This window comes from Caballeronia sp. M1242 (assembly GCF_017220215.1).
Classification (GTDB): Bacteria; Pseudomonadota; Gammaproteobacteria; order Burkholderiales; family Burkholderiaceae; genus Caballeronia.
The window spans coordinates 57,672-173,014 of the sequence record NZ_CP071131.1; the positions used below are offsets into that span (position 1 = coordinate 57,672).

Here is a 115,343-nt window from a genome sequence, read left to right on the forward strand (position 1 = left end):
GGTTGTCGAGTGCAGTGTTGTATGCCGGCCAGTTGGTTAGACCTGCGTTAGACGGATTTCCCGTTTTTGCGAACGCGGTCCAGTAAGCGATCATGTTACGCGCCACCTGTTCGTCTTGACTCGTGACAGCTGTCCCGTAGATAGAGGAAAGGGTATCAAATACGTACGGAATCTCGGCACCATGCGTGGCGCCGGCGACTTTATCTCTGATCGACTGAGCGACATACGAAAAACGATAGAGATACGTCGGCGCGCCGTTGGACGTAAAAATTCGGGCGACAAAACGTGCGGGCTCATCCATCGTAATGACACGAGAAATTTGGCTCTCAATGGACGCGACAGAGGCGGTGCCAGTCGGATCGAACGCCGCAGCGGCAGCGCTCAAGTTTTGAGGACCAAAGATCGCGTACGCCTGCTCCTTCGTCGTAATGCCTCGACTCGGAAATCCGAGGTCGGCATTGTTCACCCCAATCATGAGCGGGATCTTCGCAAAGTGTCCCGCCTTGTACTGATTCTCCGGTTCGTCAACCACAAGTTTCCCGTCGATGATCGCGCCACCCGAGAACGTGGCCAGGCTATGCGATGTATTCAACGTTGAGGTGTCCAACCCGTCGAGGACTTGATCTGCCGAGAGCGCACGTAGGGCGTCCAGCGAACTGGCGTCACTCCCGTTGATTCCCAGTCCACTGGCGAATGAAGCGCCCTGTTCTTCAGCCGAAGCCCCGACCGTCTTGGCGTTACGCGTGAGCGTACGGCCATAGTACTGATTGACGCGTCCATTGCCGGACTCATTAATCGCCTTTGCAAACAGTCCTGATGCCGACGGCGATGTCAGTAGGTTGTGAATTGATTCACCTCCAGCCGATTCCCCAAATATCGTGACGTTCGTGGGGTCGCCGCCGAAGTTGGAGATATTACGCTGTACCCATTTCAAAGCGGCGATCTGGTCCATATAACCGTAATTAGCCAACGTTTCGCCGGACTGGGCTGCGGCCGCGGTCAGTGCAGGATGTGCAAAGAAGCCGAAGCGACCGAGCCGGTAATTCACTGTGACGATAACCACCCCTTCTTTGGCGAACTGTGTGCCGTCATATTTCGGCATCGACGTTCCGCCAACGACGTATGCACCGCCGTAGATCCAGACCATCACAGGCAAGTTCTTGCCAGTGCTGTTTTGCGGGCGCCATACGTTGAGGTACAGACAATCTTCGGACGGGGCGACCGTCAGTCCGGAATTCGGGCCGCTCGTTTGCATGCAGTCGTGAACAAAAGACGTCGCCTGCCGCACACCGCTCCATGCAGCGACGGGCTGGGGCGGGCGCCAGCGCAAGCTCCCGACGGGAGGAGCCCCAAAGGGGATACCCTTGTACGCCACCACGCCGTTAGCCGCCACGCCCTGCACAGCACCATCGGCCGTCATCGCAATTGTGGGATCCGAGGAATTCGAAGAGCTGCCACCTCCACAAGCAGACAGCGCCACCGCGAGGATTGGGAAGGTGAGCAGTGCAGGCAAGCGCGTCAGTGTGTCTTGCTTCAGCACAGCCGGTTTCGTCTTTCCTAGAGCTTTACGTCTCTGTGTAGTCATGATGCCATCGTCCCCTCTATGGTCCCGGATACCTTACCGCCATGACTTGTTGCTGCGGCGGGCTCTGCGGCGCAGAGCGGAATCGAGTATCGAAGAGTGATTTTCTGCCGTCAAATTCGGGCCAATAATGGTCCATATGAATTGCGTTCATAGCCTTAGATAGTTAGGCCTGCGACGTAAGACGGTTTCTAATCAGGGCTTCAACCTCGGCAAGGCGTACTGTGACGTTCCAGTCCGCATCATCCGCAACACGTAACGCACGTAACGCACGTAACGCACGTAACGCACGTAACGCACGTAACGGAGCGGGCGTCCCGTCACCCGACAGGACGCCCGCGTAGACGCAATCGAACGCCGCGGTTACTCCGCGTTTGTTGCGCTAGGACGGATCGACACAGCTGAAGCTGTCGGCCGAATTCACATCGCCCGTGCCGTTGTATCTGCTGACTTTCGGCCACGGGCACAAAGGCATGGTCCGTTCAACAGCGCCGGTCGGAGAGTTGTTCGCGTACTTGGTCGCAATAATCTGCTCGGGCACGCGACCTTTCTCGACCCACGACTGCGCGGCGGCCAAAAGGTCATGAGTAGGATCGTCCGGCGCAATTGGAAATCCTGGGCTAAGGTTACCGAAAACGTTCGGGCCGACGCCATTGCGGCAATGATCCATTCCCGGTGCGGTGAACAGCTTCATAAATCTGTCGGACTGACCAGGCATGCGTTTCTCGACACTCTGGCGGTAGGCAATCGCAGCTCCCGGCACCTGAATGCCATCGGCGAGACCTTGAAAAACGATGAGCTTGCCGCCATGCGCCGCGAATGCGGAGAGGTCAGGATTCGATGCATCCACTGCGAAGTCTAGGGTGTTGTGCATCACATCGACGTCGCTAGCCCAGTTGAAGCTTCTCCAGTCCCAGTTGACTCCCCATACCCACTGAAATGGAAAGGGGAAGGGCGGCGCCGAGGTCGGCGTAGTCGCCGCAGTCGAGAAATCGAGTTCGGTACCGGGCAAATATCCATAGGACAGTTGTGCGCCTGTCACAGGATTGGTGGGTCCCGCGTAAATCTTGCGCAGTGCACTGACCTGCCCGGCTGTTAGGCAATCAGCCGCGTCGGCGGACTTGCACTGAAGGACCGCCGGATCGACCTTGCACATGTCCGGCCGGCCGATGACGCCGTCTTTCAGTCCATCCAGCTCGTCGCAAGCGCTCATGACATGGTCGGCCCAGAGCTTGCGCTTAGCGACCGTGAGATTGCTCGTCTGGTCTTGCTGGGTCGCGGCCCACGCCCACTGGTAAGAAAGATGCGCAGGAACGCGAGCGGCACCCGGCGCGCCAGCCACGATGCCGTCGTAGTCCTCCGGATACTGTTGTGCCTCGTGCATGCCCTGACCGCCCCCGGTGGAGCATCCGAACCAGTAAGAGTAGGACGGCGCCCTCGCATAGAATCGGTTGACGAGCGTCTTCGATAATGTGGTCATCAGGTGCGTCGCGCGATGCCCGAAGTCGACGATCGTCTCGACATGCCCGACCATGCTTGCCACGCCTGCCGATGTACCCAGGTCAGTGTTGGCAACGGCGAACCCCCGCCGCAAGCCATTGGCCAAGGCTTCATAGTCGATAGTGCCGCCCAGGCCTCCGTTTCCTGTGCCGAGATATTTGCCGTTCCAGGCGGTCGGAAGCCACAGTTCCACTTTGATGTTGGAGTCGGACGTCGGCTTGACAGTGGCCGCGACTCTGCAGAAGGCCGGCAGGTCTTTGATGGTCGCGCCCGTGGGCGGTGCGAAATCGCCTGCTGGCATGCCTTTAGTAAGGGTGAAGGTTGTGTCGGCTACTGTCACGGAAGAGAGGTCAGAACAATTCACCGAGGCCGTCTGGCTCGTCGCCGGTCCCGTGTCGGCTCCTCCGCCGCATCCGGCGGTGAACAACGCGGCTGACGCAACGACGACAAACCCCAGTACGGACGGCGAAAGCAAAGCGTTGCCCTCTCGATTCTTGAGCATTGCGGATCTCCAAAGACAATAAGTCGGTGTAGAAACTGAACAAGGCAGTCGCGAGGAACCACTCAGCAACAATATTGTTCGACTAGGCTTCATGAAGGCCGAAACTGCTAGCAATCTTTCGGACTGAGATAGACGCGCGATAGCGACTATGGGCGTGGCATCACGTGTTTGACCGGTGGCACATCCACAGGCGCGACGAGGAGTGTCGACGGATTGGTGCGCATGCGCCAATCCGCCGAAATTGACCGGCGATATCAGTTAGCTGGATGCGGCACGTCGCGCCGCATCCTACAGATGCACGTTAGCGTTCGCTGAACACCTTAGGCTCATGAGCGTCGGCCATTGCGCTTCGATCCCTGAGAGGCAAGTCGGTTGCTCTGGAGCAACTTGGGCGGTGCGGAGAGATGGGTCTGCGTCGGCTTTGATGCCATCCGGCAAGAATGAGGTCTGCCCGAAGCTCCATATGTCGGTTGCGTGTCCCGAACCGGTCTCAGGCACTCGATTTTTGCGCGACGGCAACGGGTCGGGTTCCGCCGACGCGTCGGATGATCTGCCCAGCGGCAATATGCATTGGTGGCCCCGGAAGCCGACGTTGCATTGCCTAGGCTTTTCAATGACGGCTAGTTCACGTGCAGCAGCGGTACGACGCTTCGCCCGCGAGCGCCATTCGCGACATATCTCCTACGGACCTGCGTTCTGCATTGACGAAGGCGAAGGAGGGAGCCGCGCGGTTCGAATGAAGAAAGCTGTGCTCGTAGCCCGATCGATCAAGAGGGCTGAGCGCGTCAGCCAGCATCGTCGAAGATCGATCAATGCGCTTCCGGGCCGACAAGGACGCCAGCGGTGGCATTAACCGTGTGCTTGATGATACGACTAATCAGGCATGGCACTGCACCGTTGCCCGCGCGGTTGCTCCTGTCGCGGAGGTCAGCATGATTAAGCGTAATCCTGTCTGCTTTCTCGAAGCGGTGCCGAGCTAACGATGCCTTTAGGAGAACCATTAGAGGAGAGCAGTCATCGTCTGGCCAACACGTGCACGATTCAACACGATAGCTCATCGATATTTATTCATTATCCCGATCGTTGTAGGAAGGAACAACATCTTTACGTCGTCAACACTCCTATGGCACACGGCGTTCGTTCGGTCGCCCGGCCCTTCGATCACTGCCGCGATCTTCGCCGGAGGTCGCGACCAGCTGACCGTGATTAACCCGTTTTCTTGAGCAGACCCGCCTGCGGGCGCGAATAACTGCGCATTCCCGGCTGCGTCTTATTACTTGATCGCAGGCTCGACCAAGAGCCGCATGCGCCCGTGAGCACCGGATCGGTCGCCGTACACAGAGCACAACGCATGAAGCAATAGCTGGGGGCGCAGAAGTGCCGGCGCATGCGTGCCGCGTCGCGGCGCGTCCAGGCGATCGCAGGCTGGACCGCAGCACGTCAGGTCTGAAATGCCGCATTACTTGCTCGTGCCGATCCACCTGTCGAGTATCTCGTGAATATGGCCCATACCGCCGCTCTTGTCGGCGGTCTTGCTTTCCGCCGGTGTCTGCGCCGCCGTCTGACAGGGCACGCGGTAGTCCGGATGCGCGACAGCGCAATTCGTCGCCATGTCTTTCGCCGTCTTGATGTCGCCTGTCTGCCGATAGAAAGAGACCATCGACACCCATGTGAGCGGGGCGCGGCTGAAGGCGTCGAACTGCTGCTGCATCAGCGTTAGCGCGCCCGGCTTGTCATGCGCGGCCACCATACGCGTCGCGAGATTCACCTGCACTTGCCATGAGCGCTCGCGCGCGTTTTGGTTGCGCCGCAGTATCGCGATGGTGGAATCCGGGCGCCCCGGCGCGGACAGGCTCGACAAGTTGGCAAGCATATAGAGAGGCAGGCCGTCGTTGGCGGTCGGACCCGATGCGATGGTTTGCACGACCGACGCGGCTTCCGCATAGCGCCGCTGCGCCTGAAGATCCTGCGCCTTGGGTACGAGCGCGTAGTGTGAGAGGATAGTCGGCGTCGCGCCCTGCCTTCGGACGTTCGTCCAGGGCTGCACGCGCGCGTCGGGCATGTCGGTACCGAGCAACGGTTCGACTTCCTTGCGCAGATCGGCTTCGCGTTCGGCGGCATCGCCATGCGTTTCCTGAAGCGCTTCGACTGCCGTGCCGACCTGATCCTCGATCAGATGCTGCGTGTCGAACACGGCGCCGCCCATCGTCCCTTTCACGTCGACTTCCTTGTTCGTGCCGGCGGCAAGCGCATCGGTGATTGCGTTGATCGTGCCCGCCTGCGAGCCCAGCGCGGGCAGCGTACCGCCGAACGTCGGCAGCTTGATCGACTGAGCGTTGGCGCCCTTCACGGTCTTCTCGCGGTCCGCGGCGGTCTGCATCGCCCTGAGCTGCTTTTGTCGTTCTTTTGCCTGCTTGTCGTAGGCGCCGATGCGTTCGAGGAAAGTCTTGAAGCCCTCGGGATACGAATAGCCGTTTTTCAAACTGATGGTGGCGCCGAACAGGTCAGCCTGCTCCTCCTGCGTTCGCTCCCATGCGGGAAAGAGCGCGCGCGTGCCGAGCGCCTGCACGACGAAAATGTTATCCACGCCCGACCATTGCGTTGCGCTCGCGCGCTTGTTGGCGTATGTCCAGGCGAGCGTCGTCAGCGAGGCGCCGGCTTCTCCGGCCGTCTTGACGTTGTTCGCGGCATAGTGATTCAGATAGACGTGACCGAATTCATGCGCGAGTACCGCGAAGATTTCATCCTCGCTTTCGACAACCGATATCCAGTACTGGGAAACGTAGATGTTACCCGCCGCCGATGACGAGGCGGTCAGCGCCGTATCCGCCGTGATATGCACGGTGCCCGGATAGTCCGGCACGCCGGCGGTGCGTTTGATTTTTGCGAGCAGGCCGTTCAGATAGCGCTCCATCTCGGGCATCGCGATGAGCCCCCAGCCGTCGGCGCGATTGTTGTTGAGGTCTTCCGTCACCGATGGCCAGTCGCGCTGCACGGGCGGCGGTATCTCGCCGGCCTTCTGCATCGTGGCGTCCTTCTTCGCGCCAGGCATCAGACCCGTGATGCTGGTCGGTAGTTTGGTATCCGAGCAGGCCGATGCCATCACGCCGCACGCGACGGCGAGACCGATTTTGAACGCACGCGTGGCCATGATCAGTTGCACCTTGCCGAGCCCGCATTCCTCGAGCCGGCCACATGCGCGGCCGCAGGCGGCGTGCTGCAAACAAAAGTCGTGGCCGGGGCGGTGCGCACGTCCATCGAATTGACCCAGGCGGGACCGGTCGCCGTCCTGATCTCGTAGAAGCCTCTCGATTTCTGCATGACCCGCCACGGGAAATTCTGCGCCGGTATCTTCGAGCCCGCATCCGCGATCGACGGCCCCTTGTACAACTGCACTTCCGTCTGACTCGCCGAGACAATGTCCGTGCCTTCCGCGTACGCGACCGCAGTTCCGGCGAGAGCGAGCAACGCAACGGCGACATGATGCGAGATCGGATTAGTGTTCATGACATCTCCTTCTCTCCGAGATACCAGTCGATGAGCTTCTTGTTCCATTCGAACCATTCGGCCACCAGCGCGAACAACGTCACATGCACGACCGCCAGGTACGGCACATTGAACACCCAGTGCCCGAGGTACAGAAGCACGCAGATCATCACGACCGACAGCAGCACTTCCAGCGCTTTCATTCGCGTCAGGAAGACGCCTTCGGCCAGCCTAGCGAGAAAGCGTCTGCGCTTGCGCCCGGGTCGCTGCTTCACCACTTCGGCGTGCAACTGAAGCGTCACGCGCTGCTCGCTCTCGTGATCGTTCGAATCCGACGCGCGCGTGGTCGCGACGATTGTTTCGTCGATCTCGATGCGCTCGGTTTGCCGCGCGTCCCGGTAACTGTCCTTCATCGGCTCGATCAGGCGCTCCTTGAAGAGTGCAAGCAACAACACGCAGACTCCGCCGATGACGAGTAGCAGCAGGGCGCGCGCGTGCGGGCCATCAGCCTCCAGTTCATGAAGCTCGATAGCCTTCGTATAGTCGGGGCCGCGCGTGATCAGGTTGTCGAGCGCCATCGCGTGGAGATAGACGCCAGGCACGCGATCCTGAATCGGCGACACGACCACGTCGTTCGAATATCCGAATGCGCTGCCGATCATCACCACCTTGTCCTTCAGCAGCCACTCCAGGCGATTGCTTTGCGACTCGTTCGGATAGCTCATCTCGCGCACATAGAGCGTGTGATGAAACACGCACACGGGGCGTCCGTGCTTCGCGGCGAGCGCGTGCCACACAGCGCCGATGACGAGCGGCGTTGCCTGCTGGCTCTCGTTGCAATACAGATCGTAGTTTTCCTTGAAGACGTCGGAGGCAGGATCGGGATAGTGACCGTTTTCGCCATCGTTATCCTTGTGGGCAGCCTCGCGCCGGCCGTTGCCGTTCAAGACCGTCCATTCGATGCCGTCGCGCACGGGATAAAGACCCCACGTGAGCGCGAGTTCTTCCTTTGGGTCTTCGATTTGGTGATGCAGCGCGTCCTCGTAGATGGCTAGCGCCGCGCTGCGCGCATGCTTCGAATCGCGCGCGACCATTGGATAGGTCCATACGACATGATCGATGTCGTCGGGGTCGTACTCGACGGCTACCTTGGTGGCGAGGCCTTCCAGTCCGTCGCGCACGAACAGTTCGCGCTTGTCGTTGAGTCCTGCGGCGAGAAAGACGGGAATATGTTCCGCCTGCATTTGCTTGAGTACGTTTTGCAGTCCCTTCACACTCGCGTCCGTACGCACGGACGAGAAGATCAGGTCGACGAAGATCGCGCTAGGCCGGTATTTCCCGACGTCGGACACGATCTTGGCGTAGAAGTCGTAAGAGGGCGGCCAACTTTCATGGTTGTCGTCGATCACCTTGTCATCAACGAGCACGACCGTGATGTCGTCGTTGCGCGCATCGGGCTTATAGAACGCGCCCACGAACGGCGCGACGACGCGCGCCGCCTTACGAGTGGCGAACTCCTCGCCGAAGACGTTCGGGATGACGATCGCGACGATCGCTCCAATAACGCACGCGCCGATGGCGCGCAGCAGCGTCTCCCGGAAGGGGGGATGTGTCTTGTCGGACTTCTTTGTAGGTCCACTCTCAGCCACGAGGAGCCTCCGGAGACGATGCCGCGAAGGAAGGGCATAATGAGTTTAGTAAAGGAACCCTGAGTCGCCAGCAGTTTTTTTGTTGATGCCGGCTCTCGAAACGCGGCGCAGGTAGAAGCTTCTTTCAGCAGACGATTGCGTGGCCGTTCGATATGCGGCGCGCACGCACGTTCGGATTGCTTCGTTATCCGGAAGAAATCGCGGTGAGCAAGGCGTGGGAGGATCCGGCATCGGCTTCCGCGCTGAACCGGCGCCATGATGCCTTCGTTTCGTTACGCGTCGCGGGTGTCGTCAACGTGCTCTGCCCGATGGCGGCGTGCCGACTCATGCTTCCGCGCTACGGCGTGTCCGGTGCGCTGCTCGCATCGATGGCGGCGCTCCTTCTCGGCTCACCATCGATCTCGCGCGCTTTCGACATTTCGATGCGTTGCGCAGTCGTGCTCCCGGGACTCGCCATGTCATCGACGCTGCTCGTCGCAGCAGCCCACGCAACGGCTTCTCAACGTGCGCGCGCCGCTCGCGAGCGGTGCCATCGGCACGATGTTCTCTCGTTTCGCTGATGTGGCGGCGATCCGCCGTCCTCAACCTCGTCCGCTCGACGCTCTCCCGCGAACGGTGAAGGACACGCTGGCGCGTCGTCATCGACATGGCGCGCAGGGCTGGCCTGAACGTGCGCGAGCTTGCGCGCCGTGTCGGCGGCTATTCGGGCTTGCAGATGGTCTGAACCCCGACGGATATCGCCGGCGAGATGGAGCAATGGCTCGACGAGGACGGCAGCGACGACTTCGACGTGATGTTTCCGCTCTTGCCGGCGAGCCTCGATTATTTCCTCGCGAAGGTCGTGCCGGAAACTGCAGCGGCGCGGCATCTTCAGGCAGGCATACGAAGGCGCGACACTGCGCGAGCATCTGAGTCTGCCGAGACCGCGCAATCGCTTCTTCGCAAGGGCGATGTGTCGCGTTGAATGGAGCGTGAAGCGATGCGCGAGCGGCCTACGCTTATGACCTCAAGGAACGATTGGTTATCTCTATATATTGGATGGCCGGACGCGCGAGCGGCATTAGCATATTCTGCTTCGCCACTTCTCTAGAGGCTCATTCAAACGATGTCCAACTCTCCCCGCTTCGGCGTCTGGGCACTGGTGCATGGCAGCCGCGCGGCGCTACAGGATCCCGACGAGCCTTACGACGCATCGTGGGCGCGCAACAAGGCGCTCGTACTCGAAGCCGAACGCCTCGGCTACGACTCCGTGCTCGTCGCGCAACATACGATCAATCCGCATGATCCTTCACTCGATCAACTCGAGGCATGGACGGCATCGGCGGCGCTGGCTGCGCTCACCTCGCGCATCGAGATCATCACGGCGATCAAGCCTTACCTCTATCATCCGGTCGTGCTCGCAAAGATGGCGCAGCAGATCGAGCACATCAGCGGCGGGCGCTTCGCGATCAATCTCGTGAATGCGTGGAATCGTCCCGAGCTTGAGCGCGCCGGCATCGGTTTCGCCGAGCACGATGAGCGTTACGCGTATGGCCGCGAGTGGATCGGCGTCGTCGATGCGTTGCTGCGCGGCGAAGCACTGACGCATCGCGGCGACCACTTTCATATCAACGATTATCAGTTGCGTCCCGGCGATCCGTTTCGCGCGCGTCCGCGTATCTATGTGGGCGGCGAATCGGAGCCGGCGCGTTCGCTCGTGGCGGCGCATGGCGACGTGTGGTTTATCAACGGACAGCCGCATGACGATGTTGCCGCGCTCATCGCCGATGTCTCCGCGCGTGTGCGTCCAGCTGGGCGCGAGCCCTTGCGCTTCGGCTTATCGGCGTTCGTGATTGCGCGCGAGGCGCACGATGAAGCGCTCGCGCATTTGCAGCATCTCTTCGCGCTGGCGGAACTCGACAAGCCACTGCGCGAGCAGCAGAAGGCGAATATCGATCCGAACGCCGTCATGCATCAGACCTTCGCGCGCTCGGCGCGGGTCGGGTCGAATGGCGGGACGGCGGCCGATCTCGTCGGCGACTACGATACCGTTGCCCGGCGCATCGCGGATTTCCATCGCGCGGGCATCGAACTGTTCATGCTGCAGTTCCAGCCGTTCGAGGCGGACATGGCCCGCTTCGCCCACGAAGTTTTGCCGCGCGTGCATCGGCTATTGAGCGCTTGAGCGCTTGAGCGCATGAGCCCGTGCGTGTCCGCCCGCGAGCGGACACGCTCCACTGCATCATCAAAAGAACGCGCCCGTGGGCGGCAGTTGTCCGCTCAAAAGGTTTTGCCCGAGCAGGCGTTCCTTATAGAGCCGCGGATTGTGCGACGCGATGACCTTGATGTTGCGCCAGTGCCGGTCCAGCGCGCCGATGCGTGAGACGACCGAACCCGAGCCGAGATCGATCAGCCAGCTTGCGATCTGCGGCGCGAGATCGTCGATGACCACCTTTGCTTCCGATGCCGCGAGCGTGGCGTTAAGCGTCGCCTCGTATTCATCGCGCGTGCCGTAAGCGTCCCAAGCGCGCTGCAACGCATCGGCTGCGCGGTCGGCGATTGCTTCGGCGCTTGCCGCATAGGCGCGAATGCGGCCGAGCAGGGCGAGCAGCACGGGTTCGTCCGTGGGATGCGCGGCTTCGCCATGATAGAAGTTGCGTCCTCGCGCACGCAACACGCCGGCGCCGTCCAGCGCCACGCGACGCGCAATGCCGGCTATGCAGTTGGTCAGATAGACCTGATGGAACGTGAAGCCCCACGGCGCGGCTTCGTCGGACTTCGGCGGATCGGCGGGATAAACGTCTGCCGGCGGCACGGTGACGTCGTGAAAGCGCGCCGTCCCCGAGCCTGTCAGACGCTGGCCGAAGCCTTGCCAGTCATCGTCGTTGCTGACGCCTGCGCCGCGTTCCAACACATACTGCACCGTGCGCCCCGCGCGGCTTTCCACCGCAAGGCCGGTGAATGCATCGTTGAAAAGATTGCCAGTTGCGTAGGGCTTCTCGCCGGAGCCGACATAGACATCGCGCGACGCGTCCCATTCCAGCCGGGTCAGTACTTCAGTGGGCCGCGCGCCCGCCGCTGTCACATCGCTTTTGACGAAACTCAGGCCGATGGTTTTCTTTTGCGCAGTGAGTTCGAGCACGCGCGCATGGAACGGATGCTCGCGTCGTCTGAGCGCCGCCTCGACTTGCCACAGATGATTGCGAAACGCGTGCGCGATGTTCGAATCCGCTGCGGCGATATCGCGTGCAACGATGAACAGATCGCGCAGCGACACGCCATGGCCGCCGGCATCGGAAGGAAGACGCAGCGCGCCAAAGCCGAGCGCCTTGAGCTTCGCGATTTCCTCGTGCGGCAGCCGGTAATCGCGTTCGCGCTCGGCGGCCGTCGCGGCGATATCGTCGATGACTTGCGAGAAGCCGAGTGTCGCGGAAAGCGGCGACACGAGGCGCGGATTCGAGCTTGTGTGTTGAGTGCGTTCAGTCATGATCGTGCGCGTCCTGGCGTCACACTTTGACGCTGAAATCCGCGACCTTGATGCGCGAATTGATGATTTTGCGTTCCGCGAGCCAGTCGGCCGCGCGCTGGAATTGCGCAATGAACGCGGCGTCGTCGGGCTCGTGAAACTGATTGACGCGCTTAAGGCTCGTCAAGTATTCGCGCACCTGATCCGGATACTTGCCCTCGCGTTGAACGAGCAGTTCGGCATCGGCGGAATGCGCGGACTGCCATGCGCCTTCGACGTAGTACGCATCGATCACGGCGCGGATCAGTTCCGAGTTCTCCTCGGTGAACTTGCGGCGCGTCACGAGCGAACTGTAGTCGATCAGGAAATCCAGATCGCGGCCTTCGTTGAAGATGTCGTGCGCATCGTTGGCAAAGCGCGAAATGTCGACGCCCGGCGACCACATGGACCACGCATCGACCTTGCCTTGCGCGAAGGCCGGCGCGGCGTCGGGCGGATTCAGATAGACGAACTGCACTTTGTCCCGATCGACGCGATGCTTTTCAAGCGCCGCGATGAGCAGAAATTCGCCGAGTCCCGAGCGGTTGACGGCGACCTTGCGGCCGGCCAGATCGCTGACGGAGCGAATGCCGCTCGACTTCTTCGCGATGATGGCAGTCGAGCGCGGCGAATAGATATCGAATGCGTTGAAGACGATGGGCGAGCCGGCGAGCATGGCGGCGAGTGCGGGTGTCGTCGATCCCCAGAAGCCGAAGTCCGCGCTGCCGCCGACGACGGCCTGAATCGAGGGTGCGTGGTTCGGAAACGGTCCGACCCATTCCACCTTGATGCCTTTTGCAGCGAGCGTCTTCTCGAACACGCCGCGCTGTTTCGCGATGTCCGGCAGGCTGCCGTAGCCCCAGCCGATGCGAACCGTATCGGTATTGCGCGTGAGCTTGCGCGGCTCGGCCGCCTGCGCCGGGAACAGGCCGCCGACGGCTGCGCCGGCAAACAAGCCACCCGCCGCGCGTAATAACTGGCGGCGGGTCAGCGATGAATCGTTCATTCTCTCGGGTCCTTCTTGTCGTGGAAAAGGCGGTCAATGCGAACGGACACCCAGCTCGTCGAGCAGGATGGGCCGCAGCGTTTGCGGCGTGTGCGCCTTCGGCTCGAACGAAGCCGCGATGCGTCCCGCGCGCATGACGAGGATTCTGTCGGCGAGCGCGAGGGCTTCGTCGACGTCATGCGTGACGATCAGCACGCCGGGGTGATGAAGCGCGACGAGCTCCTTCACGAGCCCGTGCATCTTGATGCGCGTGAGGGCATCGAGCGCCGCGAATGGCTCGTCGAGCAGCAGCAGCGCGGGATCGTGAATGAGCGCGCGCGCCAGCGCGACACGCTGAGCCTGCCCGCCCGACAGATTGCGCGGCCAGTCGTCCTCGCGGCCTGCGAGTCCGACTTCTGCCAGCGCGCGCGCCGCGCCGTTGCGGCCGATAGTGTTCTCATGACCGAGCGACACGTTCTGCCACAGCGTCGCCCATGGAAGAAGGCGATGCTCCTGGAACACGACGGAAGGCCGGGCCGGTGCGCGAATGCTGCCCGCATCGGGCAAATCGAGTCCCGCGAGCGCGCGCAGCAGCGTGGTCTTGCCGCATCCGCTTTCGCCCAGCAGCGCGACGAATTCGCCTTTTCGGATGTCGAGATCGAGGGAATCGATGACGACGCGGCTGCCGTAGCGCCGCTGAATACCGCGAACCGATACGGCCAGCGTCGATGCGGCGCTTGGCTCGCGAGTGGCCGACACGCTTGGCGAAGAATCGCGCGAAAGAGCGGTGCTTTCGGTCACTTGTGCGCTCCCATGTTGTTGTTCGCGTAGTTCGCGTGCCAGGAGAGGAAATGGCCTTCGAGCACCCGCACGAGTGTGTCCGCGGCGACGCCGATGGTCGCGTAGATGATCACGGTCAGCACGATCACGTTTGTGTTCAGGAACTCGCGCGCGTCCATCGCGAGAAAGCCGATGCCTTTGGTCGTCGCAAGCGTTTCGGCGATGACCAGGGCGAGCCACGCATGAGCGAGCGCATAGCGCACGCCAGTGAGGATCGACGGCATCGCGCCGGGAAGAATGATTCGCCGCACGGTCGCGCTTCGGCTCATGCCGACGATCTTGGCGAGTTCCATCAGCTTCGGATCGATCTGGCGGATGCCGAGCATCGTGTTGATATAGATCGGGAAGAGGACCGCGAGCGCGACCAGAAAGATTTTCGCGGTCTCGCCGACGCCGAACCACACGATGACGAGCGGGAGCATCGCCAGAAAAGGAATGGCGCGCACCATCTGCACGGAGCGATCAATAATCGCCTGCGCAAGCGGCGAGAAGCCGACCACGACACCCAAAGCCAGCCCGATGACCCCGCCAATGGCGAAGCCCGCCGCCGCGCGCAACAGCGAAATGCCAAGGTGAACGAAGAGTTCGCCGTTCTGCGCCATTTTGGCGGCGGTCGCAAGGACGCTGCTCGGTGCGGGAAGAACCTGCGGCGCAATTAGTCCGGCGCGTGCGGCGGCTTCCCAAAGAACCACGACCATCGCCGGTACGAGCCAGGACAGCCACCGGTAAAGGGCGCTTTTGGTTAAGCCCGCGCGAGCGGGTCGCGTGGAGAGATAGCGTTCGCGGGGCGAGGTCAGGTCGGCCATTTCATTCCCGTGTCAGTCCATGAAGGATGGAACGCTCCGGCAGGAAGCAGAAGCGCGGCGGTGCGCCGAGTGCCGTCGTCATCGAATACTGAATGGTGTAAAGCAGCCAGTCATTAGAAGACAGCGCGATCAGCAACGACAAACGATTTATTGTCGTTTGCTTTTCAGCTCTGACGGGATGAGTAATTCACGACACATGATGTCGAAGCCGGCAAACCGTCGCGCGTGAACTGCATCTATGAATCGAAGAATTGCTTGTTTTCGGCGGCGGCTGAGTTGCCGTATCGTCGGCGAGGAAGATCACTCGGGCACGGAAGAAGTCGATGACCCTTCCCGAGGAAACGAGAAGCTCGGTCCACGGAGTCCATAAGGTGCGTTCTCGCACGCTGGCAGCAGCTTGGCCGTGGTTGCCGGCAAGACGCGGGCAGCGGCGGCATCGACGTTATTCGGGGCTGCGAGAAGCGCGCTTCCGGACGCGTTCCTGCTGTGTCTTCTGCATCGCCGAAAAGTAGGGCGATTCCCGAACCTCGCCAATCCGGCGGTCGACGCGACATCGCTCGTCGTAAGCAGATCTTCGGCCATGAATGGACGGTTGAGCGCGCCGCAGTTTGGATGGACTGGATTCTTTTTCCGTCGTTCAATGACCAATCTCCGGCGGGAATTGTTGACGGCACCGTCTCCGCCCGGCGATAAAGCGTCAGTCGATGCGCGCCGTCGCTCGGACGTTCCGACGTCGTCTCCCTTTGTGACGCTCGAGGCTGGCAGAAGAAGGTTCGTCGCAAGATCAATGTCACTACCGGGGTAGGACTCGGTGAGACGGGTAAGGCGGGCAAGCATGAAACCCTGCGTCAGCGCGGCGGTGCATTCAGGCGCACCAGGCCTCGAAGCTGCCGTCTCCATCGCTCGCCCCGGCATGGACAGGGCTGGCTGCCGCTGTCCGACTACCGCAATCAAGGTGCTGTGGGTCGTCGAGTGGACCCTTGATCTTGCTCGATGTGCGTCTCTGCAGCGTTCTCTCTTTGAAGCGATGGCATCCCATCGACCCCTCTACGGGGGGCATCTAGCCGCGCACTAGCCGGGCAACCTTCGCCGAGCCGCAAAGTGGGGAGCGCTGCGAGCGCGCCGATCGGCCATGAAGGGACTGTCGAGGTGGCCGTCCGGTTTAGTCGGACTATCCCTCATCGGTCTGGACGTGCTGCGCCTACCCCGGCCCATCGCTCGCCGCTGCGAGCAGCGGCAAGAGCAGATCACTGACCGGCGTGGCGATGCCGCGCGCTCGGCCGCAACGTTGTATGACGCCGTTGCGGCTATCCCACTCGAGCGGCTGGCCGGCTTGCCGGTCTGCAAGGATCGATGTACCGAGGTCAGCCGGTGCGCGCCGGAACCCATCGACAATTTCTCGCATGACTTCATCGTCTAGCGTCGCGCCTTCCGCACGCGCGACTTCCATGCATTCCTTCAGATACGTGAGCGACAGGTGTTCGATATCGGACCGGGAATACATGCCGGCTCGGCGGCCCGTCAGCACCATCAATCCGGCCACTGCGTTCTGAAGTAATTTCCGCCACGCGATGCTGATGAAGTCCTCGGTCACATCCACGGAACAGCGTGTGTTGCGCAACGCCGTCACGACAGTCTGGGCCGCCGGAGTGTCTGGCAACGTGAGTCTCGGCTTCGCACGCAGCCAAACCGAGGCATCGGCTTCGCGCTGAGCCGGAAACCAGACTACCGAAGGCAGCACTCGGTCTTGCGATACGTAAGTGGCAAACTGACTCTTCTGTTCCACGCCGTTCTGCAATACGCAAACCACGGTCTCCTCGCCGCACAACGCGGACAACCACGTCGAGGCAGCTTCGATCTGCGTCGTCTTCACCGCGACGAAGACGAGATCGAACGTCGTTTCGATGCACGCAGGGTTTGTCTGCACGGGACCGGGCACGCGGATCTGGCCGCCGTCAAATCGCACGTCCAGGTGGTCGTGTGCGGTGCGGCCGAATAACGCCGGTGTACGTCCGGCTTCGTGAAGCGAGGCCGCAACAGTGGCGCCGATCGCGCCGGGGCCCAGCAACGCAATCCTCGGATTGTCATGCATTTTCATTGGCTTCCTGGTTGTCGAGCGTCGCGCGTACTGGCAATTCACGTCGCGCGTAGATGACGGCGAAGCGCCAGCGCTAACGGGAAGATGGCAAGCGCAGTGGCCGCCGTCGCGATGGTCGCGCCGTACACGCCGATCCGATCGCCCAACAGCCCGTACGCGACCGGAGCAAGTGCTCCTGATGCAATGGTGCCAGTGTAAAAGAGCGCAAACGCTCGCTCCGTGCCGCCAGCCGCCGCGAGTTCGGGCACCGTGCCGTAAAGCACTGATGACGTGCCGTTGAGCATCACGCCGAGCAGCGGCAGCAGGATCATCGCGGGCGAGAGCGGCAGCCAGATCATGGCCAGAATCAGCAGCGCGGTGGCGCCTTCAGTTGTGAACACCGTTCCTATGACGCCTACGCGCGCGCCGAGCGCACCACAAGCGAACTTGCCCGCGGCGCCGCGATAAAAACCAGCGCCAGCGCCGTACTCATCATCTGAGGCGAGATGCCCTTCGAGCGCAGGAGAAAGGGCAGAAACGTGAGCAGCCCCATTCGCACAGCCGTGTCGAGCACGCCAATTCCGAACAGCAGCGAGAAGCCGCTGCGCGACTCCGTCGTGGCTTCCCTGGCCACCGCTTCGTCTCGTGGCGGCTCGATGTTGCGTGCCGAAGGGAGAAAAAGTGCAATGACTAACCCGGTGAGAATGCCGATGGTCGACATCACCAAAAGCGCATGACGCCACGGCATGAAGGTGATAAGCAGTGAAATGGCTGCGGGCAGTGTGGACTTGCCGAGATCACCCGCGAAGTTATAGACGCTGAGCGGCGCGCGGGCGTCGCGCCCATATGCACGAGACACAACCCCCGACGCCAGCGGATGCTGCGTGCTCGATCCGCAGCCCGACACCGCGAGCGCGACGCAAAGACCCATCAGAGAACCCGACATGCCCGCGATGGCATAGCCCAGTGCCGCGAGCAGAGTGCCGATGGCGAGAGTCGCGCGCGTGCCCAGGACGCGTGCAAGGCTGCCAGCAGGCACTTGCAGCGTCGCCATGGTGCCCGCGTAGATGCCTCGCAAAAGTGCGAGCGCACCGTAGCCGAGGCCGAAATCCGCCTGCCATACGGGCAACAGCGCGTAGATCATGTCCGTGTAGCCGTCGTGCAACGCGTGTGCCGCGCATGAGATCCATAGAGCCCGCTTGCGGCGCACGGAGCGGGACGGATCGGTGTGTTCGGCTGGGGTCGGCGCCGGCGCGGAGAGGGAGAACAGTCGCATGCGATAAATCAGGGAGCGCGGGTGCAAGTTATGTCGTATAGAACGTCGCAAGGTGTCTGAAGTGTACGGTCGGGGCACCCGCGCAACAACTGACATAAAATTGGCGCTCACGGGAGAAAAAGTCACCGATGAGCACTGAAAAGCCCGCCGCCGCAGATACCGAAACGTTGCCCCCCTTGAATGCCTTGCGGTACTTCGAAGCGGTGGCCCGTCTCGGCAGTTTCGCGGGCGCGGCGAACGAGCTTCACGTGACGCATTGGGCCGTGGGCAAGCGTATCCGCATGCTGGAAGACTGGTTCGGCGTCCCGTTGTTCGAACGTCGTGCGCGCGGCGTTGTGCTGACTGACGAGGGAACGACACTGCTCGTCGATGTCAACGGTGCCTTCGCACGGCTGGGCAGTTCGGTGGGCCGGTTGCGGCAAGAATCGGCCACTCGCCGAATCAAGGGTGTGGTGCGCGTGAATGCGCTGGCTAGTTTCGCGCTGTGCTGGCTCATTCCCCGGCTGGCGGATTTTCAGGCGCTTTACCCCGACGTGGATGTAAGGCTATCGACTACGTCACGCCGGCTCCGCTACGTGAGCGACGCGTTCGACATCGGCGTGCGTTCTGGACCCGAGGACGCTGCGGGCATCAAGTCATCGGTCCTGATGCCCGACCTGCGCTTGCCCGCATGCAGCCCTAAGGCTTTGATCAGCCGTCCGCTCGGCACGATTGCCGATTTGCGCAGCCATACTTGGCTGCATTCAACAACCACTCGCACGGCATGGTCCGAATGGCTCCGTGAGGCGGGGGAACCGGCCATGCAGGGTGCGCGTGATCTTCATTTTGATCACGTGTTCCTGCAATTGGCCGCAGCGACGGAGGGCCTCGGTGTAACCCTGGCGTCTCTGCCTCTTATCGAGCGGGAAATCGCCGCGGGGCGGCTCGTGTGTCCGTTGCAGGGACCCGTTTGGCGCGGTCCAGATTACACGATGGTCGTCAATGTCGATCGTGCAGAGGACGAAGCCGTCAAGGTTTTCGGCAAGTGGATCACGACTGAGGCCCAAGCGAGTTGCCGATCGAGCATGAAGTCCTCCTAGCGCACGGCGGCCCCTCCGCCAATTTTTTTGCGCCCCTGGTCGGCATGAAGGCGTGTACGCAACCATCTTTGGCCTTGAGATGCCCCTATACCAAGTCTGTGTCGGTGCGAAAAGATGCTGACGGGAAGATCATCGAACGTATCCAAACGGAGTCGGTGACGCAGCCGAACCAGAGCGGCTGGCCCATCAAACTCGAGCATCTGAAGGGCGTTCAGTCCTGACGATGACGCTTCCGCCGGCGCAACGGCGGAACGCCACACTCAATCCCGAACGATTTCTGTTCGACCTTCTGTCTTGTTTCCCGCGTTTGCTAAGTTGGCAAGACAGAGGCTGCAAGCGATTGAACGAACGAAATATCATTCGCAGTACAAAGTGATTAAACACTGTGCCGAAGCCGGTGCAACTGTGAGCCGCAGGCAGGGCAACGGCTCAGTGATTCGGGCGCAGGGCGTCCGAGGTGGGCGAAGCAGAAAGCAGCGAGCTGCACCAGTCCCGATGCATCAATTCAGTTTCGAAAGAGCCAGGCTCGACACGTCTGGCTCCGGCTCTTCGATCCGCCGGCGCACCACGAACATGTAGACGAGCGCGGCGCCGAACGCGACACCCGCGCTGATGAGAAACGCATTGACGAACGAGTGAGTCGTGTCGACGACGACGCCCGTGACGAACGGCGCGAACGAGCCGCCGAAATAGCCGCCGAAGTTCTGAATGCTTGCGAGCGACGCGACCATGTGCCGTGGCGCGGCAACCGTTGCAAGCGCCCAGCATGCGCCGCTCGCCATGTTCACGAAGAACATGGCGGCGCACAGGTAGATCATTGCCAACGTCAGATTCGGTGTGAACGCTGCGGGAACGGTGAAGAGGGCGGCGCCGACAAGTCCCACGCAAATCGGCCACTTGCGGCTGCGCATGGGCGCCATGCCGCGCGCCATCAGTCCGTCGGCGACGAAGCCGCTCGACAGCATGCCAAGCGTGCCGAACAGGTATGGAATCGAAACGAGCCATCCGGTGTTCGCGATCGACAGATGCCGCTCATGTTCCAGATACGCGGGCAGCCAGGTCAGATACAACCAGACCATGTAAATCACGCCCATGTTGCCGAAAATCATGCCCCACGTCGTCGCCTTGCTGAAGAGGCTGCGCCATTCGACCATCGTCATGCGGCGCTCCGCTCGTTCGCCGCTTTCGCCGTCGGTGAGATAGGCGAGTTCGCGTGCGTCGAGCGGCATCGAGCGGCGGTCGCGATAGAGCAGATACCAGCCGATCGAAACGACGATGCCGAGGACACCCATGATGACGAACATGGCGCGCCAGCCGAATACGAGCAGCAGCACGGTCAGTACCGGAGGAGCGAGTGCGGGACCGATGGTGGACGAAGTGATGAAGATGCCCGTCGGCCTGCCGCGCTCATGGACGCCGAACCATTCGCTCACGACCTTTGCGCCCGCCGGAAAATTCGGCGACTCGCCGAGGCCGAGCGCCACGCGCGCGACAAGAAATTGCGTCAGGTTCGACACGAGTCCGCCGCACAACTGGGCGGTCGACCACACGAACATGCCGACGCCGAGCATGATCCGTGCGCCGAAGCGGTCCAGCAATACGCCGATAGGCAACTGCGCGAAGGCATAGGCGAAGGAAAACGCGGAGAGCAGCAATCCCATCTGGGAAGCAGACAAGCCCAGTTCCGTACTCACCGAATGATTGGCGATCGAGAGCGTGCTGCGGTCGAGATAATTGACGATGCCCGCGATCGTCAGCAATGCAATCGCCATGACCTGGATGCGCTTCAGGCGTGTCGACTTCTCCTGCATGGTGTCTCCTCCAGAGTTTCGTTGTGAGGCCGGGCGACGCCGCGGCCGTTATCGCTTGTTCGGAAGGGCAGGCGGTCAGCCGGCTGCCATCAGCGCGGCCGAACCCTGTCGATCACGGCACGCGAATACGGGCCGAGCACGGGTCCGTCGCCCGCCACGGTCGTGCGGCGAAAGACGCGGCGATACTTGCTCATGTCGTAGGCTTCCGCCTTGTGCAGCATGGTGCGGTTGTCCCATACGACGAGGTCGCCCTTTTCCCACTCGTGGAAATATGTGAACTGCGGCTGCGAGATGTGCTCGACGAGCTTGCGATGCAGCGCGCGGGCTTCGTCCAGTGGCAGACCGCTGATCTCGTTGCCGGCGTTGGCCGTGAGGTACAGCGAGCGCTCGTAGTCGCGATCGGGATGCACGCGCACGAGCGGGTGACTCACGGGCGGAACCGCTTCCTTCTCGAATCTCGTAAGAGGCGGAAGTTCGGGAAAAAGGCGCCGGCCGAATTCGTACGTATGCACCATGTGCAGCGGCTCGATTTCGTCCTTGAGATCGTCCGGCAACGCGGCGTAAGCCGCGATCATGTTGGAGAAGCCAGTGCGCCCGCCCGGTGCGCCCTTCGGCATTACTTCGATTCCGTAGAGTAGGGAAACATACGCCGGCACGTAACGATACGAGCTGTCCGTATGCCAGCGTGCGTTCACCTTCTGGAAAATCACGCGGAAATCGGTTTCCGGCAGGCTTTGACCGTCTGCGGACACGTTCGCCACGTGATAGACGGTTGGCGCCGATACGGTCTTGTCTTCCTCCGGGAAGTCTTCGAGCGGACCCCACAGCTTCGAGAATCCGATCTGCTGCGCTTCCGTGAGCGACTGCCTGCGAAAGCACAGCACGCCGTACGTCGCGATGGCTCGCTTCATCTCTGCGATGGTCTCGGGAAGTATCGGCTGCGCGAGATCGAGGCCGGTCACTTCCGCGCCCAGCGCGTCTGCCAGCGGCGTCATGACGTAATCGGTATTGAGTTCCGCTTGCTCCATCGTCTTCGCTCCTTGGAAAAGTTTCGGTTCCCTTCTGGTATGTGGCTGGCATGCCAGACACAAGGCGATGGTAAGGTGCTTGTTGCGCGGCCTGCAACTGCGAGGAAACCCTAGCTGCGACGCAAGCTTGGGCGGAAGCGGGGCGGGCGGTCAGTCAAGCGTCAGCGGATGCGGGAGCGTCGACTGCGCGAAGGTGGTGAGATAGTCGATGAGGCGGTTGGAGGCATGCCCGGCGCGCGCCGGATCGCCCGATGCGATGGCCTCGACGAGGTGGCAGTGGACCGGACCGATCTCTCCGAGCGGATTGTGCTGGTCGTGGTGATAGAACCAGAAGCGGCGCGAGACGGTATGCAGCGTCGAGGCGAGCGCGGCCGCCGTGGCGTTGCGCGCGGCCTTCGACAGCAACTGGTTGAGTTCGGCGTCGAGCCGGAGGAATTCGCGCGTGTCGCCATCAGCGACGGACTTCTCCGTGCGCTCGAAGTTGGCCGCGAACGCTTTGCGCTCCAGCGCGTTGGACCGCCTCGCCGCCGCCGAACTGAGCAGCCGGTCGAGCTCGCGCCGTGTCTCGAGCACTTCGAACTGGCGGCGCACGTCGATGGTCGTGACGACCACGCCGCGACGGGGAATGATCTCCACGAGGTATTCACGCGCGAGCCGTTGCAGTGCCTCGCGTATCGGCGTGGTGCCGATGCCGAGTTGCCGGCTCAGAATAGCTTCCGATACGAGCGTGCCCGGCGCCAGTTCCAGCGTCACGATCATTTCTTCCAGACGCCGATAGGCTTCCTGGTTGAGCGTGGTCGCGGACCCTTGCCCTGGTGCCGTGGTCGCTGGGGTGCCTCTGACGTCCTTCAGGCGCTGCACGTGACGGTCTCCGGATGCCGTATTGAGCCAAGCTGGCAATATACCGCTTATTCGCACGTCCCGGTCCACGGTGCGGCGCTGCGCTCATCACCGCTCACGACTGGCTCGCCCCGATCAGCGATATGCGCCCGCGCCGAGCTCGCCGGGCCCGAACCTCAACAGACGCAAAAATTCGGGCCCGAGTTCGTCGAGACGGTTCACGCCGAGGAGTCCCATGTCCGCGTGAATCTCGGCCTTTACGAGGCCGATGGCGTGCTCGACGCCGGCTTGCCCGCCCACGCACGCCGCGTAGTTCATCGGCCGCCCGATGAAAGCGCAGGTCGCGCCTAGAGCGACAGCCTTCAATACGTCCGTGCCGCGTCGAAAGCCGCTGTCGATCATGAGCGGCATGTCAGGGCAGGCTTCGGCGATGCGAGCCAGCATGCGCATCGGCGAAACGGATCCGTCGAGCTGCCGGCCCCCATGGTTGGACACGATAATGCCGTCCGCTCCGAGGTTTCGGGCAGTCGCGGCATCGTCCGGATGCAGGATGCCTTTGATTACCAGCGGCCCGCTCCAGCGCGCGCGAATTTCGCTGATCGCGTCCCAGTCCAGATGCTCACGCCCGCTGAAATCCCGGTTCGCGCGACGCGAGAGCAACGGCTCGCCTCGTTGCGCGGAGGCATTCTCGAAGTGCGGCATGCCATGACGAATCAACGTGCGCAGAAACGTGAGGAGCGACCAGTGCGGATGCGTCAGGCCGTCGCGCAATAGCTGAAAGTTCGGCCTGAGGGGCGTCCTGAAGCCGTTGCGCAGGTTGTTCTCCCGGTTCGGCACGACCGACGAGTCCACCGTGACGACCAGCGTCGACACGTTGGCGGCGCTGACTCTTTCCACCAGCGCGCGCATTTCTTCGAGCGTTCTCGGCATGTAGACCTGAAACCATGTGCCCGGCGCGGCCTCGACGACTTCTTCGAGCCGCACGAGCGATGCCGCGCTGAGAATCATGGGGACGCCGCATGCGCGCGCGGCCTGCGCCTGGGCGAGGTCGCCGCGATAGCCCGTCAACGAACTGATGCCCATCGGCGCGATGCCGACCGGCGACTCGTAGCGTACGCCGAAGAGCTCGATCGACTGGCTCCGCTGCGACACGTTGCGCAATACCCGCGGCACGAAGCCGAGCTCGTTGAACGCCGCGCGGTTGTCCGCGAGGGACGCATTGTCTTCCGTCGCGCCCGCGACGTAGCCGAAGAGAGGGCGCGGCAGCTTGCGCCTCGCGGCCGCTTCGAAATCGGCGAGCGACAGGAAGCCGCGCAGTTGCCGGGAGACGCTTGTGGATTGCCTGGTTTTGATCATGCCGCGCAACGACCTTTCGTTTTTTCAATCGTCCCGCGTTCGTTGCTTAAGAACACGACGAGCGCGCGGACCGTTTCCATGCGCCCAGAAAGGGCAGGCTTGTGAGCGAACTTAGCGCGTGGCCGTGACCGCATCGTTGCCGTCGCGTCCCGCGAGACCGAGACGGAACCACACGGCGAGCGCCCCGGTTCCGAGCAACAGCAGGCTGACGGCCGGCACGAGCATCGGCGCCGAGGTGCTGTGCATGACCTTTCCGACCCACGGCATGATGTTTTGCGCGAGGAACCCTCCGACACTCGACCCCGCGGCAATGACCGCGAGCGCCGCCGCGCCGCCCGCGCCCTTCATGAACGATGTCGGCAGTAGCCGCGGCGGCAACGCCCAGAAGCACGGGATCATCAGATACAGGCACGGCGCGCCGGCCGAAAGCGCCGCGAAACGCACCGCATTCGAAAACGGCCCGACGCTCGCGATAAAGCACAGAATGCCGAGGAACGCCGCAGCTAACGCGGCCATCAGCACGGTGCGAGGCGTACGCAAGCGGCGCGGCAGCCACAGCAGCATCAGTGATGTCAGGAACCACGGAATCATGTTGAGCATGCCGTTGACACTGCTCGACACGCCAAAGCCCCGGACCAGCGTAGGGAGCCAATAGGCGATACCGTAAATCGCAATCGAGATCGTGCCATAGCCGATCGAAAAGAGCGCCACGGTGAAGAGCGAGCTGAACGACCACGCGCCGCCCGTCGCCTGAACCGGCGCTGGATCACGCCGCAGACTGTCCTCTATGACCTCCTTCTCACGCTCGGAGAGAAAGGGCGCCGAGCGCGGATTGTCCGGCAGGAAGTACAAGGAAACGAAGGTCAGCAGGACGGCCGGGGTACCTGTCGTGAGAAACACCCACTGCCAGCCTTCCAGACCGAGCGCGCCGTGCATTTCCAGCGAGAAGCCGCCGATGAGCGAGCCGAGCATGTTGCCCATGCTGCTGCCGAGCGTGAGCAATCCGATGATGCCGGTGCGCTGGCGCTCGGGAAACCACATGCCGAGGTAAAGAATGATGCCGGGATACAGTCCCGCTTCGGCCGCGCCCAACAGGAAGCGCAGCACCTGAAACGCGGTTTCGGACGGCGTCCACGCGAGCAACAGCGTCGCGACGCCCCACGTAAACATGATGCGCGATATCCAGCGGCGCGCGCCATAGCGATGCATCGCCAGGTTGCTCGGCACCTCGCACAGCAGATAGCCGATGAAGAACAGCGAAGAGGCGAACCCGTACGATGCCTCGCTCATATGCAGACTCGTGAGCATCTGCAGCTTGGCGAAGCCGATGTTCGCGCGGTCGATATAGGCGGTTAGGAAGATTGCGATGAGAAGCGGCACGAGCCGCCACGCCACGCGCGTGAAAAGTTGAGCTTCCACACTACGGTTTGTCACTAGGGTCTCCATGCCCGGCGGCATTCTGCGCTCGCCGTGGCGCTTGACGTTATGGTGGATGTGCGGCGCACCAGCGCGCCGCACATCCGTTCCGGATTAATTGCTTCTTTCTGCCCGCCACGCTTCGAATTCCGCACGCGTCGACTCGTCGGGCGGATAGAGACCGAAGGTGGCGCGGCCTTCGCGCACGCGCGCATCGACCCAATCCTCGAAGAGCGTCATCGCGGCCGATTCCTCGGCGATTTCGTTCGCGAGGTGCGCCGGGATCACGACCACGCCTTCCGCATCGCCGACGATGATGTCGCCGGGATACACGGCGACATCGCCACAGGCAATCGGCACGTTCAGGTCCACGGCGTGGTGGTGTATCAGATTCGTCGGCGCGGACGGGCGGGCCGCATAGCACGGGAAGTCGAGCGAGCGCAGATCCGGGGTGTCGCGAAATCCGCCGTCGGTCACGATTCCAGCGACGCCGCGGATCATCATTCGCGTGATGAGGATGCCGCCCGCAGACGCCGCGCGCGGGTCCTTGCGGGAATCGACGACCATGACGTGACCGGCCGGAATCTCCTCGACGCCGCGCCGCTGCGGATGACTGCGATCGTTGAACACGGACAGGGTGTCGAGGTCCTCGCGCGCCGGAATATAGCGCAGCGTGAACGCCTCGCCGACCATGCGCGCCGCCGCCGGATTGACGGGCAGCACGCCCTGTATGCAGACGTTGCAGAGGCCGCGCTTGAAGAGCGCAGTAGTCAGGGTGGCCGTGCTGACGCCACGAAGGCGCGCGCGGTTCTCGTCGGTGAGCGGACGGGTGGTATTCACTGAAAGCATCCTGTTAAGGTAAAGCCGGGTGTGGCGACGCGTCAGAACTTGTGACGCACGGCGAAGCGGACGGCGGCCTGCTGATCCGACGACGACGGTGTGAGGCCGTTGAGCGCCGCCCGCGCCGCGTGACCGGTCGAGTCGGTGCCCGACGCGTGTTGCAAGACGCCGATCAGATAGAAGTCGGTCCGCTTGGAGACCGCGTAGTCGGCGGCGAGCGCGCCCTGGTGATACGTGGCGTCATGCGCGCCGCTGCTTTTCGTGTAGCTGTAGGCCGCGCCGAGCGACAGCGCCGGCGTCAATTGATACTGGAAGTCGAGTTCGCCGCTGTTGAAGGTCGCGGTGCCGCTGGCTCCGGCCGGGTTCAGGACGGATACGGTGCCGCTCAAGTCCTTGAACCGGGTGTTCGAGTAGATGGCGCCCAGCGTCGCACGGCCGATCGCGTAGGTCGCGCCGGCGCCGATGATCTGCTGGGTTTGCGCCGACGCATAACCATTGATCACCGGGGAGCTGCCGAAGTTGTTGGTCGCCGCCGTGGCGCCGACCGCCGTGCCGAAGAACGAAGCGTTCGGGTTGCGCGCGTTGAGATAGCCGGCCCCGACGTTGAGCGGACCGCTCGAATAGCCGACGCCTATCGACCAGATCTGGTTCGTGCCGACGCTGCCGGGCACGCCGCCGAAGCTATACAGCCCTTCGGCCGAGAAGCCGTTCAGATTGACCGTGCGGTACTTGACCGCATTGTTCACGCGGTTCGCGTTGTTCAGATTGTCGAGGTCCGCCGGATGCGCGCCGATGCTTCCCGAGAACATCGCGCTCGGCATCAGCGCATGCACATAGTCGACGACCGGGTCGTACTGGCGGCCCAGCATGACGGATCCGGCGTTCGTCGAGAGTCCGGCATACGCCTGGCGACCGAATTCGAGCGACCCCTGGCCCATCCGCCCGTTGTTTACGTCGAAACCGTTCTCCAGCACCACGATCGCTTTCAGGCCGCCGCCCATGTCTTCCACGCCGCGCAGCCCCCAGCGGCTGCCGCTCAGGATGCCGCTCGACAAATTGAACAGGTTGTGACCGTTACCGGGGCTCGTCTGCACGTTGCTCGTATAGTTCACGCCCTCGTCGAGGATGCCGTATAGCGTCAGGCTGCCTTGCGCATTCGCCTTGTCGGCAGCCGTCAACGCGCACGCGGCGGCGAGCCCGGCGAGCGGGAGGTGCTTGAAATATCTTCGGGCCTGGACTTGCTCTTTCACTGAATGTCTCCGGTTGTATTTGGTTCGTATCGGAAATGCGGGTGAAGCGTTCGGTAGTCGGAAAATCAGGTTGTCAGACAAAGTACTGGAAGTTTTATGGCGCTGCTTGAAACGCAGGCGCCATCACGTCAGTCGTTGCGGGGCAGGTCTATGCCTTGTCGCTTTGCCGCGGCGCGCAAGTGGCGCTCGGCCGAGGCGGCGGCCTCGACACAATCGCCGCGCTCGATGGCGTCGAACAGTTCACCGTGCTCGCGCCAGGCAAAGTCGCCGGCATGGTGCGCCGTCTTTTCCCACTGCGCGCGCCGCGCGATGGCGAGCTGGCTATGCAGGAAATCGTGGAACGCGACGAAGTAGTCGTTTTTGGTCGCCGCCGCGATCGCGCGATGAAAAGCGACGTCCGCCGCCGACGCCGCCTTCGAATCATTGCGCTTCAGCTCCATCTGGCGGATCGCATCGCTCATATGCTTCAGGTCCGCGCGCGTCCGACGCCGCGCCGCCGCAGTGGCTGCCTGCGTCTCTATCCACAGTCGAAACTCGAACAGTTGCGGTAGATCGATGCGGCTACCGTCGTGGCTCGGAAGGCGAAAGACCGTGCCGGAAGGTGTGCCAGAAATGAACGAGCCCGCGCCGCGGCGTGCGACCAGCACGCCATCGGACTTCAACTGAGCGATGGCTTCGCGAACAACCGAGCGGCTGACGCTGAGCCGTTCCGAGAGTTGCTGCTCGGTCGGCAAGCGAGATTCGGCGGGGAAGTTGCCCGCCTGAATCTCCGCGCGGATCGCTCCCACTACTCGCTGCACCAGCGAGTCAGGTCTTTCGAGTTCAAGCATTGCATCGGCGATTAATCAGGTTGTCGGACAATAGCGCGTCGAGCGCATCGTGTCAACGCCCAGATCGCCGCCACGCGGCACGTCTCAGGCGCTCGCCGCGAACACGCTCATCCGCTGCAGGATCCAGTTCAGTAGTTCTTCCGCCGCGCCGGAAAGCGGCCGCCGCGCTTTCACGAGGATGCGCGCTTTCGCCGCTTCGAACAGCGGATGAAGGATGGGCAACGCGACCAGTTCGCCCGCATCGATTTCCCGATACACGGAGAACGCGCCGATCAAAGTCGCACCTTCGCCCCGGGTCACGAACTGGCGCAGCACCTGCAGCGAGTTGGTGACGAGCGTCGGTCGCACCTCGATATTTTCCGTGTAGGCGAGCATTGCGATGACCTGTCCGAGACCGAAGGCCGGCGGCATCAGCGCGAGCGGATACCGCAACATCTCGGCGATGGTGACGGCGCCGCCGCGTTTCGCAAGCGGATGCGCCGCATTGACCAGAAGCACGACAGGCTGCGACGACGTCGCCCGATACACGATGTCGGGATGCGCCGGCGGGTTGTACGCGAGGCCGATGTGCGCGCGGCTCTGAGCGACTTCTTCGAGCACGTCGTTGACGGGCAGTATGTCGACGGCCACATCGAGCTTCGGGTAGTGCATATGGAAGTCACTCAGGACTTCTTCCATGAGGCCGTCGATATAACCCTCGCTGACCGCCAGCCGGATGTGCCCCCGCTGCAGGCCGTGCAACGCCCGCAACCGGTCTTCGAGCTGCTCCTGCTGCGCCTGGCAGCCGCGCCAGTATTCGAGAAGGTGCGCCGCCGCTTCGGTCGGTTTCACGCCGCGCGCCTGTCGCTCGAACAGCGGCGCGCCGACTTCTTCCTCCAGCAAGCGGATCTGCCGCGTGATGACGGATGCAGCCGTGTTGAGGCTGTCCGCCGCCGCGCGAATGGAGCCTTGCGTGAGCACTTCGTGGAAATACCGCAGCCTTCGCTGATTCAGTTCGCGCATTCCGACACCTGTTACAAGCGTTGCCCAGGAGGCAACGATAGCCGACTTCGGTTGCTCTTGCTCGTCGCATTTTGGCTGTTAAAGATGATTTCACACACGACCGAAACGTCATCGGAGAACGCCCTTGTCCGCCATTCCCTCCACGCAGATCACCGAACTGCACGCGGCGCTGTATCGCAAGCTCGACTGGCGGCTGCTTCCGTTCCTGCTGCTTTGCTATACGTTCGCGTATCTCGACCGGGTCAATATCGGATTCGCGAAACTGCAGATGCAGAGCGATCTCGGCTTCTCCGACGCGGTGTATGGCCTCGGCGCGGGCATCTTCTTTCTCGGCTATGTGCTGTTCGAAGTTCCCAGCAATCTTTTGCTGCCGAAGGTCGGCGCACGCAAGACCATCAGCCGGATCATGATTCTCTGGGGCGTGACCTCGGCGGCGATGCTGTTCGTGCGCAGCGAAACGACCTTCTATGCCATGCGCTTTCTGCTCGGCGTGTTCGAGGCCGGCTTCGCGCCCGGCATGATTTTCTATCTGACGTACTGGTACGGCCGCGCGCGCATGGCACAGGTAATGGCGATCGTGATGCTCGCGGGGCCGATCGGCGGCGCGTTCGGCGGGCCGCTCTCGACGTGGATCATGACGTCGTTCTCCGGCGCGCACGGTCTCGACGGTTGGCAGTGGATGTTCCTCGTCGAAGGCCTGCCGTGCGTGCTGTTCGGCGTGCTTGCGCTGTTCGTGCTCGCCGACCGTCCCGCCGACGCGCGCTGGCTTTCCGACGATGAAAAACGCCTGCTGGCGTCCGATCTCGATACGTCCGGCGGTCATCATTCGTTTGTGCAGGTGGCGCGCGATCCGCGTGTCTATCTGATGGCCGTGCCGTACTTCTGCTTCATCTGCGGCATCTACGCCGTGAGCTTCTGGCTGCCGTCCATCATCAAGGCGGCGGGCGTGAAGGACACGATGCAGATCGGTCTGTATTCCGCGATTCCGTATGCCGCCGCCGCCATCGCGATGATCGTCATCGGGCGCAGTTCCGACCGGCGCGGCGAGCGGCGCTATCACAGCGCGGTTCCGGCTCTCGTCGGCTCTCTGGCGCTCGCGCTCGCCACCTTCTTCGGCGGCGATCTCGCGATATCGCTGAGCTGCATGACCATCGCGACCGCAATGATGTGGTGCGCCTACACGGTGTTCTGGGCGATGCCTTCCGAGCATCTGAAGGGCGACGCCGCTTCGGGCGGAATTGCGCTCATCAACACCATCGGGCTCATCGGCGGCTTTCTCAGCCCGACGATCATCGGCTGGGCGCAAAGCGCGACCGGCAGCCTGCACGCCGGCTTGTACGTGATGGTCGCGCTGCTCGCCATCGGTGCACTCGTGCTGATCGCCATGCGTCCCGCGCGTGCGGCGTGACCTTCGCTCATTCATCGAACAGACAACGAAAACGAGAGGTGTCCATCTTGCCGAGTTCCAGTCCCACCAACCGCACCATTCTCATTGCCGGCTTTCAGCACGAGACGAACACGTTCGCGCCATCGAAGGCCGCCTACGAAAACTTCGAGCGCGGCGAAGGCTTTCCGCTGATGTGCCGCGGCGACGACGTGCTCGCGCTGCGCGACGTCAACATTCCGGCAGGCGGATTCATTCGGGCGGCGCAAGCGTCGGGGCACATGCTCGTGCCGGTGATCTGGGCGGGCGCGAGTCCGTCGGCGCACGTCACGCGCGACGCCTTCGAGCGCATCGTGGGCGAAATCGTCGACGCGGCGCGCACGCGTGACTTCGATGCGGTCTATCTCGATCTGCATGGCGCGATGGTCGCCGAGCATGTCGACGACGGCGAAGGCGAGCTGCTTGCGCGTGTGCGCCAGACGGTCGGGCGCGATGTGCCGATCGTCGCTTCGCTTGATCTGCACGCGAACGTCACGGAGCGCATGTTGCAGAACGCCGATGCGCTCGTCGCATACCGCACGTATCCGCACGTCGATATGGCGGATACCGGCGCGCGCGCGGCCTCGCTGCTCGAACGGCTCCTGGCGGGCGAGACGCTGCATGGCGCGTCACGACGGCTGCCGTTCCTGATTCCGATCAACGGCATGTGCACGTTGCTCGAACCGTCGCGCGGCATGTACGACGCCGTGAACGCGGCGGAGGCGGGCACGGTGGTGTCCGCGTCGTTCGCGCCGGGCTTTCCGGCGGCGGATTTCGCCGAATGTGGACCGGTGATCTGGGCTTACGCGCATTCGGCGGAGGCCGCGCACGCTGCCGTCGGGTCGCTGTATCGCCGCATGCTCGACGACGAGCTCGCCTGGTGCGTGCCGTTCCTCTCGCCCGACGAAGCCGTGCGCGAAGCGATGCGCCTGTCGGAAGGCGCGAGCCGTCCGGTCGTCATCGCGGATACGCAGGACAATCCCGGCGCGGGCGGCGACGCCAACACGATGGAGATGCTGCGCGCGCTGGTACGCAATGGCGCGACCGGCGCGGCCTTCGGGCTGATCTACGACCCGGCGGCGGCCGCGGCGGCGCATCGTGCGGGCGTCGGTGCCCGGCTGGAACTGTCGCTGGGCGGGCAATCCAGCGTGCCGGGCGATGCGCCGTTCACGGGTGTATTCGAGGTGGTATCGCTTTCGGACGGACGTTGCCGGTACGACGGCCCGATGATGAACGGCATGCAGGCCGAGCTCGGCCCGGTGGCCTGTCTGCGTTTCGATGGCGTGCTGATTGCGGTGAGTTCGGGCAAGGCGCAGATGCTGGATCGCAATCTGTATCGCGTCGCAGGCATTCAGCCGGAGGACATGAAGATTCTGGTTAACAAGAGCTCGGTCCATTTTCGTGCGGATTTCGAGCCGATCGCGCAGGCTGTTCTTGTTGCGAAGGCGCCCGGTCCGATGGTGGCCGATCCTGCCGACTTGCCGTGGACGCGTCTTGCGCCAGGCATGCGTACTCGGCCGGGCGGTGAGGCGTTTGGAATCGGCAGCGCGGTTGTGTGAGGACGGCGTCGGCTCGCGTGGGAATGCCCCGCGTGTGATCGGGACGCGGCACGGAAGTCGTCGGGAGCGAGGGCGGGCTGGGGCCGGGCGGTCAGGAGACGCCAGCAGGCATCAGCGACGTTCGACCACGTCCGTCTCTCGGCGATGACGCGAAAACGAAAGGTGTCGTGTCGTGCGGAACGCTCAGTTGCACGCCGCCGGGCATCCGCTTTTGCAACAACGCGAGTTGTGCGCGCACGGCCTTCGCGACCGACAGCGCGTTTGCGCCGCTGGCGAGCATGATGCCCATCGCGGCAGCGGGCTTGCCGTTCAGACGCGAGGGTTTACATAATGCAAATTAGCGTAGTTATACGTTGTAGCGGCTATATCGTAATGTCCTATTCAGGCTCGCTAGAAATGTCCGATTTCCGCTCTTGGGCGCATGCTTGGTCGATGCGTCGTCGAGGGCTCAATCATGAACAGGCGTGGACTGTTCTCGGCAAGCATGCGCGAACTGGAACGGATCAAAGTCATCGAGGCGGTCGTCCACGGTCGACTGGCTTGTTACCAGGCGCCGAGCGGCTGAATCTGTGTGTGAGGCAGATCAGCCGCTCGTGTCGGCGCTATGAGGCTGGCCCGGCCGGTCTCGTGTCGGGCAAACGCGGCAAGACGAGCGCCACCGTGCAATGTGGGGACCACCTATGGGACAACCCGCAATGGCCAGACCTATTCAATAACGAGAATTTGCTCAGGGCCCAGTAGCGCCCCGTCCGGCTATGCGGTGTCGGTCGTCAGTAGTGGTAGCGGCACGAAATGATAGTGATTTGCGTGTTTGCCACTTCGTAGACCAGCCGATTCGTTTCATCAATGCGACGGGACCAAAATCCACTTAGGTACTCTTTCAGCGGCTCAGGCTTACCGATGCCTTCGAACGGCGAGCGCTGCACCTCTTTGATAAGTTGATTAATGCGCTTAGGGTCTTCTTGTCCTGACTCTGCCAGTAGAAGTAATCGTCCCACGCCTCGGCAGTCCACATGATGTTCAACGCGCCGTTCATTCGGTGTCGTCAACTAACTTGCGGGCCTTCACCTTGCCCGTGCGTGCTTGCGCAATTGAGCGCTCCAGATGGGCTGCGTTCGCGGGGGAGCGCAGAAGATGAACCGTTTCCATCAAGCTGTCGTAGTGCTCTTGCGACATGACAACGGCATTTGGCGCGTCGCGGCGGGTGATGAGCGTCACTTCCACATCCTCAACTACCTGATCAATAACGCGCTTCAGATTGGCGCGAGCGTCGGTGAACGGGATGGTGCGCATATGTCCTCCTCGGTGACTAATCTGTACCGTTATAGGTACAACTCTAACGCACACACCGACGAACATGTACAGTGACCCGTACATGTATGGCCATTGTCGCTTCAAAGCACGGTGAGAAAGAGGCCGAGCGGAGGGACGTTGTTATCTCGCGCGACGAACCTTGGAAGGTTGCTGGCATCGCCGCGTAGCCGCCAAGGCAGGGCACTGCCACGCTAACCAGTTATCAGACGCAACCGTCACGCGTCCCCGAGTCGCTTGAACAACTCACGATGCTCAGCATAGATGGCAGCCATCTGTGACAGACTGTCATCCCGCGCATATCGCTTGGTTCCGGCGGCTAACTTACGGGCCGAATGGGACAGAGCCTGTCGCCTCTTAAGCAGTTTCACCCGTACACGTTGTTTCATGGGCGCGAATAGGCGACAGTGGAAGCACCCGCCTCGGCCACCGGCGCGACGACCGGCAACGGCTTTTGGGGTAGCGTCCGGGTCAGGAGGTCAAGTAGATGCCGACGAGCCTTTGCCGCCTCAGCCCCTGCCTTCCCTCTCCAGTTTGCCGGGTGTTGAATTCGGTAGCACAAGAGCTTCCCGTACATCTCGAACTCCCAGAGCTGCATGTTAGGAATCCCGACGTCCTCCCAATCGCGGCGCCCCACGCAGACTCTTCCGACTCCCTTGGTCGGAAAAAATTCGCGCCTGGTGGCCGCCGACGCTGACCCGTGCGCGAAGATAACGACGTCTGGCTGAAAGTGGTCGAACTGTACTTCCAGCAGCCGTTTGGAAAGGCGCTTGATCTCGGGAAAGTATTCCGAGCCGCTGGGGTTCCTTCCACCGGCATCGATGCAAAACAGGTTTGAGTAGATCAGTCCGCCTGGATCGAACCGATCTGCTAGAGCGCGCATGAAGTTGAAGAAGGTGGTGCCGCCGTCCCCATTTTTCGCGAGCCATTTGTCGAAGGATGCGCGATGCTTGGCAAGTGCCTTTGCCACGTATGCGTTCACCCCACCACCCTCGGCGCTTATGTGCCAATGCTTGCCGCCGAATTCCCTGCCGATCACCATTATGCGCGGTGCGCCCGGGTCTTTGGGACCGTTCACGAGAAAGGGCGTAGAAAGCCCTCGCGTCTTTGCTACAGAAGGATCTAGGAAAGATGGGTGCGTCGTCGCTAGGATTTCGGCGTAGCGCGCTTCAAGCTGTTCGTCCATATCGGTCTTGTGTTAGGGAAAGCAATTCAAAATACGACACGCTCAACCGCGTCCGCGGAATCGGTGATGTCCCGCCCGAAACCGGCCACCTTGTTACAAGCCGTCAAGCAGCAAACCGCCGAAACAGGTCAGGGCGACAGAAGCAATGCTCGGATGCCGTGAGACGGCAGACGAGAAAAAAGAGCCTCGACCCGGTTTCCCCAGCGAGGCTCACTTAACACCTATGAACGTGCGACGAAGTGTTCTGCACTTCTCGATCTGCGCTCAAACGGCTACTTCCCAACTGCGGCTCCTGCTTCCCGCTAGACTACCACTGCTCCCCGGAACGACTTATGCGAATGGGGAAGCGACGAACGTGAGACGCGTTTTCGGCAACCGCTTGTCCGGATAGGTGTGGAGCGTAGGCCGGGATCTCGGTGACTGCCTTTTCTGCGACTCGTGGTGTTCATCGCCACAAGAAGTAGTGTACGTATGGAACGCCAATCATCAAGCGACGAAGAAGCAAGGAAACCGGGCTCTGTCCTCGCGATAGGACGCGCGTCGCATGCCGATGAAGCGCCACGCACGCACGCGGCCGTTTGCGCGATGCGGCCAAGCAACGTGCGCAAGGAAGCGGCGCCCGCGCTCGACGAACCAGCCAACGCCGATGCGCTCCTGGAACTTGAAGCCGCCCTCGAAGACGCCGACCCCGAAGCGCGCAATACTCGCATAGCAAAGGAGCGGCTTGGAATGCGCCACCGATGACGCCCCGCGTCAAAGCATCGGTTCTCGCGCGAGGGACGCCGCTTCATCGCGTCTTTCATCGTTCTCGTGCCGCAAAGTCGGCGCCGATGCCTTCAGCAGTCGTGTATAGGCGTGCCGCGGATGCGCGAACACCGCCTCCACGTCGCCCTCCTCTACGACGCGCCCAGACTTGAGAACGAGCACTCGATCGCACAGATGGCCCACGACATCGAGGTCATGCGAGATAAAGAGCAGCGCGGTCGCATGGCGGGCTTGCAAGGACACCAGCAGATCGAGCACCTGCGCCTGCACATAAACATCGAGCGCGGAAACCGGCTCGTCGCAGACGATCAGCGCCGGCTCCGGCGCAAGCGCCCGCGCGATCGCCACGCGCTGCCGCTGCCCGCCGGAAAGCGACATCGGCCGCCGGTCCAGATACGCCGCGCTTAGCCCGACCTGCTCCAGTAATTCGACGCTGCTATCGAGGGCCGCCGCCTTCGAAAGACCTCGCGAATGCAGCCCCTCGGAAAGCAATTCGCGCACGGCATGCCGCGGATCGAACGAACTCAACGGATCCTGCGGGATATATTGCATGCGGGAGCGCAGCGCACTACGCGCGGTCTCGCCGATACCGGCGCCGTTCCATTCACGCCCCAGGAAACGCACGGCCCCGCGATCGGGCGCGAGCAACCCCAGCACGATATTCCCGCAAGTACTTTTGCCCGATCCCGATTCGCCGATGATGCCAAGCACTTCCCCCTCGCGCACGCGAAACGACACATCGTCGAGCGCGGTGAATCGTTGGTCGCGCGCCCTGCCGCGCCGTCCATAGGTCTTGCCGATACCCATCACATCGAGCACCGCGCGATCCGACGGAGCCGCCCGAGGCGGCATCTGATCCCGTACGATCGCCGGCATCGCTCCGCCCGTCGTGACGGCCATGCGCGCCGAACTCAGCCGATGCCCGCGCGACTCGAGCGATGGCTGGGCGGCCAGCAACTGCCGCGTGTAGTCGTGCGACGGATGCTGCAGCACGTCGCGCGTCGCGCCGCTGTCGACGACCGTGCCGCCGTGCATCACGAGCACGCGATCCGCGATGCCCGCGACCACCGCCAGATCATGGCTGATGAGCAAGACGCCCACGCCCTGAGCGAGACGCTCGCCAAGCACCGCTAGCACTTGCGCCTGCACGGTCACATCGAGCGCGGTGGTCGGTTCGTCAGCGATGACAAGCGCCGGGCCGGCCGCGATCGCCGACGCGATCAGCGCGCGCTGGCGCAGGCCGCCCGAGAGTTCGTGCGCGTATTGCCGAGCACGCATTGCCGGTTCGGGAATGCCGACATCCGTCATCACGTCGTGCACCCGCGCACGTCTATCGGCGCGCGAGCGCAGCACGCGATGATGCGCGAGCACCTCCTCGATCTCCGCGCCGATCGTGCGGAGCGGATCGAGCGAGACGAGCGCGTCCTGCATCACCAGTCCGGCAAACCGACCCCGCAAGCCACGCCAGTCGCGCTCGGCAAACGCGAGCGCGTCGCGTCCGGCGATCTCGAAGCGTTCGGCGCCGATCCGCGCCCCGCGCCCCGCGAGACCGATCAGACTGCGCGCCGTAAGACTTTTGCCCGAGCCGGACTCGCCGACGAGCGCGACGCATTCTCCGGGCCGGATCGTCAGATCGACGCCCTTCACGAGCGGCGTGCCGCCGTTCGCATTCGCGAAACCGATGGACAGCCCGCGAACCTCCACGAGCGGCCGATCCGTCATCGATGCCTGCGGCTTCATGCGCGCACCTCGAACTTGCGTTGCAGGAAGCGGCCGATGACCGCGAACGACAAGACGGTCAACGTGATCGCCATGCCCGGAAACACGCTCGGCCACCATGCGACGCGCAACACGTCGCGTCCTTCGGCGAGCATCACGCCCCACTCGGGCGTCGGCGGTTGCGGACCGAGCCCGAGAAAGCTCAGTCCCGAGACGGCGATGATCGCGCTGCCGATATCGATCGTCGCGATGACCGGCACCGCGACGAGCACGTTCGGCAGCACATGGCGAAAGAAAATCTGCATGCGCGACAGACCGAAACTCACCGCGTGCGTGACGTAATCCGCGTGGCGCACGACAAGCGCCTGCGAACGCAGCACGCGCCCGAACTTCGGAATGCCCGCGATACCCACGGCAATGGCGATATTGACGATGCCCTGTCCGAGGAAGGTCACGACGAAGAGCGACAACAGAATTGGCGGAAATGCGGAGAGCACGTCGAACACGCGCGACGCGGCTTCAGCGGCGAGACGGTTCGACAAGCCCGCAAAGAGGCCGACGACGAGCCCGATCGCGAGGCTCACGGTCATGCTCGCGAGTCCGATCAGCAACGAATAGCGCGCGCCATGTATCACGCGGGACAGCACGTCGCGCCCGATGCGATCGGTGCCGAACCAGTGCTGCGCGTCGGGCGGCTGCAGCGTCGCGGCAACGTCGCTCACGAGCGGATCGAACGGCGTCACGATGCGAGGAAAGGCCATCGCCATGCCGAGCGCGACAAGAAACGCCATGGCGATCATCACGCCCGCGGGTAGCGGCGCGCGCCCCCGCGCGAATGCGGTACTAATAGCGGTGCTCATTGTCTGCGCAACCTCGGATCGATGAAGAGATAGGCGATGTCGAGCACCGTCGAAATGACGACATGCACGAACGCCGCGAGCAGCACGACGGCCAACACCACCGGCACGTCTTGCGATGTCACCGCGTTGAGCGTCACGCTGCCGATGCCAGGCCTGCCGAACATTTTTTCAGTGATGACCGCGCCGCCGAGCAGGCTGCCGATCAGCCAGCCGCCGAGCGTCACGACAGGCAGCAAGGCATGGCGCAGCACATGACGCGCGCGCAGAACGAGTTCGGACACGCCGCGCGCACGTATCGTCGTGACAAATGGTTTCGCCAGTGCCGCTTCGATCGATTCACGCATCACTTGCGAGAGGATCCCGGCGGTCGGCAATGCCAATGTCACGGCGGGCAGGACAAGCGCGCGCCAGCCGTTCGCCCCCGATACGGGAAAGAGCCGCAACTGAAAGGAGAACGCGATCAGCAGCAACATGCCGAGCCAGAACACCGGCGTCGACGTGAACGTGAGCTCGATCAGCGACGCGCATCGCGCACCGAGCGCGCCCCACGCCCCACGCGTGCCCTCCCCGCCCGCCGTCACCGTCGCCACCCCAATGGCGAGCACGAGCGCAAGCGCGCCGGCAGACAATGCGAGCTGCATCGTCGGCCAAAGCTGGCTGCGCAGCACGTCGAGCACCGGCTGCTGCATCACGAACGACGTGCCCAGGTCGCCATGCGCGAGCCGCAGCAGGAATTGCCCGTATTGCCACGGCAGACTGTGATCGAGGCCCCACTGCGCGGCGATCGCCTCGCGCAAGCCGGGATACGCGAGATCGCCCGCGAGCACGTCCTCGATGCGTCCGGGCAGCGCATGTATCGCGATGAAAGCCACCGACGCCGCGAGCCACAGCACGAGCAATCCCGTCAGCAGGCGCGTCGCAATCTGTCTGCGCATCTCACGCTCCCTGTTTGTCGATCCAGATGTCGTAAGCGCTCGCCGGGCCGTCGAGTTGCGGTTCGAAACCGATGCCATGGACATTCGACTTCGACGCGAGGTGATACACCGGCGCGAACAGCGGCACGATGAACGCCTGATCGACGGCACGCGCCTGAATCTCGCCGAGTAGCTTGCGCCGTTCATCGCCGATCGGCATCAGGCGCGCGCGGTCGATGTCGCCAGTGATCTTCTTGTCGGAGGCAGGAATGGCGTTATACAAGAAGCCCTTGTCGCCGAGCATGTCCCACAGTTCCATCGCGACATCGGACGGGTTGTCCGTGTTCGGATAGATGAACCACACGCCGGTCGCCTTCTGATTGGCGAAGTCGCCCGCGGTCGTGATGCGCAGGTTCAGATCGAGTCCGATGTTCTGCCGCAGCGCCGACTGCACCGCACGGATCAGCACGTCACGGCTGTCGCGGACGTAAGGTTGGGGATAACCGACTTCGATCGTTAGCCGCTTTCCGTCCTTCGTGCGAAACCCATCCTTGTCGCGCGCGGTCCATCCGGCTTGGTCGAGCAGACGGTTCGCGTCGGCGATCTTGTTGCCCCATGAACCCTCGAGTTGTTTCGCGTAGTCCGGATTGTCCGGACCGATGTTCGACCATGCGCGCCGCACCGTGCCGAGATACACGCTCTTCACGATGGCGTCGAGGTCGAAGCCGTCGCGCAGCGCGCGCCGCACGCGGACGTCGTTGGCGGGCGGCACCGTGTAGTTGATGTTCAGCGTGAACGATGTGGTCGCGGACGGACCGTGCACGTACTGGAAGCCATCGACCTTGTCGAACACGGCGATGTCTGTGGGCTGCACGCCTTCGATCAGATCGACCTGCCCCGAACTCAGCGCGCCGGTTCGCACGGCCGCCTCAGGCAAGAACCGATAAGTGACGCGATCGAGATAGGCCGGTCCGCGATGCGCTGCGTTGTCGGGCGCCCATCGATAATCGGGATTGCGTTCGAAGGTCGCCTGCTGTCCGCGCTGATACGACTTGAACACGAAAGGCCCGGTCCCGACGATGCCCGGTCCCCCGCCGCACAGGTCCTTGTTCTCGGCGAGCGCCTTCGGCGAGATGAAGCCGAGCTTGACGCTCGAGAGCGATTCGAGCGTCGTGGAATCGGCCTGCTTCATCACGAGCCTGGCGACGTAAGGCGACACCACTTCGACGTGATCGAACGCTACGAGCAGCGACGCGGACGCCGATGTCGTGCTGACGTTCCTCAAGGATGTAGTCGAAGTTGGCTTTCACCGCGTCAGCATTGAACGGCGAGCCGTCGGTGAACTTCACGTCGTCGCGCAGCGTGAATGTGTAGCTCTTGCCGTCGTCGGCAATGCTCCACGACTTCGCGAGCCACGGCGCGTAGGTGCCGTCGGTGCGCTTCGAGACGAGGGAATCGATGTAATTGCGGATGACCCAGAACGAGTTCTGCTGCGACGAACGATGCGGATCGAAGCAAGCGGGTTCGGTCGTCACGCCCCAGGTGAGATCGCCGCCCGTCGCTGGTTGTCTTGCAGCCGCGTGCGTGGATGTCGCGGACTCCGATTTGCCGCAGGCGGTGATCGCCGCGCTTGATGCGATCGTCACGACTATGGCCAAAGCGCGTGTGAGCGCCGGTCGTTTCACGTTCATCGAATGGAATTCCCCGAGCAGACAGAAGACGCGATGCCCCCGGCCTTTAGGGTGGTCCGGCGCAGCGTGCATACGGGCGGGCGGCATCGCGATAGATTGGAAAGCTTACGGTCGCCATGACATGTGAGGCAACGAAGCAAAGTTCATAAACATATTTGACGCCTAACCTTGGAACCGCGCATCCGCCAGAGTCGAATAGAAGAGAAGCGGCCCTTTGTGCAGCCCTGCGATCCTGGGAATAGAACTTTTCGTTTGCACGAATTGCGCGTGTACTGTTCGCGTGCTGCTGCGAGTTGCCTCGACAGGGCGCGCAACGTCGGGCGCTCGCGCGCGACCCATCGCGTGATGACCGCCGCGCGGCCTGAACGGTGGAAGGATCGGGGAGGCCAGCTGGTCATAGCCGAAGTTCGGTTTGGCACCGCGCGAATTGCCGACACGATGGCTTGCCCTTGCGCACATCGGTTCGGTTTCACAAATGCTTCGCATTGCAAATCGACCCGCGTCGACATTACAAATCAGAATTCGTTCGTTCGGCATCGGTAAGCGTGACCGTAAGATCGCCTTCCGCCGAAAACTCCTGGTTAACACTTACAAAAGGAATCGAATGAAACGAGTCGAACTCGCCAGCGCTGCTGGCTTGATGGTCGCCCTCTCCGGGATTGCTCAGGCACAAAGTTCGGTGACGCTCTACGGGTTGATCGATGCCGGCATCGCTTACACGAACAACCAGCGCGGAGCCTCGAACGTCCAGGCGACCAGCGGCAAGCTCAACGGCAGCCGCTGGGGCATCAAGGGCGTCGAAGATCTGGGCGGAGGCTATACGGCGCTGTTCACGCTCGAAAACGGCTATCGCGTCAACGACGGCACGCTCGCGCAAGGTGGACGCGAGTTCGGGCGGCAAGCGTATGCGGGCGTGGGAAAGAAAGGCATCGGCACGCTGACGCTCGGGCGTCAATACGATCCGAACACCGATCTCGTCGCCCTCTTCGCAGGGCCGGGGTTCTGGTCGCCCGCCACGCACGTCGGTGATAACGACAATCTGAACCAGACGTTCCGCATCAACAACGCGGTGAAGTTCAAGAGCGATACCATCGCGGGCTTAACCGTCGATGCACTGTATGCCTTCAGCAATCAGGCCAACAACGGCGCGGGCGCGGGCTTCGGCAACAACCGCGCGTGGGGCGTATCGGCAAGTTACGGGCGCGGGCCGTTGTCGCTCGGCGCGGGTTATGTGCGGCTAGACCATCCGAACGCGACGACGAATACGAGCGGCGCGATCGGCGGTGCATCGACGACATCCGGCGATGACTACAGCGGCGCGCTCTTCTATGGCCTCAACGGTGGGGTCGCGCGTCAGCAGATCACCGTGGCGGGCGGCAATTATGCGATCGGATCGCTGGCGACGATCGGCTTCGCGTGGAGTCACACGCAGCTCGACTACAACGACGGCTCCTCGCGCAAGTTCAATAACTACGACGTCAACGGACGTTACAGCCTCACGCCGGCGACGACGCTCGTAGGCGTCTACACGTTCACCGACGGCCGCGCTTACAGTCTGCCCGGCACGAACGGCGCGACCCTGAAGCCGCGCTGGCATCAGTTCACGCTGGGCGTCGATTACGCATTGTCGAAGCGTACCGACGTGTATCTGTCGGGCGTCTATCAGCTCGCCGCAGGCGATGCATCGACACGCGTCGGCACCGGCTATCGAACGATTGCTGCTATCGCCGACGCCGGCGCCGCATCGTCGACGAACCGGCAAGTGGCGGCGTTTGGCGGCGTGCGGGTGAGGTTCTAGGCGAGTCGTCATCGGGTTGTGAATCGAGGCCTGCGTTGATGATCGCTGGGCAGCCAGGCATCGACCTGTTCTGCAGCGACGGAATATGTGCGCGCTTGCTCCTGTTGGTAAAGTATGCGATCGAACCCGCTCTCACGCGGGATGACAACCCTTCTCGTGCTAAAGCGACAATGACAACAATCGCCGCAACACGCAGTGCATGGGCCGCGCCAATGCGCTTCGTCGCCCTCTCAGCGCTTATCGCGCTGGCCGCATTCAGCGCCGCGCCGCAATCCGCGCAAGCAGCAAGCAAGACGCTCGTGTTCTGCTCCGAAGGTAGTCCCGCCGGTTTCGATTCCGCGCAATACACGACCAGCACGGACTTCGATGCCGGCGCGCACGCCGTCTTCGACACGCTGGTCGAATTCAAGCGCGGCACGCTGGATCTCACGCCGGGTCTCGCCGAGACGTGGGACGCGTCACCGGATGCGAAGACCTTCACGTTTCATCTGCGTCACGGTGTGAAGTTCCAATCGACGTCCTACTTCAAGCCGACGCGCGACTTCAATGCGGACGATGTCGTGTTCACTTTCAAACGCATGATCGACCCGAACGAGCCCTTTCAGAAAGCGCATCCGGTCAGCTTCCCGTATCTGACTGACCTCGGCTACGACAAAAACATCGCGTCCGTCGAGAAGCTGGACGATTACACCGTGCGCTTCACGCTCAAGACGCCGGACGTCGTGTTCGTGCGCAATGTGGCGATGGAATTCGCATCGGTCGTATCGGCAGAATATGCTGCGCAGTTGCTCAAGGCCGGCAAGGTCGAGGACTTCAATCAGAAGCCCGTGGGCACGGGCGCGTTTGTCTTCCGCGATTACCAGAAGGATTCGACAATTCGCTACGACGCGAATCCGACTTTCTGGAACCGCAAGGACGTGCACATCGACAAGCTCGTCTTCTCGATCACGCCGGACGCTGCCGTGCGCGAACAAAAGCTGGAGAGCGGCGAATGTCAGCTCACGTCGTTCGCGCGGCCGGCCGATATTGCGAGCGCCAATAAGAAGCCCAATCTTGCGGTGCTGTCGGGCGTGGGCTTCAACGTCGCTTACGTCGGATACAACACAACGCACAAGCCGCTCGACAACGTGCAGGTGCGCCGCGCGCTCGACATGGCTATCGACAAACAGGCGATCATCAAGTCCGTGTACGAAGGCGCCGCGACGGTCGCGACCAACCCGATGCCGCCATCGCAATGGTCGTATAACAAGGCGTTGAAAGACGCGCCCTATGATCCGGCGCGTGCGCGAGCGTTACTGAAGGAGGCAGGGTTTCCGGATGGTTTCGCCATCACGCTCTGGGCCATGCCTGTGCAGCGCGGCTACAACCCGAACGCGCGGCTGATGGCGCAGCTCATCCAGTCCGACTGGGCGAAGATCGGCGTCAAGGCGAACATCGTGACTTACGAATGGGCCGAGTACAACAAGCGCGCGAAAATCAATGGCGAGCACGACGCCATCCTCTACGGCTGGCTCGGTGACAACGGCGATCCCGACAACTGGCTCGGCACGACGCTCGGCTGCGACGCCGTGCACGGCAGCAACATGGCGAAATGGTGCAACAAGCAGTTCGACGATCTGCTCTCGAAAGCGAGGCTTATCACCGATCAGAGCGCGCGCACGAAGCTGTATGAAGAAGCGCAGGTCGTCTTCAAGGACCAGGTTCCTTACACGCCGATCGCCCACGCCAACACGTTCCAGCCCATCTCCAAGCGGGTGCACGGATACTTGATTAGTCCGCTGGGCGGCCATCGGTTCGATGGCATAACGCTTGAATAAACGGAAACGCCGGCCGCCGTCACAGTCCTCCAACGAGTTAAGCGATGTCTGATCTGAGCCTCATCGCCGCGCACGTGAAGAAACATAACGATGCGGCAGCCGCCCGTAAGGTCGTCAAATTGGACGGCTACGATGGCCCCTGGCGCGAGAAGTACATCGCTGGGTGTGCCTTGCGGGTCGATTTCGACTGCATTCCTGCATGCTGCCTGCCTACGCGGACGAACCGACGGCCATTGCAATCCTTCGTGTCGGGGACACTCGACAAGACCGTTGACCCGACATCTTCGTCGCGCTTGCGACAACGAAGACGAACGCCAGGCGCCTGCTGATTCGCGAGACTCTCCGTATACGTGAGCGCTTGGGGCACCCGGAGATGAGGCCCGAACCGACGCGGTTCTTCGGACGACATGAGCAAGAGTGCGCCTCACGAGTGCCTACATTGCGACGACACCGCGACTCGTCGCGGCCTGCTGCCGACTCTTCACATGTGAGAGCGATTACTCCTGGTGGGCGGGTGTTTTCCGTGGAAGTTAGCGCGACAGACGATTAGTTGCGTACCAGCAAAGCATGACTTACTCACTTCCCGTTTGTTTGGCCCCGGCCTGGGCGGTAGCTCGCGAGCCCGTTAACGAAGCGCCGGCCCTACCCAGTGCAGCTCGGACGTGCTGACCGTCCATTCTTCTCGAAGAGAATGCTATCCGGTGAAATCTTGCCCATCCGTCGATCCAATTGGCATTACTTGCTTAGGATAACTACTGTAGCATTCCTTGTGTTCATGTCGAGTAAGCCGTACCCTTGATCGCCCTCGTGGTGCATAGACTCGCCGTGTCAGGGCGTCATGCACATCGATGAGCCGAATATCCGGACGCGCATAGTCAATGGCTTTGCATTACATCGATAAACAATATTTTTCCGAGTTTATCGGCGAGATAAGTTATGTCTCGGCGCTGCACGACGGCGCGAACCATTAGCTCAGGGCACATCGATGAACACCATCAGACACTGGAAACGCTATCTCCTCGCGGTAATGTTCGTCGCGGGCAGCGTGTCCGCACATGCGGACGACCTGCTTTCGCGTGTGAAGAAACAGGGGGAACTGTCAGTCGGCACCGAGATGCAGTTCGCGCCGTTCGACTTCATTGAGAACGGTCAACAGGCCGGCTTCAACAAGGACCTGTTCGCCGCGGTCGGCAAGATCATGGGCGTGAAGGTGCGGTTCATCGATCTGCCGTGGGACAGCGTGTTGCCCGGTCTGGACGCGGGCAAGTTCGACATGGTCGCGGGCCCGCTCACTGTCACAAAGGCGCGCATGGAGCGCTACGCTTTCACTTCGCCTATCGCCGATGCCACCGATGCGCTTCTGAAGCGCGCGAAGGACGCCAGTATCACGAAGAGCGCGGACATCGCGGGCAAGACCGTGGGCGCGCAGAAAAGCAGCGCACAGAACGCACAACTCAAGAGCTACGCCGAGACGCTCAAGCCAGGTGTCACCGTGCGTGAGTACGTCGATAACAATCAGGCCTATGCCGACCTGGCTGCCGGTCGTCTGAACGCGGTCGCCAACTCGCTGACGAACATTGCGTACGTCGCGAAGCAACGCCCGAACGTGTTCGCGGTCGTGCAGCCGGCGTTCGGCTCGGCGGTGTACTTCGCCTATTGCATGCGCAAGGATGCCGACAGTCAGTCGCTCAACGCCGCATTCAACGACGCACTCGCGACGCTCGGCAAAAACGGCGAGCTCGCGAGCTTGCAGAAGAAATGGTTCGGCGTGGCCGTGGATCTGCCCGCGACGATGCCCGCGCCCGCGTACTGAAGCGCGCGACATGTTCAGCATCGAGGCCTTCACGGACGCCCTTCCGCTGCTGCAGCACGCGGCGCTGACGACGCTGGGTGTATCGGCGGCAGGCCTGGTCATCGGCTTCGTCATTGCGCTGGCCGTGTGTGCGGCGAATCTCTCCGCAGCGCACGGGCTCTATGTCGCCGCGGTCGTGTACGTGCGCGTGTTCCGCGGTGTGCCCCTCCTCGTGCAACTGCTGCTCGTGTATTACCTGCTGCCGTTTATCGGCATCAACGCGCCGCCGCTGATCGCGGCCATCAGCGCGGTGTCGTTATGCGCGGCGGCGTATATCGCGGAGATTCTGCGGGGCGGCTTCGCCAGTCTGCCGCCGGGTCAGAACGAAGCTGCCGTCATGCTCGGCTTATCGCCGCTCGACCGACTCGTGCGCATCCAGATTCCGCAGGTCGTGCGCTCGACGCTGCCCTCGCTCGTCAACGAAATGGTGCTGCTCATCAAGGCTTCGTCGCTCATTTCGGTGGTGGGCGTGGCGGAAGTCACGCGCACGGCACAGAACGTCGCCGCCAGCACCTATCAGCCGATGGAAGCCTATGCCGCCGCCGGCCTGATTTATTTCTGCATCTGCGGCGGGCTGGCGCTGGTCGCGCATTCCGCCGAACGGCGTCTCGCAGCCTGACCGCGACATCGACGACAGGATCTCTTCCGTGCCTCATTTCGACCTCTCCGCCATCACGCATAACCTGTCGCAGATAGGCGCGGGGTTCGCGACCACGCTCTGGATGTGGCTCGTCAGCGTGCTGCTGGGCGCGATGCTCGGCTTCGTCGTGGCGCTGGCGCAGCAACTGGGCGGGCGCTTCGTGCGAGCGTTGCTGCGCGTGTATGTGGAGCTGTTTCGCGGCACGCCGTTTCTCGTGCAACTGTTTCTGCTCTACTACGGCGGCCCGTCTTTCGGACTGACGCTCACGCCTGCGATGGCGGGCGTCCTCGCTCTCACACTGTATGGTGGCGCATACTTCGCCGAAGTGTTCCGCGGCGGCTTCGCTTCGGTGCCGAAGGGGCATCTCGAAGCGGCGGCGTGTCTCGGCCTCACTCGCATGCAGGCGGTCTGGCGCATTCAGTTGCCGCAGATGCTGGCGCTGATTCTTCCCGCGCTTTCGAACTTGACCATCGTGCTGAGCAAGGAAACGGCCGTGCTGTCGGTCGTGACCGTGCCCGAGCTGACCTTCGTGCTCACGGGTATCGGCTCCGCGACGTTCGCCTATGTTCAAACGCTGCTCGTGCTAAGCGCCTGCTATCTGCTGCTGGTCGAGCTGGCGACCGGGGCGGGTAACTGGGCCGAAAAGCGCATGACGCGCTTTCTCGCCTGAAGGTATCGAGGAATTCATGACGCTCATCATCGCCGAACCCGCGCCCCTCGTCTCCGGCGCAGCCGTTGACCCGCTGGTCGAAGCGAAGGGCCTGTACAAGCGCTTCGCTTCCACCGACATTCTTCGCGGCATCGATCTGACCATCCGCAAGTCTGAAGTCCTGTGCATCATCGGGCCGTCGGGTTCGGGCAAGAGCACGCTCCTGCGTTGTCTCGCCGGACTCGAGACCTACGATCATGGCGAGGTGCATATCGAAGGCCAATTGCTCGGCTACACCATGCGCGGTGGCAAACGCGTGCGCGCCACCGCAAAGGAGTTGCACCATACTCGGCGCCATGTCGGCATGGTGTTTCAGCAATTCAACCTCTGGCCGCATATGACCGTGCTTGGTAACGTCATGGAAGCGTTGGTGCGGGTACGCGGGTTTCCGAAGGGAAAGGCCGCCGAACAGGCGGGCCGCATGCTGGAGCTGGTCGGTCTGTCGGGCAAGGCGGACGCGTATCCGTCGCGCTTGTCGGGCGGACAGCAGCAGCGCGTCGCGATCGCCCGCGCACTCGCCATGGAACCGCACATCATGCTGTTCGACGAACCCACATCCGCGCTCGATCCTGAACTCGTCGGCGAAGTACTGCAGGTCATGAAACAGCTTGCCCGCGACGGCATGACGATGGCCGTCGTGACGCATGAAATGGGCTTCGCCGCGCAAGTGGCGGATACGGTCGCCTTCATCGATGCAGGTCGTATCACCGTGTCAGGCACGCCGCGACAGGTGTTTCGCGAGTCCAAGAATCCGCGCTTTACACAGTTCCTGCAAAACTACCTGGACCGCAACGCGTTCTGGTCGGGCGACGACGCGTGATGCCGATTGCATAGATTCGCAATGCTTTCTCTCGAACAGGGCAACGTCTGAAACGACACTTAGGTGCAAGTCGCGCCGACGCGCGGGGCACAATCGACCCTCGGGTCGCAGATCGTGCGGTCGCGTGACGGCAAGAGTCAGGCTTCGGCGTGACCGCATTTCCTCTCTTTCAACAAGACACAGCCATGAACACGAATGAGCGTCAGTTGCGCATCGACCTCGCCGCCGCTTTCCGTTGCTTCGCAAAGCTCGGCATGCATGAAGCGGTCGCCAACCATTTCAGCGCGGCGGTGTCGCCGGACGGACGCAAGTTTCTGATGAACCCGAAGTGGGTTCACTTCTCGCGCATTCGGGCAAGCGATCTGCTGCTCCTCGATGCCGAAGACAGCGAAGATCTCGCCGGTCGAGGCGATGTCGATGCCACCGCGTGGGCGATTCATGGGCAAATCCACCGGCGCGCGCCGCATATTCGTGTGGCGATGCATCTGCATCCCGTTCATGCGACTGCCATCGCGTGCCTCGCGGACCCGGAGATCAAGCCTATCGAGCAGAACACGGCGCGTTACTACGGCCGCGTCGCGCTCGACAGCGAATTTGGCGGCATGGCGGACACCGCCGCCGAGGGCGCGCGCCTTCTCGAAGCGCTCGGTGACAAGTCGCGCCTGATGATGGGCAATCACGGCGTCATGGTGACCGCAGCGAGCATCGGCGAGGCGTTCGACGATATGTACACGCTGGAACGCGCTTGCCAGATTCTATGCATCGCATACGGCACGGGCCGGCCGCTGAAGGTGCTGTCGCCGGAAGTGGCCGAAAGAACCGCGCGCGACTGGGAAGGCATCGTTGACTTCTCCCTCGCGCACTTCGAAGAGATGAAGCGTGTTCTGGACAAGGAGGACCCGTCCTATGCGGACTGACATGAATTCACGAGAAGTCACGCTCGATAGCCTGAGCAAGGCGATCGCGTGAGTCCGATCGCCCACGATCCCGATCCTGGTTCTGTTCGGACGGCATACCGCAAGGAACTCAACACGGCCTTCGAAGGTGCGTGTCCGGCGTTGCAGCGACTCAAGGATGAAAAAGCGGTCGGGGCGATATCGGCGGAAATGCATCGCTAAGCATTTGCCCGCACGGTATCACGTTGCCGGAGGCGGTTCAGAAGTTGCCGGAGGATGACCCATGAAACGCATACCGGCGTGGCGCCGCCTGCGCGTGCGGCCATCTTCCACGACCTTCAGTCGACTTTCACGACGCTTCGCTCACTACGCAATTGCTGGCGATCTGCTTGATGACGGCCTCCATCAAGCCGGGAAAGCGGGCATCCAATTCCGCGCGCCGCAATGAATTTTGATGCACGGTGCCGGCAACGCGCGTGCGCACCAGGCCCGCTTCGCGGAGGATCCGAAAATGATGCGAGACACTTGACTTCGGTCGACCCCCGTCCAGCTCGCCACAGGTCGCCTCGTCTACCGTCGATAGTCGACGAACGATCTCAAGGCGCACCGGGTCGCTAAGAGCGTGGAAGAGCCGCCCGAGCGTGAAGTCCTCGGCGACAGGATGGGTATAGGTGCGCATTGTGCAGGTGGAAGTAGCTTCTGCCATACTCGCTAGTTCGATATTCATCGAAATAACGTACAAGCCTCATGAACGGGAGTTTAGCCTGATGTCCGCATTATTTCAGCCCTACAAGCTCAAAGATGTTTCGTTACGCAACCGCATTGCCATTCCACCGATGTGTCAGTACACGGCCGAGGACGGTTTGATCAACGACTGGCACCGTGTGCACCTGGCCGGTCTGGCACGCGGCGGTGCAGGGTTGGTGATCGTCGAGGCAACGGCCGTGTCGCCCGAGGGTCGGATTACACCAGGCTGCGCGGGCATCTGGACCGACGAGCAGGCGCAGGCTTTCGCGCCCGTGGTCGCATCGATCAAGGCGGCGGGCGCGGTGCCGGGCATTCAGATCGGTCACGCGGGCCGCAAAGCCAGCGCGAACAGACCGTGGGAAGGCGACGATCATATCGCCGACAGCGATCCGCGAGGCTGGGCAACGCTCGCGCCCTCGGCGATCCCCTTCGGCGGCGGTCTGTCGAAAGTACCCAAAGCGATGACGCTCGACGACATCGCGCGCGTTCGCGAAGATTTCGTCGCCGCCGCGAAGCGAGCGCGCGACGCGGGCTTCGAATGGCTTGAGTTGCACTTCGCGCACGGCTACCTTGGCCAAAGCTTCTTTTCCACGCACTCCAATCAACGCGACGACGCGTACGGCGGCAGCCTCGAGAACCGCAGCCGCTTTCTGCTTGAAACGCTGGCCGCCGTACGCAAGGTGTGGCCGGAGCACCTGCCATTGACGGCGCGCTTCGGCGTGATCGAGTACGACGGCCGCGACGAAGAAACGCTCGTCGAGTCGATCGAACTGGCGAAGAATTTCAAGCGCGAGGGACTGGACATGCTAAGCGTCAGCGTGGGCTTTTCCACGCCGACCGCAGCCATTCCATGGGCTCCGGCGTTTCTCGCGCCGATCGCGGAGCGCGTGCGCCGCGAGGCCGGCATTCCGGTTTCGTCGGCATGGGGCATCGATACGCCCGAACTGGCGGACCGTTCGGTGAAGAACGGGCAGCTGGATCTAGTGATGGTTGGTCGCGCGCACTTGGCCGATCCGCACTGGCCGTACTATGCGGCGAAGAAGCTGGGTATCGAGCGTCCGTCGTGGACGCTGCCGGCACCGTACGCGCATTGGCTCGAACGCTATGCGGTTGCGTGAGTTTGCGCGTCGGTTCTCGTTTGTCGTGATGTGCTGACGTACTGATGTGTCGTTTGCCTAGAGCTTGATGCGTCGGGGCAGACGGCACGTTGGCTCTGCTTCCTCGTGCGCCAGACACCGCGTGTGGCGACACGCTGGAAGCGACTCGGAGGTTGATTCGCAGGCGCCAATCTGGAGCGCGGCATTCTTAGAGCGCGTTAAGATGCCGCCATCCGATACCCCCAAGGTAACGGGTGCATCCAGTCATAGAAGCCGGCAGCGCAAGGGACCCCTCGCCGCCTCCCCTAATTGGACCGCCGACGCTCAATCCGATCCTACTATTGGATACATGCGCTAAACCAGAAACATAGGCTATGCAGCGCCTGAGTCAGTCCGCTACGCAGTTGCAGATCGGGGAGGAAGCCGGTGCATTTGCCGGGCTCGCTGATGCGGTTAGCGATGCCTCTCGGAAGCGAAGGCATCGACAATAAACAGTTGTGATTCCCAGCCGGCAGCTAGCTTCCCTCTCTCGACCGGTGCTGCCGCCTAATTTCTTTGATATAGCCCTGCCTTATGCGCAGGCGGGCGCCACTACCGGCCGAGCAGCATGGCCTTCCATTTCAAGTCGTCGGAAGTGGATTTGCGCAGGCAGTCTACGCGCCAAAACGGCATCGGAACGCCGAAGTCTGTCGCGCCGCGATCGTGAAGATAGATCTATCGCGTCACGCACCCGCATCCAAGACTGTCGCGCGAACGGCCCACTCGAAAGTACGTTCCCCAAACTCCTCGGAATCGTGAACGCGTCGATTCGACTCGTGAGAACTTCGGCGCCCGCCGAGTTGTAGCCGAAAGAGGCCGTACGCGATCTATGTAGTACTACATACGATCTTCTCTTTCGCCTTAGCAGCTGCTGTCAAAGCCCTGGTCGTTACGGGCGGCACTTCGCCGATCATTATCGCCCCCACCACCCGCTTCCCGCGGTATCGACCAATGTACCCCGCAACTTTCGCTGCCCCGTGTGGCGTGACTGTACGGAGTGGCTGCAGCCGCGTCGCGCGCATCTTGCATGGCGGCGGGTTTATCGCCGTCGGTGTCTATTGCTGCTGCCCTGGAGGTCCGGGATCGGAGCCCAATTCATGCATCGCCGAACTAGCCGCTGCTTGTGCGCGCCATGTCGCAACTCGGTGCGCTCATGCACGATGGAGAGGCTGTTTCTGCATCCGTGGTGCACCACATATTTATTTGCTTCGGCGCTTTATGGATGGAACGTCCACTCCAAGCGTACTGCGCCGCCTTAGATCGTTGGCATACCACTTGCATATTCCGAGACGGCTTTCTCAGTTCACGAACGAATCGTCTCTTTGACGGTCGCCATCCAGCAACCGCGCATGCGTTGAACCTGCGCGTCAATCAATCACCAAAGGGGCAATTATGTTAGTTCGTCTTACCCGTCGCGATGCTGGTCAATCCAAACACCGCTTTGCCGTCACGCTCCTTCGCTCGTGCGCGCTCATGGTCGTCGCTACGGTCGGCCTGAGTCAGGCGGCTCATGCAGCCGGCGCCAAAGACATCAAGGCGCGCGGTTATCTGAGCGTTGCGACCGAAGACGACTACAACCCATTCGAGTTCGTCGAGAACGGCAAGAACACGGGGTACGACAACGACCTGCTCGCGCTGATGCGCAAGAAGCTCGGCGTCGATGTAAAGCAACAGGTGATGCCGTGGTCCGGCATTCTGCCCGGCGTCACGACGGGCAAGTACGACATGGCATTGAGCGCGGTGCTCGTCACCGAAGAGCGCAAGAAGAACTTCGACTTCGCGTCGCCGACCTGTGAGGCCGTCACCATGTACGCGACGAAGAAGGGATCTTCCATCAAGACCACGGACGATCTCGTCGGCAAGGTGGTGGGTGCGGAAACGGGTAGCGCGATGCTCGCAGACCTCAAGCAGTTCAACGAGGAGCTGAAGAAGAAGCACGGCGGCAACGGCCTCAAGCAGATCGTCGAATATCAGTCGTATCCGGAGGCCTATCAGGATCTCGGGCTCGGCCGCGTCGATGCCGTCGCCAATACGCAGATCAGCCTGAATTCGCTGGTGAAGACACGCCCGGACGTCTTCGTCGTCGGCCAGGCAATCGGCAAGCCTACGTACATCGCGTGGGCCGTGAAGAAGGGCAACACTGACGTCGTGAAGATGGTCGATGCCGCGCTGCTCGAACTGCGCAAAAGCGGCGAGATGTACCAGCTCCAGCAAAAGTGGCTCGGTGCGAGCTACAAGGACATGCCGCAGTCGGTCAACTGACCTTTACGCCTCTACCAACTCCCATCGATGAACGCCTTCGATTACTGGAGCATCGCGCAGGGCGCGCTGGCGACCGTGCTTCTTTCGGTCGCCAGCATCGTGCTCGGCGTGCCGCTGGGGCTCGGACTTGCGTTGATTCGCTGGGCGCGCGTGCCGTATCTCAACCGCATCGCGCTCGCGTACGTGAGCCTCATCCGCTCGTGTCCTGCCGTCACGCTGACGTTGCTGATTTTCTTCGCGCTGCCGCAGTTCGGCATCTCCCTGGACCCGACGCCCGCCGCGATCCTCGCACTCACCATCAGCACGGCAGCGTTCAATTGCGAAATCTGGCGCGCTGCGCTGATGAACTTTCCGCGAGATCAGTACGACGCCGCCCTCGCCTTCGCCATGCCGCGCAGCCTGCGGTTCCGGCGCATCGTGATGCCGCAGATCTGGCGCGCAAGCCTTCCGGGTCTCGTCAACGAAATGACCTTGCAGATCAAGTCGACGCCCGCGGTCGCGGTCATCGGCATCGTCGAGATCACGCGCGCCGCCCTGCGTGTGGGCGCGCGCACCTATGATCCGCTGCCGCCGTTCGTGTTCGCGCTGGTGCTGTACGGGCTGATCGTGTTCGTGCTGATCCGGGCGCAGCGTCTGATCGAGAGACGTCAGCCCGTGGAGGCGCGCGCATGACCGAACATTTTCTGATCGTCTGGCAGCAGCGCGCGGACGTGCTTGCGGGCCTGCTCGACACGCTCGGACTGCTGGCCGTCGCCGCGATCGCTTCGCTCCTGCTGGGCGCACTGCTCGCGCCCGCGCTCATGTCGAAGCGCCCGGCCATCGCGCGGCTCGCCATGCTCTATGTCGATGCCATGCGTTGCGCGCCTTTTCTGCTCTTCGTTTATCTGATCTATTTCGGTCTGCCGACCGCTGGCATTCGTCTGTCGAACTGGTGGGCGGGCGCCATCGCGCTGATTCTCTATAACACCGCCTACATGGCCGAACTGTTGCGCGGCGCGTGGGCCGGGCTGCCCGTGCCGATGATCGAAGCCGCGCGCGCCTACGGCTTTCACGGCTTCGGTCTCGTTCGCCGCATCATTCTCCCGCAGGTCTTCACCGTCGCTTTGCCGATGATCGGAAATCAGCTCGTGCAGATCGTGAAAGACAGCGCGTTCCTCACGGTGATCGCGGTCGGCGAACTGACGCATCAGATGAACGGCATTCAGGCTACCTATTTCATCCCGTTTGCCGCGTTCATCACGGCCGTGCTGCTGTACTGGGCCATTTGCCTCGTGATCGAAGGCGGCAGCGGATTATTGTCGAGATTCGCCGAGGAACGCAGAGCATGAACATTTCCAACGACGTCCCGCTCACGGCCATGCGCGCACCCGACGCGGCAAAAAGCTCGAGCGGCCTCGCATACGGCGCGGCGAGCGAGACGGCGCAGACGGTCCTGCAACTCAACGGCATTTCGAAGTCATTCGGCGACAACCACGTGCTGCGCGATGTCTCGCTCACCGTGCACAAGGGCGAGACCGTATGCCTGCTGGGACCATCGGGTTGCGGGAAGTCCACTCTCCTACGCTGCGTGAACTGGCTGGAGATTCCGGATGCCGGCACCATCCACGTATCGGGTCGGCGCATGGGCGTGCGCGAGGGCTCGTCGATCAAGATGAACGATGCCGAACTCGCGCGTTCGCGGGCACGCATCGGCATGGTGTTTCAGCACTTCGCACTATGGCCGCATCTGACGGTGCTGCAGAACGTCATGGAAGCGCCGCTCCACGTGCTCGGACGTCCGCGCGACGAAGTGCGGGCGGACGCCGAGCGCCTACTGGAACGTGTCGGCCTCGCTGCCAAGCTGGATGCCTTCCCCTCGCGGCTGTCGGGCGGTCAGAAGCAGCGTGTGGGCATCGCGCGGGCACTGGCAATGAAACCGGACATCCTGCTTTTCGACGAACCCACCAGCGCGCTCGACCCGATGCTCGTCGGCGAAGTGCTGAACGTGATGCGCTCGCTCGCGCAGGAAGGCGCGACCATGGTGATCGTCACGCACGAGATGGAATTCGCGCGGCAAGTGGCAAGCCGCGTCGTTTTCATGGACGCCGGACAGGTGATCGAGAGCGCACCGCCCGCGCAATTCTTCGGCACACCGCAGACCTCGCGCGCGCGGCAGTTCCTGGCGCGCTTTCGCTCGCCGCATCAGGCGGCCGACGACTGAAGCGCATCCCCGAACGCGCCTGGGCTTCACGCTCGCGGCGGCGTGCACACGCCGCCGCGAGCGTGAACCGACTCACTGCGGCGCGACCATGTCCGCGGCCTGCTTCACTTCGCCGTCCTTGTACTTGCCCCACGTTTGCGCCAGTTCGCTCATCGAGCGCGGATCGCAATCGTATTCGGGCAAGGTGTCGGCATCCCAGTGACCGAAGCGATCGACACCGCGTACGAGCGTCGCGCGGCGGCGGCCAGTCGTGGATCGCACGTGCGCCGGCACGTAGAAGAACGCGAAGCCGATGCGCCGGTCATCCGAGCGATTCGGCAGCGAACTATGCGCGGTGCGTTCGTGATGCATCGAGAATTCGCCCGGCTGGAGCGGCATCTCGACGGCCAGGTCTTCGTCGATACCGACGAGCGTCTGGCCTTTTGCGAGCATGTTGTCTTTCGCGTAGGTCTCGACGTGCTTCAGGTCGGGTCCGCTGTGCGAGCCGGGCAGCACACGCAGCACGCCGTTGACCGAATTGGCCGGTGTGAGCGCGACCCACACCGTGACTTCTTCGTGCGGCGTCAGCCCGAAGTACGTTGAATCCTGATGCCACGACACATAGCGCGGATCGCCACCGTTCTTTGCGAAGATGGACGCGCCGAACAGCATGATGTCCGGTCCGATGAGGTCCTCGACCGCATCGAGAATGGCCGGATGACGCCCCAACTCGACAATTGCCGGCAAAGCCAGATGGCCTTTGATCTTCAGCGTCTTGTTGACGTCCTCCCCGGTGGACGCCTCATACCGTTCGATGATGCGGCGATACTCCGCCGCCTCTTGCGCGTCGATCGCGCGCATCGGATAGACATAGCCGTGCTGCTTGAAGTGGGCGACCTGCGCTTCGGTCAGATGCTTCGTCATGGACGTTCCTTTGAGTGGGCTTTGTTCGGAAAGACGCCTGCTCGTCCGGCAGCGGGTCGCGCCCGCGCCGACGCTTACTGCATGACTTCGTGCATCGCGCGCGCGACGCGCAGCACGCCTTCGTCCGCGCCGCGCGCGCCGATCACGGAAAGGCCGACAGGCGCGCCGTCGATGGGTGCCCACGGCATGCTCACTTGCGGCAGGCCCGCGAGACCCGCGACGCACAGCATCTGCTGCGCACGCGCGCGCGCGTGATCGACCGCTTGCGCAGATGCATCGGCGCGCGGCGCGCCGCCCGGCACGGTCGGAATGAGCCAGTAGATGCCTTGCGGCAGGGCTTCGGCCATTGCGCGGATAGCTTCGGCGCGAACGCGCTGCGCCTGCGCGGTCTGCTCGCGCGTGATGGTCAGGCTCATCGCGAAGCGCGCGCCGACGTCCGCGCCGAAGCTCGCGGCATGATCGCGCGCCCACGCGCCGTATCGCTGGGCGATTTCCGCCGCCTGCAACACGCGGAAAGCCTGCGCCCAGTCCGCGAGCGACGCCTCCGGCGCGACGACACTCACGCGCTCGCCGAGCGACTTCATCGTTGCCTCGATAGCCGCCTCGAAGCGGGCCGCGACGGGTACATCGGCGCAGGCGAGCAGATTGCGCGGAACGTGCACGGAGAAGGCATCGTCATCCGCCGCGACGACGCTTTGCGCCAGCACCTCGAACATGAGCGCGAGCGTGCGGTGGTCTCGCGCGAACCAGCCGACCGTGTCGAAGCTGTGGGCGAGCGTCAGACATCCGTCCGTGGCGATACGGCCATGCGTGGGCCGCATGCCCCATACGCCGCAATAACTCGCCGGCAGCCGCACGGAGCCGCCGCAATCGGTACCGAGCGCAATGTCCGCATGACCCGCCGCGACCGCCACGACAGAACCCGATGACGATCCGCCCGGAATCCGCGCCGGATCGGCGGGATTGACTGGCGTGCCATAGTGCGCGTTGACGCCAGCGAGGCTGTAGGTCAGTTCATCCGTGACGGTCTTGCCGACCCATTGCGCGCCTTGTTCGAGAAGCACGCGAACGGCAAGCGCGGTGCGTGCGGCGACCGGCTGCTGTTCGCGCCACACGGGATTGCCGCTGCCCGTTCGCAAGCCGGCAATATCGAACACGTCCTTCACCGCGAGGCGCAGTGTCGCCAGTCTGTCGCCGGTGCGCGAGGGCTGCGCGGCCGACGGCAGCGAATCGAAGCCATCGGCGACGAACGCTCCGTGCAGGCCCGCTTGCAGCAAATCGTTGCTCGTCATGACGGGTCCATCCAGCTGACATGAGCGGCGACGACGCGCCACCGGCCGTCGATGCGCACCCACGTCTGCGACTGACGCCCGATGCGCGGTTCGCCCGCGCGCGAGAACGTGATGTTCGCCACGGCAAAGTCCGCACCGAAGGTCGTCACCGACCGGTCGACGATCGTGCGCATCAGCCCCTTGGCCGGGCGCTGCGCCCGAAATTCGCGGATGGCGTCGTAGCCTTGCAGGTTTTCGGTCGCGCCGTAGCGCAGCGTCTGCGGACTCATCCAGAAAAGCGTGTCGAGAACGGCGACGTCGTTGGTCGTGAGCGCGCGCTCGTATTCATCGAAGGCGGCTTCGACCGCCGCGAGGGTGGCCGGATGATTGATCGGTTGCGCGCTCATGGGGTCTCGGCGGAAAGGGTTTGCAAAGCACGCGCGAAGAGCTCGGGCGGCGCTGCATAGAGGCCGCGTCCGAGCAGTCCCGCTCGCCCGTCGCCGCCGATCATCGCGATGGCGGCGAGCGGCGCGATCCCTTCGCGCTCGACGCGCGCCGCGTCGAGCACGCCGGGCAGCCGCCCGAATGCGGGGTGCGATTCCGTATGAACGCGCGCCTGCCGATCGCGCCAGCCGGCGGGCAGAAATGGCTCGAAGGCCTGCGCCGGCTCCGGGGCGAACGCGAGCGCCTGAGCGCCGAAACCGGCCGCGTCGATGACGCCGCTGTCGCCGGTCAGCGGCGCGGCGTGCGCGGCCTGTCGCGGATCGATGCGCGGTCCTTTCGGCGCGTGTGCAGCCGCGGTGATCCAGCGTGAGGGCGCGCCCGCAAGCCGGATGCCGACGCGCTCGCCGTTGCCCGCGAGCGCAACGACGAGCGTCGACGAAGCGTCGCCCGGACTCGCCGCCGAAAGCATGAGCGCGCACGCGGCCATCCATAGCGTCAGGAAGAAGAGCGGCGTCTGCGCCAGCATGGCGTCGATTTCGGCGGATGCATCGGTAAGGCGGCTAGCAAGCGCAGCACGCAGCGCGGCGGTTGCGGCCGTGGTGCGCGCATGCAGGTCGTCGCCGTCATGCAGACCTGTCTGCGCCAGGGCGAGCAAATCGAGCGGTCCGCGAGCGAGGGCGTCATCGAGCGCGGGCGCGAGCACCTCGTCCCGCCACTTCATGCGATCGAGAATGCGCAAGTCGCGGGTTCCGAAGCGGATCTGCGGACCGGCGCCGCTGCCTAGCAGGGACCACGCGCGTGCGGCGGGATCGATCTCATCGCTCACTTCCACGAGCGTCGTATGCGGCGAGATCACCGCCGCGAGCGGCGTCACCACGCCGTACGACTGCGCGCTTTCGAGCCGCACTTCGCCCTGCGCGATCAGCCGCTCGGCGTGCGCTTCGTCCATCGCCCAGCCTTCATAGAGACAGCAAAGGATGGCCGACGAGCGCACGGGCGGCGACGGCTCGCGCGGATTCCCGAACGGCGGCCCCGCGTGAAGCAGGGTGAAGTCCGGCAGACACACGGCGTCGCGCGCCGCCACGACCGCACGCCATTGCGGACGCACCGCGTGAATTCGGCTCAACGCGCGTGCGTTGGCATCGTCGGCGCGCATGGTCAGCGGGCCGCGAAGCTGAACAGTCCGCGCAGGCGCGACCACAGCATCTTCCAGAACAGATTGCCGACGTCGAGCGGCGCGTTCGCCGGTCTCACCGCGTTGGCCGATGCCGGACGCTCAGCGGGACGCTCAGCCGGACGCGCTTCCAGGGGCGCTTGCGCAGCGGCCGCAATGTGCTCCGCCGGCGCGACGGGTGCCTCAGCTTCCTGCACCACGGCCTGCACCGGCGCGCTGTCGGATGCCGCGCCCGCCTCGTCGAGCTTCGCCTTCAGATTGGCCGCGAACGCTTCGGTCATGCGCGTCGCCAGCTCCTTCACGATGCCGCCACGCGAAAACTGCGCGAGGCTCCCGCCGATCGTGTAGTCCACTTTCACGTCGACACGCGTCTCGTTTGCCGCCGTGGCCTCGAGTGCGAACGACGCTACGCCCTTCACGCGCGACGAACTCTTGCGGTCCACGCCCGTTCCGGTAATGCTGCCGCGATACTGCGCATCGTCGAGCTTCATCTCGCCGTCGCCCGCGAAAGACGCGACGATCGGGCCGAGCTTGACGGTCATCGCGAGCTTGAGCATGCCGTTGTCGACCGGCGCCGTGAGCGACGCGCCCGGCAGGCACGCGACAATCTCCGGCGTGTCGTGAAAGCGCGCCCAGACGGCATCCCGCGGATACGGGACGGTGAAGCTTTGTTCGATTTCCATTGCGTACGGGTTCCGTATCGGTTCTCAGGCGGTCACGGCCGCGACCGCAAGCGGCACCGCTGCGTGGGCGCGACGCGCATCGAGCACGCGGCGGATCGCGCGGACGATGCCCACGTAACCAGTGCACCGGCAGAGGTTGCCGGAGAGTTCGAGGCGCACGCGGGCGTCGTCGGCGTCGGGCAGGCGGGTCACGATGTCGCGCGCCGTCATCAGCATGCCCGGCGTGCAGTAGCCGCATTGCAGCGCGTGCTCGGCGCTGAACGCAGCGCGCAACTCGTTCATGGTGGCGTCGTCGTCGAAGCCTTCGATGGTGCGTACCGTGCTTCCCGCGCACGTGACCGCTGGCGTGATGCACGAACGGGTCGGCATGCCGTCCACCTCGAGCGTGCAGGCGCCGCATACGCCCTGCTCGCAGCCGATGTTGGTGCCGCACAGCATGCGTTGCTCGCGCAGGAAATCGGCGAGGCTCGTGCGCGGCTCGACGCGGTCCGCGACTGGCGCACGGTTGACGATGAGTTCGATCGTCTTGATCATGGGCTCGCTCATGCTTTTCCATCCTGATTGCGAATGCCCGCAGAAGCGCGTACCAGCGCCACGCGATGCACTTCGTGTTCGTAGCTTCCGGCTTCGATGCCCGCTGCTTCGAGATGCGCATCGAAGCACGAGGTCCGTGGATCGGCGTCGGCAAGCAGGTCGCGCGCATCGTCGATTGGATAGGGCGGTGCGTCGATCGCGCCGATCACGGCACGGCACACGCCGCGCGCCGCATCGTCGATGAACACCGCAATCGCTTCGGCGAACTCTCCCGGCTTGCGGTTGAACTTGTAATAGCTCCAGCGCGCCGTCGGCGAAAGACGCGCGAAGCGCACGCCGGTGAGGATTTCATCGGCTTCGAGCGCGGTCGTGAATGCGCCGGCCATCCAGTCCGCGCAGTCGATCACCCGCGCGCCGCCTCGTCCCGCGACGAGATACTGCGCGTCGAGCGCGCACATCGTATTGATCCAGTCGGCGGCGGGATCGGCGTGGGCGAGACTGCCGCCCAGCGTGCCGCGGTTGCGCACCGCGCGATACGCGATGCCGCCCGCCACGTATTCCATCAGGCCGCGCGTGCCGGTCTCGACCTTGCCGTCCTCGATCTCCGCGTGCGTGATGCACGCGCCGAGCGTGACCGTCTCGCCATCGGTGCGGCATGCGCGCAGCGCCTCGATTCCGCGAAGATCGACGAGCATTTCGGGCTGCGCGAGCCGCAGGTTCATCATCGGTCCGAGCGACTGGCTGCCGGACACGAACTTGCCCATGCCGTCGGTCGGTCCGATGAGTGCAATCGCCTCGCCGCAGGCGAGCGGCTTTGCGTAATCGTAGGTCGCGGCTTTCATGCGGGCATTCCTTTCATCGCGTGGGCCTGGCGCTGGCGCTCCCCGGCGATCGCTTCGACGACGAGGCGCGGCGTGATCGGCAACTGGTCGATGCGCACGCCGAGTCCGCGCAGCGCATCGTTGACGGCGTTGGCGATCGCGGCGGGCGGACCGATCGCCCCGCTTTCGCCGATGCCCTTCTGCCCGAACTCCGTGTACGGGGCGGGCGTTTCCATGTGTTCGATGCGAATGGCGGGCACCTCGGTCGCGCCGGGCAGGAGGTAGTCGGCGAGCGTCGAGGCAAGCGGCTGGCCGTCGTCGCTGTACGGCATCGCCTCGTAGAGCGCCGTACCGATGCCCTGCGCCGCGCCGCCGTAGACCTGTCCGTCGACGACCATCGGATTGATGAGCACGCCGCCGTCTTCCACGATCACGTAGTCGAGAATCTCCGTCTGGCCGAGCGCCGGATCGACCGCGACCACCACCGCGTGACACGCGTAGCTGAACGTGCCCGAGTCGCGCTTCGCCTGATAGGACGTCGAGACTTCGAGTCCGCGCGGATCGACATCGGACGGCAAAAGTTGCGGCGCGAGATACCATGTCCGCGCGATGTCCCGCAGGCTGCGCGAGCCTTGCGTGCCGACCACCGCGCCGTTCTCCCAGCGCACCTCGCTCAACGGTTCGCCAAGCAGATGCGCGCCGATCTTCAGGAGCCGCTCCTTCAATTCCTTCGATGCGCGGCCCACCGCGCCGCCCGCCATCACGATCGAGCGCGAGCCCCACGTGCCGGTGGAATACGGCGTCACGCCGGTGTCGCCCAGCACGATGCGCACGCGGTCGGTGTCGATGCCGAGCACTTCGTGCGCGATCTGCGCGAGCGTCGTCTCCATGCTCTGGCCGTGCGAGTGCACGCCGGCGCGCACTTCGAGCACGCCGTCGGGCGTGAGGCGGATCACGGCCGGCTCGTAACCCGGCACCATCGGAATGCCCCAGCCGTGATACACCGACGTGCCGTGCGCGCCCTGCTCGCAGAACACCGACATGCCGAAACCGATGCGCCTGCCGTCAGGCTCGCCCCGGCGCTGTCTTGCGCGCACGGCCGGCAGGTCGATGGCGGCCATCGCACGGCGCACCGCCTCGGGATAGTCGCCGCTGTCGAAGTGCTTCTTCGTGATGTTGTCGTAGGGCATTTCGTGCGGCTCCACGAGATTGCGCAGCCGCACCTCGAAAGGTTCGATGCCCGCTTCGAGCGCGATGCCATCCATGATGGATTCGATTGCATAGCAGACACCCGTGCGCGCCACGCCACGATACGGCAGGATCGGCGGCTTGTTGGTCGCGACCGACCACGTCCGGCACCGGAAACGCTCCATCTTGTACGGCCCGGGCAGAATGCTGCCGACCTGCGCCGCTTCGAGGCACGCCGAGAACGGATAGGACGAGTACGCGCCTGAATCCACATGTGCCTCGCACTCGACCGCGAGCAGGCGCCCGTCGCGATCCGCGTAGCCGGTGATGTCGTAGTCGTGCTCGCGGCAGTTCGCATTTGCCGTGAGCTGCTCGCGGCGATCCTCGATCCAGCGCACCGGCTTTTCGAGTTGCATCGCTAGCCATCCGCAGCACACTTCCTCAGGAAGCAGGATGCCCTTGTAGCCGAAGCCCCCGCCCACGTCCGGCGCGATCACGCGCACTTGTCCTTCGTCGAGGCCGAGACATTCCGCGAGCCCGGTACGCGTGATATGCGGCATCTGCGCGGACGTGTGCACGATCAGTTGCGACAGCCGCCGGTCCCAGTGCGCCACGCAACCGCGGCCTTCCATCGGCGCCATGCTCTGGCGCGCCGTGCGCAGCTTGCGATGCACGCGGATGGGCGCGTCGCGGCGAATGGCATCGAGATCGACGTCGGGGTTCGCATCGACGAACGTTTCTAGGAAGACGTTGTCACCCCAATGTTCGTGCACGAGTGGGGAATCGTCGCGGCGCGCGTCCAGCATGTCGACGACGGCGGGCAGTTCCTCGAAATCGACGAACACCTGCGCGGCGATGTCCTCGGCCTGCGCGCGCGTCGCGGCCACGCACATCGCGATCGTCTCGCCGACCTGCCGCACTTTGGCGCTCGCGAGAACAGGCTGTTCAGAGCATTTGAAGCCCGGAAGGCCCGAATTCGCGACGATAGGCTTCACGCCTTCCATGTCGGCGAGCGTGTAGATCGCGTGTTCGAATTCCTTCGGCTTCTCGATGCCGACGATATGACCGTGCGCAATCGGGCTGCGCACGAAGGCCACATCCACCATGCCGACCATGCGTATATTCGGCACGTATTCGCCGCGCCCGTGCATGAAACGCTCGTCTTCCTTGCGCGTGAGCGATGCACCGATGCCTTGCGGGCGGTTGCTGCCTTGTTTCTGCGGACGTCTGATCATGTGCTTGAACCTCACGCGGCGCGCGCGAGCGGCAGCGTCGGCGAGACCGCGTTGTGGCGCACGCCGTCCCGCAGGCAAAAGAGCGGCGACAACATGCGGTCGGTGATGACCTGTGTGCCTTCGTTGTCCTCCAGCACCCAGCGCCCGCGACGGTCATCCAGCACGCTGATGTCCGCGCCCCGCCCCACTTCGAGCGTGCCGATCTCGTGCTCCATGCCGACCATCTTCGCGGCGTTGCAGGTCGCCATCGCAACGACGTGACCGAGCGGCAGGCCGAGCGCCAGCATGCTTGTCATCGCGCTGACGAGGCTGAACTGGGTGCGGCCGAGAAACGAATGCTCTTCGTCCGGGTGACTGTCGGGCGTGCCGGCGGGGGCGGGCACGTGCGTGTTGTAGCCGTGCATGTCTGCGCCGAGCGTGTCGGGGACGACACCCGCGTCGAGCACGATACGCGCCGTCTTGAAGCTGAAGTGCGAGCCGTGGCCCACGTCGATCTTCAGGCCGCGCGACACCGCTTCGTGCACGAGCGGATGCAGTTGCCCGTTCTCTTCGACGAAGCCGCCGGGATGACGGCTGAACGGATGCGCGAGGATGTCGCCGGGCTTGAGCGTCTCAACCACCTGATTGAAGATACAGTCGGGCTGCACCGGCAGTCCGCCACTCTGCGGCTTCGGCCACAACTGACCGAAATGGATGTACAGGGGCAGATTTGCGCCGCGCCCGATCTGCGCGGCGATCTTCATGACGTCGAGACCCCAGCGCGCAAACCCGCCGATTTCTGCATGCGCCTTGATGCCCTTCACGAGATCCGGATTGGCCTTGATCGACTTGATGGTCGCATCGGCATCGAGACAGTCGGGGCGATACAGGTCCGGATAATAGTGACCTTCGAGCCCCCCGACGAGATAGGCGGAAATGAACGCCAGGACGCGCGTGGCCGAACGCTCCGCCACGTAGTGCCGAAAGCCCGGAATGGTGATGCAACTCGGTCCGCCCTGATCGACGAGCGTCGTGACGCCCGACTGCACGCCGCACTGATCCGCGTTCAGGCCGAAGCGTCCCGTGACGTATTGGTAGACGTGACCGTGGGTATCGATAAGACCGGGCAGCACCAGCTTGCCACTGCAATCGACGACTTCTGCATGCCGCGCCTGTGTCGCGGCGTCGACGCCCATTGCGGCGATGACGCCGTTGTCCACCAGAATGTCGAGTGTGGCGTCGATCTTCTGGGCCGGGTCAATGACGCGCCCCCCTTTGAGCAGTACTTGTGACATGTGCTGTGCGCATCGCGAGTGGAAAGATGCGTGGTGTACCGCAAGTAGTATGCCGGTTTCGCTTCGCCATGCCTCGCAGGCCTCTTTCCTCGTCGTTTCAATGGCTTACGACCTTCGATTACGGGCGATGCGTGCCGTACCACGGATTTTGTCGAAAGCCATCGCACCAAGTCGGACAGTCACGGACGCGCGCCCGCACCACGCCCATGCGCGATGCCTTCTTATGGTGATTCGTAGGTGTACCACGGATTTGCGGCGCGATGCGGTTTGGGCCTAAAATGCGGCATCGGGCGCCCGACGCTCAATCCTTTTTCTGAAAAAGTCGCTGACATGCGAAACATGGCCACCGATCGAATCGACATCAAGAGCGTCCGAGCCGAGCTTGCCGAACGACAGACTCGCTCGCCGCTCTTTGCACGGCCGGGCTTTCTCATTCGTCGCCTGCATCAGATCCATACCTTCCTGTTCGTGCAGGAAACGAGCGAATTCAATATCACGCCAGTGCAGTACAGCTTGCTCACGGCGCTCGAGTCACTCGGCGAGATGGATCAGAACTCGCTCGCTATCGAAGTCGGACTGGAGCGATCCAGCGTCGCGGAAGTGATTCCTCGCCTCAACGCGCGCGGGCTCGTCAGCCGCACGCAGGCGGAGCATGACAAGCGGCTGCGGCTTGTCAGGCTCACGCCCGCTGGCAAACGCCTGGTCAGGAAGATGGCCGCCGCGGTGCAGCGCGCGCACGAGCGCACCATCGAGCATCTGTCGCCCGTCGAGCGTGATTTCTTCATGCTCCAGATGATCCGGCTGGTGGAAGCCAACAACGCGGATAATCTCGTACCCTTCCGGCTGCCCGACAGCCAGTTGCTCGCGCAGGACGAAAGCGAGGCCGACGCCACGTGAACACGACGCCCAGGGGCGCCCCGCCATCGCCCCGGACGCGTCTAATATCCGCTGAGCGACGAAACCTTCGACCTGCATCTCTTGCCCGGCAACCCGTTCGCTGACCGCACAAACATCGTTGTATAGGTTCGCATCGTTTCGTTCGGACTCACTACGATCTCGAAGAAGCGAATCGATCTGCGGTACGGGTTTCGTTGTTTCTTTCTGTCTGCACATTTTGCAGCATGGCGACAACCGACACGCCCTCCGATGACGCGTGCGCACTGTCGACGCGCATCTGCGCACTACTATAGTGAAATTCAATCTAGCGCTAAAGTTCGATAGCGCAGCGCCGTAAATGTCGATATATCCGGCTGGCTTGCATTGAAGCCGGGGCGCCCATCGCACGAACGCACGAGGTCCCGTTGATGCATCGTTCTTTCTCCAGCCGGTACTGCACCGCTCGCAGGCGATGAAGACCAACCACTTCTTCCGGCTGCTGGCCCGCCTCCGCGTGGGCCACAAGTTGCTGCTGATCTATCTGTTGGACTTGAGCGCCGTCATCTATATCAGCGGCATTTTGATCCACGAAAAGTATCTCGCGATTGATTTCTCCAACAGGGAGATCGTCGGCAACGCGTATGTGCGAGTCGTGACGAGCGCGCTGATCGATGTCGCGCTGACGGGCGCTGGTCAGCGCTTGCCCCCCGCCGCATGGCGCGCGACGATCGATCAACTCGCCGCCGCAGATGCGCAATACGGCGAGCCGCTGCAAAGCGCCGCGCTCAACCGCACCTTGCGCGATGCGTTGCAAGCGCTGTCGCTCGACAGGCGACCGGACGCCCCGACGAGCCACGCAGCGCTCGACGCATGCCGCGAACTGATCACGCGTATCGGCAATCAATCGAATCTGATCCTGGATCCCGACCTGGACAGCTACTACACGATGTCACAGTCGATCCTGCGCTATCCCCCGCTGATCGATGCAGTCAACGGCATCGGACGCCACCTGCATGAAGGACGCACCGCGCGCTCGCGTGAAGAGGTTCGCACGCGTTACCTCGTGCTCGAAGGCCAGCTCGACGCCGCAATGCAGGGCCTGCGTTCCGACTTCGCGGAAGCGGCCGCGGCCAATCACGCGCTCGACGCATCGCTCGGGCCGTCGATCTCGCGCATGCGCGCGGCGGTCGATGCCTTTCGTCATGCGGCGCGCGTGGTCGTGGACGGCGACAGTGCCCCAGACGCCGTGACGCTCTCTCTTATCGATACCGCGCAGCAATCGGTCATCGCAAATGCAAGCACGAGCTGGCGCATAACAGGAGCGAACCTCGATCGACTGCTGCGCGCCCGCGTGGAAGGACTGTACTCGAAGATGTGGTTGCATCTGGGCACTGCGCTCTCCTTGCTGTGCGGCATTCTCGCAATGGTGTACTTTGTTGCCCAGCAAATCTCCTCGCCGCTACGCAAGCTGGCGCGTGTGATGGACACTGTGCGGCGCACGGGCGACCACTCGCTGCGCGCTACCTGGCACAGTCAGGACGAGATCGGCCAACTCGTACGCGGCTTCAATGACATGCTCGCGCAGCTCGACCACGAACGCGATGTTCAGAAGGAACTCGCAGCATCGACACGCGCATCTGCCGCGCAATATGCGCTGGTAGAAGCGACGCCCGTGCCGATGGTGGTCACTGCGATTCCCGGCCATGAAGTGCTGCACGCAAACAAGCCTGGCCTTTTCTGGCTCAACGGCTGCGCCACGGACCCCTGGGCTTTCGGGCTCGATTCATCGACACGCGCGCGATTCTTCCAGCAATTGTCCGACCGTGAGGCCATTAATGAATTCGAGGTTCACTGGAAGGCCACCGCGCAGCCGACGTGGGCGATGCTGTCCGCGCGCCGCCTCGATTTTCAGGGGCGCGATGCCATTCTGACCGCCTTCACGCCGATCAACCAGATCAAGCTCATGGAGCAGCGCCTGGAATTGTGGGGCCGCGTGTTCGAGGCGTCCTCGGAAGCGATCGTCATTCTCGACGCTAACGCGCGTCTCGTCACGGCCAATCCGTCCTTCTATCGCGCGACTGGGTATCGTAACGACGATGTCGTCGGCAAGCCGCCGGCGTTCATCGGCCCACAGGAAGACGGGGACGAACGCGCGATGATCGCGCGAATCGTGGATCGCTGCGAACACAGCGGGACCTGGAACGGTGAAGCGCAAGTGCGGCGCCGTCAGGGCAGCAACTATCCCGCGTGGCTCATGGTGAGCACTGTGCGCGACAAAAAGAGCAGCGTGTCGCATTACATCTGCACGCTCATCGACATCACGGACCGCAAGAAGAGCGAAGCGCGCATCCAGTTTCTCGCGGAACACGACGTGCTCACCGAATTGCCTAACCGGGCACTCTTCGGCGCGCGGCTGAAGGCGGCCATCGCTCAAGCGCAGCGCGCCCAGCAACGCGCCGCGGTGTTGTTCATCGATCTCGACCGCTTCAAGAATATCAACGACTCCTTGGGGCACCATGTCGGCGACGGGCTGCTGCGTTCCGTCTCGCGGCGGCTCCTGCAGGGCGTGGGCGCCAACGACACGGTGAGCCGTCTCGGTGGCGACGAATTCACGGTCATTCTCACAGGCGTGAGCAACGCGAGTGACGTGATGCACATCATCGAGCGAAGGCTTGTCACGCTGCTGCGCGAGCCGCATGAGGTCAGCGGCAAGACGCTGCAGGTATCGTGCAGCGTGGGCGTGGCGCTTTATCCCGACGACGGCGTGGACATCGACACGCTCATGCAAAACGCCGATGCCGCGATGTATCAGGCCAAAGCGGAAGGCCGGAATCTCGTGAAGTTTTTCTCGGCGGATATGGCGGAGAACGCACGCTACCGGCTTTCGCTCGATGCAAGCCTGCGCACCGCGACCGAGCGCGGGGAATTGCGTCTGGTGTGGCAGCCGTGTCTGGACGCGCGGACCGGCGCGCTCGCGAGCGTCGAAGGACTCCTGCGATGGCATAGCCCGCTGCTCGGCAACGTGATGCCGTCGCAGTTCATCTCGGTCGCCGAAGAAACCAAGGTCATCATTCCAATCGGTGCGTGGGTGATCGAAGAAGCGTGCCGGCAGCTCGCTGAGTGGCGCGACAGTGCCGGGCTTGCGATCAGTGCATCGGTGAATGTGTCGGCGATTCAGCTGCGCCATCCCGAACTCGTCGGCGTGCTCGAGCGCAGCCTCACGAAGCACGGCGTGCCGCCGCATTGCCTCGAACTCGAAATCACCGAGACCGTGTTGATGGATAGCGCGGAAAGCTACGTGGAGGCGATCGATGCGATTCGCTCGCTCGGCGTGAAACTTTCGCTCGACGACTTCGGCACCGGCTATTCCAGCCTCAGCTATCTGAACCGCTTCGCGCTGGACCGACTGAAGATCGATCGCGCGTTCGTGCACGACATGCTGGATGCGCCCGCCGACCTCGCGATCGTGAAGGCGATCATCGATCTCGGGCACGAACTGAAGCTGCGCGTGGTCGCGGAGGGCGTCGAGAGCGCGCACCAGGCGGATACATTGCGCGGTATCGGATGCGATGAACTGCAGGGCTTTCTGTTATCGAAACCCATGCCGGGCGACGCGTTGCCCGCGTGGTCGGAGGCGCTCACGGCGCGCGAGGAGGCGTGAAGAGACGCGGGTCCCCTCGCGGTGCCGCCGGGACCGGGCGTGGTGCCAGTCTCGGCCGGCTGCGTGCGCTTGCTTACGAGTTGCGCATAGGCCTCCGACGCCGCCGAGTCGTTGCTGGATTCTTCTCAAGTTGATATTTCAGGAGCTTGACCGTGGCCGAGACGGCGGCAATGTTCCAGCTTGATGACGAGTTAGTTGGCGATAAGGAATGCATAATATCGTCGCAACGAATGCAGCAGGCGCCCCTTCCATGTCGTCCCCACATCTTTTGGATCGCGAACATCGAGCGGTTACGCCGCGCGTGCCGGCTTGGCGGGCGTGAGCGCGGGCCGTTGCGGAGTTTTTCGATGAAGCTATCGAACTTACTCACGCAGGCTCCAGTTCTAGTGTCAATTGACGATAACACCAATACATACTCATCGCCGCTCACCTGTTATCGACTCCGCCATGAAACTTAGCCTGAAGATCCCTCTCGCGTTTGCACTCGCGCTCGTGCTAATGTTCGCCGGTGCGCTGTACGGCATCTACGCCTTGAACCGCTCCATCGATACATATCGCACGGCGGTAGCCGACAACGTCGCGAACGAGCGGATGGTGTCCGAGACGCTCGTCACCTTCAAGGTGCAAGTTCAGGAGTGGAAGGACACGCTGCTGCGCGGCAAGGACCCGGCGAAGCTCGACAAATACTGGGCCGCTTTCCAGGCGCGCGAAAGCGCGGTCAACCAACTCGCGGACCAGCTGAAAACGCGTCTTCCGCCGGGCGAAAGCCGCACACTTGTTGAGCGTTTCTCCTCGGCTCATCACGCGATGGGCGAGGGCTATCGCCGAGGCTTCGAGGCGTTCAGAGCCGCGGGCTTCGAAGTTTCGGCGGGCGATGCCGCCGTCGCCGGCGTCGATCGCGAACCGGCCGCGCTGCTCGAAGAGGCCGCGAAGAAGATCGCCGCCGACAGCGCCGATGTCTCCGCGCAGGCCGACCGCGCGGCGCATGACGCCTCGGTGACGAGCATCGGCTTGATGCTCGCCGTGTTGACGCTCGCGCTCGCTGGCGGCTTTCTCTTTAGCCGAACCGTGTCGCGCCCGCTCGCCCGCGCGCTCGGATGCGCACAGGCGGTCGCGGAGGGAGACCTTTCGCTCGACTTCGACGCCCACGGCAAGGACGAAATCGCCGAACTGCTCGGCGCGCTCAAGCACATGCAGACGAGCCTCGCGAATGTCGTCAGCAAGGTGCGCCGCAATGCGGAAGGCGTGGCCACCGCTAGCGCCGAAATCGCATCGGGCAATCTCGATTTGTCCTCGCGCACGGAGGAGCAGGCCGCCTCGCTGCAACAGACGGCGGCCAGCATGGAGGAACTCACCACGACCGTCGGCCAGAACGCGAGTCACGCGGTCGCGGCGTCGTCGCTTGCAGAGGACGCACGGCAGACCGCCACGCGGGGCGGCGAGATGATGAAGCAGGTCATCGCGACCATGGACGGCATCGCGGAAAGCTCGGGCAAGGTGAGCGAGATCATCGCCGTCATCGATGCAATCGCGTTCCAGACCAACATTCTCGCGCTCAACGCCGCGGTCGAAGCGGCGCGTGCCGGCGAGCACGGGCGCGGCTTCGCGGTCGTGGCGTCCGAGGTGCGCTCTCTCGCGCAGCGCAGCGCGTCGGCGGCGAAGGAGATCAAGGCGCTGATAGAACAGTCGACCGGACGCGTCGACGCAGGCTCCAAGCTGGTGTTCGACACCGGCAGCATCATCGCGGGCATCGTCGAATCGGTGCAGCGCGTGACCGGCGTCGTCAGCGAGATTACTGCGGCATCGGAAGAGCAGCGCACCGGCATCGAGCAAGTCAACGTGGCGGTCACGCAAATGGACGAAGTCACGCAGCAGAATGCCGCGCTCGTCGAACAGGCCTCGGCTGCTGCACACGCGCTCGCCGAGCAGGCGAGTTCGCTGCGGGATGCGGTCGCGGTGTTCAAGTTGCGTGGCGATGGCCATTCCGCGATCAATGATGCGACGCCGATGCCCGCGTGATCTCAGCGACGCGCACTACTTGACGCAATATCGCGCCTCACAGTGAAGAGCGTGCGCGCGTCGTCTCGCCGTCGGCAAGCGACGTGAGGACGGCCTGACGCTCGGGTAAGTTGAGAGCGAGGCTCGGGAGGTCCAACAGCAACAGGCGCGATCGGGCGTCGACGGTCGTCTGCACATCCTTCAGCACACTACCTGTCCATGTGAGTGGAATCGCCGTCGCCCGTCTCATGACTGCTTCTGAGCTGGTCCTTCCGGAGGTCGCGTCCTCTCCAGCGCGGACGACCTGCACGGGAAATCGCGCAGACGCTTCATCGTACGCGGGCAGGTGACTGTCCCCTGCGCTTCGAGCTTTCAGAACAGAATCGCCTCACCCGGGTCACCCTCCGGGTGATTCGACCGCCAACCCCTCCTCCGCCATGCGGGCCTCGGCGCGTCGCGAGCGATAACGCGCCAGTGCAAGAATGCTCGCGGCCGCGATAACGAGCGGCGCAGCGACGGCGCCGAAAATGACCTTCGGTCCCCAGTGCGCGGCCAGCATCGCGCCGCCGATCATCGACCCGACGATCGAGCCTATGCGGCCCATGCCGAGTGTCCAGGCCACGCCGGTCGCGCGTGCCGCCGTGCCGTAGTAGCCTGCCGAGAGAATGTTCGTGCCCGTCATCGTGCCGCCCGTGCCCACGCCGGTGACGAAAAGCGCCAGCAATGCCAGAGCCGGCATGCTGGCCAGATGACCGAACGATGCGAGGCTGATCGCGGCGCCGAGAAAGGCGCCGCACAGCACATATTGCGGATTCATGCGGTCCATCAGCAGGCCTAGCAGGATCGCCCCGAGGCTATTGCCGGTGAGATAGAGCGCCGTCATCAGCGACGCGTTATGGAACGAGACTCCGCTCTGCTGAATGAGCGTCGGCAGCCAGTTGCCGAGGAAGTAAATGACGAAGAGCGCCATGAAAGCCGTCGTCCAGAGCCATAGCGTGCCGCCGCCCACGCCCGGCCGCAGCAACTCGCGGATAGGCTGGCCCTGCACGCGGTTCTCTCCGAGCGTGATGGTCAACTGATCGAAAGCGACTTCGGGCGCGATGCTCCGCAGGATCTCGCGCGCCTGCGCTTGCTTGCCGCCCCGTGCGACGAGGTAGCGCGCCGATTCGGGCAGCCAGCGCGCCAGCACGGCGATGACGAGAAGCGGCAGAACGCCGCCCAGGACGAGCATGGATTGCCAGCCGAATGCCGCGATCATGTGCGACGCGACGAGCCCTCCGAGCGCGCCGCCGACCGCTATCCCGCATCCGATGGGCGCGACGAGTGTCGAGCGCAGGCGGTCGGGGCAATATTCCGCCGCGAGCGTGTACGCGTTCGGCATGGCGCCGCCCAAGCCGAGACCGGTCAGGAAGCGCAATGCGATCAGCATGCCGATGGAATTCGCCCACGCCGAGGCGAGGCTGAAGAGCGCGAACACCGCGATCGATGCGATGAGCGTCGGTTTGCGTCCGAAGCGGTCCGCGACGGGGCCGAAGACGAACGATCCGAGCGTCAGCCCGAAGAGCCCAGCACCGAACATCGGGGCGAGCTGCGCGGGCGTGGCGCCGAAATGCGCCTTCAGCGCCGGCGCGATATAGCCGACCACGACGGTGTCGTAGCCGTCGAGCACGAGAATCAGAAAGCAGAGCACGAACGTGACAATCTGGAACCGCGATAATCCGCGCTGATTGATGAGGTCCTGCAGAACGACGCTGCGCGTGTCGTCGTCTGGGTGCGGTGCATGCATCATGTCTCCCGTGCCCGCTTGGGCTCGTTGTAGTTAGCACTGCTGCAAGATTCGCGATGCGTTAGCGGGCATCGCACCCGATGCTCTCGCCCATGCCGCACGCCCGGGCGCTGTCCGTTTCGCGAATCGTGCTTCCTCGCTCATGCATCCAGCCCCACGGCGCACCGAGCGAGGCGGAAAGCAACGACAGGCAACGAGAAGCCTCAAATCTTGAACGTTTCGAGCGTAGCAGGATGGAACAATTCTTCCGGCTCCAGCAGCCGGCTCGACAAGCCTTCTTCGTGATGGCGCTTCAGAAACCGCGACAGCACGTGCCGGTTCGGCTCGAAGCCGTACGGCCAGAAGTCGTGTCCCATCAGCCGGCGCGCATTGCGCAATTGCTCCTCGACGAAAGGCAGCGTGACCTTGGTCGCGGACGTATCGCTCAACTTCGCGAGCGCGATTGCCTTGCTCTTCTCGAAGGCCTTCGCCACCGCGCCGGGCAGCCACGGGTGCTGCTCGGCCAGCGTGCGCCGCACGCCCAGCAGATGCATGATCGGAAAGAGCTTCGTGCGCGAATACCAGTCGGCGGCGGCTTTTTGGGGATCGTCGAAGAGATACTTCACGTTCGGATGACCGTTCGTGAAGCACGACGGCGCGCGAGGCCCGATGAGCGCATCGATTTCGCCGGCCGCGAGCATGCCGGAGATCGTCTGGTTCTCGGGCGCGTTTTCGAGGCGCACGTCGTCGGGCAGCTTGAGACTGATCTTCTCCAGACGGCCTGCTTCCTCATACCCGCCACGAACCCAGGTGACGTCCGACGGCTTCAGTCCGTGATCTTCCTCGAGGAACAAGCGCGCCCAGACGTTGGCGGTCAGTTGATATTCGGGCACGCCGATGCGCTTGCCCTTCAGGTCGGCCGGCGTCTCGATGCCGCGGTCGTTGCGCACGTAGATCGACGTGTGACGGAACGCGCGCGACGGAAAGATCGGCACGCCGATATACGGACTCGTGCCCGCCGCGGTCTTTACGCTGTAGCTGGAGAGCGACAGTTCGCAGATGTCGTAGTCGGCATGGCGGAAGGCGCGGAAGAAAATCTCTTCCGGGTCTTGCAGCATGAAGACAGGTTCGACGCCGTCGATCTGCACTTCGCCGTCGACCAGCGGCCGCATGCGATCGTAGTTGCCCACTGCAATAGAGAGGTTCAGCTTCGCCATAATCAACGTTTCCCGGTATTGGTTGTTTCACCGCTAATGAGCACATCGCGCGATTCGGCGCTCGATCGAAGCATCGCGAGACAAATCTCCAGCGTCCCGCGCGCCCACTCGCCGTCGTGCAGCGGCGCGATGCCGCCGTGCGCGGCGCCGATCAATTCGTCGATGACCTCCGCGCGCGGCACGCTCGGCGCCTCGAGTTCGATGCGCTCGCGCCGTTCGTCCCCGTACATCACTATTTCATGCGGCAAGGGCCGCAAATCGCCGCGTTCACACGACACGATGATCGGGCCGAAGTGCTGATGCCGGCGCGCATCGGGCGCTCCGGAGACGGGCGTATAGGCGTTTCCGCCGTAAGTTCCCGCTGCCTTCAGACGCGCTTCTTCATCGGGTGACGTCACCTGCGCGAGTTTGCGGCGCGCGACGCCGTATTCATCGGCATTGCGCTGCTGTCCCATCTCGCCGATCCATCCGGTCCACTCGTCGGAGTCGAAATGCGCGTAGCCGTTATAGGACAGCGTGGCGAAAGCGCCGCTTTCGAACCACAGCGTCGCGGTGTATGCGCCTTCGGTGGGACGCGCCGCATCCCAGTTGCCGACGGCCGCGCGGATGCGCGTCGCACGGCTTCCCGCAAGCATTCGCACGATATCGACCTGATGCGCCGCCTGACTGAATACCGCGCCGCCGCCCTCTTCCGTCTTCAGTTCCTCTGGACGACGCGGCCGGTACAGGTAGTCGGTGTAATTGAGCGCGTGGATCATGCGCACCGCGCCGAACGCGCCCGATGCAATCAGCTCACGCGTGCGCAGATACGGCGTATCGAAGCTGTGACAATGTCCGACGATCAGATGCACCCCGGCCGTGCGGCATGCAGCGATCATGTCGTCGCATTCGGCGAGCGACAGCGCCATCGGCTTTTCGACGAGCACGTGCTTGCCGTGCGCCGCCGCGATCCGCGTATGCGCTGCATGAAACTGATGCGGGCTCGCGATATAGATGGCGGCGATGTCGGGCCGACGGGCGAGCGCGTCGATGTCGTCGAAGGCCGGCGCGTCGAAATCGGCCTCGAACTGCGCACGCGCCGTTTCGCGCGGATCACAGGCGGCAACCAGCTGCACGCGCGCGTCCGCGAGAAAGGTCGGCAGCATCAGCGAGAAGGCACGGCCGAGGCCCGCTATGCCGAGGCGAATCTTCTCCATCAGACCTGAACCTGATAGTTCGATTCGAGTTCAGGCGAGGCCTTCTCAGCCGTCTCGACCCACACGGGTCGCGCGGGGTACTGCTTCCAGTCGGTGTCTTTCGGCACCATCGCCTGGAACGAGCACACGCTGCGCGGGATCGCCTTGTCGCCCGTGCCGATGGCCGCTTCGCCCGCCTGAAACGCCTTCAACGCATCGAGCATGCGGCGGCGGAATTCGACCACGGCGACATCGCTTGCGCCAAGGCGCTCTTCGGTGCGGTCCGCGATCGGGCGCATGGTGAGCCACATCGCGATGTCCTGATTCGGGAAGCCCTTGATGCCGGTGAAGTTGCCCGCCTTCATCGCTTCACGATCCTGCCAGAAGCGGTTGTCGTGATTGCGTAGCGGCCGGTAGTACGCATCGAGATCGATGCCGACCTGTTGGCCAAGGAATTTGCGCCACGTCTCGGTCTCGGGCGTCTTGTCCGGATGGCCCCACGCCATGAAATAGAACGCGGTGCTGGTGTCGTCGCACGGCACGTTGATGTTCGCGACGTTGTACAAATTGTTCGGCGGAATCAGCGCGGTGGCCGGCGCGACGAACACCGTCGAGCGCACGTAATCGTGCGTGGCGGCGTTCTGGATCGGCCGTCGCAATGCGGCGTACCGGAAGCCGTATTCGGTGCGATGCACCTGCAAGCGCGGGGCCTTGTCGGTCGACGGACGCAGCCAGTTCTTCGAGGTCGCCTCCGCGCCGCCGACGCGCGCCGGCACGAAGTCCGACGAATGCAGGCTGGAGCTGTGCGCGGAGTCGATTGCGCCTTCGAGAATCTGCGCCCAGTTGCACGGCAGAATCGCCTTCGCGATGCTCACGCGCGTGTCTTCGGTCGGCGCCCACGCGGGCGGCACGAACTCGGGAATCGCGTCCTGCGGCCCCATGTAGGCCCACACGAAGCCGCCCCATTCCTTCGTTTCGTATGCCTTATGCTTGACCTTTTTCGTCATGTCGCTGCATGAAGGCTCGGACACCATCTCGATCACGTTGCCCTTCACGTCCATCTTCCAGCCGTGATAGAGACAACGCAGGCCGCAATCCTCGTTGCGCCCGTACACGAGCGAGACCCGCCGATGCGGACAGTACTCGTCCATCACGCCGACATTGCCGTCGGTATCGCGGAACACCACGAGGTCTTCGCCGAACACGCGAGCCTTGACCGGTGCGCCGTCCGGCTCGCTGACTTCCTCGATGAGGCATACGGGCGTCCAATGACGGCGCATCAGCTGCCCCATCGGCGCATCGCCTTCTACGCGGCACAGCAATTCGTTTTCTTCGTGCGTGAGCATTTACGCTTCTCCGGAATTCTCAAAGATCGAGTACAAGTTCTTGGCTCTTCGCACGCGACACGCAGATCATGATGTGATCGCGCTTTTCGTCGTCGCCGAGCACCATGTCGCGGTGGTCCGCCTCGCCAGCGCACAGCGTCGTGCGGCACGACCCGCACGTGCCGCTCTCGCAGGAACTCGGCGCCCGAATGCCGTTGTCGCGCAGAATTTCGAGGATCGAGCGGTCCTTCGGGATCTCGAAAGAGCGGCCCGTCCGTTCCAGCCTGATGTTGAACGGCGTGTTCTCCGCCGCGCGCGACTGGTCCACGCCGAAGCTCTCGAAGTGCACGGTGCCGGTGGGCCAGTGACCGGTCATGTCGCGCACGCTGTCCATCAGCGCGCGCGGACCGCAACAGTAAATGTGCGCGCCGCTGCCGGGCTTTTCGAAGACCGGCCAGAAATCGAAAGCGTTGGCGAGGTCGCCGTGATCGTGGTGAATCACCACGTGCGGTTTCCACTCGGCGCTTGTGAGTTCATCGAGAAAAGCCGTCGTCTCCGGGCTGCGCGACACGTAATAGAGCTTGAAACGCGGACCAGACGTCGCCTTCAGATGCCGCATCATCGACAGGATCGGCGTAATGCCGATGCCGCCTGCGACGAACACGAAGCTGCGCGCCCGCTCGCTCAATCCGAACTCGTTGTGCGGCTCCGAAACGTCGATCCGGTCGCCTTCCGCAACGTCGTCGGCCATGCTGACCGAGCCGCCACGGCCGGCCGCATCGCGCTTCACGGCGATCACGTAGCGGTCCGTCTCGGCCGGGTCGTTGCAGAGCGAATAGTTCCGGTTCGCGCCGCTCGGCACGCGCACCGTGAGATGCGCGCCCGCCGCGAAAGCCGGCAACGCCCGCCCGGCTTCATCGCGCAATTCGAAACGGAAGATGCCTTCCGCCACCTGGTCCTTCTTCGTCACCACGACTGTCCTGAACGACAACTCGTTGCTCGCCGAGTCCTTCATTGCTCCGTTCCCCCGCTTGTTCCGGGCCCATCGACGCTGTCCGTCCGCGCCGATCTCCATGTCTATTATGTTAGATATCTAATCATTACGGCACAAGCGGGTTTTCCCTCAAACGGCGTTAAGTGGCGCAAAAGAAAAACGGCGCCTTCATGTTGAAGACGCCGCCCGTGCTGCGAGATCCGGTGCTCAGGAATGCTTTTCCGCGTGCTCCCGCAGCGTGTTGGCGGGCACGCCGATCAGCACCGCGAGCCCGCCGATCAAGACGATCGCCGCGATCGACGCCAGCCCGATGGCGAGACTGCCCGTCACCGTCTTGATCCAGCCAAGCGCGATAGGGCCGCAGAACGCGCCGACCTGCCCGAGACAACTGATTGCGCCGATGCCTGCGGCGGCGGCGTCATCGGACAGATAGGCAGGCGGAATCGACCAGATGATGGCCGCCGCGCCGAAGTAGGAAATCGAGATCATGCCCAGACAGACAATGGCCGCCGTGGTATTGCCCGACACGAGCGGCAGCAGAAAGCCGCCGAGTGCGCCAATTGCCGTGCACAGAAAGAAGTGCCAGCGCCGCTCGAGCGTCACGTCCGAACTGCGCGCCACCGCGAACATGCCGAGCGCGCCGATGATGTACGGCAGCGCCGACAGCAGTCCCACGTTCAGCACGTTCGAGACGCCCGCCTGGCGAATGATGGTCGGCGTCCAGTAATTGAGGATCGTGCCGCACAAAGGCACCGTGCCCCACCCCGCCGCGAGGATATACACGCGCGGGTCCTTCAGCGCCGCCAGCAGTTGATGCCGCGAGTGTTTCGCGGGCTTCTTCTCGGCGCGGTCGGCGGCGAGCGCATCGAGAATGATCTTCTTCTGCTCGTCGTCGAGCCAGCGCGCATCTTGCGGCCGGTCCACGAGATAAAAGTATGCGACGACGCCCATCAAGAGCGCGGGCAGGCCCTCGAGGAAAAAGAGCCACTGCCAGTTCTTGTAGCCGAGCACATCCACGAAGTTATGCAGGATCCAGCCCGACAACGGTCCGCCGATGATGCCCGCCGCCGCGATCGCCAGCAGAAAGCGCGACGTGATGCGCGCGCGCCGCGCGCCCGGATACCAGTAGGTCAGATACAGGATGATGCCGGGCCAGAAACCCGCCTCGGCCGCGCCGAGCAGAATCCGTGCGATGTAGAACTGCGCCGGCGTGGTCATGAAGGCCATCGCGGTGGAGATGCCGCCCCACAGCACCATGATGCGCGAGATCGTCAGGCGTGCGCCGATCTTCTTGAGCCACAGCGTGCTTGGCACTTCGAGCAGGATATAGCCGATGAAAAAGAGGCTGACGCCGAGGCCATACGCGGCATCGGACAGGCCGAGGTCCTGCTTCAGATGCAATTGCGCGAAGCTGACGTTCACGCGGTCGAGATAATTCAGCACCCAGCACACGAAAATGAACGACATCAACCGCCAGGTGACCTTCTGATACGTGGCCTCGACGCGCGCGGTTGTGGCGTCCGATTCCGGCATGAATTGCGTGACTGTGGATTTGGCCACCAAACGTCTCCGTTGCCCTGCTTATGAGGACGATGCGCCGGCACGCGCGGGCTTCGCGCGACTGCCCTGCACCTTCGTTTTATTCGAGATCTAATGATTATGGTAAGGAGAGCGTCCGCGCCGAACAAGCTCGGGTTTGCACCGACATGTCCTGCGCACGGGTCAGACAGTCACGCACGAGACCCACCGGCTATCATGTAGAAGAAACCCGCTTACGGATGAAGAACATCGTCATGACACGAAAGAAAACTGTGGAAGGCGCGCCGCGCGAGACTGCCGAAATGCTTTGCCACTGGCACGAATCGGTGCCGAACGACCGTCTCGCGCACCTCGTGAAGGACGCGACACGCTCGATGGTCCGCGCCTTGCAGATGCGGCTCGCGGCGCACTCGGTGTCGTTCGGACACTGGACGTTCCTGCGCATCCTCTGGGAAAGCGACGGCCTCACGCAGCGCGAACTCAGCGACCAGGCAGGCGTCATGGCTCCCACCACGTTCGCCGCCGTGACGGCGATGGAAAAGCTCGGACTCGTCGAGCGCCAGCAGCGCCCCGAGAACAAGAAGAACACGCACGTCTATCTCACGGCCGAGGGCCGTGCTCTGAAGGACAAACTCGTACCGCTCGCCGAGGAAGTCAACGAAATCAGCGTGACCGGACTGAGTGACCGGGATATCAAGGTCGCGCGCAAGGTGCTTCTCACCATCATCGAAAACCTGGCGGAAGACGAGTCGGAATCGACGGATCCGCGGCGGCGAGTGTTGTCGACCCGCGAGATCGGCAAGCTGATCGCCGAACGTGGCGAGAGTCTGGAGGATGCTTGAGGCCTGATTCGACGGCAATGGCGAGGCGTCCGGTACGCTGGGCTTGTGAATCGAGCCCGCCCCTTCGCGGCCCATGATCAGGGTAAACATCCGCCGACAAATGGTTGGTGTACGGAGTATATTTCGGTCAACGAGACGCTCCTGAAGGGGAAGACATATGCAGTTTCATCTTGACGGCTTCCGCACAGGCGACCCGACGATCGAACCCGCCGCCGTCGCGCACACCGCTGACATGCCCGAGGCCGTCGATGTGCTGATTGTCGGCAGCGGCCCGGCAGGTCTTGTGCTCGCGGCTCAACTGTCGCAGTTCCCGGCAATCAGTACGCGTATCGTCGAACGACGTTCCGGGCCGCTTCTCATGGGTCAGGCCGACGGCGTCGCGTGCCGCACCGTCGAGATGTTCGATGCGTTCGGCCTGAGCGACCGCTTGTTGCGCGAAGCCTATTGGGTCAACGAGACCGTCTTCTGGCGGCCCGATCCCGACAAGCGCGGCGCGATCAAGCGTACCGGACGCGTTCAGGACACCGAAACAGGTCTGTCGGAATTCCCGCACGTCATCGTCAATCAGGCGCGAGTGCAGGACTATCTTATGGATGTCATGCGCCGCTCTCCGCGGCGGCTGGAGCCCGACTATGATCTCGAACTCGTGAGCGTCGAGCGCGACGAGCGTGACAGCGAAGGCGAGCATCCGGTGCGCGTCACGTTGCGACGCACCGACGCATCGCGCCTCGACGAGCTCGTCACCGTGCGCGCGCGCTATGTCGTGGGCTGCGACGGCGCCCGCAGCCGCGTGCGCGCCGCCATCGGCCAGACGCTGCGCGGCGACGCGGCCAATCATGCGTGGGGCGTCATGGACGCGCTCGCGGTCACGGATTTTCCGGACATCCGGCTAAAGGCGGCCATCCAGTCCGCAAGCGAAGGCAATCTGCTCATCATTCCGCGCGAAGGCGGCTATCTCGTTCGCTACTACGTCGATCTCGGCGAGGTCACGCCGGGCAACCGCGATGCCATCAAGCAGATGACCGTCGATCGGATCATCGCGACGGCGCAGCGCATCCTGCATCCGTATTCGCTGGACGTGAAGGAGGTCGCGTGGTTTTCCGTGTACGAGGTCGGCCAGCGTCTGACAGACCGGTTCGACGATGCCCTGGCCGCCGACGGCACGCCGCGCGAACCGCGCGTCTTTATCGCGGGGGACGCGTGCCACACGCATAGCGCGAAAGCCGGTCAGGGCATGAACGTTTCGATGCAGGACGGGTTCAATCTCGGCTGGAAGCTTGGCGCGGTGCTGAACGGACTCAGCGATGCGAGTCTCCTGCGCACGTATTCCGACGAGCGCCAGCCCGTTGCGCAGGAACTCATCGACTTCGACAAGGAGTGGTCGGCGATGATGGCCGCGCCGCCCAAGGACCCGAGCCGGCCTGAAGCCGGTGGCGTCGATCCGGCCGAACTACAGGCGTACTTCGTGCGGGCCGGTCGCTATACGGCAGGCGTCGCGACCCGCTACCGGCCGGCCATGCTGACGGGCGAGCCGATTCATCAGGCGCTCGCGAGCGGCTTCGCGATCGGCATGCGCTTTCACTCGTCGGCCGTGCTTCGTGCAGCGGATGCGAAGCCGGTCCAGCTCGGGCACGCCGCGCGCGCCGACGGCTGCTGGCGTCTGTACGCCTTCGCCGACGCACAGGAAACCGCGCTTCATGCGCTGTGTGAACACCTTGCGACGTCGCCGGAATCCGTTCTGCGACTCGTGACGCCGGAAGGCGCCGATCCCGACAGCGTGCTCGACCTGCGCGCGGTGCTGCAGCGCGACCATCGTGACGTGCGACTCGAAGACATGCCGCGATTGCTGCTGCCGAAGAAGGGCCGCTACGGACTCGTCGACTACGAGAAGATATTCACCCGCGACGCCGTGACTGATATCTTCCATGAGCGCGGAATCGACCGCAATCGCGGCGCGCTCGTCGTGGTTCGTCCGGATCAGTTCGTCGCGCACGTCCTGCCACTGGACGCATACGCGGAACTGTCACGCTTCTTCCGGCCGATCTTTCCGCGTGCCTTCGCTTAGTCTTTCACTTGCTCCTGACGTAGCCAAATTGCCGACTAAACCTAGCGACCGCGATACGCTGTCGAAATATACGGGCAGTCTCGTGCGCCGTGCCCAGCAACGCCATGTCGCTGTGTGGCTCGCCGAGGTTTCCGCTGAGATCACGAGCGTTCAGTACGCGGCGCTCGAAGTGCTGCACAGGACGCCGGGCGTCAATCAGCGGCAACTCGGCGATGAGCTCGACGTGGACCGTTCGACCATCGCCGATCTGGTCGCGCGCATGGTTCGCAATGGCCTTGTCGAGCGCTCGGACGATGCCGTGGACAAGCGCAGCTATGTTCTCTTCCTCACGCCGGCCGGAAAGAAGCAGCTTGCGACGCTGCGTCCGCGCGTCGAGGAAGTCGAGCGCATTCTCACAGCAAGGCTCACGCCGCGCGAATGCCTCGAACTCAGGCGGCTGCTGTCGGCGATTCTGCCGACGGATGAAACGTGACGCGGGCGCGCCGCCTGATTGATCGACTATCCCACGCTCCGATAGACGCAAAGCAGACAGAGTTGAGCTAGCGCTCACAAACTTCCAGCTCAGAATGCTCCCGGTTGCATCCTTATCCATAGAGGACTCAACCGCTGGCCGCAAGCCGCGCGGGCTCCCTGCCGGCGCAGGTTACCGCTTACACGCTGTCTTTCATTTCACGCAGATGCTTGTACACGGTCGCGCGTCCCATGCCGAGCACTTTGGCCACGTAGTTCGCCGAACTCTTGCCCTTGAACGCGCCCTGCGCGTGCAGCGCCTCGACAAGTTCACGCCGATGTTCGCGCGTGAGCGAATTGAGCGCGATCTGCCGCTCGCGCAGCCAGCCGTGCAGAAACGTGTTGATGCGCTCCTGCCAGTCGTCTTTGAATAGCTCGACCGGCTGCGCGACGACGCCCGCGCCGCGCAGGAAAAGATCGAGCGTCGAACGCATTTCCTCGAAAGCCGCGATGTTGAAGTTGATGCACATCACGCCGGCGGCGTTGCCTGCGTCGTCGAACAGCGCCGTGCTCACGCAGCGCATGCGGCGGCCATCCCAGTTCAGCTTCTCGTAGGGACCGACGAGCCGGTCGCGCGCGGTGTCATCGACATCCTCGAGCGCGGAGTCGTCGCCGATCTCGCGCTTCGACAGATTGTTCGACAGATACGCGACAGTCTGATCTGACAGATCGTGGATGACGACTTCCGCATAGGGAAAGAACAGCGTCGTGATGCTGTCCGCAATGTGCGCATAGCGCGCGAGGAGCGCCTCCCGCGCGATGGCACCGGGCTTCGGCGTCTTGCGTCGTGACATTGACTGGGATTGGGGCATGAGTTCAAAAACGTTGAAGGCCGATGATACTGCTTAATCCGCGGCGCGCGGCTTCGCGAGATGAACGTAGAGCGCGTGCGCGATCGCAATGTCTTCGAGGCCGAGGCCAATGGAGCGGAAGAACACGCTGCGCTCGAAAGAAGGCGCCGGGCACGCGCCGCGCACGAGATCCGCGAGATCGCCGCGAATCATAGTGGGCGACCAGCCGTGACACTCCTGCGCGATCACCATTTCGCCCGCGCTCGACGGCGTCGTCTGCCGATAGTCGCAGTAGACGTCGAGCGCATTCAGCGCGGCCGGATCGATCTCGTGCGCTCGAGCGACGTTCGTGCTGATCGAGGTGATGAGCGCGGGCTTGGTTAGCGCATCCAGGGAGAGCACCGGCGTACCCGACGACGTGCACAGCAGCACGACATCCGCATCGCGCACGCACTCGGCGACCGATGCCGCGACGTGCACGCGTGCGTCAAGCGCCCGCGCTTCGTCGGCGCGTTCGTGGTCGTTCACCAGGCGCGGCGAATGGATGCGGATCTCCGACCATGCGCGCAACGGTGCAACGTGCCGCAGATGCGCAAGCGCGACGCTCCCCGAGCCGATGATCGCGAGACGCTCGCTCGACTCGCGCGCGAGCCGCGAGACCGCGAGCGCCGTCGTGCCCGCCGTGCGCTCGGTGGTGAGGAGCGCGGCATCGCACCACATGAGCGGCGCGCCGGTGCGCATCGACATCAGCGCGGTCCAGGCGGTGACGATCGGCGCGCCGGGATGCACGATATACGGCGAGAGCTTTGCGCCGAAGACGCCGTGTTTCGCGAGCGCGCCGAGATAAGTGATGAAATCGCCAGCGCCGCCCGGAAAAGGCGTGAGCGTCTGCGGTGGCTGCACGGCACCGCCGCCGCCGAGCGCGTCGAACATGTCTTCGAGCGCCCCGTTGATGTTCAGCGACGGCAGCGCTCGCCGCACGTCGTCTTCGTGCACGATGAAAGGCGTCTTATCACGCGTGGTTTCGGACAGCGAATTCATGCGAAAGCCTCCGGTTCGCGCGGCCATGGTCTCGCCATACAGCCGCTGTGGGTTGAGTAGACATTTTTGTCTATTCTAGACTTTTATTCTGTTTTTCGACTATATTTCCCTTGGGCGCTCGGCGAAGCCCGGGCGGCGGACTACACACGAACTTGGGTGGCGACAATGAACTGGAAGATGATTTGCTTCGCGGGCGCGGCGGGTTTCGCGTTCACATTCGGCGTGGCGCACGCGGATTCGCAGACCTTGCGCTTCGGGGTCGAGGCGTCGTATCCCCCGTTCGAGAGCAAAACCCCGGCAGGCACGCTCGAAGGCTTCGACATCGACATCGGCAATGCCGTGTGCGAGCGGGTGAAAATGAAGTGCGTGTGGGTGGAGAACAGCTTCGACGGACTAATCCCCGCGCTGCAGGCCCGCAAGTTCGACGCGATCAATTCGGCGATGAACATCACGGCCAAGCGCAAACAGGCCATCGACTTCACGCCGCCCGTCTACGTGATGCCGATCCAGATGGTCGCGAAGCGCGGCTCGCATTTAGAGCCGACGCCCGCAGGCCTGAAGGACAAGCGGGTCGGCGTGCTGCAAGGCTCGACGCAGGAGGACTACGTGCGCAAGCACTGGGCGAGCGCAGGCGTGCAAGTCGTGACGTACCAGAGCCAGGACCAGATTTTCGCGGACCTCTCGGCCGGGCGGCTCGACGGCGCGGTGCAGGAAGTGCAGACCGCGATCGACGGCTTTCTCGCGAAGCCCGAGGGCAAGGCCTTCGATTTCGCGGGCGGCCCGCTGACCGATCCGTCCACGCTTGGCGAAGGCACGGGCATCGGCTTGCGCAAGGACGACGCCGCGTTGAAAGCGAAGGTCGTCGCCGCGCTCGATTCGCTGAAGAAGGACGGAACGCTCAGCCAGCTCTCGCAAAAGTACTTCAAACGCGACATCATCGCGAAATAACCACTTCAGCAGGTTCTGCAACATGGCTCATGACGTGATCGTGCTCGGCGCGGGTATCGTGGGAGTGAGCGTCGCGCTGCATCTGCAGCAGCGCGGATGGGAGGTGACGCTCGTCGACCGGCGCGCGCCCGGCGAAGCGACGAGCTTCGGCAATGCGGGGCTGATCGAGGCGTCGTCAGTGGTGCCTTATGCGTTTCCGCGAGACCTGCGCACCGTGTTCAAGTTCGCGATGAACCGTTCCACCGCCCTGCGCTACGACCTGCGTTCCCTGCCCGCCTATGGGCCGTGGCTCGCGCGCTACTGGTGGGAGTCGGCGCCGGCGCGTCTCGCCGCCGCCGCGCGCGACATGCTTCCGCTCATCCGCAACAGCGTAGCCGAGCATGAGAAGCTGATCGCGCGCGCAGGTCTCTCCGATCTCGTGCGGCCCACGGGCTGGCTCGAAGCCTATCGTTCGCGCGAGCAGTTCGAGCGCGAGGCGAGCGATGCCGAGCGCATCGCGAGCGAGCACGGCCTGGGCATGAAGGTGCTCGATGCGGCCGCGCTGCATCGGCTGGAGGGTTCGCTCGCAGACGGATACGCGGGCGCCATCCACTGGACCGACCCGCGCAGTGTCATCGACCCTGGCGCGCTGACGAAAGGATATGCGAGCCTGTTCGAGCGCCAGGGCGGACGCATCCTGAGCGGGGACGCCGCGACGCTTCAACGGTCGGGCAGCGGCTGGCGCGTGATGACGTCGAGCGGGCTTGTAGAGGCGCAGGCGGCCGTCATCGCGCTGGGCGTCTGGTCCGAGGATCTCGCGCGCAAGTTCGGCTACCGCATTCCGCTCGTGGCGAAGCGCGGCTATCACATGCACTACGCGAGCGACGGCCGCGCGGCCCTATCCCGGCCCGTCGTCGATATCGAAAACGGCTATGTGGTCGCGCCAATGCGGCGCGGGCTGAGACTCACGACCGGCGTCGAACTCGCGTCCCGCAATAGGCCGCCGAGTCCAGTGCAACTCGAACGAGCAGAGCGCGTTGCGCGTCCGATGTTCGGCCTCGGGGCGCGCATCGACGACGCGCCGTGGCTCGGGATGCGACCCTGCACGCCGGATATGCGGCCGGTGATCGGACCGGCGGACCGTCATCCCGGTCTCTGGTTTGCGTTCGGACATGCCCATCACGGACTGACGCTCGGGCCAGTGACGGGCAGGCTGCTGAGCGAGTTGATGGACGGAGAAGCGGGCTTCACCAGTCCACATCCCTACCGCGCGGGGAGGTTCTAGCACTGCGCAGCCGGTGATGTGGACTCGGGGGAACCGTTGGACTTGCTGAGAACACTCGGCCTTATCGGCCAGACGCGATCGGACGTGGCGTTGTCATAAGAAAAGCCGGCGGGCTTGCAACGCGTGACCGAAGCGCAATCGCGGGGTCTATGGATGGACGACCGTCATCCTGAACGGGCCGCCATTCGCCGCAGCATGAGCGATGGCTTCGTTCACATCGTCGAGCTTGAATGACGTCACGTCGAAGAGACCGAGATCGAGCAGACCGCCGCGAATGAGGCCGGTCATAAGCGTGACCGCTTCCGGCGGATACATCCATTTGCCCCGCACGGTGATGTCATTGCGCATGATCCAAGGATAAGGCAAGTCGAGGCCGTCGCCCCCGAGCATGCCGACGCCGCCCATCAACACAACACGTCCGTAGGGCCGCACGGCCATCACCGCCGCGCGCACCGTCCTCGTGGTCGCAGATGGCGGCAGCAGGTCCATGACGCAGTCGATAGGGGCTCCGGCAGCCGCACGCATCCGTTCGCGATCGTCGTCCTCGTTGCCGGTTAGCTCCACTGTACGGATGCGTTCCCCGAACCGCCTTTGCAGATCTGCGAGCACGCCTTTATTGCGGCCCGGCGCGACCACGCAGCGCACACCCATTGCGAGGGCAACGGCGACGCACGCACTGCCGAAGTTCCCAGTCGCGCCGCTCACAAGCAATGTCTCGCCAGCCTGCAAGTTTGACGCAAGAAGCCCGCCATACGGAACCAGCATGGTGTTGAGCGCGCACCACTTCGCGGCATCGTCGGGACCGATGTCACCGATGCGAATGGCGTTCTCAGTCGGCACGCGCATTTGTGCAGCAAACGGGCCGTGATGGAAATGTCGCGCGAGGCGCAGGCCCCCATCGCCGCGGGCACTCCAGCCCTGCAATGTAATGTCGGGTGTGAGCGCGTCGTCGCGTGAACGAACCGTCGGATCGCAGAATACCCAGTCGCCTGTTCTCAGATGCGTGGCGTCGGGCCCGAACGCGCGCACCCGACCGATAGCCCCGCAGCCTGGCACGATGGGTAATTCGATCGCGTAGCGGCGCTCGCCGCTGAATACTTCTCGCGCATACGACAGTACTGGTGCGGCAACGACGTCGACGATCACTTCGCCGGTGCCCAACGAAGGGTCTGCTATATCTTCGATCGCAAGCGGTTTGCCGAGCGTATTCAGAATCGCTGCTTTCATGTGAGTTTCCTCCGATGGGGGGGTCAGGAAAGGCCATTCTGGCAGGCGTAAAATCGGTAACAAGGCCTAGTACTATCCTGGGATTCCCGCGTACCTGCTTGCAGAGGAAGGAACGTCGTGACAAAAGTGAGCCGAAGCGAGTTTGGCGATTTCCTGCGCTCACGGCGCGAGAAGCTGAGTCCCGAGTCCGTCGGACTCAATAACGGCGGTCGGCGGCGTCGCACGCCCGGTTTGCGTCGCGAAGAGGTCGCGGAACTCGCGGGCATCGGCGTTGACTGGTATGTGCGGCTCGAGCAGGGCCGCACGGTGAGCCCGTCCGATACCACGCTCGACGCGCTGGCTCGCGCGTTACGGCTCGGCAAAGTCGAGGCGGCGCATCTGCGCGCACTGGCACGCAGCGGCGATCAGCAACCCTTCACTCGCGAGAGCGTGCCGGCACCCATCGCGAATCTGATCGCGACACTCGAGCTTCCCGCGTATGTCACAGGCAGGCGTTGGGATCTGCTAGCCTGGAATGCTGCGGCGGCCGATCTGCTCGGCTTCGACCGTCTCGCCGAAGCGGATCGCAACATTCTGGTGTTCATGTTCATCGAACCGGATTCGCGACGGCTATTCGGCGCGACCTGGACCAGCGAGGCGCGTCGCATGATCGCGTTGTTTCGCGCGACGCATGATCTCTATGCTGACGATCCGGCCTTTGTCGAACTGGTCGAAAGACTGCGCGCGCACAGCGCCGAGTTCGCGAAATGGTGGAACGCGCACGATGTTCGAGGGGGCGCGTCCGGGCAGAAGGTGCTGACCCATCCTGAGCGCGGCGCGCAACGCTACGACTACGCGAGCTTTCAGGCGAACGACGACCCTGCGTTGAAACTTGCGATCTATACGCCCGCGTGAAAGAACGCCTCACGCGCGTGAAGCCGGGTTCGAGTAGGCTAGACCCACCGGCGACAATGGGACGAATGCCCCGTGTGTGCTTCGCCGCTAGGCACTGGTCGAATATTAGTGGTCCGAAGCCGGGCGTCCGTTCTTGGCGCTTTACCGTCTGAGACACCACGGCCGCCTCGGCCAGCCAGTAAGCGTCGCTCTCGGACGGCAGTCGACTCATTGCCGCCCGTCGCGCCACCGAGCTGATAGCGGCGACTAGCAGGCGAAATCCGGCCATCGGCACTGCCCACCATAGGGAACGAGTCTGAAGTGCTATGACCGCTGTGCCCACGATGCACGTGTCGTCAACTCGCACCATCGTGCTTGGCGCGTGCGTTCGGCGCGTCTAATAGCGACGAACGCACGCGTTACCACCTGCGACCGCGCAACTACTATTTCCGACGACCCCGCCGGCACTATCGGCTACTTCCGCCGAACATTTACCAGTGTCGCGGGAACCAGCAAGACCAGCACGCCACCGATTACCAGACTGACAGAGAGCCCAAGCACACCAGCTCCCGCGGAGCCCGTGGCGGTTTTGATCACACCGATCAACGATGGGCTCACAACCCCCGAAATGCTGCCGACCGAGTTTGCAAGCGCGAGTCCTGCCGCGGCCGCCGCACCGCCAAGGAAAGCTGGCGGCAGAACCCAGAACTGCGAGATGGTCGTCATGACGCCCATCGTGCCGAGCGTCAGGGCCACCATAGCCAGCAAGGTCGAGTTCGCAAACCAGACGCTCAATGCGAGCCCAAACGCGCCGACGAGCCCAGGAACGATGAGGTGCCAACGACGTTCACCTGTCCTGTCAGATCTGCTACTGACGAAGACCATCGCCACTGCGCCGGCTGCATACGGAACAGATGTCAAAAGCCCGACATTGAACGGGTCAGACACGCCGCTGGACTTGATCAACGTCGGAAGCCAGAAGCTGACGCCGTACAACCCCATGGTATAGAAGAAGTAAATGGTGCTTACCAGCAGTACCTTGGGATTGAGCAAGCCATCGCGCACGGAGTGAAGCGCGGTCGATGAGGCTTCATCGGTGAGCGACTGCTCCAGGAAGTCCTTCTGCCCTTCGCTCAGCCACTTTGCATCGCGTACCTTGTCGTCCAGATAGAAAAACGCCGCCACACCCAGAAGCGCGGTAGGAATGCCTTCCAACAGAAACAACCACTGCCAGCCGGCGAACCCGTGAGACCCGTTGAACGCAGTCATGATCCAGCCGGACAGCGGACCACCAATAACGCCCGACATCGGAATGCCCGTCAGGAACAGGGCAGTGACTTTAGACCTGCGTGACGGCGGAAACCAATAGGTCAGGTAGAGCACAATCGCCGGGAAGAAGCCTGCCTCGGCGACGCCTAACAGGAAACGCATGATGTAAAACGTCGTGGGGGTCCTGACAAACATCATGCCGGCAGAGATCAACCCCCAGGTAACCATGATGCGGGCTATCCAACGCCGGGGGCCGACGCGAAGTAATAGTAGGTTGCTTGGAACTTCGAAAAGGAGATACCCGACGAAGAACACGCTGGCGCCAAACCCATAGACCGCCTCGCTGAAGCCGAGGTCGCTCAACATTTGCAGCTTCGCAAATGCGACGTTGATACGGTCGAGATACGCGAACAGGTAGCAGACGAAAAGAAAAGGAAGGAGGCGCCACGTTGCTTTTGCAAAGACGGACGTGTCGGCACCTTCTACATAGACGGCGGGGCTGTGGGAACTCAATTGGTGTCTCCTGGGTAGCCTTCAGTATCGGCGGGCGCGTTAGGTGCTCTTCTCCGCCGGGTCGCATCCTGCACGCCCGCAGTCATACGGCGCGCAGGTTTGCCGTCACAGCGGTGTTCAATCGAACATGTCAGGTTGAGTCGCGACCAGGTCTGTCCAGATCGTCTGGAAGTGCAACCACCCGATGTAGTCGCTGCCGACATGCTCGCGGCTATACCGGGCGCGTTCGGGCGTGACTTCGCGGGGCGTGATACCCGTCGCTTCGATCATCAACTGTTGTTGGCAACAACGTTCCAGCGCGATGAACCAGAAAGCGGCGGAATCGATGCTATGACGGCTAGCGGTCAAGAGGCCATGATTCTGATGAATCGCGGCCTTGACGCCAGCAAAAGCATTCGCAACCTTATTGCCACCCTTGACTTCGACCGCCACCTTGCCGGCCTCATCGCCAATGACGACGTGATCTTCGAAGAACGCAGCCGCGTCCTGAGAGATCGGCGCCAAAGGCTTGCCGAGCGATGCGAAGGCGGTCCCATAAACGGTATGAGCGTGGCACATGGCAACGATGTCAGGATGCTGCTCGTGAACCGCGGCATGAAGAACGAACCCCGCGCGGTTGATTGCGTACTCTCCTTCAACGACAGTGCCGTTATGATCGGCGCATATGAGATTCGACACCTTGACCTGCGAGAAGTGAACCGCCATCGGATTGGTCCAGTACAGGCCAGGGTTCTCCGGATCCCGCACTGTCAGGTGACCAGCGAAGCCGTAATCGAATCCCTGGAGCGCGAAAGCACGGCAAGCCGCGACCAAATGCTCCTTCAAATACTGGCGATGTGCCGCAACGTCCTTGAACTGGGGAATCGTCGGGAAGATCAGGCCATCCTGTTCGGGCTCATAGATCGAAATCTTTCCCGGCTTGAGAATCGATTCTTGCTTGGACTCCGCCTGTGGCTCGGCAACTGTGGACATGTGGGCTCCTGGATTGCAATGGTTGGATGAATCGTTGCGCCAAATCAGCGCTCGTTAGCTATTGAGAAGCTATTAGTCGTAAGCGAATCATGTAGTACATCTAACTGCATCGCGTTTATCGCGACGTGCTATGACATCATCTTGTCAAGCCTCAGCCGGCGAGAGCTTCGTCGACAACACGCAGGTCTTGGTGGCTATTGCGCGGCCCCAGCAAGAGGTCAAAATCGTCAATGAAATGGGCTTGAGCCCTTTTGGTGTGGGCATCGGACAAGCTCATCGCAAGGCTCGCGTCTCCCCGCTCGATAGCCTTTGCGATTGCGGCGTGCTCGTCCCATATCGACTCACGTTGCCCGGACACCTGCAAGCTCGCGCCCATCACGCGTCGAAGGTGAACCCAATGCACGCGGGCGGTGTCACTGATCAGCCGATTGCCCGACGCCGCGTACACTGCGAAGTGAAACTCCATATCGGCATCTATCATGGCTCGCACATTTCCAGACGCCCAGGCCTTCCTGCCGCGGCTAAACAGCTGCGGATCTAGCGTGGCCTTTTTATTGGCGGCGAGTCGCGCGGCCAAGGCATCGAGGGTAGCGCGAACTTCATAGAGGTCACTCAGCCAATCTGAGTTCAAGGGTGCGACGAGCACTCCTCTGCCCGGGGCGTCTTGAACCAGACCGTCTTTCTTCAACAGGCGAAGCGCCTGAAGAACCGGCGAGCGCGATACCGCGAGTTGCTCCGCAATATCCTCTTGCGTGAGGCGTGTGCCGGGAGGGAGCGAGCCATCGCAGATCGCATCCGCCAGCGCTTGATAGACTTCCTCCACATAATCCGGTCGCGAGCGAATCTTCAGCAGGCTGGGTGTCATGCCTTATCCCCATTCATAGTCATCGAATCGACATAACGGTGGCCATTTCTAGTCCCTGTAACGGTCTGCCACTGAGTCCTTTGCGATGCACGGAGCGTCACGCCAACGCCCTTTTCTCGTGCGATGCTGCGACTCCGCGTCGGCTTGAGTGCGCGCTTCCCGACATGTCCTGTTCATAGAAAGTTCGCATGGCGGCAGTGACTGGTCTTGTGACGCGTCGCTCTATAGGTCAAGGACCAACGTTTTGCTCACTGGCCGCGAGACACAGACGGTCAGAAACTCCTCGCGTTCCTCGTCGCTCAGGATGAAGTCGTTGTGCTCGACCTCGCCCTCCAGGTAGCGGACTTTGCATGTCGCGCACAGTCCAGCGCAACACGACGTCGGGACGTCAACGCCAGCCTCGCTGAGCGCATCGCACAGGCTCTGGTCGGGCGCTACGTGGAGCACCTGACCCGTGCTTGCAATGGTTACCTCGCAACCTTCGGTACTTTCCGTTTCCGCCGGCGCGCGCTTGGGCTGCTCGGGCGCCTTGAAGTGCTCGAAGTGAACGGTGCCCTTCGGCCAATGACTCGCTGCCTCGGCGCACGCCGACATGAAACCCGCCGGGCCACAGTAGTACACGTGCGTGCCCGGTTCCGGTTGGCTCAGTAGTGCACGCAGATCCAGTTGGTTGTTCGCCAGGCCGTCGTCGAAGTGGTAGCTCAGTCTTCCCGCAGCGTGCATCGCCTTGAGTTCGTCGCTGAACGCAGCAGCCGACGGGCTACGAGCGCAGTAGTGCATTTCGAAGTCGACGCCCCTCGCCTCCAGCTCGTGGGCCATCGCCTTCAACGGCGTCACACCGATGCCGCCGGCAATCAGGATGACCTTCGTGGCGTCGGAAGCCAGAGCGAAGTGATTGCGCGGCTGACTAATCTTGACGATGTCCCCTGCGCGTATCGCTTCATGCACCGCTCGGGACCCGCCTCGACCGTTCTCGTCCTTGAGTACAGCAATGACGTATCGCGTACGGTCGGCCGGAGAATTGCACAAGGAATACTGGCGGATTGCGCCGTTGCTCAGGTGAATGTCAATGTGAGCGCCTGCCTCGAATGGCGGCAGTTCGTGCCCCACCGGACTCGTCAATTCATACGAGTTGATGCCCCGACCCTCGTATCGGATCTGGCGCACCCTGACCTCGAGCGTTCCAGCCCCGACGTCCTGCACGGCCTCTTCTCGTTCCAATAGTGTTTCCATCGTCAGTTCCTTGCTCGCGAGTGTTGATCGATGAGGCCGGACGGCTCACGGCGCGCGTGCTTCCCGCGCCGGTGAGACAGCCGGCACTCGATCAGCCTTTCAGCGACTGTTCAAGCTCTGCAAACTTGCTGCGAACGAACTGGCCGCGCTCCTCGCCTTTCATGCTTTCGCTTTGATTCAGGATTTCGACGACGGACTTCAGTACCTTGCGTCGCCGGGCGACCTCCTCTTGGACAGTCGCGCCTTCTGCAATTTCGAAAACATTGCCCGAGCAGAAGCTGTTGGGTGCCCCGCCCAACTCTCGGAACCATTCGGCAAAACCGCGAGCCGACGCAGCCGGGTTGCTGCCGCGAACCGCGTCGCGCAACATCTTTCGGAACTGATACAGTCCCGCGTCGAAGCGGGTGGGGTTCTCGAGCGCATGAACCGCGATAGGACGTTGACTGATAATGGCCTCGTAGTCGCCCGGCGCGTACTGGCATTCCTTGTAGTTGTGTCGCTCGCGGTGGTTCGACGGAATCGGGGGCATGTCCTCGAGCTTGTACTTGCCGAACCGCTCGGGCCGGCGCATCGCGACCTGACCTTCGAGAAAGTCGATCGTCTCATACCCAACCATCTCCTTGTTTCCGATTCCGCGCGTATCGATGCCCGGACCCATCACCCGCCACCCGATCATTTTGCTGTTCTCGTCGTCGACCGGCACGGTCCAACGGATGATGTGAAAGCGGCTGAAGTACTTCTTCTTCGAGCCGTCTTCCGACGTGTACGCATGCAGGCTAAGGTTCGGCAGAACTTGATGCTGAACACGAATGAACAACTTGTCCTTGTCGACCCGACGCGCGCCCGCGCACGCAAGGCTACGGCCGTTCTGCACCGGAACGAAGTTCATATCGGGGGCGACTTCCATGGAAGCAGCGCCGACCTCGTCGAACGTGGTGCCTTGATAGTTACCGCCGACGACGTTCTTGCCGGCGTGCAGCGCGGTGGGATGATAGTTATCCGCCGCGTTGTCCTGCACTTGCAGCCAGTTGCAATGCTGGAAGTTGCTATACGGCACGAGTTCATCGCCCGGCAGAACCGTGTAGTCGCCCTCCCACTCGGGGAACGGCGGCTCTTCGTCGGGCGGCCCCATATAGGCGAAGACCAGGCCATTGCGCTCGACTGCCTTGTAGGCGCCCTGACGGATGGAGCAGGCGTAACGCTCTGCTTCCTTTTCCTCTCCTTTCGGGAAGGGAACGTGAAGGCAGGTGCCGTCCACGTCGAACACCATGCCGTGATAGCAGCACATGATGCCCTTCTCCTGAATAGCACCGTATTCGAGCGAGGCACCGCGGTGAACGCAGTGAGCATGCAGGACACCTACACGGCCGCTCTTATCGCGGAATGCGACGAGTTCCTCATTGAGGATCTTGAGAAAACGCGGCGTATCGGTCAGTTCCATGGACATGCAGACCGGGTGCCAGAAGCGGCGCATGAATTCGCCCATCGGAGTCCCCGGGCCGGTCTCGGTGAGCTCCGGATCGTGGTCCGGGACTTTGTTCGTGTAATAGCCGCCGAAGGGGATCAACTTCTTGGCCACCGGCACCGAACCGCCCGTGCGTTTCTGCTCGTCCATCTTGTCCGACTTGACGCTCATGTCTCTTGCCTCCGTAATTGATCGGGGATCGCGGGCGACGGGTGTTGGTCGCCGGCTTGTACGCTGTCTTCCGTGTTCTGAACTCTGTATCCAAAGATTATGCGCACTTTCTGTGTATGTCTCTATGGGTAAACACGGAGGCGATGCACCGACAACACGGTGCGCTCGGCGTGTGACGCGCCCGAGCGCGAAGCCGACTTCGAGCTCGGCTCGCAATCGAGCAAGCGTTTGCAGGGGGGCGAGGGACGGGAGACGATAGCTGCCCTAGAGGGCAAGCAAGGGGTTATGACGAGGAGGTCACCGCCGCGACAACGGTGACGCAGAAGGACTGCCCAGGTAGCGGCCGCACGTTGCGTAGGGGCCCAATACTGCCCGCAGCGTTGCCGCTGCGGCGCAGACTAGCGGTTTGCTGCAGGTAACGGTTCAGCAGGTCAAGACGTGATGCGCATCTCTGCTTGGGTCATCCCGCGCAGAAGATTTTCTCGGGCCACCTCGGTGTGCCGGACACTGAGCTTGGCGGCAAGCTCCTCATCGCCATCGGCGATAGCGGCAGCTATGGCTGCGTGCTCCTCCCAAACCGTCTTACGCTGCCCCACCACCTGCAACACCGCGCCCATCACTCGACGAAGATGCATCCAGTGCAGCCGCGCGTTTTCGACAATCAATGGATTGCCTGAAGCGGCATAGATAGCGCTGTGAAAAGCCATGTCGGCCTCGATCATCGCCTTGACGTCGTCTCCCCTGGACACTTTGCGGCCGTGGCTAATGAGGGCCTTGTCCAGCACAGTCTTCTTCTTGGCAGCCAACTGTGCCGCGAGCCCATCGAGGGCACCGCGGAACTCGTATAAGTGGCTCACGCGCGCGCTGTCCAGCGGCGTGACCTGCAGCCCGCGTCCCGGCGCGTCTTCAACCAGACCGTCCTTCTTCAAGAGCCGAAACGCTTGCAGCACGGGCGACCGCGACACCGCGAGCTGTTCGGCGATTTCTTCCTGGACTATGCGAGTACCCGGCGCGATCGACCCCTCGCTGATTGCATCCAGCAAGACCCGGTAAACCTCGTCCACGTAATCCGTTCGGGCCTGGATTTTAAGAAGTTTAGCTGGCATAGCGGCTCGGTATGGATACAGAATACCAATAGCATATCAGCCATTGTGACGGGACACTCGACAGGCGCTCTTCACGCGGAACCATCACTCCTCTGTCGTCAAGGAAGCACGCCATACGCGGATATTGCCCTCATCGGCGCAGAAATACCGGACGGGTTCGCGCGCGCTGACCTCGGATGGCGCCGTCGGTGGCACATCGCCGATCTGGCTGGTCCGGTGTGTAGGCGCCTGCACGAAGACAAAGGCGAACGCTGCGCAATAACGCTTTGCTTGTTCTACCGCGAGGTGCTGGTCAGAGCATAGATGCGAGTTGCCGACTGTGCGAGCGTCCCGAACGACGATGGAGACGAGTCGTCCTCCCGAGCGCGCAAGCAACCATACGGCTTCATAGTCGTCTGTCACCGGCGACTTAACCAAAACACGCAGCAACCCCTCGGTATCGATATCGAGCCCACATCGCTCCATTACCGCGCGTGCGTTCAGAGGGATCTTAGAGCCCGAGACCCAGCGCCCGAGCGAAGGTGGCGGTCGTCGCAAGTCGAGGAAGCTGAACATCGAATCGTCTATGTCGGGCGTCATGACGTCGCCGGTGCATGACACGCTTGGGAAGCTAGGAAGATTCATGAAAGTCGGTCGGCGTCGCCGCGCGGCTCTGGCTCCGGAGGAGAGGATTCTGTATCCAAAGCGTACGCGCGCGCGTATCTGGCGCACATGCGGGGTAACGCTAGGTTCCCGCGGCGAGCGCAGCTGTTGATGCGGAAGTCGCATCCGACAGCATCGGGCGCGGCCTAGAGCCATTAAGCGCGACGCGACAATTTTTCATGGATGCCGGCGAACGGAAGCCCAACGGCACGTCGAGCGTATCTCTGGCGCATTCCTTCAAGATGAGCGGGCGCGCGTTTGAGACGCGTTTCCAACAGCGTGCTGCAGAGGTGATTGGGCGGACGCGCTGGGCACCTAACAAATATGCGCCGGAGCCGCTATTGCGCGCCGCAAGCTTCCAGCACATCGCGATCAATGTAGCCTCGGCACTGTCGACGCTCGACCACCACAATCGCGACGGGCTCCACCGGAACACGGCCAAGTTTGCGACCTGCACGCACCAGCCCTCAAGGCCCAATGAAGATTTGCGGCTTCCACTACATTGATCGCCGCGTACCGTTGCGGATGCCTCACTCGCGGTCGTCGTCGAGGGAAAACGTCGCCGCCAATACCATCGACAACGGCCTACACGGCATCGAACCCGTAGAGCCTCGTCGGATTCGTCACGAATATCATCCGCTGCCACTCCGGCCTGTCGATCCAGCCCGCGATGACATCGACCAGGCTGGCGTCGTCGGGCTTGCCCGAGGTCTGCGTCGGATGCGGCCAGTCCGTGCCCCACAGCATGCGCTCAGAGGCCATGGCGATGAGTGCCCTGGCGACCGGCGCCACGTCTTCATAACCGGGCGCACCCGTCTTGCTGTCCACGTACGGCCCCGACAACGTGATCCACGTGTTGCCCCTCTCGACGAGGCGCTGCGCCGTGCGTAGCGCGTCGCTCGCGGCGCCGCCGGGCTGCGGCACATGCGCGATATGGTCGATGACGAGCGGACAAGGCAGCGCCGCGAGGTGCCCCTCCAGTTGCGGCAGCTTCGCACCTTGCACGACGAGTTCGATGTGCCATCCCATCGGCGTGATGCGCTTTGCCAGCGGCGCGAGCATGTCCAGCGTCGTCGCGCCGGGATAGCTCAGGTTGAATCGAATGCCGCGCACGCCGGCGCCGTTCAACGCATGAAGCGCCTCATCCGTCACCGATGTATCGACGACAGCAATGCCGCGCGCGTCGTTGCCGAAGCGCTTCAACGCTTCCACGGTGCATCGGTTGTCGGTGCCGTATGTCGATGGCGTCACGACGACGTTGCGCCGTATCCCGAGCCGTTTCTGCAACTGCCGATACTGCTCGACCGTCGCATTGGGCGGCCGCAGTTTGGTGCCGGGCGCCACCGGAAAGCGATCGTCATAGATATGCATGTGACAATCGACGGCATGCTCCGGCAAGGCGAAGGACGGTCGCTCCGAACCGCTCGACCACGTTTCCTCGGCCGCCGCCGTGCGAGGCAGCGCGGCCGTCGCGAGGGACGCGCAAGCCAGTTTCAGAAATCTGCGTCGCGACACACCCTTGCTGCTCATGCCGCCTCCGTCTTGCCGACCATGCGCCCAGATTGACCTTTGCGCGTCAGCAGGAGCAGCGTGGCGACGCTGACCAGCGTCAGTATGCCGAGCGGCATGAGCGCGAGCGAATAGCTGCCCGTCGCCGCCTTGACCCAGCCGTAGACGTTGACCATCAGGCCGCCACCCAGCAAGTTCGCGATGGCATTGACGGTGGCCAACCCCGCCGCGATCGTGCTGTTCGACAGCATGTCCGATGCGAGCGCCCAGAACGGTCCCTTGAACGCATAGGCGCCGACGAGCACGCAGCACAGCATGCACACGGTGGGCACCAGCGACCCGCTGAGCGACGTGGCGAAGAGACCGCCGCCGATCAAGAGCATCGGCACGACGGTATGCCAGCGATGCTCCTTCGTGCGGTCGGAATGACGGCCCCAGAAGATCATCAGAATCGACGCCAGCGCGTACGGCACGGCGTTCAGCATGCCCGTCTGCAGCACGGTCAAGCCGTACGACTTCAACAACTGCGGCTGCCACACCGACAACGTGCTGCCCGCAGCGGACGCGCAGGTATCGACGAGCGCGAGGCACAGCACGTAGCGGTTGCGAAAGAGCTTGGTCAGCGGCATCGGCGCGACCTTCTTCGGCTGTGCATTTTCCGCGGCGAGCGCGCCGAGCAGCCACGCGCGCTCGTCTTCGTTCAGCCACGTCGCCTTGGCGGGCTTGTCGGTCAGCATGAAGAGGCACGCGATGCCGAGCAGAACCGTCGGCACGCCTTCGAGGATGAAGAGCCAATGCCAGCCGCGCAGACCCGCAATGCCGTCCATCTGCAGCAAGAGCGCGGAGATGGGCGACCCGATGAAGCTCGCCGCCGGAATCGACACCATGAAGGTCGCGACGACGCGCGCGCGATACGCCTTCGGCACCCAGTACGACAGATAGAGCAGCACGCCCGGTGCAAAGCCGGCTTCGGCCGCGCCGAGCAGAAAGCGCAGGATATAGAACGTCGTGGCGTTGTGCACGAGCGCCGTCGCCGCCGACACCAGCCCCCACGTAATCATGATCCGCGCGATCCAGACGCGCGCGCCGTACTTTTCGAGCGCGAGGTTGCTCGGCACTTCGCAGATAAAGTAGGACACGAAGAACAGACTCGCGCCGAAGCCGAACACTTTCGCGGACATGCCGATGTCGTGATTCATCTGAAGCGACGCCATGCCGACGTTGCCGCGATCGATGAACGCCATCAGATAACAGATCATCAGGAACGGCAGCAGCCGCCAGATGACCTTTCGCATCGTCTGCCGCTCGAGTGTCGTGGTGCTTGCAATTGACATGTTCGTCTCCGACTTTATGCGCCATCGCGCTGTAGTTTGAATCGTTGCCACGCGACGATGGACAGGACGCCCACCGCGAGCACCACCGCCATCGCCGCGAATGTGTGGCGCACGCCGAGCGCCTCGGATATCGTGCCGACGAGCAGATAGCCGAACGGCATCGTGCCGTTGTAGGCCATGCCGTACATGCCGACGAGTCCGCCGCGAACGTGCTCGGGGCAGCGGCGCTGAATGGTCGCGTTCGTCGATGTCGCCGCGAACGTGAGGCTGAAGCCCAGCGCGTAGAACGCGGGCATCGATGCGCCTACCGCGCTCGTCGTGGCGAGCACCATCAGCGCGATGATCGCGGTCCACGGCGCCCACGCGATGAACCGCGCCGACGCGCGCGGACCCAGCGCCGACGAGAGCAGCACGGCCGAACTCAGCGAACCCGCGCCCGCGCAGGCGAAGAACACGCCGGTGAAACGCGCGGCGTCGTGGAACGCGCGGTCCGCGAGAAGCGGCACGAGCGTCTGGTAACTCGCCGCGAAGAGGCCGATGCATGCGAGGATCGGCAGATAGCGCGCGGAAAACGCGTCCGACATCACGTAGCCGACGGCGTCGCGCAAGCTGCTCTCCGCGCGCGAGGCGCGTGCCTCCGTGGAGAGTCGAATCGACCGCACGCAAATCGCCATGAAACACAGCGCGAGCGCATAGATTGCGAACGATGCGCGCGGACCGAGCGTCGGATAGACGAATCCCGCAATCGTCGGGCCGACCATGCGGCCGACGTTATAGACCATGGTGTTCATCGCGACCGCGTTCGATGTCAGGCTCGTATCGCGCAGGCTCGTGAGCAGCAACACCTGACGCGCGGGCACTTCGATCGCACTCGAAATGCCGATCGCGAGCGCGTGCGCGAGAATCAGCGGCACATTCAGCAGATGCAATGCGGACAGGGTGATGAGACTGCCCGTCAAGATGAGCGACGCCGTGAGCACGCACAGCGTCACGCGACGCGCGTTCTCCGCGCGGATGCGCGATCCGGCGACGGGCGCGACGACGAGTTGCGGCCCGTACAACAGGAAGTTGAGCAGCGCGAGTATCGCCGCCGAACCCGACAGGTGATACACGAGCAGATTCAGCGTGACGTTCTGCGTCCAGCTTCCCAGCACCGACGCGACCTGCCCGCTCAAATAGCGCCGCAGCGACGCTTCATTGAGGGCGGGAAAGAGCCTGCCGATCCATCCCGGATGATTCGGCTGATTGGGGGCGGTCGTCATGCGAGCGTCTTGCCGCGCGTCTCCGGCGCGAAGAACACGACGATCGCGGCGGCGATGAACGCGACGATGGTCGTCGACAAGCCCAGCACGAAACCGCCCGCAGTCGTTGCGAGTGTCCCGATGACGAGCGGCGCGATGAATCCGCCGAGCCGCCCGCCGTTGTATGCGAGGCCCATGAGAAAGCCGCGCGATGCCGTATTGCCGATGATTTCCGCGAGAAACGGTCCCGCCCCCGCGAAGATGCCGTTCACGCTGAAGCCCGTGAAGAAGATGGCGACCATCAGCACGAGCGCATTCGACGACAGGATGTAGCCGAACACCGCCGCCGCGCCGACGAGCAGATACGCCATGAACATCGGCCGGCGTCCGAGGCGATCGACGAAAGCGGAAAACATCAGAAAACCGGCGATTGCGCCGAATTGCAGCGCGAGCACGAACTTGAGGCTATGCACGAAATCGAGGTGCTTCACCGTGACGAGGAACGTCGGCGTCCAGGTGAACACGCCCCAGTACAGGTATTGCAGAAAGAAGATGAACATGAACGCAGTGAGCAGACCGCGGACGTTCAGCTTCGCATCGACGGGAGCGGTCGTTGCCTGCGCCCTCGCGCGTTTGCGTTCGAGCCAGATGGGCGACTCGGGCGTCTTGCGCGCGACGAAAAACAGGATGAAGAACGGCAACGCGCCGATCAGGAACAGCACGCGCCATCCGTGGCCCGCGAGACCGTCGTTGACGCCGCTGACGATGCCCGAGATCGTGATCGCGAGAATCGCGCCGATGGGCAGGCCCATCTGCATCAGCGCGCCGCCCTTGCCGCGGCGGCTCGCGTGCCACGTTTCGGCGATGAGCGCCGCGCCCGCCGTCCACGTCCCGCCCATGCCGAGCGCGCCGAAGAAGCGGATCGTCGCGAACCAGTGCTCGTTCGGCGCGAACGCGAGCAGCCCCGAGAACAGCGAATAGATGCCGATGCAAAGCAGCGCCGTGCGCACACGCCCCAGCCGGTCCGACACGTAGCCGAACAGGATGCCGCCGAGAATCTGCCCGGCTGCCGTGATGCTCGTGAAAAGCCCGAGCTGGGCCTTCGACAGACCGAATTGCAGCGCAAGCGTCGGCAAGAGAAGCGAGAGGAGGAACGAGTCATAGCTCTCGAACGTCCAGCCGAGACCGGCGAGCGACAGCGAGCGCCACTCCCCGCGCGTGATGTCCTTGTAACGCTTCCCTTCGGCTTCGCTGCCGATGTCGCTTCCGGTTGCGCCCGATGGAAGGCTCGCGCTCGTTTTCATGACTCGTCTCCTGGTAACCGCAAGCGATACGTCGCCGCGGCGGTGCCGCTGAACAGCGCGGCTTTTTCATCCGCTGACAATGACTGCGCCAGCCGCTTGAAGGCGTTCCACAGCACGCCGTAGCTGAACATGCCCTTGTCGACGGGGAAGTTGCTCTCGAACATGCAGCGCTTCGCGCCGAAGAGTTCGATGCAGGTCTCGAAGTAAGGCCGCCACGCGGCGGCGAGTTCCTCCGACGAAGGCGGCGTTTCGCGCGATGCGGAGCCGAAGCCGAACCGCAAGCCGAAGCCGAACACGGTCATGCCCGCGCCGCCCAGCTTCAGGCGCGTGTTGGGCAGGCTCGCCAGCCGCGCGAGCCCGTGCCGCCATTCGGCCATGACCTGCTCGCGGCTGTTCGCGTGCGGTCCGACGCCGAGCGGGCCGCCGAAGTGATCGATGACCACGGTCACATCCGGCGCGGCGCTCGCCAGTTCGTAAAGCTCCGCGAGTTGCGTGTGATAGACCCACGCATCCAGCGACAGCCCGTAGCGCGCCAGCGTCTTCACGCCTCGCCGGAAGTCGGCGTTCGCCATCAGATCGCGCGGCGGCGTCACCGGGCTCGAAACCACGTCCGTGCTCGAATGCCACGCAAGCGGATTGCGGATGCCGCGCAAGCGGCCGCCCGTGACCTGAAGCATGGCTTCGAGCACGGGCGCGACCGCATCGCCCAGCGCGAGGTCCGCGCCGCCGACGATCGCGTCGCTGGCTCTCGTCGGTCCATACGCCCCGCTTGCGAACATCGCGGCGATGCCGTTGGCGAACTCCGCTTCGCCGACCGGCTTCATCGCCGCGGGACCGTGCTCGCGCAGCATCGACCGGCATTGCACATAGACGCTCGCTACGATGCGATGCCCGCTGCCGGCATCGCGCGCGAACTCGTCCGCTAGATAGCGCCCGCTCTGCCGGTCCCACAGATGATGATGCGCATCGACGATAGGAAGATCCGGCTCCAGAATCGGCTCCTGACGGCGCGCGAGCCATTCTTCGCGGACGGGCAAATGAGGCGCATGGACGATCTGCACGGCGGTTTCCTCGTCAGAACTTCTGGCGCAGGCCGACTGTGACGCCGGTCTGGTTGTAGCCGGGCGCGACCGTGCCGTAGCCGTTCACGCCAAGCGCCGACTTGTCCTTGTTGTGCGCGTAACCGACGGTCGCGTAGAGGTCGGTGCGCTTCGACAGGAAGTAGTCGGCGTTGATGACGGCCAGCCACGGATCGGCGCCGGTCGAATGAACGTCGTGGTAGTAGCCGACCGCGGTCAACTGGAACGACGGCGTGATCAGATATTGCGCGCCGAGCCAGTACAGGTTGGCGGCATTGGCGGCCGAACCGTTGGCGACGGCAATCGGGTTGACCGGCAGAAATGTGTTCGATGCCCGCAGATAGCGGTAGCCGGCATAGGCCGTCACCGGACCGAAGTTGTACGTCGCGGCGGCGAGCGCGCGGCGTTCGGTGCTCGTGTTCGTGGTCAGCGTGTTGCTGTTGCGCTGTTCGTAGACGGCGGTCGCCGCGATCGGGCCGCTCGAATAGGTCAACGCGCCGCTGAAGAACCGGCCGGTGATGAGCGCGCCCGGCACTTCGGAACCGTAGCCCGTGTCGTAGCGCGTGCTGTACATCGCCTGCGCGGTCACCGGGCCGAACTTGCCGGTGTACTTCACCGAATTGTCGATGCGAGCGGCCAGCGCATAGTCGAGCGACAGCGCTGAATAGCGCGATGAGACGCCCATCGGATCGAACGTCACCGACTGTTCGTAGATCAGCGCGTTCTGGCGACCCAGCGTCAACTGCTGCCCTTTGTAGCTGAGACCGACCCACGCCTGCCGACCGAAGAGGCGCGACGTCGTCGTCGGGTTCGTGCCGAGGCCGCGGGTCGACTGCGAGCTCGTTCCGTCGTTGATGTTGAAGCCGGCCTCGAGGTTGAACAGCGCCTTCAGCCCGCCGCCCAAGTCTTCGACGCCCTTCAGGCCCCAGCGCGAGCCGGAGAGATTGCCGGACACTTCTCTCACCTGAGATCCGCCGGCACTGGTGTTGTTCAGATACTCGAAGCCGACATCGGCGATGCCGTACAGCGTCACGCTGCTTTGCGCACGCGCCGCGCCGGACGCGAACGTCATGCTTGCGACTGCGACCGTCCCAAGCGCAAGACTGGTTCTAAGCTTGGCTTTCTTGTGAGCCTTCTTCACGGACATTTCGTCTCCAAACAGGGTTATGAATTTTGTTGTCGCAGCCTTTCACGACTTGCGCGCGGCGCTGGCTTCGCCGGCATTCGCGCCGGGATCGCCGAGCCATGCGATCGTCAGCGCGCCGATCAGCAGCACGGCGGAGACGGCCAGCAGCGGCAGCGTGAAGCCGCCGGAGATCTGCTTGAGCGCGCCGATCATCGACGGTCCCGCGAAGCCGCCGAGATTGCCGACGGACACGATGAGCGCGAGTCCGCCCGCCGCGGCGCGGCCGGTGAGAAAGCTGGAGGGAATCGCCCAGTACGTCGCCTGGAACGCGAGAATTCCGCTGACGGTGAAACACAGGGCGATGAGCTTCAAGAGCGGCACGTCGGTCAGCGCGCTGCATGCGAGCGCTGCGGCGGCGACCAGCAAAGCGCCGGCAACGTACGGCACGCGCTTTTGCGCCTTGTTCGCCACGCGCGCCCACCACAGCATCGCGAACGCGCCGATCAGGTAAGGAAGCGCCGTCAGCCAGCCGACGACCGAATGCGTGACGCCGAACTGCTTAATGATCTGCGGCATCCACAGGCCGACGCCCACCGATCCGACGATCCCGCAGAAGTTGATGAACGCGAGCACGAACACCCGCCAGTTGGTCATGGCGTCGCGCAACGTGCTGCCGTGCTTGCTGCCGATATCCTTCTGCTCCGCGGCAAGGCGCCGGGCGAGCGTGGCCTTCTCTTCGTCGCTGAGCCAGCTGGCCTTGTCGGGACGATCCGCGAGGATGAAGAGACATGCAACGCCGAGCAGCACAGCGGGCAGGCCTTCGATCAGCAGCAGCCATTGCCAGCTTTTCAGGCCGTGCAGTCCGCCCAACTGAAGCAGCGCGCCGGAGATCGGCGAGCCGATCATGTTCGCGACGGGAATGCCGACGAGGAACGCGGCCGTCACCTTGGCGCGCCATTTGCCGGGAAACCAGTGCGTGAAATAGAGATAGATGCCGGGCGTGAATCCGGCTTCCGCGATGCCGAGCAGGAACCGCGCGCCGGCGAAGCTCTTCGGGCCGACGACGAACGCGGTCAGCATCGAGCACACGCCCCAGGTGATCATGATGCGCGCGATCCAGACCCGCGCCCCGACCTTCTGCATGATGAGGTTGCTCGGAATCTCGAACAGGAAGTAGCCGATCGAGAACAGTCCGGCAGCCAGGCCGAATTGCTCGCCTGTGAGACCGAGGTCTTTGTTCATCGTCAGCGCGGCGAAGCCGACATTCGTTCGGTCGAGATAGCTGACGACATAGCAGAGGAAGATGAACGGAAGAATGCGCCGGAACGCCTTCGCGAGCGTGCGTTCACTGGCCGCGAAGTCTTCGCTGGCGAGCACGGTCCCGCTCGCCGCGTTCTTCGAACGCGCGGCGCGGGTTTCATCGATGGTTTGCGAGAGTTGCATGAGTGGCTCCTCCATCGCGCTGCTTGGGCGCAATGTCTCGGCTTCGCGTCGCGCAGGCGTGCATCGCCCGTCGACGAGAAAGCCTCAGTGTTTCTTTGCTTGCTTGGGAAGCGGTCCGCAAACGCTCATGTCGGCCTTCAACACCAGACCGTTCGTCGACTCCGTCATGAAAAGCGTCTTCATGTCCGCGCCGCCGAAACACAGGTTCGTGAGCGACACGCCTTCCTGCGCGGTCAGAATCTCGACCGGCTCGGCGCGGCTGTTGAGCACCCACACGCGGCCAAGCCCCGGATTCGCGATGAACAAGCGGCCATCCGAGTCGATCGTGAGACCGTCGGGACCGCTCGGGCCGTAGGACGTGAAGAACTGCCCGACCTTGCTGACCGAGCCGTCCGCCTGCAACGGCACGCGCCACACGCAGTTGCCGCGCGTCATGCCGACGTAAAGCACCTTCTCGTCCGGCGACAGCACGAGTCCGTTCGGGCTCGGGCAATTGCCGAGCAGCATGTCGAGCTTGCCCTCCGGCGACAGCCGATACACGCGGCCTGTCGGATCGTGCAGGCCGGACTGGCCTTGATCCGTAAAGTACAGGTTGCCGTGCGAATCGAAGGTCAGGTCGTTCACGCCCTTGAAGCGCTCGGAGTTGCGGCGCTCGAGGTACGGCTTCACTTCCCCGCGCTCGATGTCGAGCAGCATCAGGCCGTTGCGATAGTCGGTGATGAGAAGGTGCGCGTCGTCGAACAGTTTCATCCCGTTGGGCTCGCCGTCGTACTGCGCGACGAGATCCCACTCTCCCGAGAGCGAAATGCGAAAGATGCGGCCGTAAGGGATGTCGGTCACGTAAAGGTGGCCGCGCGGATCCCAGACAGGACCTTCGAGAAACGAATCGGTGGTCATGCCGCCACGATTGGCGCGTGCCCAATCCGTCTGCACATCCGCTTTGCGGTACTTCTCCGGCATGCGCGTGAACACCTGCGCTTCGCGCACTTCGGGCGACGTGAGATAGAACATGCTCAGTATTCCTGCGAACGTCACGCCACCTTGCGGGCGTTTTCCTCGATGACCGCGAGCACGTTGGCCGCAGCGCCCTTGCCCATGTTCACGTAGGCCGCTTCGCTGACGCCGCCGACGTGCGGCGACAGAATCAGATTCGGCACGGACTGGAACGGGTGCGGATGCGTCATCGGCTCGACCGCGAAGCTATCGACGCCGGCCGAGCGCAACCGGCCGCTCGCGAGCGCCTCGACGAGCGCGGCTTCGTCGATCAGCCCGCCGCGCGCCGTGTTCACGAGAATCGCGCCCTGCTTCATGCGAGCAAGCGTGTCGCGATTGATCATGTTGCGGTTCTCGTCCGTCAGCGGACAGTTGAGCGAGAGCACGTCGGACGCTGCGTAGATGTCTTCCATCGACGCGAGCGTCACGCCGTGCGGGGCTTCCTTCGCGAACGGATCGAAGGCGAGCACCTTCATGCCGAACGCGACGCCGATAGCCGCGACGCGCCGGCCGATCGAACCAAGCCCGACCACGCCGAGCGTGCCGCCGTCGAGTTCGAAGGACTTGTGCGTGGACTTGTCCCAGTGGCCGGCGCGCATGCGAACGTCGAGCTGCGGCACCGACTTCGCGCACGCAAGAATGAGCGCCCACGCGTGCTCGGCGACCGCCGCCGCGTTCGCGCCGACTGCCGCGCGCACCGCGATGCCGCGCGCGGCGGCGGCTTCCTGATCGATCACGTCGATACCGCTGCCGTGCTTCGAGATGACCTGCAGGTTCTCCGCTGCATCCATGATGCGGGCGTTGATCTTGCCGTAACGGACGATGATCGCGACCGGCTTCGTCTTCTCACACAGCGCGACGATGTCGTCTTCGGTCGGCTGCTTGCCGGCGAACACGACCTTGAACGCGTGCAGCATGTCGAGCGCTTGCGGCGCGAGATCGGCGGCCGTGACGAGGACGACGGGCTCCTGAGCAGTCGTGTTCATTACAGAACCTCGCCTTCGGCCAGCATGCCCGCCGCGCGCAGTTCCTTGTCGAGCCAGCCAGGACGCACATCGCCCTTGTGGATCGCCGCGATACGCGCCGTTTCCATATCCAGCTTCTTCTGCGCGAGTTCGACGATGCGCGCGACATCGGCGCGCGGAATCACGACGACGCCATCGGCATCGCCGACCACGAGATCGCCGGGATTGACCGCCGTGCCGCCAGCGGAAATCGGATGGTTGACGAGACCGGCCACGCTCTTGGTCGGGCCGCACGGATTCAGGCCGGCGGAGAAAATCGGATAGTCGCCGTTCGCGAGTTCGTGCGCGTCGCGCACCGCTGCGTCGATGACGATGCCCGCGATGCCGCTGACCTTCGCCTGTGTCGCCATGATCTCGCCGAGCAGCGCGCAGCTCACGTCGCCCTTTCCGTCCACGACGATCACATCGCCCGGCTTCGCGACCGCCAGAGCGGCGTGGATCGCCAGATTGTCGCCTTGTCGCACCTCGACGGTGATCGCCGGTCCCGCGACTTTCATCTTCGGCGACAGCGGCTTCACGCGGCCGTGCACGGTGCCGCGCCGGCCTGCGACGTCGGCGAGGATGGCGGCCTGGAACTTCGCCGCAGCTTGTACTAGTTCGGGTGAAACGCGCTCGATGTCGCGGATGATCGATTGATTCGTGTCGGTGCTCATGGACTAACCTCAGGGAGAGTTGTACTGTGTGCAACAGTGGTGTACGAAGTGAAACCACTTTAACGCGCGCTCGATGTGCGAGCCAGTAGCGTTAACCCTTTTACAGTGCACACCATCGTTTTACTGTGTACAATGCATCGAAAGGATGAACGTCAAGGGGACGAGATGGGAAACGACGGTGTGGTCGCGGTCGAACGAGCGCTCGGCCTGCTCGATTGCTTCAGGCTCGGCAAAGAGAAACTCTCGCTTGCTGCGCTGGCAAGCGCGTCGGGCATGCACAAAACGACGGTTTATCGGCTAATGAACTCGCTCGAACGCATGGGTTACGTCGTGCGTTCCGACGACGGCATGTACGGACTCGGCGCGCGCGTGCTGTATCTGGGCAAGCTGTATGAGCAGTCGTTTCACCTGTCGTCCGTGGTGGAGCCCATCCTCTTCGCGCTCGCGGCGCAAACGAAGGAAAGCGCCTCGTATTACGTGCTCGAGAAGAACCAACGTCTGTGCCTGTTCAGGGCGGAGCCGTCCGAGGGTCTGCGCGAGACCCGGCTCGCGGGAACATCGCTTCCGCTCGACGACACCGCGATCGGCCAGGTGATCCGTTACTGGGGACTGCGCGAACCGATCTTTTCTGAGCCGCCGCAGCTTCCGCTTTTCACATCGGGGGCGCGGGACGTGCATACGGCGGCATTCGCCACGCCCGTGTTCGGGCCGGATGCGGAATTCATGGCCGCGTTGACGCTATCCGGCCCGGCCTCGCGCTTGAACGAGGCGCGCGAAACCGGCGAGCTGATTGCGCCGCAACTTCAGGCGGCGTCCGATCTTTCACGACGACTCGGGGCAAGCATGGCGTTTTGCGAGCGCATGTACGGTACTGGCGAGCGCCGTCAGGCCTGAGCCCACGCAGCGGGCGATTAGGCAGATCACGGCGCAGCGCCAAGCAATGCGCTGGCAGCGAGCGCTTCGTCGAAGAGTTGCGAGCGGATACGCGCATCGTCCACATCGAAGTGGCCGATCACGCCTGAAAGCGTCAGCACGCCGACGAACGCATCGGAGATACCGAAAAGCGGCGCGGCCATCGACGCGAGCAGCGGGTCACCGACGCCCGCCGACGAAACGATGCCCGCCACGCCCGCGCTCGCGAATGCCTGCACGGTTTTGCGCTCGAAGCGTTTGAAAGCGAGACTCGACGCCGATTTGTCCATTGGACGCCGCGTGCCGGCGCGGATCGCCACGCGAACATCGCGCTCGGGTTCCGCCCGCAGCAGACAAAGGCGCGCGTCGCCGTCCCGCACATAAACTGACGCGCTCGCGCCGGTCTTCTCGCTGAGCCGCTCGACGACCGGCTGCAATGTCGTCACGAGCCCCACGCTGCTTTCGAATGCACGGCCGAGCTGAGCGGCCTTGTAGCCCAGCCGGTACATGCCGTTTTGCTCCTTGTGCACGAACCCGCGTGCTTCGAGCGAAAGCATGTATCGGAGAATGACGCTCTTGAAGAGCCCCGTTTGCTGTTCCAAATCCGACAGCGACCGGCCGCCAGGTTCGCCCAGAAACGCTTCGAGCAAGGAAAGCGTCCTGTCGACAGCGGCCACTGACCGGTCTATTTGTTCGTCATCCTTATTGTGCGATTTCATTGCCCGTACCTTTGGCTTGCAGCCACGCCTTCCGGCAACCTGATCAGGACGTCCGGCGTCAATTCGTCGATGCTGACGACGCCGAGCAAGCCGAGATTGCGTTGCACCTCTGCTTGCAGGATGGCGACTGCGTGCGCGACGCCCGCCTTGCCGGCCACAGAGGCGGCATAGTTGAACGGCCGGCCGACGAAGACGAAATCCGCGCCGAGCGCGAGCGCCTTCAGCACATCGGTACCCCGCCGGATGCCTCCGTCGATCATCACCGCGATGTCATGACCGACTGCATTCGCGATTCCAGGCAGCACGCGAAGCGGCGCGGCGGTGCCGTCCAGCTGTCGCCCGCCGTGGTTCGAGACGATGATTCCATCGGCGCCATGATCTCGCGCGGCGATCGCGTCGTCGGTTGCCATGATGCCCTTGATCACGAGTTTTCCCGTCCATTGCGCCCGGATCTGACGCACATGGCTCCAGTTCAGATGGTCCTTCGCGCCGAAATCCCGCACGACGCGGCCCGAGAAGATGGGCGCGCCTCTCGTCGCATAGGAGTTCTCGAAGTGCGGCATGCCGTGGTTGACGAGCGTTCTGAGCGCGGTGCCGAAGAGCCATCGAGGGCGCGTGACGCCGTCCCACGCGAGCCGCATGCTTGGCTTGAGCGGTGTCGAAAATCCCGTGCGGATATTGTTCTCGCGATTGGCGAGCACGGCCGTGTCCACTGTCAGAACGAGCGTGTCGTAGCCGGCGCGTTGGACACGTTCGATCAGCGCGCGAATCTTCTCGGGTTCGCCCGGTAGATAGGCCTGGAACCATGTGCCGGACGCTTCCTTGGCCACTGTCTCAAGAGGAATGAGCGACGAGCCGCTCATGATCATCGGGATGCCGGCATCGCGAGCGGCTCGTGCTTGCACGAGGTCGCCACGGTAAGCGGACAACGCCGATATGCCCATCGGCGCGATGCCGAACGGAGCGCGATACGTCTTGCCGAGCAGTGTCGTCGCTTGCGTGCGCCGGGACACGTCTCGAAGCACGCGCGTCACGAAGCGATATTCCGAATACGCCCGTTCGTTGTCGTCCAGCGATGCGTTGCGCTCGGCTGCACCCGAGATGTACCCGAATATAGGTCGCGGAAGATGCCGCCGCGCGGCGATCTCGAAGTCATCGAGCGACAAGTATCGCCGCAACGCCTTGGGAGCCGGCTGTGCCGGAGCTTGCTTGGTTGGTTCCGCTTTCATTGCCCGCCTCTCGGATGCACGCATGCCATCAGAGGCAGGACATCCATGCTGATTCGTGGACCGCTCCGCGCATTAACGACCGCGCCGTGGCTTTCGAAAAAATCATAACGCCGTTATGAAAATCGCGCAACGACTGGCAGCCAGCGAAGCATTCGACGAAATGTGGCCGTCAGCCGAAGCCCGTTCAAGGGAAGCTGCGGCCGCTTGGAGCGACCAACGATCACGAACATCGAGCGATGTCGTGTTGCGGTGGTACGCGTTGTGGGCTGGCGTAGGCGCGCCTCGTTAAGCTGCGGCCCTTTTCAGAGGCAACCAGGCGATGGAATGGCCGGTTTATGGGGCGCCGCCGCATGCCGTCCGTCGGGCGACTCATTGCCCCGGTCACGCAGTCAGGCATGCAAAGGCCGCTAGTGGAGTGGCGCTGTCGCTCACGCGACGATGTCGCGCACGGTGTCGGCCGTCGATGAACCTCGGCTCCGCTTTCTCATCCCTTGCCCAGAGGTGGCCGGCTCGGAAACCCGGCCATGTTGCTGAGCTGAGCGAGCTCGTTGGCGGCCTCGCGCAGCAGTTCCGAGTACTCGTGGATCTTCTCTGCGGTCAGCCGCTTGCGCGGACCCGCCAGGCTAATGACGCCGACGCAGCGCGAGCCGCTGACCACCGGTGCCGCGACCGCCGACATTCTGGGCGCAAACACCTCGTCGATCATTGCGTAGCCGCGCACGCGCGCGGCGTGCAGGAAACCGAACAATGCCTTCAGCGTCGTCGGCGCGTTAGGGCCGAATTCCTTCGGCTGACCGAAGCCCTGCTTCAAGACCAGCGCGGCCGCTTGTTCATCCGACATCGTCATGAGCCACGCGTGACCCGTCGACGTGCACGAAAGCCGCGCGGCCTGACCCATGTCGGGATCATAGCGAAAGCCTGTGCGCTGTCCGTCCGCCTTGCCGACCCAGATGATGGCGTCGCCATCCACCAGCGACAGCCGCGCCAGTTCGCCGGTCTGCGCCGCGACACGTTCGATGATCGGCTGCGCGATGTCCGCGATACCGGTCAGGCTCAGAAACTCGAGGCCGTTCGACGTCATGCGCATCGTGAGGATATAGCGGCTGTTGTCGGCGAACTGACGCACATAGCCGCTCTCGACCAGTTCGGCGAGCACGCGATGACATGAACTGCGCGGCATGCCTAACGCATCGGCGATCTCCAGCAGTCCCGTGCCTTCGCCTTGCGACGCAAGGAAATCCAGAATTCTCAGGCCGTTCTTCAGCGACATGGTTCGTCGGGCTTTCGCGATATGAAACGCGGTTCCGGTTCGGAACATTCAGCGTTGCTCGAGCCAACAATACCACTTGCTCGTCCGAGAAACGAACGCCAACATCCAAAATCCAGGAGACATTCATGTCAGTTACCGCTGACCCCAACATGGCCGCGGGCGAACGATCCGCGCAGGCCCACTTGATGGCGCGTCGCGCAGTGGCGGGCGCGACCGTCGGCACGGCGCTGGAGTGGTTCGATTTCGCGCTATACGGCGTGGTCGCAGCCACGATCTTTCCGAAGCTGTTCTTTCCATCGCTCGACCCGACTGCGTCGCTGCTTGCGTCGCTCGCCAGTTTCTGGGCGGGGCTCGCCGCGCGTCCGCTGGGCGCGGTGATCTGCGGCATGCTCGGCGACCGCTGGGGACGGCGCAACCTCATGCTCGTCACGGTTTCGGTGATGGGCGCGTCGTCGTTCATGATGGGCCTGCTGCCCACTTATCAGCAGGTCGGCATTCTTGCGCCGACCCTGCTGGTTTCGCTGCGCATCATTCAGGGGTTCGCGCTCGGTGGAGAATCGACCGGCGCGCAACTGATGGCGGTCGAACACGCGGCCGCGACGAAACGCGGATGGTATTCCGGCCTGCTCGGCATCTGCTCGCCGCTCAGCCAGATTCTGGCGAATTTCTCGCTCTTCGCGCTGTCCGCCCTGCTTTCGGCCGATGACTTCGAATCGTTCGGATGGCGTATCCCGTTCCTTGCGAGTTTCGTGCTCGTGCTGCTCGGCATCTATATCCGCATGAAGGTCAGCGAGACGCCGGCCTTCGAGGCGCTGAAGAAGAAGGGCGAAGGCGCGCGCGCCGCCAATCCGCTCGGCATCGTCTTCAGGTTTCACTGGCGGACCGCACTGCGTCTGACACTGTTCTTCTGCGGCCCCGCGGCGCTGTTCTATCTGATCGTGGTCTTTTCGCTGAGCTATCTCACGAAGAACCTCGGCGTGCCCAAGCAGACCGGCTTCATGCTGCTGATGGTGGCCAATGTCTGCGCCATCGTGGGTGCGCTCGCGGGCGGCTATCTGAGCGACCGGATCGGGCGTAAGCGCGCGCTGATGATCGGCTCGTTCTGCACGCTCGTCTGCTGTCTGATTTACTTTCCGATCCTCAACCAGCACTCGGTCGCCATGACGATGGCCGTGATGGGCGCATTTCTCGGCTTCACGCAGTTTCAGAGCGGCATCCAGCCGGTATGGTTCGCCGAATCTTTCCCGACCGAAGCGCGCTACACGGGCTCCGCGCTGTCGTACTCGGGCGCCAATCTGCTCACCGGCGGGCCCATGCCGATCGTCGCGGTGGCCCTGCTCAATGCCTTTCACGGTTCACCGTGGGCCATCGTCGCTGTCTGTGGCTCGCTGAACCTGCTCTCCTTCCTCATGATCGCCACGTCGCGGGAAACCAAAGACACGGCCCTCGAACGCAGCGCCACCCATTGAAACCATGACTCGCAAACTCTATATCCTCAACGGCTCCAACCTGAACATGCTGGGGCTGCGGGAACCGCACCTTTACGGCCATACGACTCTGAAGGACATCGAACGGAACTGTCTCGCGCTTGCCGAGGATCTCAAGTTCGATTGCGTGTTCCGTCAGACCAACAGCGAGAGCCAACTGGTCGACTGGATTCAGGAAGCATTCCTGCAGGACGCCGCGCT

The 115,343-nt window shown here is 63.2% G+C and carries 96 protein-coding genes and 4 pseudogenes (2 of these 100 cut by a window edge); 32 read left to right on the plus strand and 68 right to left on the minus strand.

All coding sequences use genetic code 11. The annotated features are described in order from the left end of the window. The 5 genes from JYK05_RS19815 to JYK05_RS19835 form a co-directional block, all read right to left on the minus strand. Positions 1–1,585, minus strand: the 5' portion of a protein-coding gene (locus JYK05_RS19815) for a carboxylesterase/lipase family protein (RefSeq protein WP_175942996.1). 122 nt of this gene lie to the left of the window's left edge; the window shows 1,585 of its 1,707 coding nt (coding positions 1–1,585); the start codon lies at positions 1,583–1,585; the stop codon falls past the left edge of the window. A 379-nt stretch (positions 1,586–1,964) separates the two neighbouring features. Continuing rightward, positions 1,965–3,584, minus strand: a complete 1,620-nt coding sequence (locus JYK05_RS19820) for a tannase/feruloyl esterase family alpha/beta hydrolase (protein WP_206470230.1) — start codon at positions 3,582–3,584, stop codon at positions 1,965–1,967. A gap of 1,459 nt (positions 3,585–5,043) precedes the next feature. Continuing rightward, positions 5,044–6,735: a M48 family metalloprotease gene (locus JYK05_RS19825; RefSeq protein ID WP_206470232.1), complete on the minus strand. Its 1,692-nt coding sequence runs from the start codon at positions 6,733–6,735 to the stop codon at positions 5,044–5,046. 2 nt (positions 6,736–6,737) lie between these two features. Beyond that, on the minus strand, positions 6,738–7,091 hold the full coding sequence (locus JYK05_RS19830) for a hypothetical protein (protein ID WP_206470234.1): 354 nt from the start codon (positions 7,089–7,091) through the stop codon (positions 6,738–6,740). Next, positions 7,088–8,719 carry a CHASE2 domain-containing protein gene (locus tag JYK05_RS19835; protein ID WP_206470236.1) on the minus strand — a complete coding sequence of 544 codons (1,632 nt, stop codon included), beginning with the start codon at positions 8,717–8,719 and terminating at the stop codon, positions 7,088–7,090. The genes JYK05_RS19830 and JYK05_RS19835 overlap by 4 nt, the downstream gene beginning before the upstream one ends. A 637-nt stretch (positions 8,720–9,356) precedes the next feature. On the opposite strand from JYK05_RS19835, the pseudogene JYK05_RS19840 reads away from it, so the two are divergent. Then, a pseudogene (locus tag JYK05_RS19840) lies at positions 9,357–9,723 on the plus strand (hypothetical protein); the annotation flags it as partial. Between the two features lie 101 nt (positions 9,724–9,824). Then, positions 9,825–10,883, plus strand: a complete 1,059-nt coding sequence (locus JYK05_RS19845; protein ID WP_206470238.1) for an LLM class flavin-dependent oxidoreductase — start codon at positions 9,825–9,827, stop codon at positions 10,881–10,883. 60 nt (positions 10,884–10,943) lie between these two features. Here the strand turns inward: JYK05_RS19845 and JYK05_RS19850 are convergent, their stop codons facing one another. The 6 genes and pseudogenes from JYK05_RS19850 to JYK05_RS19875 all read right to left on the minus strand — a co-directional run bounded on the left by JYK05_RS19850 (position 10,944) and on the right by JYK05_RS19875 (position 18,187). Further along, positions 10,944–12,185 (minus strand): acyl-CoA dehydrogenase family protein, encoded by a 1,242-nt coding sequence (locus JYK05_RS19850; protein WP_206470240.1) that lies wholly within the window; start codon positions 12,183–12,185, stop codon positions 10,944–10,946. A 19-nt stretch (positions 12,186–12,204) separates the two neighbouring features. Further along, positions 12,205–13,209: an NrtA/SsuA/CpmA family ABC transporter substrate-binding protein gene (locus tag JYK05_RS19855; protein WP_175943009.1), complete on the minus strand. Its 1,005-nt coding sequence runs from the start codon at positions 13,207–13,209 to the stop codon at positions 12,205–12,207. Between the two features lie 33 nt (positions 13,210–13,242). Then, positions 13,243–13,989, minus strand: coding sequence for an ABC transporter ATP-binding protein (locus tag JYK05_RS19860; RefSeq protein WP_206470242.1), 747 nt, complete (start codon positions 13,987–13,989; stop codon positions 13,243–13,245). Then, positions 13,986–14,834, minus strand: a complete 849-nt coding sequence (locus JYK05_RS19865) for an ABC transporter permease subunit (protein ID WP_206470244.1) — start codon at positions 14,832–14,834, stop codon at positions 13,986–13,988. Before JYK05_RS19865 ends, JYK05_RS19860 begins: the two co-directional genes overlap by 4 nt. A gap of 1,201 nt (positions 14,835–16,035) precedes the next feature. Next, positions 16,036–16,932 carry an oxidoreductase gene (locus tag JYK05_RS19870; protein WP_206470246.1) on the minus strand — a complete coding sequence of 299 codons (897 nt, stop codon included), beginning with the start codon at positions 16,930–16,932 and terminating at the stop codon, positions 16,036–16,038. Positions 16,933–16,970: 38 nt separating this feature from the next. Further along, positions 16,971–18,187 (minus strand): annotated as a pseudogene (locus JYK05_RS19875) (MFS transporter). A gap of 128 nt (positions 18,188–18,315) precedes the next feature. Between JYK05_RS19875 and JYK05_RS19880 the strand changes: the two are divergent. After that, the gene (locus JYK05_RS19880; protein ID WP_175943016.1) at positions 18,316–19,266 is read left to right on the plus strand and encodes a LysR substrate-binding domain-containing protein; all 951 of its coding nucleotides are present in this window, start codon (positions 18,316–18,318) and stop codon (positions 19,264–19,266) included. A 500-nt stretch (positions 19,267–19,766) separates the two neighbouring features. Here the strand turns inward: JYK05_RS19880 and JYK05_RS19885 are convergent, their stop codons facing one another. The 9 genes from JYK05_RS19885 to JYK05_RS19925 form a co-directional block, all read right to left on the minus strand. Then, the gene (locus JYK05_RS19885; RefSeq protein ID WP_206470248.1) at positions 19,767–21,077 is read right to left on the minus strand and encodes an MFS transporter; all 1,311 of its coding nucleotides are present in this window, start codon (positions 21,075–21,077) and stop codon (positions 19,767–19,769) included. Positions 21,078–21,166: 89 nt separating this feature from the next. Continuing rightward, complete coding sequence (locus tag JYK05_RS19890; RefSeq protein ID WP_206470250.1) at positions 21,167–22,105, minus strand: TauD/TfdA family dioxygenase; 939 nt, start codon at positions 22,103–22,105, stop codon at positions 21,167–21,169. A 150-nt stretch (positions 22,106–22,255) separates the two neighbouring features. Continuing rightward, complete coding sequence (locus JYK05_RS19895; RefSeq protein WP_175943022.1) at positions 22,256–22,966, minus strand: GntR family transcriptional regulator; 711 nt, start codon at positions 22,964–22,966, stop codon at positions 22,256–22,258. 114 nt (positions 22,967–23,080) lie between these two features. Continuing rightward, complete coding sequence (locus JYK05_RS19900) at positions 23,081–24,301, minus strand: alpha-hydroxy acid oxidase (RefSeq protein ID WP_206470252.1); 1,221 nt, start codon at positions 24,299–24,301, stop codon at positions 23,081–23,083. A gap of 111 nt (positions 24,302–24,412) precedes the next feature. After that, positions 24,413–25,747: an MFS transporter gene (locus JYK05_RS19905; RefSeq protein ID WP_206470254.1), complete on the minus strand. Its 1,335-nt coding sequence runs from the start codon at positions 25,745–25,747 to the stop codon at positions 24,413–24,415. An 84-nt stretch (positions 25,748–25,831) separates the two neighbouring features. Continuing rightward, complete coding sequence (locus JYK05_RS19910; RefSeq protein ID WP_241270058.1) at positions 25,832–26,557, minus strand: ribonuclease activity regulator RraA; 726 nt, start codon at positions 26,555–26,557, stop codon at positions 25,832–25,834. A gap of 41 nt (positions 26,558–26,598) precedes the next feature. Beyond that, complete coding sequence (locus JYK05_RS19915) at positions 26,599–27,807, minus strand: porin (RefSeq protein ID WP_371826467.1); 1,209 nt, start codon at positions 27,805–27,807, stop codon at positions 26,599–26,601. Between the two features lie 128 nt (positions 27,808–27,935). Then, positions 27,936–28,637, minus strand: coding sequence for a FadR/GntR family transcriptional regulator (locus JYK05_RS19920; protein ID WP_206470258.1), 702 nt, complete (start codon positions 28,635–28,637; stop codon positions 27,936–27,938). Positions 28,638–28,721: 84 nt separating this feature from the next. Continuing rightward, complete coding sequence (locus tag JYK05_RS19925) at positions 28,722–29,639, minus strand: LysR family transcriptional regulator (RefSeq protein ID WP_175943028.1); 918 nt, start codon at positions 29,637–29,639, stop codon at positions 28,722–28,724. Positions 29,640–29,763: 124 nt separating this feature from the next. Here JYK05_RS19925 and JYK05_RS19930 point away from each other — a divergent pair, with 124 nt between their 5' ends. Together JYK05_RS19930 and JYK05_RS19935 are read left to right on the plus strand one after the other, a co-directional pair. Next, positions 29,764–31,047, plus strand: coding sequence for an MFS transporter (locus tag JYK05_RS19930; protein WP_206470259.1), 1,284 nt, complete (start codon positions 29,764–29,766; stop codon positions 31,045–31,047). A gap of 38 nt (positions 31,048–31,085) precedes the next feature. Next, positions 31,086–32,621: a M81 family metallopeptidase gene (locus JYK05_RS19935; protein ID WP_241270059.1), complete on the plus strand. Its 1,536-nt coding sequence runs from the start codon at positions 31,086–31,088 to the stop codon at positions 32,619–32,621. 91 nt (positions 32,622–32,712) lie between these two features. Here JYK05_RS19935 and JYK05_RS19940 read toward each other — a convergent pair whose 3' ends face one another. The 9 genes and pseudogenes from JYK05_RS19940 to JYK05_RS26540 all read right to left on the minus strand — a co-directional run. Next, complete coding sequence (locus JYK05_RS19940; RefSeq protein WP_371826468.1) at positions 32,713–32,910, minus strand: efflux RND transporter permease subunit; 198 nt, start codon at positions 32,908–32,910, stop codon at positions 32,713–32,715. Between the two features lie 481 nt (positions 32,911–33,391). After that, positions 33,392–33,657: pseudogene (locus JYK05_RS19945) on the minus strand (Txe/YoeB family addiction module toxin). Beyond that, positions 33,654–33,914, minus strand: a complete 261-nt coding sequence (locus tag JYK05_RS19950) for a type II toxin-antitoxin system Phd/YefM family antitoxin (protein ID WP_175943033.1) — start codon at positions 33,912–33,914, stop codon at positions 33,654–33,656. Before JYK05_RS19950 ends, JYK05_RS19945 begins: the two are co-directional and overlap by 4 nt. A gap of 403 nt (positions 33,915–34,317) precedes the next feature. Beyond that, on the minus strand, positions 34,318–35,118 hold the full coding sequence (locus tag JYK05_RS19955) for a hypothetical protein (RefSeq protein WP_206470260.1): 801 nt from the start codon (positions 35,116–35,118) through the stop codon (positions 34,318–34,320). Positions 35,119–35,871: 753 nt separating this feature from the next. Next, positions 35,872–37,623 carry an ABC transporter ATP-binding protein gene (locus tag JYK05_RS19960; protein WP_241270060.1) on the minus strand — a complete coding sequence of 584 codons (1,752 nt, stop codon included), beginning with the start codon at positions 37,621–37,623 and terminating at the stop codon, positions 35,872–35,874. Next, positions 37,620–38,462: an ABC transporter permease gene (locus tag JYK05_RS19965; protein ID WP_206470261.1), complete on the minus strand. Its 843-nt coding sequence runs from the start codon at positions 38,460–38,462 to the stop codon at positions 37,620–37,622. Before JYK05_RS19965 ends, JYK05_RS19960 begins: the two co-directional genes overlap by 4 nt. Further along, entirely contained in the window at positions 38,459–39,397 is a 939-nt protein-coding gene (locus JYK05_RS19970) for an ABC transporter permease (RefSeq protein WP_206470262.1), read from the minus strand. Before JYK05_RS19970 ends, JYK05_RS19965 begins: the two co-directional genes overlap by 4 nt. A gap of 1 nt (position 39,398) precedes the next feature. Continuing rightward, the gene (locus tag JYK05_RS19975; protein ID WP_256443440.1) at positions 39,399–40,661 is read right to left on the minus strand and encodes an ABC transporter substrate-binding protein; all 1,263 of its coding nucleotides are present in this window, start codon (positions 40,659–40,661) and stop codon (positions 39,399–39,401) included. A 49-nt stretch (positions 40,662–40,710) separates the two neighbouring features. Continuing rightward, positions 40,711–41,154 (minus strand): annotated as a pseudogene (locus JYK05_RS26540) (ABC transporter substrate-binding protein); the annotation flags it as partial. 517 nt (positions 41,155–41,671) lie between these two features. On the opposite strand from JYK05_RS26540, the gene JYK05_RS19980 reads away from it, so the two are divergent. From JYK05_RS19980 to JYK05_RS20020, 9 genes are all read left to right on the plus strand, one after another. Further along, complete coding sequence (locus JYK05_RS19980; RefSeq protein WP_206470263.1) at positions 41,672–42,865, plus strand: porin; 1,194 nt, start codon at positions 41,672–41,674, stop codon at positions 42,863–42,865. Between the two features lie 212 nt (positions 42,866–43,077). Next, positions 43,078–44,682 (plus strand): ABC transporter substrate-binding protein, encoded by a 1,605-nt coding sequence (locus JYK05_RS19985; RefSeq protein ID WP_241270061.1) that lies wholly within the window; start codon positions 43,078–43,080, stop codon positions 44,680–44,682. Between the two features lie 44 nt (positions 44,683–44,726). Continuing rightward, a complete protein-coding gene (locus JYK05_RS19990; RefSeq protein ID WP_206470264.1) occupies positions 44,727–45,011 on the plus strand; it encodes a hypothetical protein in 285 nt (94 codons plus the stop codon). Between the two features lie 656 nt (positions 45,012–45,667). After that, complete coding sequence (locus tag JYK05_RS19995) at positions 45,668–46,495, plus strand: transporter substrate-binding domain-containing protein (protein WP_206470266.1); 828 nt, start codon at positions 45,668–45,670, stop codon at positions 46,493–46,495. Between the two features lie 10 nt (positions 46,496–46,505). After that, entirely contained in the window at positions 46,506–47,153 is a 648-nt protein-coding gene (locus JYK05_RS20000; protein WP_206470267.1) for an amino acid ABC transporter permease, read from the plus strand. Between the two features lie 28 nt (positions 47,154–47,181). Beyond that, positions 47,182–47,844, plus strand: coding sequence for an amino acid ABC transporter permease (locus tag JYK05_RS20005; RefSeq protein WP_206470269.1), 663 nt, complete (start codon positions 47,182–47,184; stop codon positions 47,842–47,844). 16 nt (positions 47,845–47,860) lie between these two features. Further along, the gene (locus JYK05_RS20010) at positions 47,861–48,703 is read left to right on the plus strand and encodes an amino acid ABC transporter ATP-binding protein (protein WP_279612502.1); all 843 of its coding nucleotides are present in this window, start codon (positions 47,861–47,863) and stop codon (positions 48,701–48,703) included. Between the two features lie 185 nt (positions 48,704–48,888). Further along, a complete protein-coding gene (locus JYK05_RS20015) occupies positions 48,889–49,620 on the plus strand; it encodes a class II aldolase and adducin N-terminal domain-containing protein (protein ID WP_206470270.1) in 732 nt (243 codons plus the stop codon). A gap of 48 nt (positions 49,621–49,668) precedes the next feature. After that, positions 49,669–49,821, plus strand: coding sequence for a hypothetical protein (locus tag JYK05_RS20020; protein ID WP_206470271.1), 153 nt, complete (start codon positions 49,669–49,671; stop codon positions 49,819–49,821). A 127-nt stretch (positions 49,822–49,948) separates the two neighbouring features. On the opposite strand, the gene JYK05_RS20025 is transcribed toward JYK05_RS20020, so the two are convergent. Continuing rightward, positions 49,949–50,278, minus strand: coding sequence for a helix-turn-helix transcriptional regulator (locus tag JYK05_RS20025; protein ID WP_206470272.1), 330 nt, complete (start codon positions 50,276–50,278; stop codon positions 49,949–49,951). An 88-nt stretch (positions 50,279–50,366) separates the two neighbouring features. On the opposite strand from JYK05_RS20025, the gene JYK05_RS20030 reads away from it, so the two are divergent. From JYK05_RS20030 to JYK05_RS20050, 5 genes are all read left to right on the plus strand, one after another. Further along, the gene (locus JYK05_RS20030) at positions 50,367–51,464 is read left to right on the plus strand and encodes an NADH:flavin oxidoreductase/NADH oxidase (protein ID WP_175943056.1); all 1,098 of its coding nucleotides are present in this window, start codon (positions 50,367–50,369) and stop codon (positions 51,462–51,464) included. Positions 51,465–52,874: 1,410 nt separating this feature from the next. Beyond that, on the plus strand, positions 52,875–53,744 hold the full coding sequence (locus tag JYK05_RS20035; RefSeq protein WP_206470273.1) for a transporter substrate-binding domain-containing protein: 870 nt from the start codon (positions 52,875–52,877) through the stop codon (positions 53,742–53,744). Positions 53,745–53,771: 27 nt separating this feature from the next. After that, positions 53,772–54,416, plus strand: a complete 645-nt coding sequence (locus tag JYK05_RS20040) for an amino acid ABC transporter permease (protein WP_175943060.1) — start codon at positions 53,772–53,774, stop codon at positions 54,414–54,416. Next, positions 54,413–55,072, plus strand: a complete 660-nt coding sequence (locus tag JYK05_RS20045; RefSeq protein WP_175943063.1) for an amino acid ABC transporter permease — start codon at positions 54,413–54,415, stop codon at positions 55,070–55,072. Before JYK05_RS20040 ends, JYK05_RS20045 begins: the two co-directional genes overlap by 4 nt. Next, positions 55,069–55,944 carry an amino acid ABC transporter ATP-binding protein gene (locus JYK05_RS20050; RefSeq protein ID WP_241270063.1) on the plus strand — a complete coding sequence of 292 codons (876 nt, stop codon included), beginning with the start codon at positions 55,069–55,071 and terminating at the stop codon, positions 55,942–55,944. The genes JYK05_RS20045 and JYK05_RS20050 overlap by 4 nt, the downstream gene beginning before the upstream one ends. Positions 55,945–56,016: 72 nt before the next feature. Here the strand turns inward: JYK05_RS20050 and JYK05_RS20055 are convergent, their stop codons facing one another. The 9 genes from JYK05_RS20055 to JYK05_RS20095 all read right to left on the minus strand — a co-directional run bounded on the left by JYK05_RS20055 (position 56,017) and on the right by JYK05_RS20095 (position 65,471). After that, a complete protein-coding gene (locus tag JYK05_RS20055) occupies positions 56,017–56,847 on the minus strand; it encodes a phytanoyl-CoA dioxygenase family protein (protein WP_206470274.1) in 831 nt (276 codons plus the stop codon). A 74-nt stretch (positions 56,848–56,921) separates the two neighbouring features. Continuing rightward, complete coding sequence (locus tag JYK05_RS20060) at positions 56,922–58,139, minus strand: amidase (protein ID WP_206470275.1); 1,218 nt, start codon at positions 58,137–58,139, stop codon at positions 56,922–56,924. Further along, complete coding sequence (gene hpxZ, locus JYK05_RS20065) at positions 58,136–58,525, minus strand: oxalurate catabolism protein HpxZ (protein ID WP_206470276.1); 390 nt, start codon at positions 58,523–58,525, stop codon at positions 58,136–58,138. The genes JYK05_RS20060 and hpxZ overlap by 4 nt, the downstream gene beginning before the upstream one ends. Beyond that, a complete protein-coding gene (locus JYK05_RS20070; protein WP_175943071.1) occupies positions 58,522–59,718 on the minus strand; it encodes a DUF1116 domain-containing protein in 1,197 nt (398 codons plus the stop codon). The genes hpxZ and JYK05_RS20070 overlap by 4 nt, the downstream gene beginning before the upstream one ends. Positions 59,719–59,720: 2 nt before the next feature. Then, complete coding sequence (locus JYK05_RS20075) at positions 59,721–60,419, minus strand: SRPBCC family protein (RefSeq protein ID WP_206470277.1); 699 nt, start codon at positions 60,417–60,419, stop codon at positions 59,721–59,723. 24 nt (positions 60,420–60,443) lie between these two features. Continuing rightward, entirely contained in the window at positions 60,444–60,965 is a 522-nt protein-coding gene (locus tag JYK05_RS20080) for a (2Fe-2S)-binding protein (protein WP_175943075.1), read from the minus strand. Beyond that, positions 60,962–61,795: a xanthine dehydrogenase family protein subunit M gene (locus JYK05_RS20085; protein ID WP_206470278.1), complete on the minus strand. Its 834-nt coding sequence runs from the start codon at positions 61,793–61,795 to the stop codon at positions 60,962–60,964. The genes JYK05_RS20080 and JYK05_RS20085 overlap by 4 nt, the downstream gene beginning before the upstream one ends. Then, positions 61,792–64,197 (minus strand): xanthine dehydrogenase family protein molybdopterin-binding subunit, encoded by a 2,406-nt coding sequence (locus tag JYK05_RS20090; protein WP_206470279.1) that lies wholly within the window; start codon positions 64,195–64,197, stop codon positions 61,792–61,794. The genes JYK05_RS20085 and JYK05_RS20090 overlap by 4 nt, the downstream gene beginning before the upstream one ends. 11 nt (positions 64,198–64,208) lie before the next feature. Next, entirely contained in the window at positions 64,209–65,471 is a 1,263-nt protein-coding gene (locus JYK05_RS20095) for an amidohydrolase/deacetylase family metallohydrolase (protein ID WP_206470280.1), read from the minus strand. Positions 65,472–65,801: 330 nt separating this feature from the next. Here JYK05_RS20095 and JYK05_RS20100 point away from each other — a divergent pair, with 330 nt between their 5' ends. The 3 genes from JYK05_RS20100 (at position 65,802) to JYK05_RS20110 (ending at position 72,027) form a co-directional block, all read left to right on the plus strand. Then, positions 65,802–66,368 (plus strand): MarR family winged helix-turn-helix transcriptional regulator, encoded by a 567-nt coding sequence (locus tag JYK05_RS20100; RefSeq protein WP_175943083.1) that lies wholly within the window; start codon positions 65,802–65,804, stop codon positions 66,366–66,368. Between the two features lie 451 nt (positions 66,369–66,819). Then, complete coding sequence (locus JYK05_RS20105; RefSeq protein ID WP_206470281.1) at positions 66,820–70,008, plus strand: EAL domain-containing protein; 3,189 nt, start codon at positions 66,820–66,822, stop codon at positions 70,006–70,008. A gap of 447 nt (positions 70,009–70,455) precedes the next feature. After that, entirely contained in the window at positions 70,456–72,027 is a 1,572-nt protein-coding gene (locus JYK05_RS20110; RefSeq protein WP_206470282.1) for a methyl-accepting chemotaxis protein, read from the plus strand. Between the two features lie 376 nt (positions 72,028–72,403). On the opposite strand, the gene JYK05_RS20115 is transcribed toward JYK05_RS20110, so the two are convergent. The 6 genes from JYK05_RS20115 to JYK05_RS20140 all read right to left on the minus strand — a co-directional run bounded on the left by JYK05_RS20115 (position 72,404) and on the right by JYK05_RS20140 (position 80,015). Further along, complete coding sequence (locus JYK05_RS20115; RefSeq protein ID WP_241270064.1) at positions 72,404–73,795, minus strand: MFS transporter; 1,392 nt, start codon at positions 73,793–73,795, stop codon at positions 72,404–72,406. A 200-nt stretch (positions 73,796–73,995) separates the two neighbouring features. Next, complete coding sequence (locus JYK05_RS20120) at positions 73,996–74,988, minus strand: ABC transporter substrate-binding protein (protein WP_206470284.1); 993 nt, start codon at positions 74,986–74,988, stop codon at positions 73,996–73,998. A 2-nt stretch (positions 74,989–74,990) separates the two neighbouring features. Then, a complete protein-coding gene (locus JYK05_RS20125; RefSeq protein ID WP_206470286.1) occupies positions 74,991–76,184 on the minus strand; it encodes a Gfo/Idh/MocA family protein in 1,194 nt (397 codons plus the stop codon). Beyond that, positions 76,184–77,509, minus strand: coding sequence for a Rieske 2Fe-2S domain-containing protein (locus tag JYK05_RS20130; RefSeq protein ID WP_175943094.1), 1,326 nt, complete (start codon positions 77,507–77,509; stop codon positions 76,184–76,186). The genes JYK05_RS20125 and JYK05_RS20130 overlap by 1 nt, the downstream gene beginning before the upstream one ends. Before the next feature lie 19 nt (positions 77,510–77,528). Next, positions 77,529–78,503: a PDR/VanB family oxidoreductase gene (locus JYK05_RS20135; RefSeq protein ID WP_175943096.1), complete on the minus strand. Its 975-nt coding sequence runs from the start codon at positions 78,501–78,503 to the stop codon at positions 77,529–77,531. 186 nt (positions 78,504–78,689) lie between these two features. Beyond that, entirely contained in the window at positions 78,690–80,015 is a 1,326-nt protein-coding gene (locus tag JYK05_RS20140; RefSeq protein ID WP_241270093.1) for an MFS transporter, read from the minus strand. Between the two features lie 260 nt (positions 80,016–80,275). On the opposite strand from JYK05_RS20140, the gene JYK05_RS20145 reads away from it, so the two are divergent. The 3 genes from JYK05_RS20145 to JYK05_RS20155 all read left to right on the plus strand — a co-directional run bounded on the left by JYK05_RS20145 (position 80,276) and on the right by JYK05_RS20155 (position 83,400). Continuing rightward, the gene (locus tag JYK05_RS20145) at positions 80,276–80,863 is read left to right on the plus strand and encodes a MarR family winged helix-turn-helix transcriptional regulator (RefSeq protein WP_206470289.1); all 588 of its coding nucleotides are present in this window, start codon (positions 80,276–80,278) and stop codon (positions 80,861–80,863) included. A 157-nt stretch (positions 80,864–81,020) separates the two neighbouring features. After that, a complete protein-coding gene (locus tag JYK05_RS20150) occupies positions 81,021–82,928 on the plus strand; it encodes an FAD-binding monooxygenase (RefSeq protein ID WP_206470291.1) in 1,908 nt (635 codons plus the stop codon). 28 nt (positions 82,929–82,956) lie between these two features. Next, positions 82,957–83,400, plus strand: coding sequence for a MarR family winged helix-turn-helix transcriptional regulator (locus JYK05_RS20155; RefSeq protein WP_206470293.1), 444 nt, complete (start codon positions 82,957–82,959; stop codon positions 83,398–83,400). A 178-nt stretch (positions 83,401–83,578) separates the two neighbouring features. Here the strand turns inward: JYK05_RS20155 and JYK05_RS20160 are convergent, their stop codons facing one another. Together JYK05_RS20160 and JYK05_RS20165 are read right to left on the minus strand one after the other, a co-directional pair. Next, complete coding sequence (locus JYK05_RS20160; protein ID WP_206470294.1) at positions 83,579–84,232, minus strand: transcriptional regulator; 654 nt, start codon at positions 84,230–84,232, stop codon at positions 83,579–83,581. A 51-nt stretch (positions 84,233–84,283) separates the two neighbouring features. Continuing rightward, the gene (locus JYK05_RS20165) at positions 84,284–85,270 is read right to left on the minus strand and encodes an ornithine cyclodeaminase family protein (RefSeq protein ID WP_206470296.1); all 987 of its coding nucleotides are present in this window, start codon (positions 85,268–85,270) and stop codon (positions 84,284–84,286) included. Positions 85,271–85,435: 165 nt separating this feature from the next. Here JYK05_RS20165 and JYK05_RS20170 point away from each other — a divergent pair, with 165 nt between their 5' ends. Continuing rightward, positions 85,436–86,218: an ABC transporter substrate-binding protein gene (locus JYK05_RS20170; protein ID WP_206470498.1), complete on the plus strand. Its 783-nt coding sequence runs from the start codon at positions 85,436–85,438 to the stop codon at positions 86,216–86,218. Positions 86,219–86,240: 22 nt separating this feature from the next. After that, on the plus strand, positions 86,241–87,482 hold the full coding sequence (locus JYK05_RS20175) for an FAD-binding oxidoreductase (RefSeq protein WP_206470297.1): 1,242 nt from the start codon (positions 86,241–86,243) through the stop codon (positions 87,480–87,482). Positions 87,483–87,629: 147 nt separating this feature from the next. Here the strand turns inward: JYK05_RS20175 and JYK05_RS20180 are convergent, their stop codons facing one another. Continuing rightward, positions 87,630–88,709, minus strand: a complete 1,080-nt coding sequence (locus tag JYK05_RS20180) for a zinc-binding alcohol dehydrogenase family protein (protein WP_206470298.1) — start codon at positions 88,707–88,709, stop codon at positions 87,630–87,632. A 117-nt stretch (positions 88,710–88,826) separates the two neighbouring features. On the opposite strand from JYK05_RS20180, the gene JYK05_RS20185 reads away from it, so the two are divergent. Further along, positions 88,827–89,603: a helix-turn-helix transcriptional regulator gene (locus JYK05_RS20185; protein WP_206470299.1), complete on the plus strand. Its 777-nt coding sequence runs from the start codon at positions 88,827–88,829 to the stop codon at positions 89,601–89,603. Between the two features lie 453 nt (positions 89,604–90,056). Here JYK05_RS20185 and JYK05_RS20190 read toward each other — a convergent pair whose 3' ends face one another. The 7 genes from JYK05_RS20190 to JYK05_RS20220 form a co-directional block, all read right to left on the minus strand. Next, positions 90,057–91,364 (minus strand): MFS transporter, encoded by a 1,308-nt coding sequence (locus JYK05_RS20190; protein WP_206470300.1) that lies wholly within the window; start codon positions 91,362–91,364, stop codon positions 90,057–90,059. A gap of 117 nt (positions 91,365–91,481) precedes the next feature. Continuing rightward, complete coding sequence (locus JYK05_RS20195; RefSeq protein ID WP_206470301.1) at positions 91,482–92,336, minus strand: class II aldolase/adducin family protein; 855 nt, start codon at positions 92,334–92,336, stop codon at positions 91,482–91,484. A 151-nt stretch (positions 92,337–92,487) separates the two neighbouring features. Then, positions 92,488–93,201: a GntR family transcriptional regulator gene (locus tag JYK05_RS20200; protein WP_175943121.1), complete on the minus strand. Its 714-nt coding sequence runs from the start codon at positions 93,199–93,201 to the stop codon at positions 92,488–92,490. A 222-nt stretch (positions 93,202–93,423) separates the two neighbouring features. Further along, complete coding sequence (locus JYK05_RS20205; RefSeq protein ID WP_175943123.1) at positions 93,424–94,434, minus strand: PDR/VanB family oxidoreductase; 1,011 nt, start codon at positions 94,432–94,434, stop codon at positions 93,424–93,426. A 91-nt stretch (positions 94,435–94,525) separates the two neighbouring features. Then, positions 94,526–96,070: a Rieske 2Fe-2S domain-containing protein gene (locus JYK05_RS20210; protein WP_175943125.1), complete on the minus strand. Its 1,545-nt coding sequence runs from the start codon at positions 96,068–96,070 to the stop codon at positions 94,526–94,528. A 431-nt stretch (positions 96,071–96,501) separates the two neighbouring features. Then, positions 96,502–97,176, minus strand: coding sequence for a GntR family transcriptional regulator (locus JYK05_RS20215; RefSeq protein WP_175943127.1), 675 nt, complete (start codon positions 97,174–97,176; stop codon positions 96,502–96,504). A gap of 84 nt (positions 97,177–97,260) precedes the next feature. After that, positions 97,261–97,755 carry a hypothetical protein gene (locus tag JYK05_RS20220; protein WP_206470302.1) on the minus strand — a complete coding sequence of 165 codons (495 nt, stop codon included), beginning with the start codon at positions 97,753–97,755 and terminating at the stop codon, positions 97,261–97,263. A gap of 242 nt (positions 97,756–97,997) precedes the next feature. On the opposite strand from JYK05_RS20220, the gene JYK05_RS20225 reads away from it, so the two are divergent. After that, the gene (locus JYK05_RS20225; protein WP_206470303.1) at positions 97,998–98,324 is read left to right on the plus strand and encodes a hypothetical protein; all 327 of its coding nucleotides are present in this window, start codon (positions 97,998–98,000) and stop codon (positions 98,322–98,324) included. A 79-nt stretch (positions 98,325–98,403) separates the two neighbouring features. Here the strand turns inward: JYK05_RS20225 and JYK05_RS20230 are convergent, their stop codons facing one another. The 10 genes from JYK05_RS20230 to JYK05_RS20275 all read right to left on the minus strand — a co-directional run bounded on the left by JYK05_RS20230 (position 98,404) and on the right by JYK05_RS20275 (position 109,525). Continuing rightward, positions 98,404–99,348 (minus strand): amidohydrolase, encoded by a 945-nt coding sequence (locus JYK05_RS20230; protein WP_206470305.1) that lies wholly within the window; start codon positions 99,346–99,348, stop codon positions 98,404–98,406. Next, entirely contained in the window at positions 99,345–100,661 is a 1,317-nt protein-coding gene (locus JYK05_RS20235; protein WP_206470306.1) for an MFS transporter, read from the minus strand. Before JYK05_RS20235 ends, JYK05_RS20230 begins: the two co-directional genes overlap by 4 nt. Before the next feature lie 14 nt (positions 100,662–100,675). Then, positions 100,676–101,923, minus strand: coding sequence for an MFS transporter (locus JYK05_RS20240; protein WP_206470307.1), 1,248 nt, complete (start codon positions 101,921–101,923; stop codon positions 100,676–100,678). Continuing rightward, positions 101,920–103,206 (minus strand): MFS transporter, encoded by a 1,287-nt coding sequence (locus JYK05_RS20245; RefSeq protein ID WP_206470308.1) that lies wholly within the window; start codon positions 103,204–103,206, stop codon positions 101,920–101,922. Before JYK05_RS20245 ends, JYK05_RS20240 begins: the two co-directional genes overlap by 4 nt. Then, positions 103,203–104,267, minus strand: a complete 1,065-nt coding sequence (locus JYK05_RS20250) for an amidohydrolase (protein ID WP_206470309.1) — start codon at positions 104,265–104,267, stop codon at positions 103,203–103,205. Before JYK05_RS20250 ends, JYK05_RS20245 begins: the two co-directional genes overlap by 4 nt. 13 nt (positions 104,268–104,280) lie before the next feature. Continuing rightward, a complete protein-coding gene (locus tag JYK05_RS20255) occupies positions 104,281–105,432 on the minus strand; it encodes a porin (protein ID WP_206470310.1) in 1,152 nt (383 codons plus the stop codon). Between the two features lie 42 nt (positions 105,433–105,474). Further along, positions 105,475–106,854, minus strand: coding sequence for an MFS transporter (locus JYK05_RS20260; RefSeq protein WP_206470311.1), 1,380 nt, complete (start codon positions 106,852–106,854; stop codon positions 105,475–105,477). Positions 106,855–106,938: 84 nt separating this feature from the next. Further along, positions 106,939–107,865 (minus strand): SMP-30/gluconolactonase/LRE family protein, encoded by a 927-nt coding sequence (locus JYK05_RS20265; protein ID WP_206470312.1) that lies wholly within the window; start codon positions 107,863–107,865, stop codon positions 106,939–106,941. Between the two features lie 20 nt (positions 107,866–107,885). After that, positions 107,886–108,833: an NAD(P)-dependent oxidoreductase gene (locus JYK05_RS20270; protein WP_206470313.1), complete on the minus strand. Its 948-nt coding sequence runs from the start codon at positions 108,831–108,833 to the stop codon at positions 107,886–107,888. Then, a complete protein-coding gene (locus JYK05_RS20275; protein ID WP_206470314.1) occupies positions 108,833–109,525 on the minus strand; it encodes an RraA family protein in 693 nt (230 codons plus the stop codon). The genes JYK05_RS20270 and JYK05_RS20275 overlap by 1 nt, the downstream gene beginning before the upstream one ends. Positions 109,526–109,690: 165 nt before the next feature. Between JYK05_RS20275 and JYK05_RS20280 the strand changes: the two genes are divergently transcribed. After that, positions 109,691–110,419, plus strand: coding sequence for an IclR family transcriptional regulator (locus JYK05_RS20280; protein ID WP_206470315.1), 729 nt, complete (start codon positions 109,691–109,693; stop codon positions 110,417–110,419). 26 nt (positions 110,420–110,445) lie between these two features. On the opposite strand, the gene JYK05_RS20285 is transcribed toward JYK05_RS20280, so the two are convergent. The 3 genes from JYK05_RS20285 to JYK05_RS20295 form a co-directional block, all read right to left on the minus strand. Beyond that, the gene (locus tag JYK05_RS20285) at positions 110,446–111,156 is read right to left on the minus strand and encodes an IclR family transcriptional regulator (protein ID WP_206470316.1); all 711 of its coding nucleotides are present in this window, start codon (positions 111,154–111,156) and stop codon (positions 110,446–110,448) included. Beyond that, complete coding sequence (locus tag JYK05_RS20290; RefSeq protein ID WP_206470317.1) at positions 111,153–112,385, minus strand: alpha-hydroxy acid oxidase; 1,233 nt, start codon at positions 112,383–112,385, stop codon at positions 111,153–111,155. The genes JYK05_RS20285 and JYK05_RS20290 overlap by 4 nt, the downstream gene beginning before the upstream one ends. Positions 112,386–112,869: 484 nt before the next feature. Next, positions 112,870–113,655: an IclR family transcriptional regulator gene (locus JYK05_RS20295; protein ID WP_175943157.1), complete on the minus strand. Its 786-nt coding sequence runs from the start codon at positions 113,653–113,655 to the stop codon at positions 112,870–112,872. Between the two features lie 185 nt (positions 113,656–113,840). Between JYK05_RS20295 and JYK05_RS20300 the strand changes: the two genes are divergently transcribed. Then, positions 113,841–115,124 (plus strand): MFS transporter, encoded by a 1,284-nt coding sequence (locus tag JYK05_RS20300; protein ID WP_175943976.1) that lies wholly within the window; start codon positions 113,841–113,843, stop codon positions 115,122–115,124. A 4-nt stretch (positions 115,125–115,128) separates the two neighbouring features. Further along, positions 115,129–115,343: the 5' portion of a type II 3-dehydroquinate dehydratase gene (locus JYK05_RS20305; protein ID WP_206470318.1), read on the plus strand. The gene runs 232 nt beyond the window's last position; 215 of the gene's 447 nt are visible here — the first part of the coding sequence; it begins with the start codon at positions 115,129–115,131; its stop codon lies off the right edge, out of view.

Bases quoted from the DNA above. Each gene is read 5' to 3' on its own strand.
- JYK05_RS19855 (WP_175943009.1), bottom strand. From the start codon at position 13,209: ATGAACGATTCATCGCTGACCCGCCGCCAGTTATTACGCGCGGCGGGT.
- JYK05_RS20050 (WP_241270063.1), top strand. From the start codon at position 55,069: ATGAACATTTCCAACGACGTCCCGCTCACGGCCATGCGCGCACCCGAC.
- JYK05_RS19820 (WP_206470230.1), bottom strand. From the start codon at position 3,584: ATGCTCAAGAATCGAGAGGGCAACGCTTTGCTTTCGCCGTCCGTACTG.
- JYK05_RS19905 (WP_206470254.1), bottom strand. From the start codon at position 25,747: ATGGAGACCCTAGTGACAAACCGTAGTGTGGAAGCTCAACTTTTCACG.
- JYK05_RS20170 (WP_206470498.1), top strand. From the start codon at position 85,436: ATGAACTGGAAGATGATTTGCTTCGCGGGCGCGGCGGGTTTCGCGTTC.
- JYK05_RS20215 (WP_175943127.1), bottom strand. From the start codon at position 97,176: ATGCCAGCTAAACTTCTTAAAATCCAGGCCCGAACGGATTACGTGGAC.
- JYK05_RS20260 (WP_206470311.1), bottom strand. From the start codon at position 106,854: ATGCAACTCTCGCAAACCATCGATGAAACCCGCGCCGCGCGTTCGAAG.
- JYK05_RS20085 (WP_206470278.1), bottom strand. From the start codon at position 61,795: ATGAAAGCCGCGACCTACGATTACGCAAAGCCGCTCGCCTGCGGCGAG.
- JYK05_RS20200 (WP_175943121.1), bottom strand. From the start codon at position 93,201: ATGACACCCAGCCTGCTGAAGATTCGCTCGCGACCGGATTATGTGGAG.
- JYK05_RS19970 (WP_206470262.1), bottom strand. From the start codon at position 39,397: ATGCGCAGACAGATTGCGACGCGCCTGCTGACGGGATTGCTCGTGCTG.
- JYK05_RS19990 (WP_206470264.1), top strand. From the start codon at position 44,727: ATGTCTGATCTGAGCCTCATCGCCGCGCACGTGAAGAAACATAACGAT.
- JYK05_RS20235 (WP_206470306.1), bottom strand. From the start codon at position 100,661: ATGTCAATTGCAAGCACCACGACACTCGAGCGGCAGACGATGCGAAAG.
- JYK05_RS19890 (WP_206470250.1), bottom strand. From the start codon at position 22,105: ATGGAGCAAGCGGAACTCAATACCGATTACGTCATGACGCCGCTGGCA.
- JYK05_RS19965 (WP_206470261.1), bottom strand. From the start codon at position 38,462: ATGAGCACCGCTATTAGTACCGCATTCGCGCGGGGGCGCGCGCCGCTA.
- JYK05_RS20290 (WP_206470317.1), bottom strand. From the start codon at position 112,385: ATGAAAGCGGAACCAACCAAGCAAGCTCCGGCACAGCCGGCTCCCAAG.
- JYK05_RS20245 (WP_206470308.1), bottom strand. From the start codon at position 103,206: ATGAAAACGAGCGCGAGCCTTCCATCGGGCGCAACCGGAAGCGACATC.
- JYK05_RS20180 (WP_206470298.1), bottom strand. From the start codon at position 88,709: ATGAAAGCAGCGATTCTGAATACGCTCGGCAAACCGCTTGCGATCGAA.
- JYK05_RS20070 (WP_175943071.1), bottom strand. From the start codon at position 59,718: ATGCGCGCCGACGATGCCAACGCACGCGCGTTGAGCCGAATTCACGCG.
- JYK05_RS19825 (WP_206470232.1), bottom strand. From the start codon at position 6,735: ATGGCCACGCGTGCGTTCAAAATCGGTCTCGCCGTCGCGTGCGGCGTG.
- JYK05_RS20295 (WP_175943157.1), bottom strand. From the start codon at position 113,655: ATGTCGCTGAAGAACGGCCTGAGAATTCTGGATTTCCTTGCGTCGCAA.
- JYK05_RS20175 (WP_206470297.1), top strand. From the start codon at position 86,241: ATGGCTCATGACGTGATCGTGCTCGGCGCGGGTATCGTGGGAGTGAGC.
- JYK05_RS19985 (WP_241270061.1), top strand. From the start codon at position 43,078: ATGCGCTTCGTCGCCCTCTCAGCGCTTATCGCGCTGGCCGCATTCAGC.
- JYK05_RS19925 (WP_175943028.1), bottom strand. From the start codon at position 29,639: ATGCGCGAACTGAATCAGCGAAGGCTGCGGTATTTCCACGAAGTGCTC.
- JYK05_RS20035 (WP_206470273.1), top strand. From the start codon at position 52,875: ATGTTAGTTCGTCTTACCCGTCGCGATGCTGGTCAATCCAAACACCGC.
- JYK05_RS20100 (WP_175943083.1), top strand. From the start codon at position 65,802: ATGCGAAACATGGCCACCGATCGAATCGACATCAAGAGCGTCCGAGCC.
- JYK05_RS20240 (WP_206470307.1), bottom strand. From the start codon at position 101,923: ATGACGACCGCCCCCAATCAGCCGAATCATCCGGGATGGATCGGCAGG.
- JYK05_RS19920 (WP_206470258.1), bottom strand. From the start codon at position 28,637: ATGCTTGAACTCGAAAGACCTGACTCGCTGGTGCAGCGAGTAGTGGGA.
- JYK05_RS19950 (WP_175943033.1), bottom strand. From the start codon at position 33,914: ATGCGCACCATCCCGTTCACCGACGCTCGCGCCAATCTGAAGCGCGTT.
- JYK05_RS19900 (WP_206470252.1), bottom strand. From the start codon at position 24,301: ATGATCAAAACCAGGCAATCCACAAGCGTCTCCCGGCAACTGCGCGGC.
- JYK05_RS20300 (WP_175943976.1), top strand. From the start codon at position 113,841: ATGGCGCGTCGCGCAGTGGCGGGCGCGACCGTCGGCACGGCGCTGGAG.
- JYK05_RS20110 (WP_206470282.1), top strand. From the start codon at position 70,456: ATGAAACTTAGCCTGAAGATCCCTCTCGCGTTTGCACTCGCGCTCGTG.
- JYK05_RS20130 (WP_175943094.1), bottom strand. From the start codon at position 77,509: ATGCTCACGCACGAAGAAAACGAATTGCTGTGCCGCGTAGAAGGCGAT.
- JYK05_RS20095 (WP_206470280.1), bottom strand. From the start codon at position 65,471: ATGTCACAAGTACTGCTCAAAGGGGGGCGCGTCATTGACCCGGCCCAG.
- JYK05_RS20060 (WP_206470275.1), bottom strand. From the start codon at position 58,139: ATGACGAGCAACGATTTGCTGCAAGCGGGCCTGCACGGAGCGTTCGTC.
- JYK05_RS20145 (WP_206470289.1), top strand. From the start codon at position 80,276: ATGACACGAAAGAAAACTGTGGAAGGCGCGCCGCGCGAGACTGCCGAA.
- JYK05_RS20015 (WP_206470270.1), top strand. From the start codon at position 48,889: ATGAACACGAATGAGCGTCAGTTGCGCATCGACCTCGCCGCCGCTTTC.
- JYK05_RS19955 (WP_206470260.1), bottom strand. From the start codon at position 35,118: ATGGACGAACAGCTTGAAGCGCGCTACGCCGAAATCCTAGCGACGACG.
- JYK05_RS20150 (WP_206470291.1), top strand. From the start codon at position 81,021: ATGCAGTTTCATCTTGACGGCTTCCGCACAGGCGACCCGACGATCGAA.
- JYK05_RS20115 (WP_241270064.1), bottom strand. From the start codon at position 73,795: ATGATGCATGCACCGCACCCAGACGACGACACGCGCAGCGTCGTTCTG.
- JYK05_RS20210 (WP_175943125.1), bottom strand. From the start codon at position 96,070: ATGAGCGTCAAGTCGGACAAGATGGACGAGCAGAAACGCACGGGCGGT.
- JYK05_RS20030 (WP_175943056.1), top strand. From the start codon at position 50,367: ATGTCCGCATTATTTCAGCCCTACAAGCTCAAAGATGTTTCGTTACGC.
- JYK05_RS20205 (WP_175943123.1), bottom strand. From the start codon at position 94,434: ATGGAAACACTATTGGAACGAGAAGAGGCCGTGCAGGACGTCGGGGCT.
- JYK05_RS19880 (WP_175943016.1), top strand. From the start codon at position 18,316: ATGAGCACTGAAAAGCCCGCCGCCGCAGATACCGAAACGTTGCCCCCC.
- JYK05_RS20075 (WP_206470277.1), bottom strand. From the start codon at position 60,419: ATGGAAATCGAACAAAGCTTCACCGTCCCGTATCCGCGGGATGCCGTC.
- JYK05_RS20055 (WP_206470274.1), bottom strand. From the start codon at position 56,847: ATGACGAAGCATCTGACCGAAGCGCAGGTCGCCCACTTCAAGCAGCAC.
- JYK05_RS19865 (WP_206470244.1), bottom strand. From the start codon at position 14,834: ATGGCCGACCTGACCTCGCCCCGCGAACGCTATCTCTCCACGCGACCC.
- JYK05_RS20285 (WP_206470316.1), bottom strand. From the start codon at position 111,156: ATGAAATCGCACAATAAGGATGACGAACAAATAGACCGGTCAGTGGCC.
- JYK05_RS19850 (WP_206470240.1), bottom strand. From the start codon at position 12,185: ATGACTGAACGCACTCAACACACAAGCTCGAATCCGCGCCTCGTGTCG.
- JYK05_RS19940 (WP_371826468.1), bottom strand. From the start codon at position 32,910: ATGGGCATCATGCTCGCCAGCGGCGCAAACGCGCTGTCGGTCGCGAAG.
- JYK05_RS20270 (WP_206470313.1), bottom strand. From the start codon at position 108,833: ATGAACACGACTGCTCAGGAGCCCGTCGTCCTCGTCACGGCCGCCGAT.
- JYK05_RS20125 (WP_206470286.1), bottom strand. From the start codon at position 76,184: ATGGAGAAGATTCGCCTCGGCATAGCGGGCCTCGGCCGTGCCTTCTCG.
- hpxZ (WP_206470276.1), bottom strand. From the start codon at position 58,525: ATGAGCGCGCAACCGATCAATCATCCGGCCACCCTCGCGGCGGTCGAA.
- JYK05_RS19885 (WP_206470248.1), bottom strand. From the start codon at position 21,077: ATGCAGGAGAAGTCGACACGCCTGAAGCGCATCCAGGTCATGGCGATT.
- JYK05_RS20165 (WP_206470296.1), bottom strand. From the start codon at position 85,270: ATGAATTCGCTGTCCGAAACCACGCGTGATAAGACGCCTTTCATCGTG.
- JYK05_RS20140 (WP_241270093.1), bottom strand. From the start codon at position 80,015: ATGCCGGAATCGGACGCCACAACCGCGCGCGTCGAGGCCACGTATCAG.
- JYK05_RS19845 (WP_206470238.1), top strand. From the start codon at position 9,825: ATGTCCAACTCTCCCCGCTTCGGCGTCTGGGCACTGGTGCATGGCAGC.
- JYK05_RS19960 (WP_241270060.1), bottom strand. From the start codon at position 37,623: ATGAAGCCGCAGGCATCGATGACGGATCGGCCGCTCGTGGAGGTTCGC.
- JYK05_RS20275 (WP_206470314.1), bottom strand. From the start codon at position 109,525: ATGAGCACCGACACGAATCAATCGATCATCCGCGACATCGAGCGCGTT.
- JYK05_RS20010 (WP_279612502.1), top strand. From the start codon at position 47,861: ATGACGCTCATCATCGCCGAACCCGCGCCCCTCGTCTCCGGCGCAGCC.
- JYK05_RS20025 (WP_206470272.1), bottom strand. From the start codon at position 50,278: ATGCGCACCTATACCCATCCTGTCGCCGAGGACTTCACGCTCGGGCGG.
- JYK05_RS20105 (WP_206470281.1), top strand. From the start codon at position 66,820: ATGAAGACCAACCACTTCTTCCGGCTGCTGGCCCGCCTCCGCGTGGGC.
- JYK05_RS20090 (WP_206470279.1), bottom strand. From the start codon at position 64,197: ATGATCAGACGTCCGCAGAAACAAGGCAGCAACCGCCCGCAAGGCATC.
- JYK05_RS20120 (WP_206470284.1), bottom strand. From the start codon at position 74,988: ATGGCGAAGCTGAACCTCTCTATTGCAGTGGGCAACTACGATCGCATG.
- JYK05_RS20040 (WP_175943060.1), top strand. From the start codon at position 53,772: ATGAACGCCTTCGATTACTGGAGCATCGCGCAGGGCGCGCTGGCGACC.
- JYK05_RS19995 (WP_206470266.1), top strand. From the start codon at position 45,668: ATGAACACCATCAGACACTGGAAACGCTATCTCCTCGCGGTAATGTTC.
- JYK05_RS20080 (WP_175943075.1), bottom strand. From the start codon at position 60,965: ATGAGCGAGCCCATGATCAAGACGATCGAACTCATCGTCAACCGTGCG.
- JYK05_RS19830 (WP_206470234.1), bottom strand. From the start codon at position 7,091: ATGAACACTAATCCGATCTCGCATCATGTCGCCGTTGCGTTGCTCGCT.
- JYK05_RS20225 (WP_206470303.1), top strand. From the start codon at position 97,998: ATGGATGCCGGCGAACGGAAGCCCAACGGCACGTCGAGCGTATCTCTG.
- JYK05_RS20220 (WP_206470302.1), bottom strand. From the start codon at position 97,755: ATGACGCCCGACATAGACGATTCGATGTTCAGCTTCCTCGACTTGCGA.
- JYK05_RS20230 (WP_206470305.1), bottom strand. From the start codon at position 99,348: ATGAGCAGCAAGGGTGTGTCGCGACGCAGATTTCTGAAACTGGCTTGC.
- JYK05_RS20160 (WP_206470294.1), bottom strand. From the start codon at position 84,232: ATGTCACGACGCAAGACGCCGAAGCCCGGTGCCATCGCGCGGGAGGCG.
- JYK05_RS20135 (WP_175943096.1), bottom strand. From the start codon at position 78,503: ATGAAGGACTCGGCGAGCAACGAGTTGTCGTTCAGGACAGTCGTGGTG.
- JYK05_RS20000 (WP_206470267.1), top strand. From the start codon at position 46,506: ATGTTCAGCATCGAGGCCTTCACGGACGCCCTTCCGCTGCTGCAGCAC.
- JYK05_RS20280 (WP_206470315.1), top strand. From the start codon at position 109,691: ATGGGAAACGACGGTGTGGTCGCGGTCGAACGAGCGCTCGGCCTGCTC.
- JYK05_RS20255 (WP_206470310.1), bottom strand. From the start codon at position 105,432: ATGTCCGTGAAGAAGGCTCACAAGAAAGCCAAGCTTAGAACCAGTCTT.
- JYK05_RS20265 (WP_206470312.1), bottom strand. From the start codon at position 107,865: ATGTTCTATCTCACGTCGCCCGAAGTGCGCGAAGCGCAGGTGTTCACG.
- JYK05_RS19870 (WP_206470246.1), bottom strand. From the start codon at position 16,932: ATGAAAATGCATGACAATCCGAGGATTGCGTTGCTGGGCCCCGGCGCG.
- JYK05_RS20195 (WP_206470301.1), bottom strand. From the start codon at position 92,336: ATGTCCACAGTTGCCGAGCCACAGGCGGAGTCCAAGCAAGAATCGATT.
- JYK05_RS19980 (WP_206470263.1), top strand. From the start codon at position 41,672: ATGAAACGAGTCGAACTCGCCAGCGCTGCTGGCTTGATGGTCGCCCTC.
- JYK05_RS20045 (WP_175943063.1), top strand. From the start codon at position 54,413: ATGACCGAACATTTTCTGATCGTCTGGCAGCAGCGCGCGGACGTGCTT.